This window comes from Pseudoalteromonas sp. SWYJ118 (assembly GCF_015864505.1).
GTDB lineage: Bacteria > Pseudomonadota > Gammaproteobacteria > Enterobacterales > Alteromonadaceae > Pseudoalteromonas > Pseudoalteromonas arctica.
This window is the reverse complement of sequence record NZ_JADYXC010000012.1, coordinates 1-115,343: the sequence shown is the minus strand read 5'-3', so window position 1 is coordinate 115,343 and position 115,343 is coordinate 1. Positions and strand designations below refer to the sequence as shown.

Genomic DNA, 115,343 nt, shown 5'->3' with positions numbered 1-115,343 from the left:
TAACTGTTTAGAGCTCATACCAATACCGGTATCTTTTACAATAATAACTAGTCCTTGCTCACTCTTATTTAATGCAATAATGATCTGCCCTGAATGAGTAAACTTAATAGCATTTGCACATAAGTTTATAAGAATCTGCTTTACGCGTATTAAATCCAGCTTAGTGTAAAACTCATTACCCACTTGATTGTCTAAAATAAGATGTAGATTTTTTGCTTTTGCTTGGGTGATAAACATTGCGTGCACATCATTTACGAGCTCTACAATATCAAAGCACGAAATATTTAACTCTAATCTATTGGCTTCAATTTTACTTAAATCGAGTACATCATTTATTAAGCTTTTTAAATGGTCACTGTGACGCTGAATTACTCTTAATTCATCTTTAAGTGACTCAGGCTCATATAATTCATTAATTAAAGCATCTGTTTGCCCTAAAATAGCCGTTAGTGGAGTGCGAATTTCGTGACTAATATTAGCCAAAAACTGGCTTTTAACATCGTTGGCTTCTCTCAGCTCTTGTGCAATTGCCTGCAATTCTGCAGTACGTTGCGTAACTTGTTCTGTTAACTGCTGCTTAGCGCGTTTTTCTGCACCACGGCGATAAAGCGCAATACCAGTTACGACAACTAAAAGTAATAGTAAAAAAGAGAATAAAGTAAGCTGAGAACGCTGCGACATTTTTAGCTCTTGCACACGGCGATCTTGTTTAAGTTTTTCTATCTCTTGGTTTAATTGCGTTGCTTTAAATTGATGCTGAAGTACCGCTAGTGCATTTATAATTGCCGTACTTCTGAGCTTTCGCAACTCACTAATATATTTTTGTTGCAAAGCCATTGCGCTTGAATAATCGCCTTTACTGGCTTCAAGAAGTGCTTTGGCCCCCAAGCTCTCTCTAATTATTCGCTCACTACCATATTCATGAGCAAGTAAAATTGCTCTATCTAAATTTATTTGCGCCTCTTCTAAGTTGCCCTTAACAAACTGAATTTTAGCCAGCGCATGTAGCGCATTAAGCTCTAAATTATGGTTATCTATTTTAAGGGCGTAGTACTCACCTAATTTAGCTTGCTCGTACGCTTCATCCACTTTTTTTAATACTAAATTAGTATTTGCTAGGTTTGTATATTGTGTAGATAACTTATTGTAATCATTAGCTGAAATATAATAGCGTAGCGCTAGCTGGTAATAATGCAGTGCTAAGTCAAATTGATTACTCTCCATATGGGCAACACCCATATTGTTATATACCTGCGCAATACCGCTTTTATCATCTAATCGTTGATAAACCTTAAGTACATCTTGATAAAGACCAAACGCACTATCGTAGCGTGATAAGCGTATATAAACGCCTGCTATATTAAGTAGTATATCGGTTTTATCTTGCTCGCTGCCGTACGCCTCGTAGATAGCTTTTGCTTTTAAATAAAACTCTAGGGTATCGCCTAGCTTATTCATATTAAAATAGGCCAAACCAATATTATTTAATAAGTTTGCCTGCTCTAGTAATTGCTTATTCTTTTCTGCTAATGCTAGGGTACGGGTATATTCAATAATCGCTTTTTGAAATAAGCCTTGATAAAAAAGTACAACACCTTGCATTTTTATTGCACGAAAGTGCTCATCAGGGAAGAAAGTATCCGAAGTATGTTGTTCAAGTAATTTAAAGTAATGTAATGAGTCTTTAAAATTATCAACCGATAACGCAGTATTACCCAATGCCGAATAAACAGCGACACGCTCTTTTTTGGAGGCATTTTTATTAGCAAGTAGCATGTTTGCTAATTGTAATTTAGGCTCCCACTGCACTTCGTTTTTGAATTGCTCAAATAACGAATCATTATTTTGGGCATAGCTAGGAGCTATTAGTACACAGCATATAGTAAATAAGAGGCATTTTAACTTGCCCAGCATAATTTTAATCCTTCAAACCGTTACTTATATCAGTGTAATCTTTATTGAAGATACACCAACTACTAGGACCTAAACAATGCTTAACCCACTGATTGATGAGATTTTTGAGCTAATACTAACAAAGCAGGTTTGGCAAGTTCATACTTTAGCAGCAGAACTGACAAACCGCAGCGCTATGACCACTCTCGATAAAAGTCCTGAACGTGATTTATTTAAACGTAACTTTTTAATTATGAATGCACTGTACCAACTGCAGGCACAATTACGCCCTCAGAGTTTACTCATTTCAGCTCTGCATATCGAGCTTTTAGAAAAAGGAGATAATAGTTTAGTAACAACAAGCGAAAATTTGCGAGATTATTATTTAGATTGGCATAATTACGATACCAGTGAAGAGCAGATTGATGAGCTTTTAAATAGCTTTTGGCGTCAGTTTAAAACGATATCACCACAACAGACTTTAAATGAAAATGAATTTAAAGCATTGGCTTTAGAATGGAAGTTACCTGAAAATTTCACTCTTAAAAATGTTCAAAAGCGCTGGAGACAACTTGCATTACAAGTGCACCCAGATAAACCAAATGGCTGTGAAGTTGAGTTTAAAAAAATACAAACACAATACGAGCAGCTAAAGGTAGCTGCTCGTTAATCTATTAATTTAGAAGTTTAAATTAACGAGTAAGGCGACGTGCGCGTATTTTACGCCCTTTAATATTGCCTTCGGTTAATTTACGAAGCGCAGGTTTTAATGAGTTACGCTCAACAGCAACAAACGCTACGTTATCAAGTACGTTAATTTTACCCACCTGACGACCTGCAACCCCATCTTTACCCGTTAAAGCACCTAAAATATCACCTGCACGTACTTTTTGTTTTTTACCTGAATCAATCATCAAAGTAACCATTTCAGGGCGGTACGGTGGCTTGTCTAATAAATTAAATGGTGGCATTTGCTCTGGAGTAATATCACGTTCGTAATGTTCGCCTATTTGAGCAATTTTAAACGCTTCTGCTTCACCGTAAATAGAACATGCAATGCCCTTTTTACCAGCGCGACCAGTACGACCAACACGATGCACATGTGTTTGCGTGTCATGTGCTAAATGGTAGTTAATCACCATATCCATGTCGTCAATATCTAAACCACGTGCAGCAACATCGGTTGCAACAAGTATTGAAGCACTTTTATTTGAAAAGTGAATTAACGTACGTTCACGATCGCGCTGTTCTAAATCACCGTGTAGCGAAACAGCACTAAAGCCTTCATCAGCTAAATCGTCACACACTTGTTGTGTTTCTACTTTAGTATTACAAAACACAACACAGCTTTGTGGTGTAAATTTAAGTAATAATAATTTTAGCGTTGGATAGCGCTGCTTATTATTATCCATTTTGTAGAAGTACTGCTTAATTGTGCTTTTGGCTTGCTCTTCTTCTACTTTAACCATTTCTGGATTTTTAAGTACACGCTTAGCAATTGCTTCAATAGCTCTTGGGAATGTTGCACTAAATAACAATGTTTGACGATTTTGTGGAATGCGCTCAATAATTGCATCAAGTGTATCTTGAAAACCCATATCAAGCATTTGATCGGCTTCATCAAGTACCAATGTTTCAACATCATCTAAACGTAAAGTACCTTTACGAATATGGTCATCAACACGCCCAGGTGTACCAACAATAATATGCGCGCCATGTTCAAGCGAGCCTATTTGTGGACCAATTGATACACCGCCACATAACGTTAATATTTTAATGTTATGGATACCGCGCGCTAATTTGCGCATTTCAACCGCAACCTGCTCAGCAAGCTCTCGGGTTGGGCATAAAACTAACGACTGAATACGAAAGCGTTTTACGTTTAATTTAGCGAGTACACCCAAGCTAAACGCAGCAGTTTTACCTGAACCGGTTTTTGCCTGAGCAATGATGTCTTTACCAGCAAGTACAGGCGGTAAACTTTGCGCTTGTACAGGTGTCATGTGGGCATAGCCAAGTGTTGATAAATTATCAACGAGTCCAGCTGGTAAAGCCAAAGATGAAAAAGCAGTTGAAGTCACAGTAAGTTCCATAGCAATAAAAATAACATGGGGGAAAGCCCCACTAAATATGTTGCTAATAATAGCAGAATTCGCAATTGGCAACCATTAACAAACACACTATAAAGCATGTTAATAAAAGATGTTGAAAATGATAGTAATTTGCATTAGGATCTCGATTGTTTTTTACATAACTGCGCTGGAAGCAATCAATGAAACTGAATTCTCTTTACATAGCACTATTAGCAAGCATTACAACAAACACATACGCAAACACTACTGACCTTGAGCGTATAGAAGTAAAAGGTAGCTACTTTAACGATTACAAAGTAGATAACGCTAATGGCGCAATGAGAACATCAGCTTCTTTACTTGAAACCGCACAATCTGTAACCGTAATAACCGACACTATTATTAGTGAGCAACTTGCCACTACCCTTGGCGAAGTACTCACAAATGACGCAAGCTTAACTGCAGGCTCACAACAACGAAATCGTGAGGTATTTAACTTACGTGGGTTTGAGCTAAGCTCATCAACAGGTTATTTACGTGATGGGCATCAGCATTGGTCGCACTACCAACAACCAATCGAAATTTTACAACAAGTTGAAGTAATTAAAGGCCCATCGAGCATTTTATATGGTCAATCAGGTCCGGGTGGCTTGGTGAACATGGTTACTAAAAAGCCTACAGCACAAACATTATTTAATGCCAGTGCCGATGTAGATCAGCATGGTTCAACTCGCTTTATGGTAGATGCTGCAGGCGCCTTGACTGAATCTGAAGATTTACGTGCTCGTGGTATTTTAGTTAAACAAGATGTTGATTACTGGCGTGAATACCAAAACGGTGAAAACCGCGAGCGTGACCGCTTTTTAGGTGCTTTAGTTGTAGATTACGATATTAGCGACAACGCATTAGTACGTGTGCATTACGACCGCACAGACGACGAAGCAGGTTTAGATACTGGCGCATGGATAGACGATAATGCCAATGTAATTGGTGATGATAAAACAATCCGTGATATGTCTTGGGCATTTACCGACATAACCGTAGAAAACCTAGGTGTAGACCTAGAAGTATTTTTAACCGATAACTGGCAAGTAAAGCTTGGCTATAACGAACAAACGTTTGAGCGCCAACGCTTTGAATCAGCACCGAATATGCCAAGTGACTTTGTTGAAGGCGATAGTTATGAATCTCGCCCTTACGACCGTTTTGATGATTGGCAATTTAAAACTGCATTTATTGATTTTATTGGTGAATTTAAAACAGGTAGCTTACAGCACCAATTTTTAATTGGCGCAAACTCGCTTGATTATTACTACGGGCAACGTCGTACCTCTGCCGACTCTTTTGATTTTTCTGCAGGACAAGCAGAACCATCTCGTCCATCAGTAAGCTATAAAACAGATGATACAGTAAGCGAAACTGAATACGACTACTACGGAATTTACGTTCAAGACTTAATTTCGTTCTCGCCTGAGTGGCAACTATCATTGGGTGGTCGTTACGACAAACAAACACGAGAAGATGCAGATAACGAATCATTTGTACCAAAAGTAGGCGTGCTTTATCACCCAAATGCTTCTGCAACTATATACGCTAGTTACTCAGAAGGTTTCGAGCCTCAAGGCAGTGAAACATTAATTGATGAAACAGATGTAAATAACGGTATGAAATTAGATGCTATTACATCTGAGCAAAGAGAAATTGGTATTAAATGGCAATTATTTGATGACCGCCTAATGCTTACCAGTGCTATTTTTGATATTAGCAAAGAAGGTACTCTTGTTAGCGAACAACTTGAAGTTCCTATTGGGTCATTCACAAGTGAAACAAACCAAGTAGGTGAACAACGCCATAAAGGTTTTGAGCTAAGCGCACAAGGTGCCGCTACTGACCGCTTATTTGTTATGGCATCAACTATGTATCTAGATGCTAACTTTGAACGCGATGAAGTATTGGAAGGTAAACGCCCTACCGATGCACCAAAATGGTCGGCATCACTTTGGACGCGTTATGAATTAAACGACGCCATTGCACTTAATGCTGGTGCTTTTTACGAAGGTGAGCGCTTTGCCGATAGCGCCAATACAATTACTAAAGATGCATATACGCGTGTTGATGTAGGTGCAACTTATAAGTTTAACTTAAGTAATACCGATATTAACTTACGCCTTAACATCGAAAACTTATTTGATAAAAGCTATTTAGGTGGTGGCGGCACAAATAATGTAACTGTTGGCGAGGGCACAAATCTTCGTTTAGCTGCGCAATTTAGCTTTTAAATAAATGCCTTAAATAACAGCTTTAAAATATAGCCCGCGTACATTTACGCGGGCTTTTTTATATCTAAATATTCACACCTAACAGCTTTAAACCTATTACAAAGCCTATTCATCTCATCTATTTTTTATCATGTTTGTTACATGCTCTAATAGCGCTAATTATTAAAAAGGCCTACCAAAATGAAAAAATTAATTACCGCACTGCTGCTTACTAGCAGTATGGCTGCAAACGCTAACAGCGCCGAATTTACCCAAAAGCAATTACAACAAGTAGACAAAGTGCGCACCTCTGCACTAAATAGTGATTTAAGTTATAAATTACTAGAGTCATTAACAACTGAAGTAGGCCCACGCCTTCCTGGTACCGAAAACGATAAAAAAGCCGTGGCATGGGCTCAAGCCAAATTTAATGAACTGGGCTTTGATAAAGTATGGTTAGAAAAAGCCACATTTCCTGAATGGCGCCGTTATAGCGAAAGCGGAAAAATACTAACACCAAGCGAGCAACCACTGCACTTAACTGCATTAGGTAACAGTATAAGCACGCCAAAAGATGGGATTACAGCGCCGGTTGTATTATTCGAAACACTTGATGAATTAAAAGCCGCACCGGCAAACAGTTTAAAAGGTAAAATTGCGTATATTAATTACCGTATGAACCGCGACATAGACGGGAATGGTTACGGACCTGCTGTAAAAGCACGCGGTACAGGCGCTATAGAAGCATCTAAAAAAGGCGCTGTTGCCTACATGATGCGCTCGGTTAGTACCGGTCATCATCGCTTTGCACACACTGGCGGTAGTTACTACAAAGAAGGTGTTACAAAAATACCTAACGTAACAATTGCTAACCCAGATGCAGATCAAATAGCACGCTTAGTTGCTTTAAATAAAGAAGTGTCGGTAAATATTAATGTGCAAACCGAAAGCCTTGGTGAAGGCACTGGTTATAACGTTATTGGCCAATTTAATGGTACCGAAAACCCTGAGCAATATGTATTAATTGGGGGGCATTTAGATTCTTGGGACTTAGGGACTGGCGCATTAGATGACGGCGCAGGCGTTGCACTAACAATGGCAGCCGCTAAACATATTAGCGATGTAAAACGCCCTAAGCGCAGTATTCGTGTGGTACTTTTTGCAGCTGAAGAGCTAGGTCTTTGGGGGGCAAAAGCTTATTTTGCAGAGCATAAAAACGAGCTAAGCAATATTGTTGCAGCCGCTGAGTCTGATTTTGGCGCCGATGTTGTATATGCTTTTGAGTCGAACGTAAGCGCAGAGTCACTTCCTGTAGTTCGCGCTATAGCAAAAGAACTTGCGCCGTTAAATATTGAGCACATTGGTAAAAACCAAGCGAATGGTGGCCCCGATCTAATTCCACTTAAAGCAGCAACGTCAGCGCCTATTTTTGAACTTGCTCAAGATGGAACAGATTACTTTGATTACCACCATACAGCTGACGATACGCTTGATAAAGTGACACCTGCTAAGCTTCGTCAAAATACCGCTGCATATGCTGTATTTGCTCTAATGGCTGCCGATGCAAAAACCACTATCAAGCCTAAAGCTCAAAATAAGTAATAACAGACATACTTACTTACAGTTTGTAGCTTTAACTAACACGCTTCTTGTTTTACCTTTAGGTAATTAAACAAGGAGCGTGCTTTATGTTACTTTTCAACACGAGTGAATCATTTCCACATTTTGCACAAATAACACGCTGCCCTCACTGCCAAAGCGACGCCTACCATTTAGTAAATAAAAGCCGCTATTTACGATTTAGCATTTTACCTATGCTTGCCTTAAAATTAAGCTATAAACGCGAGTGCTATCAATGCGGAAAAAGCGAACCTGTTAAAATACCGCAACTACCGTTAATAGAAAAACTAAGCCTACCTAAATACTTTATTGGCGTATTTTTATTGCTTTGGATTGTTTCGTTTTTTTATCAACAACACCTTGATACCGAGACTCAAAAGCAAAGCTATTTGAATACACCTAAAATATATGACACCTACTTAGTACACGCCGACAAATTTACACACGAACCCTGGACCCTAACCAATTTAAGAATTGCTCAAGTTTTAAGTTTTGATAAGCAGTTTATTACCTTTCAGATAAGCAACTACAGCTATAAACGTAATAATAGTATTACCTTGGCAATGCGTACCAGCCAACTAATTCAAGACAATTACTTCTCCACTAAAACAATCACCCTCCCTCGTGATGAAGTAAAGCGTTTGTATAAAGACGAAGCTATTTATGACGTGCTGCGACCTTATGCCAACAGCCTTTATGGCGGGTTTGTGATGTTTCCTCCCAAACCTAAGCCACTATATAAAGGTTTAAAACTCGATAAAAACAATCAACAAGGCATTATTTATTTTAAAGATAAGTTGTTTTTTGAAGCATTTAATAGCTTTAAGCTAGCTGCTGAAGCGGGTTCTCAATGGGGGCAATTAAATTTAGCGCAAATGTATCGTGATGGTCAGGGAATAGCTCAAAATTATCAACAGGCTATTTATTGGTATAAAAAGGCCATTGAGCAAAAAAATACTAAAGCACAATTTGAATTAGAATCGCTTTGTAAAATAGCTAACTGTGAATGAGTGAATTTAAATATAGCTGGCGCAACAAGTACGCCAGCTATAAACTATTTTTTAAATAACTTTGTATAACCTACATGTATAAGCACAACAACTAAGCCGGCAATAACACCTAGCAAACCATCAAACAAGAGAGGCGCTAATACTTCTCCTGTGCCGCCAGCAACAGACTGAGCATAGCTCGTTACATCCACTTGAGTATGATGCAATAACTCAACACCATGCACTAAAATCCCGCCGCCTACTAAAAACATTGCAATGGTGCCCGCAAATGCTAAAAACTGCATCAACCTAGGCGCTGCTGCGAGTAAGCCTTTACCAAGTAACTCTTTAAATTTATTAGCTGACACTTTAGATTCGTTGAGTAAATAAAGCCCGGCATCATCCAGCTTTACAATACCGGCCACTAAGCCATAAACGCCAATCGTCATTATAATTGCGATAACACAAAGCACTAAAGCTTGGTTAAGTAACGTAGCGCCTGCCACAGTGCCTAAAGTAATAACAATAATTTCGGCAGAAAGAATAAAGTCGGTTCTTATTGCCCCTTTTATTTTTTGTTTTTCATACTCTACTAAATCTAATTTTTCATCTTCATCTACCACTTCATTGTGATGAGGCAAAAACTTAGCAAATACTTTTTCAGCTCCCTCAAAACACAAAAACAAACCACCCATCATTAAAAGCGGTGTTATTAACCAAGGCAGCCATACGCTTATTAATAAAGCAGCGGGTACGAGTATCGCTTTATTTAAAAATGAGCCCTTTGCCACAGCCCAAACAACCGGTAATTCACGCTCTGCTGCAACACCTGTAACCTGCTGTGCATTGAGTGCTAAGTCATCGCCTAATACACCCGCTGTTTTTTTTGTTGCTACCTTACTCATTGTCGCAATGTCATCAAGTAAAGTGGTTATATCGTCTAATAACGTTAAAAGGTTAGTGCCTGCCATAAAGCTTCCGAGCTCAAAAAATATTGCTATAAACATAACGTAAAGCGCTACTTTCACCAACGGTTAATTTTGCTTTGTTATTCTTACATTAGATTAAAATTTTGCCCTGCGTTTTAACTTACTTTTAAAGAAGATGGGAGAAAAAATGAAAGTATATTTAGCATTAATCGCTATTTTACTAAGCTTAACCGCATGTAGTGATTTACAAACCAGTACTGCTTACCAATGCGATGATGAGAGCGTAAAACTCAATATTATTAATAATTCTGAAGCCGAAATTATCTTTAACAATAAAGTGCATGTACTTAATCACGAAAAAAGTGCATCAGGGAATAAATATATAAGTGAAGAGGTACTGTTTTGGGGTAAGGGAAATGAGGCCATGCTAATCATTGCTGGTAAAAAAAGACAGTGCATCAAGGTTTAACACAAAACCAACCAATAAATTACAGTAATGCTACAATAATTAAAGACCCATTATTGTGATGAAGTTATGCGTTCAATTGCGATCAAACATAAAATAATTTTAGCTTTTACAGCCATTGGTTTATTGGTGCTAACAAGTAGTGTGTTTTTTTATTGGTCATTAAACAAAATTAGCGTTAACAATACCCGAACCGAAAAATTAGCAGTTCCGGTACAACAGTTCAGTAAAGATTTAAGGCTATCATTACTGTCTATTACTAAATTTAACGCCTTAGCTTACAGCCAAGCAAACCTTGATTTACTTCAACAAAATAAAAAACAGGCGCAAGCTGAGCAACAACAATTTAGCGATATGCTCAATTCGTTAAGCACTCAACTAAATCAACAAATAACAATGCAAAATTTACTCACCAGTACCAACGCAGGCTTCGAGCAACTGACTAAAGTAAGTGTCGCAATGTTTAGTGCTAAAGAGAGTAAGTTTGTAGCGCAAAATTCCACCATAGAATTATCAGCAACGTTTAACGAGCAACTTTACAATTTAAGTTCTAACTTACTTGATATAGAACTTTTAGAAGTGCCTGCAAAACAGCAGGCGCTACTTAATGCGATGTTTGGAACAGCGACCCGTATAGATGATTTATTGTTTAACTTAAGCAATAATATAAAAAGCATTACTCAAACTACAAGTATCAATGATTTAAATAGCCATCAGCAAGATACCCTATTTCTACTAGATAACATCCAACCTAATTTCACCTATTTAGAGCAACAAGCGCTACCCTTTAATAATGCGTTTAATGCTAAAAATTTAACGGCTAAATTTAATCAATTAAGAGAGTTACTTAACAACGATACAGGAATTTATGCCCAACAAAATAAAGTACTCAAAAGTACTATTGCTGCGGCTCAAAATTTTGAACACTTTCAACAGCAATTTATAACAACAGAAGGTCAGCTTATTGAACTTAATAAATTGGCTGATGAGCGCTTTAATGCCTTACAAACTAATGCAAAGGCCGCCATAAATACTGGGATTAGTTCTGTAGTAATTATTACGCTTGTTTTAATTATATTGATTATCGCTATCTCTATTTTTACAACTCGCGCAATGCTAAAACCGCTTAAAAAAGTAAACCGCGATTTAGCCCGAATCGCCTCAGGTGATTTATCAAAGCGAAGCCATCCGCGCAGTAAAGATGAATTTGGTACTTTGCTAAATAACATAAATAAACTCAGTGAAGACCTTACCCAGTTAATTGGCGCAATTAGTAGCGACGCCCATGAACTAGACCGCAGCGCTATTAAAACCAGTGAAAAAGGTCAGCAAATGACGGTTGTTGCACAACAGCAGTTGGAGCGAAGCGCACAGGCAACATCGCTTGCACAAAATATGCTAACTAACTCACAAGCGGTTTATGAACAAGCAGATAAAACATCAAGTGAAATAACCAATGCATCGCAATTTGCCAATGACGTAAACAAGATTGCTAATACAAATAGTCTAAGTATAGAAACTTTATTACAGCGCCTTGATAAAGCAGTAGGCAGCACTGAGGAACTAGCCCAACACACTCAGCTTATTGAAGCCATTGTTGAAACAATTAGCAGCATTGCCGAGCAGACCAACTTATTGGCACTCAATGCTGCAATTGAAGCAGCGCGAGCGGGTGAAAACGGACGCGGGTTTGCTGTAGTTGCTGATGAGGTTCGATCATTAGCTGCACGTACACAGACCTCGACTAGCGAAATAAACACCATGATCCAAACATTGCAACAGCACACTCAAACAACTCAAGAACACATTACCGATGGCCAACACCAAGCCAAGCAATGTGTTAAAAACAGCACTGAACTAAATAAAGCCGTAGAGCGTATTAAAAGCACATTGTTGTCTGTTAATCAGATGAGTGAGCAGATTGCTCATGCATCACATGAGCAATTGACTAACAGTAACGACATTCAACAAATAATGGCCAAGGTGACAGAGCAAGCAACCTTGAATGCCAAAAACGCGACAACCCTAGCAAGCGAAAGTGAAGACGTAAATCAACTTGCACACTCCTTAACAAGTGCCGTAGAGCGCTTTAAGTTTTAAGTGCAAGTAATGACTTGGCTTGCATGAAATGGGTATAATACTTCAACTCTTTTGCTTAATAGCGGCCCACAATGAAATATAAAGATCTACGTGATTTTATCGATTTGCTTGAAAAAAAAGGCGAACTTAAACGTATCACCCAAGAAATCGACCCGTATCTTGAAATGACCGAAATATCTGATCGCACATTGCGTGCAAAAGGCCCTGCGTTATTATTCGAAAATCCAAAAGGCTACGATATGCCGGTGCTTACCAACCTATTTGGTACACCAAAACGCGTAGCAATGGGCATGGGCCAAACAGATGTTAGCGAGCTTCGCGAAGTGGGTAAGCTACTCGCTTTTTTAAAAGAACCTGATCCACCAAAGGGTATTAAAGAAGCTCTAGGTGCTATACCTATTTTTAAGCAAGTGCTTAATATGCCTGCAAAAGAAGTTAAAAAAGCGCCTTGCCAACAAGTAGTTTTAGAAGGTGATGATGTAGACTTAACTAAATTACCTATTCAACATTGTTGGCCAGGTGATGCAGCGCCATTAATTACTTGGGGCCTTACAGTTACTAAAGGGCCTTATAAAAAGCGCCAAAATTTAGGCATTTATCGCCAGCAATTATTAGGTAAAAATAAAATAATTATGCGTTGGTTGTCGCATCGTGGTGGCGCGCTTGATTTTCAAGAATGGTGTAAAGAAAACCCAGGACAGCCTTACCCTGTCTCGGTAGCACTAGGTGCCGATCCAGCTACTATATTAGGTGCAGTAACGCCTGTACCCGACACATTAAGCGAATATGCATTTGCTGGTTTATTACGTGGTAGCAGAACCGAAGTTGTAAAATCTATTTCCAATGACTTGCAAGTCCCTGCCAGTGCAGAAATAGTACTTGAAGGTTACATTATGCCAGGTGAAATCGCACCTGAAGGCCCTTATGGCGATCATACTGGTTACTATAATGAAGTAGATGACTTTCCAGTTATGACGGTCACTCACTTAACGCATCGTAAAGATCCTATTTATCACAGCACATTTACTGGCCGACCGCCTGATGAGCCTGCGATTTTAGGTGTAGCACTTAATGAAGTGTTTGTGCCGATATTACAAAAGCAGTTTCCTGAAATCGTCGACTTTTATCTGCCGCCTGAAGGGTGCTCGTACCGTATGGCGATTGTAACAATGAAAAAACAATATCCTGGCCATGCCAAGCGCGTGATGATGGGGGTTTGGTCGTTCTTACGTCAGTTTATGTATACCAAGTTTGTAATTGTGTGCGATGACGATATTAATGCCCGTGATTGGGAAGATGTTATTTGGGCTATAACAACCCGAATGGATCCTGCTCGCGATACAACATTAATAGAAAACACACCTATTGATTATCTCGATTTTGCATCGCCAGTCTCTGGCCTGGGTTCAAAAATGGGAATGGATGCCACCAATAAATGGCCTGGCGAAACCACCCGCGAATGGGGCGAGCCTATTGTTATGGATAAAGACACCAAAGACCGCGTAGATGATATTTGGGAAAGCCTTAATATCCTTTAAGTGTTTATATGTAAGTACATAACAGGCTATAAAATAACCCTGCAGATATGCTAGAATCGAGTCATTCGATTGCGTATCTGCTGTTTAAAGCGCTGCTAAAAGGTAAAAAATGCAAACATTAAAAGCTGAAGTTGTAGCTATCAGCCCACTTACAGAATTTGTTCACAAAGTAATTTTAAAGCCACAACAACCTGTGACCTTTGAAGCTGGCCAATACATGCAACTCGTATTGGGCGAAAAAGACAAACGTGCTTTTTCTATAGCTAGTCGCCCTTCACAGTGCGATGCAATAGAACTGCATATTGGCGCGTCAGGTGCCGATTCGTATGCAATGCAATCGCTGGAACATTTACGAAACGCGCATACCACTGGGCAGTTAGTAGACATTGAAGCTGGCTTGGGTATTTCACAGTTGCGCCTGCAATGTGAGCGCCCTATTATTTTACTTGCCGGTGGCACTGGTTTTTCATACGCAAAATCAATGGCTGATCACTTAGCTGAAATTAAGTGCGACCGTCCTGTATTATTTTACTGGGGTGTAAAAGAAGAGTCAGCTTTATACGCACATACAGAAATGCAAACATGGGCCGATAGCCACAAAAACTTTGAGTTTATCCCTGTGGTAGAAAATCCATCTGCTAATTGGCAAGGTCACACTGGCTATGTACATAAAGCGGTAATGCAAGATATTGTATCACTTGAACCATACGATATTTATATGGCCGGTCGTTTTGACATGATAGGTATTGTCCGTGATGACTTTATTACTCATGGTGCAATTCGTGAAAACATGTACGCAGATGCATTCGCATTTATCAAATAATTGAAATTAACTTTCAGTTATGAATAAAGGCACCTAATCGGTGCTTTTATTTTATATAACAACAAATACTTAATAGTTAAAACCTATCAATCTCATCAACATAAACAATTTCCTAAATTCCTATCTATAAACCATACTTTGTATAGAACATCAGCGGGAGAGACCCAAATGCTAAATACAAAAGTAAAAGATTTTATGCAACGCAAGTTGCCAAATATCACACCAGATACAGAAATGACAACAGCCATAGCAGAACTACAAAAATTTAAACTACTTGGCGCACCAGTATTTGATAAAGATAAATGCCTAGTCGGATTTATATCTGAGCAAGAACTATTAAAACCACTTACGCAAAGCAGTTATTTTTGTGATGGGATGGTTAAAGTATCGCAACTTATGCAAACAAAGGTAGTGACCGTTAGCGGCGATACCAATATTATTGAGCTTGCAGAGCAAATGCAGCCCGGTAAACCAAAAAACTACCCTGTTGTAGAGGGTGTTAAAGTAATCGGCATGATCAGCCGAGCAGATGTACTTAAAGCACTTTACGATAATTACATGAGCTGCCAAACACACTAAATTGCAGATAACAAAATGCCGCTTATAAAGCGGCATTTTTAATGTGTATTAAATGGAGTTAACGTGCGCTAACGATTGCTGAAAGTTCTTTTTTATCGCCATCGCTTAAAAATGCTATTTCTAATGCATTTTTTTGGGCTTTTTCCATATCAGCTTGAGATAAGCCCGCTTTAGGTGCTGCAACGGTATATTCGTACTCAATTTCAATGCCTTCAACCGCAGGGTCATCAGTATTAATACACGCTAAAATACCGTGATCTAAAAACTGTTTAAGTGGGTGCTTAGCTAAATCGTTTACTGTACTGGTTTGAATATTACTTGTTAAGCACGACTCAATACCAATACGGTTATCGCGTAAGTAATCCATTAGTTTTGGATCTTCAATAGCTTTAACGCCATGCCCTATTCGGCTTGCACCTAACTCATTAATTGCTTGCCAAATACTTGGAGCACCGAGTGCCTCTCCAGCATGAATAGTCGAAGCTAAATAAGCATTTCGTACTTGTTTAAAGTGCTCTACAAACAACTCACCAGGAAAGCCAATTTCGTCACCGGCTAAATCAACAGCGACTAAATCATTTTTAAATGCGAGTAAAGCATCAAGCTCTTTTTGACATGTTTTTACGCCATAAGTACGCGATAAAATACCAATCAAGTTAGCTTTTATATTTGCATCCTTTGTTGCTGATTTAATACCATCAACAACCGCCTCTACAACCCCTTCTGGGTGTAAACCTTGGCTTTGTGCCATGTAGTAAGGGCTAAATCGAAGCTCTACATAATCAAGGCCTTGTGCTTGTGCATCTTCAATGTTTTCAATCGCTATTCGTCTACACGCATCGTAGTCGCCAAGTACAGTGACACCCCAATCTAACTTTTGTAAAAAAGCCATAAGGTTTGGCTCAGGGTCAATAACTTGAACATGAGGAATTAATGCCTCAACGTTATCTGCAGGTAACTCTATATTAAACTGACGACCAAGTTCTAATATGGTTTGCGCACGTACATTACCATCTAAATGACGGTGAATATCTAGCAAAGGTAATTTTCTATTGATCATAATAGCAACCCAGTTTAGTTAAATTTGCGCGCATGATACGCAGATATAGTTATTTTTCAAGTCTATATGGTTTGCGTTAAGTTTAAGCGGTCATATGTCTGCTTTTTGTGCAAAAAATAACGTTACTTATTTATTTGATAAATAATGCCAAAGAGTTTTAAAAAGCGTATTTGCATCAATAGGTTTGGTAATATAACTATTCATTCCAGAGGCTAATGCCTTTTTAACGTCATCGTCATGGGCGTTCGCCGATAGCCCTATTATGGGTAAATCAATTAACCCTAAATCACAACGAATTACTTTTGTTGCTTGGAGTCCATCCATTTTTGGCATCTGAATATCCATAAGAACAATGTCGTAGCTATTTTCGGTTAGCTTTCCTATGGCTTCAAAACCATCATTAGCAATGTCGGCAATACACCCTTTTGTTTTTAAAATGGCACTGGCAACATGCTGGTTAAGTGGGTTATCTTCGACTAAAAGTAACTTATAGTTTGCGAATGATAAGGTACTTACATCTATTTCGTCGTATTGCTGTTGAATTTGCTCTGCCTTTGGTAAAGGCGATATAAGCGGCAAACTAAATGTAAATGTAGAACCTTTACCTTCATAACTGACTAAATCAATTGCACCACCCATTAACTCAACCAGCTTTCTGCAAATACTTAACCCTAAGCCTGTACCACCATATTGACGTGAGGTTGAGCTATCGGCTTGCGCAAACGGTTTAAACAATTGTTTTTGTGCTTCGCTACTAATACCAATACCCGTATCGTTAATACTAAAGTAAGTCATTTTTTTCGACTGCCAAATTTTCAGAGTGATCTCACCTTCCCCTGTAAATTTAACCGCATTATTGAGCAGATTCAGCAGCACTTGTTTTAAGCGGATTGGATCGGTATTAATGACCAAATTTGATATTTTATCAAAATCTAGACTTAACTTTATTGATTTAATGTCAGCTTCAAACTGAAGTAAATTAAGCATTTCATCCGCTAAACTCGCTACATTAATAGGCTCTTGCATTAAGTCTAGCTTGCCTGCTTCCATTTTTGAAAAGTCGAGCACATCGTTTAATACCCGCAGTAAAACACCCAGTGCTCCATCTGCTTGTTCAATGTAACTTCTTGCTTGTTGCCAATCATTCTGTTGCAGCGCTAAATAATGCAGCCCTTTTATACCGTTAATAGGGGTACGGACTTCGTGACTCATGTTTGCTAAAAACTGTCCTTTAATATGACTCGCTTCATCTGCTTTTTGTTTTTCTTTGCGTAATGTATGCGTTTGCTTAGCCACTTGTTCGCGAATTTGTATGTTTGTACCTGTAACTGAAATCAAAAATGTAATCAGTAACCACACAAACAACATACCTACTATTTGTGCAAGCCAATACATTAACCAAGACGTTCTAACTATTGGTTCATATAACTCGACCTGCCACATGCGTTTGCCAATCAACAATTGATATTCTTTAAACAGCGTTTGCGAGTTATCGGTATCGGCAATATAAATTGCCTGCTTTTTCCCTGGTATCGTTGTATCAAAAAAACTGACTGAAATTGAGTTGTTGTGATCAAATAATAGTGTTTGCGATAAGCGTTTCAGACTGACAATCGCTGCCACAAAACCTTGAAAATCATCTTCGGTAGACGACTCTCCAAAAACAGGATATAAAAAAAGCACACCGTCTTCAGCTGTATTTTGGACTAAATTAATTGGCTCACTTAGTGCAAGTTCATTAAGCTCTTTCGCTTTGCTAAGCGCTGCACCTCTTACTTTACTAGAAGCTAAATCAAACCCTAAAACACCTTCATTATCTTTTAAGGGATATACATATTTTACAGGAAAGTAATTACTACGAGTACCTGCAGGTTGCCAACCTCCATCAAGTGACTTTTCTTTTATGTATAAAGTTTTGCCTGTGGCTGTATTTTCATGTGTTTCAAAATCTGCGAGTTTATTTGCTGGTACATAAGGTATCCATTCAAATGCTAAAATTTCTTGGCTATAGTCCAACTGCTTTGAAGTAAATTGTTTAAACTCTTTAAAGTTCACGTCATTACTACTAGCAAAAAATGTAGCTAACAATCCTAAGTGAGCAGTAATACCATCGAGCTTCTGGCTTATAGCATTTTGCACAGTAAGTATTTTGGCTTCTTGCTTTTGAATGTCTTTTTCTTTTTTAACACTGGCAGCGCCATAAAAACTAACGCTGATCAGTATATAAATTAATAGTGAAGGTAAAATTACCAACATACGGTGGCGTACTTGCGTGTAATTAAAGGCTGCGAGCATGAGTGGAGTAAATATAAGTACACCGATACTGTCACCAATCCACCATGCTATAAAGCTATCAAAAATAGCATGCGTAGGGATCACATTATTCAATGCTAATAAGCTAGTTCCCACACCTGCAGCAATAACACAGCATATTGGCCCTGCTACTATTAGGCTCTGCACACTGTGTTTTAAAGAAGATAAATCTAGTGGAGCCTTTATAACATTTACTATGATTTGACGACCAATCCAAGCCTGTAAAACAGATGCTAAAGTGACGCAAATAGCTTGTAAAAGCACATTAAAATGAAGAATATCTACGGTGTTATCAAGATGAATTAAGTTAGTACAGAAAGCACCAAGAATAAGGCCAATAAATGACTTACGTCCCCAAATTAAAAAGCTCGCTAAAGCAATTCCTGAGGGCGGCCAAGAGGCGACCGCATAGCCATCAACAGAAAGAAGTGAGTTGCTAAAATACCCAGTAAAGAAGTAAGCACAAGCCAAGCTAAGGGTTAATATTAAAAACTTTCTCAATGCTTGTGCTCCTGAACTACAAAAAATGCTAAGTAGTTATAGTGTAGTCATTTATTGATATAAAACGAGCGCCTTTTCTGCTTGTGCACTATTTTTATAACTTAAAACAGCTTGTTCAGAGAACTGTTTTTTATTGTCACTATTCAGTGCTTTATCAAAAATTCTAGCTGCTAAGTCATAATCACCTTTAGCATTAGCAAGGCAAGCCAGCGCAAGTAATAGTGAATTATTTGAATCATCCTTTTTAAGGCGTTCTTGTATGTTTATTTGCAACTTAGGCGCGTCGGCTGCTGTTGCTTTACTTAATATATTGGCAAGCTCTAAGTGTTGCTCATTATGCTTAACCATTTTAATTAAGTCACTTTCGATAACAGCCAATTGACCTGCTTGCGCCATTTGCATTAAATATGCGGTGTGGGCATGAGCTTGCAGCTTTTTCGGTAGCTGTTTATATTTTTCACTCAGTTTGTCTGCATCTAACGCATTAAAGTAGGCACTAAATAACTGCGTCCACTGTGCATCAGTAAGTGCTTTTTTGCGTAATAAACGCGGCAAAAAATCTTCCAGCGCACTAAAGTGTTGTTGCTGTACTAATACTTCTGCATAAAGTTTTAACTCAAGTGCGGTGGCTTTTTTAGCTTCTGCGCTAATACGCATTTGTGATTCAATCGCGCTACTGTCGCCACTTGCCAACCATAGCTTTGCTACTTTTAATTGATGCTCTGGGCTTATTTCAAATAAACGCTCAAGTGCTTTATCTGTTTGATTATTAGCAAGCGCTGCTTTTGCAAGTAATGCTAAGCGAATATCTTCAAACTTATCTGGTACGCTATTACCCGATAGAGCCTGCTCTACATGCTCATAATCATCGTTAATAGCACTCCACAACGCCTGTTCAATCGCTGCTTGTTTACGCTCTTGGCTACGTGCAAAAAAGCCATGTTTAGTATTATGATAAATCGATAATAAGTAGCGGATTAGCTTATATGTAATAAATACGATCGCAGTAATAACAATCACTGTACCGCAAAAAGCAATCATAGTGCCCTCAACTGTATAGTTATTAAATGAGAAAAGGACATAACCTTTCTCATTTATAACGTAAGGAGCTACACCAATAACAAGTACTAACGCAATAACCAGTATTATTAGCCCTATCATTGCACCCACTCCTTAACCTGCTGTGTACTTTGAAGTGTTACTTTAGGGCTAAAGTTAAGTGATTCTTTCTCAAGGTTAGCTATTGATTTTAAAACCATTTGTGTAGCGTTATCGTCTTTCTTAAAATACTCATCAACTAAGCGCTTTGCTTCACTTAAAGTACTAAAGTAGATGCTAGCTTGTTTACTAAGTAACGCATCTTGTGCCTGAGTAATATAAAGCTTAATACGTTGATTAACGAGGTGACGCTCTTGCTCATCAAGAAATGGAGCAACTACTCCCCCTTCTCGGTGGTGAAGTGTTAAAAAGCTGTCTAAAAAGCGACCCCAGCTGTTATTTAAATTCTGCTGCCAATCATTTATATCTTCACTTAATTCATTTTCATCTACTTCGGTAACTTCTTCTGGCAAATTAACTGCATTAAAAACTAAGTCGTCAATACTGCTTAGTACACTGTTTAGCTGTAAATAAATAGCCTCTGTTGCAACAGGTTTAAGGCTATCAAGTGTTTGTATGTCTTGCATAATAGCTTGGCGAACTTCAACTGTTCCAGGGTGTTCGCTAAGTAATGCATCTAAGCGCTTTAAAACAGCACTAGTGCCTTGGTAATCTTTTTCAGCCCATAACTTAAACTCAGCCATACGCTGTAAGCTGGTTACTTCTTGTGGGTTTAAAGACGAGCCTTGTTGCTGCGCTTTTTGCAGGGCTGCTTTTAGCTCTTGCTGATTTTGAGCTGCACTTTCACTTAGGGTTGCGGCTACTTTTTTCTCACTATTAAATAGCGCTTGCTGCAAATTAGATTGTGCTGACTTAAGTGCTTGCAGCTCTTGAGCGAGTAACTTATTTTGCTCACTCAACTCATTCGCGGCCAGGTTTTGCGCCTTACCCGCATTTAATTTTTGATAAAACTCATAACCCACACCTGAGGCCACAATTAGCGAAATAAGAAGTGCAAGCACTGCGACTTTGCTAACCTTTTGTTTATTTTTATTTGCGGTGTTTTTAGCGGCTACAGGCTCTTGTTTAGCTGATTTAACCGAGGCCGTATTAGCTGTTGTTGGAGTGGCTTTTTCTGCCGTAACTGACTTTGACTGTTCGCTCATGTTGCTACCTTGCTGATTAATACAGGTAAACATAGCGTCATCGCTAGCTCCTGCTGCAATATGTATATTAGCCAAACTTACTTGTTGTTGCTGTAAATATGCGGCAATGCGCTCGCTGGCAACATAAAATTGGCACTGTTGTAACCATTGTAGTTGTGGTGCAGCAAGGGGAGTAAAAATGGCATCGACTGCTGCATTACTTGTTATGACTATACCGTGTACATTATTGCTTTTCCAGTGGTCAGTCCAGTTACCACCTAATTCACTTATCGGTTCACGTTTGTACACTACGCAATTATTTAAAAAAGCACCGCGCTCTTTAAGCACTTTTGCTATATCTGGGCGACCGCCTTGTCCTTTAACCAAAACTATATTACTACCATCAACCTGAGCAAGTGATTTTAGAGCCAGTAACCCCTCTGAATCATATTGCTTAGATTTAGGCAATGCAGCACGCACACCAAATTGTTCATATATTGTGTCGGCTGTTTGTTGGCCTACCGCATAAAACTGCGCTTTTGTATTTATATCTGGTTTTAGTTGCGCAAGCGCACTGACTGCATCTTGCGATATAAATATTATTTTGTCCGCATTTAACAGCGGACTCAGCTCAGTGCTAGAGGGTGTTAAATGCGTTATTTTTAATACCGGAAACAAAGACGCCTGATAACCCGCTTGCTCTAATTGCTGTGCAAGGGCTGCGCCTTTTCCTTCGGGCCGAGTTATCAGAATATGTGTCATTTATGCGTCTCTATAAACTTCAGCTAATATTTTGTCTGCGCCTTGAGCTAGTAATTTTTTAGCAAGCTCAATGCCTAGTTTTTCTGCATCATTTACATGACCAGTTACTTCGTCGCGTAAAATTTCGCTGCCATCAACAGCACCCACTAAACCACGCAAATGTACCTGCTCGCCATCAACTAATGCATAAGCACCAATAGGCACTTGGCAACCACCTTCTAAATGGCGATTCATCGCACGCTCTGCATTTACGCGAATACGTGTTTGAGTATGCTCAAGTGGTGCAAGTAATGCTTTTGTTACTTCATCATCAATACGGCACTCAATACCTACAGCGCCTTGACCATTTGCCGGTAATGATACTTCTGGCTCAATATAGTCGGCAATACGCGACTCCATTTCTAAACGAATAAGCCCTGCTGCAGCCAAAATAATAGCATCGTATTGGCCATCATCTAACTTACCTAAACGCGTATTTACATTACCGCGTAAATCACGAATATCTAAATCAGGACGAAGTGCTTTAATTTGGCACTGACGGCGCAAACTCGAAGTGCCCACAATAGCGCCCTGTGGTAGAGCGTTTAAATTAGCAAAATTGTTTGATACAAACGCATCTCGCGGATCCTCACGCTCACAAATAGTATACAGCTCTAATCCTTCTGGGAACTCTACTGGTACGTCTTTCATAGAATGTACGGCAATATCAGCTCGGCCATCTAACATGGCTTGCTCAAGCTCTTTAACAAATAAACCCTTACCGCCAATTTTGGCCAAAGGCGTATCTAAAATTATATCCCCTTGCGTCGACATTGGGACTAATTCTACGCGTACATCTGCATGAAAACGCTCAAGTTCAGCTTTTACAAATTCGGCCTGCCAAAGTGCTAAAGCACTTTTACGAGTTGCGATGCGTACTAATTTTGTTTTTTCTGTCATAAGGGTATCCAATTAATTACTGCGTTTAGCTAGTTTTAGTCAGCTAAAATTCTAAATTCTTTTTGGGCAATTAAATTACCTTGCTCATCTACAACATCAACACGCCAGTGGCCTGTTTGTGTGTCCATAATATTTTTTGTTGAGTAGGTTCTGTAGCGAGGCGAAGTAACATTGAGTGTAATTTCAGCCATAGTTTCATCTTCAAACGTCCAAACATGTTTAACTTGCTGCCCTTGAAGGTTTTTAATCTCGCTAAAAAACGATAACCCTTCATCAAACTGACTTAACCTAATATCTGCCGCAAACACATTAGTAGGCTCACGCTTACTTACTTTACGAGTAAGTACCGCACGGCTAATTTTATCTGTGTCTATTTGCGCGCCTAATGCCACACTTGCCACTTGTGCTGTAGGCGAAAAACCTTCAGTACCACTCAATGCACCATCATCGCTTTTTTGATCTAAAAGTAAGTCACTCTGATCAGCATACTCAGCTATATTTTCAGCTTCTTCGGTTTCTTCCTGCGCATCATTATCAAGGTTTGAGTTTAACTCTGTATTAATACTCTCACTTTGATCAATCACAATATCGTTGCTAGCTAATAAAACTGTATCATTATTTACTGGATTCACTTTATCAGGTGCATTATTTGATATGCTTTGCTCAACTTCATTCTGCGCAGCTAATAACGGTTCAATGCTCGTTTGCGTTATCTCTGCGGACTCGTTAGGAATGTTGTTTATTGATGATTCAGGCTCAACATCCGTTACTTCAACGTTTGTCTGGTTTTGAGCGTTACTGCTAAAGCTTAAAAATTGTTCCTGCTCATTTGGATGCTCACCTTGCTCTGCACTGGCTGAGGTTGTTAAGCCATATACAACTGCTGCAGAGGTCATTAATACCAACATAGCAATACTCACAATACGACGCCAATTCCACTCGTAGCTTACCGTTGGTACACTCTCTTGTAGTTCGCGTTTAACATTTGCTTTAATAACTATTTTTTGACTCATATTGACCTCAGCGGTTCCAAAATTAGCTTAAACGAGCAATTAACCATTGGCGAATAGCTTGCAATTCTTCTGCGCAAACTTGATGAGCCATTGGGTATTCTTGCCAGCTTACATCCATGTTATGTGCTGTTAATACTTCAAACGCACTTCTTCCCGCACTATGCGGTACTACGTTGTCTTGACTACCATGCGCCATAAATACATTTAAATCGGTATGTTTTGCTTCATCAGCAAATTTTTGCGGCACACACATATAAGTAGAAAGCGCCATAACACCCCCAAGCTTTTGCTCAAAGCGCGGCGCTAAATGCAGCGACACAACACCACCTTGAGAAAAACCAGCTAAAATAATTTTATTAGCGGGTATGCCATTAGCAATTTCTTTGTTGATTAGTTCTTCTACTTTAGCAGCCGAATCTCTTACGCCTTGTTCATCGGCACGCTTATCTAATTCTATAGATTTAATATCGTACCAAGAGCGCATTTCCATACCACCATTTATGGTGACCGGTTGCACTGGTGCATGCGGAAAAACAAACCGTATACCCAGTTCACTTGGTAAATTAAGCTGCGGAGCCACTGGTGCAAAACCATCCCCAGAATCGCCTAAGCCATGTAACCAAATAACCGTTGCTTTATGCTCGCTTTGAGCTGGAAATTCTACAAACTCTAAACTCATAGTGTTGATTGCCACTTAACTTCTTGGCCTGCTTGGCGAGTTGATGCTTCATTTATAAACGCCCAAAATTCTGCACCCGAACGGTTATCAATCCATAACCCATCGCGCATTTCAAAATGATGACCGTTAAACTTAGTCGCAACCCATACTTGATGAAGAGGCGCTTGTTTATTGATTACTATTTTACTTTTATCAGGAAAAATAATTTCTAAAATACCTTGTGCCGATTCGTAATCTAAATCAGCTTCGCAATCATCAACTTGCTCTTCAATAGTGAACATAAGAGCTTCGGCTAATTGGTGATATTCGTGTTCAGTCATTGTTATTTCCTTTGCAGGCGAGCCGCCTAATATTGGGTACGTTTTAGCTTTAAAAGTGTACTGTTAGTGTAACAGGAATAAAATCATCCGCGAATAGCTGCATTTTTTAGATATTCTGTTACTCTGCGATTATAAAGCCAGCAACCATATTAATCTAATGAAAGCGACGCATACCTTACAATTAAAAAAACTATTAATAAGCACTGTACTGTTAAGCGCCTTAGCTGGCTGTGGGCAGAGCGGTCCGCTATATTTACCAGAACAACAAACAGAGCAAAACCAACCTCAAAATACAGCTAAGCCAGCCACTACCGCTGAGCAAGCAAAAACACAGCAAAGTCAGGAGCAATAAATGGATTATTTTAACTACAAAAACAACCAATTATTTGCCGAAGACGTAAGTGTGGCAAGCATAGCGCAGCAATACGGCACACCTTGTTATGTATACTCGCGTGCTACGTTTGAGCGCCATTACCTAGCGTTTGCTAACGCCACTAAAAATCATAAAAGCTTGGTGTGTTACGCCGTTAAAGCAAACTCAAATATAGCCGTACTTAATATATTAGCGCGCTTAGGATCGGGTTTCGATATTGTGTCGAAGGGTGAACTGGCACGTGTAATTAAAGCAGGAGGCGATGCTTCTAAAGTGGTTTTTTCGGGCGTGGCTAAAACGTCTGACGAAATAGCGTACGCATTAAAGTTAGGCATTAAATGCTTTAACGTTGAATCAGCTTCTGAGCTTGAGCGAATTTCAGAAGTTGCTTGTGAGCTTAATTTAGAAGCGCCTATTTCTATTCGTGTAAACCCCGATATAGATGCAAAAACACACCCGTATATTTCTACCGGCTTAAAAGAAAATAAATTTGGTATTGATATTCAAACAGCGGTGAGTGTTTATCAACAAGCAGCGGCTTTACCTGGTTTAAAAATAATTGGTGTTGATTGCCATATTGGCTCTCAATTAACTGAAGTAAGACCCTTTTTAGAAGCCCTTGATAAACTCATGGCGCTTATTGATGAGCTAAAAACCAACGGTATTGAGCTAACTCACTTAGATATTGGTGGCGGTTTAGGCGTGCCATATAGCAACGAGCAACCACCGCACCCAAGTGAATATGCAGCGCAAGTTACCGAGCGCTTAGCTAACTATAAACACCTTGAACTAATTTTTGAGCCAGGGCGCGCTATTGCAGCTAACGCAGGTATTTTAGTTACTCAAGTTGAATTTATTAAACAAAACCAAGACAAATTTTTTGCCATTGTAGATGCAGGTATGAACGACATGCTTCGCCCTGCGCTTTATCAAGCGTGGCAAAAAATCATTCCGGTATCAGTTCGCGACGACGAAACACCTACTCACAACTTTGATATTGTGGGTCCGGTGTGCGAAACCGGCGACTTTTTAGGAAAAGATCGTGAACTAGCGCTTAAACAAGGCGACTTACTCGCACAGCGAAGTGCTGGTGCATATGGCTTTACCATGAGTTCAAACTACAACTCGCGCCCGCGTGTTGCAGAAATAATGGTAGATGGTCAGCAGCACCATCTTATTCGTGAACGCGAAACTATTGAAAGCCTTTATCAAGGTGAGAAAGTTTTACCATAAACGTTTTTGTCTACTAGCTGCTCTGTGGCATGATTAGCACAGAGCAAAACCGAATTAGAGCGCTATGTTAGTTAATTTTTCCAAAATGCACGGCTTAGGCAACGACTTTGTTGTGATTGATAACATTACACAAAATGTTTTTTTGTCACGAGATCAAATCAAAAAACTGGCAGATCGCCATTTTGGCATTGGCTTTGACCAATTGCTAATGGTTGAAGCGCCATACTCTCCTGATCTCGACTTTCATTATCGAATATTTAATGCCGATGGTACCGAAGTAGAACAATGCGGTAACGGCGCACGCTGTTTTGCCCGCTTTGTACGCATGAAAGGCCTTACTAACAAGCACAAAATTACTGTGTCGACCAAGTCGGGCAACTTAACGCTCTACATAGAAAAAGACGGTCAAGTGACGGTTAACATGGGTCATCCTAACTTTGAACCCAGTAAAATCCCTTTAAAAGCAAGCAAGCGCGAGCTTACTTATATTATTAGAACCGAGGAACACACTGTATTTAGTGGCGCGGTATCTATGGGTAACCCGCATTGCGTACTAGAAGTTGACGACGTAACCACCGCGCAAGTTGATATATTGGGGCCATTGCTTGAAAACCACGAACGCTTTCCGCAAAAAGCGAATATTGGCTTTATGCAGGTTGTGTCGCAAGAACACATTAAATTAAGAGTGTGGGAGCGCGGCGTTAACGAAACCCTAGCCTGTGGCACAGGGGCATGTGCAGCAATGGTTATTGGTCATATGCAAAATAAGTTATCAACAACCGTTCAAGTAGATTTACCAGGCGGCAGCTTGCAAGTACGTTGGAGTGGCGAAGGTCACCCGGTACGCATGACAGGCCCCGCAGAGCATGTGTTCGATGGACAAGTAGCGCTATGAGCGAGCTAAGTAAAGAACAGGTTATTGATTACTTGCAGCAACATCCTGACTTTTTAGTTCAGCACCCTGAGCTACTCGCACAACTTGAGCTGCAACAGCAAGCTCAAGGTGCAACGTCGCTGGTACATATTCAGCAACGCCAATTACGCGAGCACAACACGCTTTTAAAAAGCCAAATAGACGCGATGAGCAAGCATGCAACGCAAAACGAGCTTGTATATCGTTTGTTTAGCCAGTGCCATCGCCAGCTTTGGAATCATGACGACTTTGATACGCTAGCAAATAATCTGCGTAATATAATTTGCTCAAGTGAAGATGTTAACGACTGCAAATTAGTAAAATACAATCCCGAATACGACGAACTTATTGCACATCGCCTTACCCATTCTGGGCATTATTTAGGGCGTATTAATCAGCAAGAACGCGAACAATTATTTAGTGAAGATACACAATCTGCTGCTATTTATTTAATTGGCGACATTACACATCCTATCGCTATTTTGGCCTTTGGTAGTAGTAACGTAAACCACTTTGAGCCCGCGCAAGATAACCTTTTTGTACTCGACTTTATAAACGCATTACACCTGCGGTTACAAAAACTTGCATGAGTGACGACGCACCTAATATTACTCAATTAAGCGATAACTGGCGCACACCCATAACGCTATTTAGCGATTATTTAAAGTTCGAAAAACAATATTCAGCACACACCGTAAACCAATATGTAAGCCAACTTGGTTTTGCAGCCCTCTATTTTAGTAAATTATGTGACGACTGGTTTGGCGTGCAAGGCGAGCATATTCGCCGCTACAGCATGGCGCTGCGCTCAAAACAATTAAGTGGGCGTACTATTAGTTTAAAGCTCAGCTGCATTCGCAGTTTGTATAAGTTTTTAAAAGCAAAAAACATTGCCGAGCAATCGCATTATCATAACCCTGCTGTGGGTATAAAAGGCCCTAAGTTTGCAAAACCTTTACCTAAAAATCTCGATGTAGATCAAATGGCCCGCTTACTCGAAATACCTGACGACGAGCCTCTCGCAATTAGAGATAAGGCAATGATGGAGCTTATGTATTCATCAGGGCTGCGTATAAGCGAATTAGTTGGCGCTAACATGCAAGATATTAGCGCTGCTAATGGCGAAATTTTAGTGCGTGGTAAAGGCAATAAAGAGCGATTAATTCCGGTGGGTAAAAAAGCGTTAGACGCATTAAAAAAATGGCTCACAATACGCCCTCAATTTACAAAGCCCGATGAAATAGCAGTATTTTTAAGTAGCCAAAAAAATCGTATTTCGATTCGCCAAGTGCGCCTACGCATGCAAGAGTGGGGAATAAAACAAGGCATTAGCTCGCAGGTTCACCCGCATAAGCTGCGCCACTCGTTTGCGTCACATATTTTAGAATCATCTGGTGATTTACGCGCCGTGCAAGAATTACTAGGGCACAGCAGTTTGTCGGCTACACAAGTGTATACGCATTTAGATTTTCAACATTTAGCCAAGGTGTACGACAACACTCACCCTCGCGCAAAAAAACGAACTGATTAGGAAAATAAATATGATCCGATTTAATCGTGCTATTAAGCCATTTTCTGTCATGAGCTTTGATTTAGACGACACGCTATACAGCAATCACCCTATTATAAAAGCAGCCGTTAAAGCCCAACAAAATTATTTAAACGCGCTACCGGGCTATCAAGAGCAAGGTCCAAAGTACTGGCAACTATGTCGCGAACTTGCCGTAATACAAAACCCAGATCTCGCAGATGATGTAACTAAATGGCGCAAACACACCCTACGTTTAGCGCTTTCTAAACTTGGGTTTACCGCAGATGATGTAGAGCGCCATGCAAATGCCGCCTATAACGCCTTTGCCGATGCGCGCAGCAACATAGTCGTAAGCGATGACGTACTAAACTTACTAGATAACCTAGCCAAACACTTTACGCTTGTTGCGATTACTAACGGTAACGTTGAAATTGAACGCTTTAACTTACACGATAAATTTGAACTCGTACTGCAAGCAGGTATGCACGGTAAAGCAAAACCTCACAGCACCTTATTTGATAAAGCAGCCACACATTTAAACGTTGCTAAAAGTGAAATTTTACACATTGGCGATAGCCTAGATACCGACGTACAAGGCGCAAATAATGCCGGTTGCCAATCGGTATGGTTAAACGATCAAGGCGCCAATTATGCTTATAAAGGGCTGGCTGATATTGAAATAGTCAACATCCACGCCTTAACGCACTTTATTAAATAATACCAATTGCATTAAATAAGTGTTCTATTATAGCGCTAAGAAAATAGCACAATAACAAGGCGGAAATTGTGACATATAGTTGTTCTATATAAATAATTTTTAACGCAGTTAGTGAGTTATTTAATGCGATAAAATGATCATGTTTTAATAAAATTGGTATAAACTCGTTTAAAAATAAGAGGTCACAATGAGCCACTATACCAAGCTAATCACCTTGCTATTAATTGGCTCGCTTAGCCTTAACGCTTATTTATTATGGCCGCAGCCTGCGTTAACTACACCACAAAAAACGCAAAGTGCCCAGCAAAGCATATCGCCTAAACAACAAAATACGTTACTAAATACGGCAAAGCAGCAATTTGAACAACACCAATTTGAAGCCGCACTTAATAGCTATCAACAGTTAAAAAACAGCAATCCAGAGAGTGCAAAAAACCTTTATTCATCGTGGCTGATACAGCTTAAAACATGGCTAAATAGCAATTTATTACTCAGCGAATCGCTTCTCAATGCGCTATTAAATAACAGCCCTTACAACGTAGAAATACTTAATTTACAGGTTGAGTATTTAATAAATAGCGAGCAAACACAAAACGCCATTATTGCTTTATTTGAGCTGAATTCATTACTACCTGCTGATCAGCAAAACAACGTAAATACACATTTAAATACGCTCACTAAAAACGAATTACACACATTAACTGAGCAACAAAATTGGCAAGCTATTATTGAGCAAACACAAATTTGGCTTGATTATAAAAGCGATAACGCGCAGTTTTTATATCCGCTTGCGTACGCCTACTTTCAGCAAGGCGATTTAATTAGTGCACAAGCAACCCTTGATCGAATGCCAAACCAGCACAATCTAAAAAGCCAAGTGCAAACACTGCAAGCTATGATCAATAAAGCACAATCGCAAGACGACTTTGTTGCTTTAACGCCTTACGGCGCGCATTACTTAATAAACACCGAAATAAATAACAATCTATCGACCGAACTAATGATTGATACAGGCGCAAGCATCACCTCACTACCTACAAGTATAATTGAGCAAATTTCGCCACAACCTTTGTATTTAGGCGATGTAACGGTAAACACAGCTAACGGTCAAATTGTTGTAAAACGTTATCAAATTGAATCGTTTAAAGTGGGCTCGCAAATTATTTATGGTTTTGAAGTGTTGAGCATTGAAAACACACGCGGACAAGGTTTGCTAGGGATGAACTTTTTATCGCGATTTAAATTCAATATAAATCAGCAAACAGATGAGCTAGAGTTGAGCGCTAAATAATTAAAAATCCAAAGGTAACACATGACACTAAATAACTATTTAAAAGCACTTGCTGAAAACCCAAAAAGCATTCAATTTACCGATACAATGGCTGTTATTGAAGCAAATTACGACTTTACTGCATGTGGCTTTAATAACCATGGATTACTTAGCGCTGCGAGTGAGAACAACGGCTCATGTAAAATTTTTGCGTTTGCTAAATTAAACGATTTAAGTAAACAAAATACGTTGGATTGCTTTGGTAAGTTTTACCGAGAAGACGTGCTGCAAAACCCTAAAGGTGATGATCACATGAACATTCGCACCTTTATGTTAGCGCCAGAGACAACGCCATTCTTAGGTATTACCTTTGAAGGCGAGCCACTAAAAGCAAAATAGTCAGCAAAAATTAAAGCGGCTTTTCCATAAAATAGCGCGTACCAGAGCGCGGATAATTATTAAGTTGATACTTAACACTATAACCGCGCTTTTCATAAAAGGGTTTTGCTTGAAAATCTAGCGTATCAAGCTGAGCGGTCGTTGCACCTAGTTCAATAGCTGATTGTTCAAGTGCCGTTAGCAACTTATCTGCAAGCCCTTGACCTCGCGCTACATCGCTACACCAAAGCCAACTAATCATCAGCCAATTTCCAAATACACACCCACTAATACCGGCAACAAGCTCGCCTTGCTCATCTGTAAATTTATAGCCTAATGGCACTCTTTGCGCATCAAAATGCTGGGCATTAAATTCAACCATTTTTGTGCGAAGCGCTGAGTTTAACGCGTCGGTATTATCTGCTTTTAATTGATACATGTTCCGCCCTTAAAGGAGCAGATACTAGCAAACTAGTTCTATCAATACAGGTTGTTTTTACCGTAAGGTACTTCGAGCATATTACTGCCGGTTTTTTCGGGCTGTCCGCACATTTCGTCGTAAGCGCTTGTTTGGCGCAGTACCATTCCCGCATAGGCTATTTTATCAAAACGCTTTTGAACATGCAGTGGGCTTAGCGCTCTTAAAAACTCACCGCTGTCTTCTGTTACATAGTATTCAACGTTATTAATCATTACTGATACTTGATAAAGCGCCATATCTAACGAGTGAACAATGACTTTTTGTAGCGGCTCGTGCTTTTTTAACTGTGAAAATTTAATACCCATCTTGATTACCTTTTTATATTTAACCTGAGTTCAGGTTATTTAACATTATCGATACGCAGCTTTGCTATAATCACGATCAAATTTTTATTAGCCGCTGGCGTCACACGTTATGAGCACAAAAATCCGACTCGCTAAATATATTGCCCATGCAGGTATTTGTTCTCGTAAACAGGCATCGCGTTTAATTGATGAAGGTGTTGTGACTGTAAATAATCGCCCAGCGAATCATATAGATCACGTTGATGAGCAAGACATTGTAATAGTGAACGAAAAAGAAATTAAAGGTGCTGCCGATTTAGTTTATTTTGCGTACCACAAACCAGTAGGTATTGACTGCAAATTAAATATTGATGACCCTGCCAGCCTTATTCACCATTTGCCCACACTCACCCGCGTTTACCCTATTGGTCGATTAGATAAAGACTCTCGCGGTTTGCTTATTTTGACCAACGATGGGGATTTTTGTAATCAACTAATACATCCTGACTTCCACCAGTCTAAACATTATTTAGTCACCGTAAATAAGCCTTTAGACGATGCTTTTTGTAAAAAAATGGCAGCAGGCGTACCCGTTGATAAACACATAACCCTGCCTTGTGAAGTAAATAAAATAGCCAGCAATCAGTTTAGTATTGTTTTAAAACAAGGGCTAAACAGACAAATACGTAAAATGGCGCATTATTGCGGATATAAAGTAATTGATTTATTTAGAGTGCAATTTAGTGACCTCACCCTTTCAAAACTAAACCTACCTGAAAACCAATATATACAAATTAATAAAAACGATATTTCAAAAATCTAATACCAAGTCACTTAATTACATCTCAAAAAGTTAAAAATAAACTTGCAATTACAGATTACAGGTGTAGTCTTTAATTAAAGATTACATTTGTAGGCAATAGCATGATTGAGTTATCAAAAGCAGAGTTTGACGTGCTCGACGCACTTTGGATTAACTACCCCGCCACCGCGAGCCAAATAATTGAGCGCTTAAGCGACGATAAGCAATGGCACGAAAAAACCATTAAAACCCTACTAGGTCGACTAGTAAAAAAAGGCGCACTTACATTTGAAAAAGAAGGTCGTCAGTATATTTATATGCCGTGTATGGAGCGCGCCGACTACACCTTAAAAGAAAGCCAAAACTTTATTGAGCGCTTTTTTAGTGGACGTATTGCGCCACTTGTAAGCGGTTTTGCTAAATCGGAGCAGCTTTCTCAGCAAGATATAAACGAGCTTAAAAAAGTTATAGATGACTGGGAAAAAAACCAAAAGTAAGGGATTAACATGGTTATTCAAACTGGTTTTAATTGGTTGATTGAGCAGCAATTACTATTAAGCATTTTGTTTTGTGGATTTATTTTACTCGAGCGATTTGGTTTAAAAGCCCTTGGCTCGCGGTTTGTATATAAATTAGCATGGCTATTACCTGCGGCATTGGTGATTGCTAATTTACCAAATGCGATTAAACCACTGCAAAATAGCAATATTAGCCATTACTTAATCACCCCTAACCAGCCTTTTACACATGAAATGGGTATTAGCTGGGCGCTCATGTATGTACTTATTACCGCAGGGTTATTAATAGCTAGTTTTATTACACATACCCGTTTTGTTAAAAGCCTGCAGTTAACTGAGTTAACACAATTTGAAGGCACTCTTACCGCTGATGTTAAAACTTATACCAGCCAACATGTAGCCACGCCAATGGTGGTCGGTATTTTAAACAGCAAGCTGGTGTTACCGAGTAACTACAATACCCAGTTTGATAAAGCCACATTAGCGCTTATTTTAGAGCACGAAAACGTACACATAAAACGCAAAGACAACCTAACAAACGCACTTATGTTACTACCTACTATTTTACTTTGGTTTAACCCACTAGCTTGGTTTTGTTACGCAAGCATGCGCCGACTACAAGAGCTGACTTGTGATGAACGGGTACTTAGCAATAAAACCACACAACAACATATTTTATATAGCAAAGCCTTAATAAACTGCGCGGCAAATGCGCCCACAGGACTTATGGCTTATTCACACTACGGAGATAAAAAAACCATGTTACAACGACTAACTAATATAAAACACAGTGGGGAGCGTTCAAAGCTTGCTAAAGGTGGCTTATTACTTGTAGCCGCAAGTATGCTAAGTGGATTAGCGATTGCAAAGCAACCAGAGGCAATGACTAAAGAGGATCACATTTCACCGACAATGCGTATTGAACCCCTTTATCCAATACAAGCAGCTCAACAAGGCATCAGCGGCTCAGTGGTATTAAAGTACGATATAACTCCCAATGGTGAAACCGCTAATGTTTCTGTTGTTAGTGCAAAGCCTGAAGCCATATTTGACCGTGAAGCTAAAAAGGCGCTAAGACAGTGGCAATACAAACCCTCATCAATGGGTTATCAAAACGTACTTGTACAGCTCGATTTTGCAATAAACAATGAAGTTGCTAATACCGATTTAATAGAGCGAATTAAAGTATCGCACTAACTTTATTAGATTTTTCAAGACTACAAAGCAAGCGCCCTTTTAGGCTGCTTGCTTTGTGGTTTTACGCCATAAAGTTATAAGCTCACCACAATCATGGATATGGCTGTACCCAAACCAATAAACCACACTAATGAGCGAATTATATCTAGGTTCATATAGTAAAAAACGCAATACAAAATACGCGACACAATATGCGTAACCGCTAGCGTTTCGGTCACTGCACCTACAGAGTTAGTGCCCAGTACAACTGCAATAGCGACAGCAAAAACAGCGAGCGATTCAAAACAGTTTTGATGAGCAGCGAGCGCCCGTGTACCAAAGCCGGTTAATTTTTTTTGTTGCGCTCTTGGATGTTTATTGTCGTATCGACCTAATTTTGCCATTGCTATAGCAACCGGCACTTTTGCAAAGTAAGGCATTAATACCGCAAGTAATGCACATACAACTAATGTTGTCATAATTTATCCTTTTGATGTTTCGGATAATTTAGCATAAGCGCAATAAAAAAGCCGCCAGATACGTTTTATGACAAACGCTGGCGGCTAACAATAACATCAGGCTTACTATAGCTAAATATATCCTCAAACCCATGCGACATAATGTCGCAGATGATGAATATTCAACATCATAGTTAATGCATCGCTTTACTTCACAAAGCTTGTTAACTTTACTGCCTTACATTTTAACGATGACGACCATGACCTGGATATTTTTCACTTTTTTAGCCGCCTTCATGCAAGCATGGCGTAATGCCCTGCAAAGTAAATTAAGTAGTAATGTCAGTGTTGCTGGCGTAACCCTCTCCCGCTTTATTATTGCGGGGCCTATTGCGGCGGTGTATTTATATGGTTTGTATCAATACCAAGATACCGCCATGCCTACGTTTAATAATGCCTTTTGGGGATTTATTATTGGCGCAAGCGTTATGCAAATACTCGCCACTGGTTTAATGGTTAAGTTATTTAAAATGAATAACTACGCTGTAGGGGCTGGTCTTGCTAAAAGCGAGGCGTTAGTGGCTGCCATTTTAGGTGTATTATTTTTTGGCTCAGCACTTTCTTTACTTGGTTGGCTTGGTGTATTTTTTGGCGCTATTGCCGTATTGCTACTTAGTGGCATAACCAGTGTAAAAACCTTTAATGCTAAAACGGCTTTGTTGGGGCTTGCATGTGGTACTTGCTTTGCGCTTACATCACTGTGGGTACGTGAAGCGAGTTTAAATTCGGGGTTACTATTTCCACACTCTGCCGCTTGGGTTTTACTGTTTGTAATTAGTCTACAAACGCTAATATTACTTGGCTATTTATTATTAAAAGAGCCGCAAACACTCAGTAAACTGTGGCAATACAAAAGCACTACAGCCGCAATTAGTGTTTTTAGTTGTGTCGGTTCTATTGGCTGGTTTAGTGCAATGAGCTTACAGCACGTTGCTTACGTTAAAACACTTGGACAGGTTGAAGTGTTTTTTACCATGCTAATTGCCGTACTTTGGTTAAAACAGCCACTTAAAAAACAAGATACTGCAGGCTTAATACTCATCGCCATCGCCGCTGTTTTGGTCATGTTGCCAAGTTAAGAGCATAAAAAAGCGCAGGCTTTTATACCTGCGCTATTCATAATTAAGCGTTTATTTGAATTATTAATTAAGAGCTTATTTTTAGCGTTATCACACCACTAATAATCATCAGTACACCCGCAATACGACCAAATGTAGCGGCATCGTTATAAAACAATATACCCACTACAAACGTACCTGCAGCGCCAATACCGGTCCACACTGCGTATGACGTACCCATCGATATTTGCTTTTGGGCAAGCCACAACATAAAGCCACTAGCGACTAAAAAAGCCACCGCTATTGCAATACCCTGCCAGCGAGTATCTGAGTTTTGCGATATTTTTAAACCTATCGGCCAGCCAATTTCAAGTAAACCGGCAATAACCAAATAAATCCACGCCATTAAACATCTCTCTTTTTCAAAATGACTTCGTATAAATCTTCGCGGCGATCTTTTAAGTTACGCACTGTACCTTCGCTATGAAGAATTTTTAGTTTATCCATATCAAGGTCGCTAAATAACAGCATTTCTGTATTTGGCGTGGCTTCGTTAAGTGTTGCATCGTGCGGGAACGAAAAGTCCGATGGCGTTAACACTGCCGATTGTGAGTACTGCACATCAAGGCTTTCTACTTGTGGTAAATTACCTACCGAGCCTGCAATAACTACATAACATTCGTTCTCTATTGCGCGTGCTTGTGCACAGTGGCGTACACGTAAATAACTATTTTTAGTATCTGTCCAAAATGGTACAAACAAAATATCGAGCCCTTGCTTAGCTAATATGCGTGAAAGCTCAGGAAACTCTACGTCGTAACAAATTTGAATACCTACACGCCCGGCATCGGTTTCAAATACAGCAATTTTGTCGCCGCCTTGAATAACCCAATCGTTTTGCTCATGCGGGGTAATGTGTATTTTACGCTGCTCATCTATTTTACCGCTGCGGTGACATAAATAACTCACGTTATAAATTTTATCATCTTCGGCAAGCGGCATAGAGCCGGTAATAATATTGGCGTTGTATTCTATTGCCATACGCGACATCGCGTTTTTAAACGTTTCGGTATATTCGGCTAAATAACGAATCGCTTCCGTTTGGTTGCTTTGATTTCCTAAACCCATTAATGGCGCGTTAAAAAACTCAGGGAATAGTATAAAGTCACTTTTGTAGTCAGATACGGTATCTACAAAGTATTCAACCTGCTTTAGCATTTCTTCAACCGATTCAACACAACGCATTTGCCATTGCACAGCACCTACGCGCACAATTGATTTAGTTGACTCGAGTACCGTGTCGGTTGGTTCATACATAATGTTATTCCACTCAAGCAAAGTGGCGTAACCAACTGACTCTTGATCCTCCGGTAGGTACTTTTTAAGTAAACGCTTTACCTGAAAATCGTTAGATAACTGAAAGCTTAAAATAGGATCGTATAGCTCTCTCTGATCTACTTTTGCAATGTATTCCATTGGCGTCATTTCACTACTGTGATTGTAATAACGCGGAATACGACCACCCGCTAAAATAGCGCGTAGGTTATATTGGCGGCACAGTTCTTTACGGGCATCATAAAGGCGACGACCTAAGCGCATGCCTCTGTGAGTTTCGCTTATTGCTACATCTAAGCCGTATAGCGCATCGCCGTCGGTATCGCTAAATACACGGTCATGACCATCTGCAATGTCTTCGTAGGTATGCGGGTTTGAAAAACGTGTGTAATCAACTTGTACGCTCAGCGCTAAGCCCACCAGCACGCCGTCATCTACAATACCGATTTGCCCTTCAGGAAATTGGTCTATTAATCTAAAAATGGTATGACTTGGCCACGCACCACCTAAGTCGGGATACGCTTGATCCATCAAGGTTTTAATTTGCGGATATTGCTCTCTGGTTAAGTTACAAATTTCAAGATGGGTTTTTTCTGCCGACATACACAACTCCTTTAGGCATAAGAAAATAAAAGCCGAATGTACGCTCGATTAAATCAAGAATACACTCAGCTTTGTATCATGTTTTTTACTTTAGATGTACTACTTTAAACTGCGATAAAAGAGTGTGGTTACTTTCTCTTTTGGTAACCAGCCTGCGTATTCAAGACCAAGTCCTGCCAATGGATCGGCTTTAAGTACTTGCTCTAAGCTTGCATTATTTTGCATTGCTTTTAGCATTACGTCTTTCGCGTTTTGAACTAGCTTACCATACGCTATCAGTCCTGAACGGTCACTTACCTTACCGTGTCCTGGTATTACTTTAGTGTTGTCGTCAATTTGTTTAACTACATCGTCTACTGCCGCTAAAATACCATCAACGCTGCCGCCGCTATCTACATCAACAAACGGTAAGCTGCCAAAATTAAAGTAAATATCGCCCATGTGCACTATGTTGTCGTTACTAAAAAAAACAACCGAGTCACCATCGGTATGTGCATGTTCGTAATGCACTACATGGGCGTGTTCATTATTAAAATGCAGTTTTAAATCGTGACCAAAACTAATGCGCGGTAAAAAGTCTGACCCTTCTCCATGCTGCTCTTCTAAACGTTTGTGTACATTGTCGTGTGCTATAACGTGCGCACCCGCTTTAGCAAAGTTCTCGTTGCCACCGGTATGATCGCCATGATGATGCGTATTAATAACAAACTCTGCACTGCCTGGTTTTAGATCGCTAATCGTTTTTTTAATATCGTCTGAGAGTTTGGCAAACTGATCATCAATAATATAAATGCCATCATCGCCTACACTTGCTGCAATATTACCGCCTTGCCCAAATAGTACGTATATATGCTCACTTAGCTTTTGTGCTGTTACTGGACCTTCATCTGCTTGCGCTGCTGTACTTAGTAATAAACCTGTTATTAATGCGGGTAGTATTTTTTTCATTTTAGTTCTCTGTTGTATGAAGTAATTAATATAGAACGTTTTTATCACTATTTAAGCTCACTCACTTATCACTTAAACGTTATTTAATAGGACTTATGACTATTTGATGCATAAGTGTTTGCGGCAATAAAGGTGTATGTTTACCCTCTACGTAATCACTAAACCCCGCTCTATAAAATTCAGAAAGAGGATGCCCCGATTGCCCACCGGGAATAGCTAAAATTGCATGTTCTAAATGCCCAGGTTGAGCAATAAAGCGCTGCGATGCGCCAAAACTACGCCCTTGTACGGCGGGCATGTAGCTACCACCAAAACCCGCTGCTGTAGGCATATTTAATAACTTAGCAAGTAACGGCATTTGCTTTGCAAACGGATGCTCTATCACTAACTCATTGACCTTGCCCCACTGCCAGCTTTGTACATTATTACCAAATTGCTCATTAAGCTTAGTGATAGTTTGGTTAAATGCACCGTGTAATTGTGCATCCCAGCTTTTAAATTGCGGGTTTATCCACGTATCGGGTTTGTTATTAATAAGCTGCCAAACTGCGGGCTCTAAATCTCGTTTTACGTATTTAAGTGTGCCTTGCTGTTTATTTAATTCGTCTTCAATACTACTAAATAGAATATTAATCACTTCATCGCGGTAGCGCTTAACTAAGGTATACCCTATGGAGGTTGAACACGCACATTGCTGCCAATTTTCGAGCGCTGTTATATATTGCTGATTTTTGGTTTGATCTGTTTTTAATTGCTTTAATAGCAAAGCATGCCAAGGCATTAAAAAGCGAGCTTGGTTATCGAGCTGTAGTGCGTAAAAGTCGCTCTCTGCAAATGTTTGTTTTTCAAATAATCTATCGCGGATTTGGCTCGAACGTGCACCGAGTGCATAGCCACCATTGCCAAAGCGGGCGTTATCTTCAGCCGATACCACGCGAGAATTACCAGTCCATAATCGACCGTTTTGTGGGTTTTTAATAAAGGGGCGTTCTAATTCGGTTTGCTGCCAAAGCGCTGAGTAGTCACCGGCATTTACACCGAGCTCACTTGGCGTTTTACGAGCCGGTATACCGCCCATATTTTTCCACGCTGCGTTACCTTGGCTATCTACCACCATTAGGTTTTGCACAGGTATTCCTACATCGCTTGCGACAGCAAGTGCATCATCTACTGTTTTGGCTTGTTCTAACTTTAATAGTTGCATATTAACGGCGTAAGGCTGATGTGCAGCCCAGCTCAATGCATAAGGTTTTTCGTTAATATATTTTACAGGGCCATATTCGCTAAGTATTAATGAATAGTTTTCAACCTCCCCATCGGGTAATACAATAGGTTCATCTACTTGCCATGTTTTACTATCATCGTTTAATGCAATCCAATCGGCTGTATCTAAATAACCATTAGTAAATCCCCATGCAACATTGTTGTTAGTGCCAACAACAATTGCCGGCGCTCCGGGCAGCGATACACCGGTTACCTGAGCGGGTTTTCCATTTTGTATATAATTTAGCTGAGCCCTGTACCAAATTACAGGCACTGCCATCGATAAATGCATATCATCAGACACCATTCCAGCGCCTGTTTTAGTCAACGTTCCTGTAACTGCCCAGTTATTACTGCCGCGCTCTTGGTTGGCTTCAATACTTTTAACTGTATGCTCTGTTTGAGTGGGAAAAGTAGGTATGCCGCCGCTATAAGGCGCTAATTTGCTGCCATCAAGCGCGGCTTGGTACTTACTTGGTTGCGTTAAAAAATCAACCATTTGCTTTGTGTACGCTTGCTCAATTTGAATGAGTGCTTGGTCACGTTCAAATGTCGCGCTTTGTAAATCAAGGTACATGCTAAATATCACAAGTAAGCTGTCTTCACTTTGCCATGGCTTTTGTGCTGCGCCTGTTAGTAAGTATTCAAAGCTTGAATACCCTACTTGCGCTAAACCTTCATTTACACCTTGAGCGTAACTTTTAAGTAATTGCTTATCGGTCTCAGGCAGCGTTTGTAAAATAATTTGGCTGCGTTTGCGCAATTGATGAAAACGCATCTTTTTATCGAGCCCCAACGCGGCTTCGCCAAATAACTCACTTAGCTCGCCTGCGGCATTACGTCTTAGTAAATCCATTTGAAAAAATCGGTCTTGCCCATGCGCATAACCTAAACCATAGGCAACGTCGTTTCGGCTATTTGCATTTATCACTGCTTGCCCTAGTGCATCGCGCGAAATTTTTACGGGCTCTACTACCGCGTTACTACGTCCGTTTCCATCAAGGGCAGGTAAACTTAAACTAAGTACACCATAAACAACGGCGGTACTTGCCAGCCCTAAAATCACAATTAATAATAACAAGCGTTTGATTACTTTAAACATCAACCTTTCCTTTGCACGTTTTGACCAAGCGTTAAGGACATATAATAACCACAGTTTTATTAAATAATAATGTTCTTGCTCGCAAAGGGTGAAATAAACATCAAAATCCACGATAATGTCAGCTCCACACATCGTGCAGAACTAGTTGAGATCAATATGACTGAAAAAACATTTATCAAAGGTAAAGACCGCGACCTAGAATCGTCAATCTCTACCATGCAAAACAAGCTTGAAGCCCTACACATTAATGTTGAAGAAGCGCTTTGGCTTAACCCTGTAGCTAACTGTTATTCGGTTCATATAAAAGACAGTGACTGCGGTGTTATGTTTACCAATGGTAAAGGCGCAACCGACAAAGCATCTATTGCCTCAGCACTCGGTGAATACTTTGAGCGTTTAAGCTGTAACTACTTTTTTGCAGACTTTTATCTAGGTGAAGAATTTGCCAATGGCGAGTTTACTCATTACCCAACCGAAAAATGGTTTAAAGTTGAAGGCGACGAAGTACCACAAGGTATTATGGATGAAAGCTTATGGGATTACTTTGACCCAGAGCGCGAACTTAACGCATCACATCTCTTTGATTTTAACTCAGGCAATATTGATCGTGGCATTTGTACCCTGCCCTACACTCGCCAACGCGATAACCAAGACGTATACATTCCGGTAAACGTTATCGGTAATATTTTTGTATCTAACGGTATGAGCGCAGGTAACACGAAGTTTGAAGCGCGCGTACAAGGTTTATCAGAAGTATTTGAGCGCGCGATTAAAAACCGCATCATCGCCGAAGGCATTTGTTTACCAATCGTGCCTGAAGACGTTGTTAAGCAATATCCTAAAATTCACGAAGCGTGTGAAGAGCTTCGCAGCCATGGCTTTCATTTACGTATTGCCGATGCATCACTTGGGGGAATTTACCCAGTAATGAGCGTAACGCTTATTAACCCAACTGATGGCTCTGTATTTGCTTCTTTTGGTGCTCACCCATCATTTGAAGTTGCACTTGAGCGTACAGTTACAGAGTTACTACAAGGTCGTCGTTTAGATCAACTAGATGTATTCCAACCTGCAACATTTGATAACGATGAAGTAGCAACACCAGAGAACATTGAACTGCACTTTATTGATTCAAGCGGTTTGATTTCGCATGATTTCTTCCGTGCAAAACCTGACTTTGAATTTGTACACTGGGACTTTAGCGGCACAACAGAGCAAGAATATAACTTCTGTACTGACCTGATTCACAGCATGGATCACGATATATACATCATGGATTATACGCACCTAAACGTATACGCATGTCGTATTTTAGTACCGGGCATGTCAGATATTTATCCAGTTGATGAGCTTATTTGGCGCAACAACAACGAAGGCGCAAAATTTCGCGAAGCATTCCTATCGCTTGATCAGTACGATGCAGAGCAATGGATGGAAATTTACGACAGCCTAGAAGAAGCAGGTCATAGCGATATTATCCGCGCCGCAGAATTTATTGGTTTAGCAACCGATGCCGACACACCATGGCACACACTGCGTATAGGTGAACTTAAAGCGCACCTATGTTTAGCCGCAGGCAGCGAAGAAGCCATTGATTGGGTTGACTGGATACTTCATACAGGCCAAGTAAACGAAGATGCAATGCGCCACTTCCGCTGTTTAAAAGCGATTCTTGAAATTAAATACGATGACGAGCGCGAATACGCTGATTACCAAGATGCATTAGGCTTAATGTTTGGTGCTAATAATGTAGCGCTGGCTATTGAAATTGCCGAAGGTAAAAAGCAGTTTAACGGTTTAACTTTTCCAGGTTTATCGCTTGAAGGCTTTAAAAAGCATGCAGCATTACTTGATGGTTACCGCAAGCTACACGTAGCAAAGCAAAATCATTGGGCACGTGAAGTTAGCGATTCGTAACTCGCTAAACTACTAATTATAAAAAATAAACGGCGCATTTGTTAATGCGCCGTTTTCATTTATCTCATAAATTAGCTATAGTTAATTTGCCTAAATTAACGCCACGATGTAGCTAATGCCACCGTCTAGTAATAACAAAAAAACGAATGTTCATAACTTTAAGCTGACCTTTTGGTTATCGCTTACGCTAACTGTACTAGTTGGTGTTGTTCTTGATCGTATTAACTATAATCGTGTAAAAGATGCTCACCGCCTACAAATTCTTTCAGAAGTAAGTACTTATAGAGCTCAACTCGAATCAACCTTAGTTTCTAATATTCAACTAGTACGGGGTTTAGGTGTTGCCGTTGCCGCAGAACCGGGTTTAGAACAAGAACGCTTTGAACAAATCGCAGCCCCTCTTTTTGATACATCAAATGAACTTCGTAATATTGGTGGCGCTCCCAATATGGTCATTCAAATGACCTATCCTTTAAAAGGGAACGAAAAAGCAATTGGCCTTAATTTTTTAGATAATAAAAATCAGCGTACTGATGCACTTAGAGCCCGCGATACCAACACAATTATTATGGCAGGACCGCTAACATTAGTTCAGGGGGGGGAAGCATTAATCGCCAGGGTTCCGGTGTATACCCCTCCTAATAATGAGTTTTGGGGGTTGTTGTCGGTTGTACTCGATATTGACAAAGTTTATATCAATTCTGGCGTTTATGAATTAGAAAAACAGTACAACGTTGCCATTCAAGGGCGTAATGGCTTAGGTAAAAAAGGCGAGTTTTTTTTCGGCAATCAAAATATTATTCAGCAAGATCCTCTTGAGTTCACTCTAAATTTTCAAGGCGGCAGCTGGCAGTTATATGTAGCGCCAAAAATCGGTTGGAGCCCTCCTATTTCATCAATATGGCCACTTCGGTTATCGATTATTATTATTTGCGGATTATTAATTTGGGCCTTTTTATTCTTTTTGAAAATGCTTAATCGTCAGCAACAAAACGAAAAAATGCTTGAAGCAATGAGTGATCTAGCTCAAATAGGCGCATGGTCATTTAACTTAGAAACTAAACAAGTGTATTGGTCTGACATGACCAAAAAACTATTTAAATACCCATTAAATAACCAACCAGAATGGCCTAAAGATTTAAACTACTTTAAAAAAGGCACTAGCCGAGAAACAATTAAACCTTTAATTGAACGAGCCATAAAATATGGTGAAAGCTACGAAGTTGAATTAGAAGTAATGGATGCAGAAGGTGAATCTGTTTGGGTACTCGTACATGGTGAAGCAGAACGAAAGAATGGACGATGCACACGCATTTTTGGCTCACTACAGAATATTGATACCCGTAAAAAAATTGAATTAGAAAGCAATAAAGTTGCACTGCACAATGAAATACTCGCATCGCTAACCGTTAATAAACTCATATTAAACGGACAACTAAGCCAATCTAAAGACGTAATCACACAATCGATTTGCCAAGCATTTGACGTTAAACGTGCCAGCATTTGGTTTTTTAATGAAGATAAGAGTCAACTAAATCCGTTTGCAGTTCACAGCAATCAATTATCAAGCGACACCGTAGACCCTATTTGGCTAAGAAGAAATGCTAAAGACTTTTTTAATACCATTGATCATCAAGCTGTATTTAATGCTCCAGATGCACTAAATCACCCGGTTTTAACGCCTCTAAAAGCACACTATTTAAACCCTTTAGAAATTCAAGCCATGTTATGCGTGGTTATCCCAGCCGGTAGTGGAGCTTTGGGTGTTGTATGCGCAGAGCAATGTCAGTCACCTAGAAATTGGTCTCGTAACGAAGAGAGCTTTTTAATTGCCGTCGCAGCACTTATTGGCAGTTTGTACTCAAGCCAAAAACGTATTGAAACTGAACAAAAGCTGGTTGCCGCCAAAGAAACTGCAGAACAAGCTGTTGAAGCTAAAAGTGAATTTTTAGCGAGTATGAGCCACGAAATTCGCACCCCAATGAATGGTGTTTTAGGCATGCTTAATATAATTAAGCAAACGCAACTAGACCTGCAGCAAAAGCATCATATCGAACTTGCTCAGTCATCAGCTCAATCTTTACTTAATATAATTAACGACATATTAGACTTTTCTAAAATTGAAGCAGGTAAGCTCGATATTGAAAACGTGCAATTTAACCTACCTCGGTTATTAGGAGAAGTGGTTGAATCGTTTGCTTTAAAAGTAGAGCAAAACAATACAAAACTTATTTTAGATGCCACTCAAATTACAGTTAGCGAAATAATTAGTGATCCGAACCGCTTACGCCAAATTTTGAATAACTTAATTGGCAACGCCGTTAAATTTACTATTGATGGTGAAGTAGTTATTACCGCCAAAGTGGATGAAACAACGGATGGCTCGTTCCTACAATGTTCGATTATTGATACTGGCATTGGTATTGACCCTAAAAAACAAGCGTCGTTATTTGATTCGTTTACACAAGCAGATACCTCAACTACACGCCAGTTTGGGGGCACAGGGCTTGGCCTTGCCATAGTAAAACAACTGTGTGAGCTGATGAACGGTGAAGTAAGTGTAAACAGCATGCAAGGTGAAGGAAGTACATTTTCTTTCACAATACAAATACAGCCTCGCTTAAGTAAAGAACAAGATTTACCGAGTCATTTAATTAAAAACAAACATATTTTAATTATTGATGAGTGCTCGTTAAATGCAAATACAGCCAGCAAACAACTCACGGTATGGGGTGCAAAGGTTAATTGCATACATGACTATCTTGAGGTTGATGATTATTTAAATAATGTAACCACCCACCCTGAAGCTATTTTAGTTGATTACTACTTTTTTGAAAAAGCGCCGCAAACGCATATAACTGGGCTTAAAAACTTTATAAATATGCATAGTTGCAAGTTAGTTCTTATGGCGCCAATGAGTTATTCACCTGAGGAGTCTAAAGTAGGTATGGAAGTCGACTGTATGATTTTCAAACCACTCACACCTTCTGATTTGTTTGACTCACTCACTAACGATAAATACATTGAACAACAGCAGCAACAAGCACAACTACAAAATAAACTAACTAAAGCACCAGTACTCGATTCATCAGAACCACAACTACTGCTCGTTGAAGACAATAAAATAAACCAAGTAGTTGCCTCGGCGCTATTAAAGCAAGCAGGTGTGACTTTTGATATTGCTGAAAATGGGCTTGAGGCAATTGTAAAACTCAATGCAAAACAAGGTAAGCCATATAAGCTAGTTTTAATGGATTGCCAAATGCCTGAAATGGATGGCTACCAAGCTACTAAAGCCATTAGAGAAGGCGATGCAGGTAAGGGTAATGAAAATATTACTATTATTGCACTTACAGCCAATGCCATGCAGGGCGATAAAGAAAAATGCCTAGCAGCAGGCATGAACGATTATTTAAGTAAGCCGCTCGATTTAGCCGCCCTAAAACCTAAACTCCAGCAATGGCTTGGTATCCAATAAAGGTGTAAGCTAATAAAATACGCTTACTAATTTGAGATTATTTATGCAGTTATCAGCAAATCAACAACGTATTCTTGGTTGCTTACTAGAAAAACAAAGCACAACGCCAGAACATTATCCGCTATCGTTAAACGCTCTAGTGAACGCATGTAATCAAAAGTCTAATCGCGATCCTGTGTTAAATCTTACAGATAGTGACGTGCAAAACGCACTTGATGAACTAATAGACATGCGTTTGGTAACTATAGATGAAGGGCTTACTGGTCGCGTAAATAAATACGACCACCGCTTTTGCAACACTGAGTTTAGTAATCTGCAATTTTCTGCTCAGCAACGTGCCATTGTTTGTTTATTACTTTTACGTGGTGCCCAAACTCCAGGTGAATTAAGAACTCGCAGTGCTAGGCTTGCTGATTTTAATAACGTAAATGAAGTAGAAACAGCGCTCAATAAACTGATTGAAAGCGATTACGCCCGTAAATTAGAACGAGAAGCAGGTAAACGCGACAGCCGATACATTCATTTATTTGGCGAACAACAAAATAATCCCGCCGATGCCTTTGTTGCTCTACCAAGCGAAGTAATTAAAGATAAAGAATTAAGTGATTTACTGGCAGAAGTGGAAGAATTAAAAGTAGAGCTTCGCAAAATAAAAGCTCATTTAAAACTTTAATTAATTAAGACTAAATCACATAATAAGTTTATTGCGTATCACATATTAAATTTTATAAGGAGCTGGCAATGCGCGCCGAAATTATGGCTGAAATGAAGGTTAAGCCAACTATTGATGTAAATGCTGAGATAACTCGCCGGGTTGCTTTTATTAAAGCACGTTTAGTAGCAGCTCACTCACGATCACTAATATTGGGTATTAGTGGTGGTGTTGACTCATCAACTTGCGGCCGCTTATGTCAACTTGCCGTAAACGAGCTAAATAAAGAACACGATACTGACAAATACCAATTTATTGCTGTGCGCTTACCTTATGGCGTACAAGCCGATGAAGACGAAGCGCAAATGGCGGTTGATTTTATCCAGCCAAGTAAACGTATGACCGTAAACGTACAACCTGCGGCTGATGCATTGCATGAGCAAGCGATAGCTGCTGTAGTTGGCTGTGGTGAAGCACTGCCTGAGCAAGCTCAGATAGATTTTGTTAAAGGTAATGTTAAAGCACGCCAACGTATGGTTGCTCAGTACGAAATTGCAGGCTTTTGCCAAGGCTTAGTAGTGGGTACCGACCATAGTGCTGAAAATATTACTGGTTTTTATACTAAATTTGGTGACGGCGCGTGCGATTTAGCTCCGCTATTTGGTTTATCAAAACGCCAAGTGCGTGCACTTGCTACTGCGCTCGGTGCCCCAGCTTTATTAGTAGAAAAAGCACCTACAGCTGATTTAGAAAGCGATCGCCCAGGCTTAACCGATGAAGAAGCACTTGGTTTGAGCTATGAGCAAATTGATGACTTTTTAGAAGGTAAATCTGTTTCTAAAGACGTTGAACAAAAGCTTGTAAGTATTTACATGCGTACACAACATAAGCGCCAACCAATTCCGACAATTTACGATTAATGTTTTAGTAAAATAAAGCAATTAACGCCTTTGAGGATTAATTGCTTTTTTGATCGACAGATTAAGAAACTGCGTATATTTTAGTAAATTAACGCTTTAAATTTTATAATACCAATTGCGTTAAATTAGTGATCTATTATAGCCCTAAGAAAATAGCGATAGATCGATCATGTTTTAACAATATTGGTATAAGTTACCCGCCAAAGAGAACACTGCCTTATATGACATCGCCCATCTTAATTACCGGCGCAGGCCAACGTATTGGTTTAGCGCTCGCTCAGCATTATATAGCCCAAGGGCAGGCTGTTATTATTACGTATCGTACTCGCCACAACGCTGTTGATAAATTAGAGCAACTAGGCGCTGTATGTATTTATGCCGATTTTAGTACCGATGACGGTATAAGTGCATTTATAAATACGCTTAAAGAGCATACAACATCGCTGCGCGCTGTTGTTCACAATGCATCAAGCTGGGACTGCGAAGCTAACAATCCTGACTTTGCAGTACTGTTCGATAATATGATGCGTATACACGCCAAAACACCGTATTTAATTAATTTAATGTGCGCTGAGCTGCTTATAAACTATCAGCAAAGTGAAAAAGTACCTGCTGATATAATTCACCTTACTGATTATGTAGTTGAAACAGGCAGCCCTAAACACTTAGCTTATGCAGCAAGTAAAGCAGCTCTCGATAACTTAACTAAATCGTTTAGCGCTAAATATGCGCCAAACATAAAAGTGAACTCGGTTGCTCCATCACTCATTATTTTTAATGAACATGACGATGAGCAATATCGAGCTAAAACCCTTAAAAAATCATTAATGGGCATTGAACCCGGATGCCAAGAAATTATCAATAGCATTGATTTACTATTACAAAGCCACTACATCACAGGGCGCTCTTTGCCTGTTGATGGCGGCCGTCATTTAAAGTAAATATAAATAAACTGAGATATTTATGCACAATGAATTAAAAGAAAGTTACGAAAAAATCATCACCGCAGTAGGCGAAGATGCTAACCGCGAAGGCTTACTTGATACGCCAAAACGTGCTGCAAAAGCAATGGAATATTTAACGCAAGGGTATCGTCAAACGCTTGATGAAATAACTAATAAAGCGGTATTTACATCTGACGCTGACGACATGGTGTTAGTGCAAGACATAGAGCTTTACTCTATGTGTGAGCATCATTTACTACCTTTTATTGGCCGTTGCCATATTGCTTATATTCCAAACGGTAAAGTATTGGGCTTGTCTAAATTTGCACGTATTGTTGATATGTTTTCACGCCGCTTTCAAATTCAAGAACAGCTAACGCATCAAATCGCTAAAGCAGTTGAAGAAGTTACTGGCGCTAAAGGTGTGGGCGTTATTGTTGAAGCAAAACACATGTGTATGATGATGCGTGGTGTAGAAAAGCAAAATTCAAGCATGCGTACATCAGTAATGTTAGGTAACTTTAGAAGCGACCCTAAAACACGCAACGAATTTTTGCAGCTTATAAAAGGTTAACCCTATGGCTAATGCAATTATTAACGTTACTAATTTGCGCCTGCGTACGTTTATTGGCTTTAACCCCGATGAGCGTGAAAAAAAGCAAGATGTAGTGATCAACCTAGAGATTCACTACCCTGCTGATGACGCGTGTAAAACGGATGAAGTTGACCAAGCACTTAATTATAAAGTGATCACCAAAGAAGTAATTAGCTTAGTAGAGCAAGGCCACTTTTTACTGCTCGAAAAATTAGTGGCTGAAATTCTTGCGGTTTGTCACTCACACCCAAGTGTTCATTACGCTAAAGCACGTGTTGATAAACCGCATGCACTGCGTTTTGCCGACTCGGTGTCGTTAACGCTTGATTGGGCTAAATAAGGCCTTAAAAAATTTATTTAAAAAAGCTTTTCGAATCCTACGGCAAGGGCGATAACCGCTAAATAGCGCGCGCCTTTGCCTAGTGTTACTAGTAATAAAAACATACTAAAGCGTACTTTAAATATCCCCCCAATTACAGTTAGCGGATCGCCTACTACTGGCAGCCAAGCAAACAACAAACTATACACACCGTATTTATTAAATTGCTTTTGTGCGCTATCAAGCCCTTTTTGCGATACAGGAAACCATTTTTTATCTTTAAAACGCAGTACCTGCGTGCCTAACCAGTAATTAACGCAGCTTCCCAATACATTTCCAAGTGTTGCTACGCACCACATAAGCCATAAATTAACTTTACCTTGGGCAATCATCCCCACCATTATCACCTCAGAAGAGCTAGGCAGTAATGTGGCAGATATAAATGCGCTAATAAATAACGTGAGATAAAGCATAATGCCCTTATGGCTAAACGTAAAAACCCAGCCTATAGCTGGGTTTACAATTTAATGACTGAGGTTTTATTTTATCAAATTTAAACTAAACGGGTAATTAAACTCTTTACCTTCGTTAGCTTTAATACTCGCCATTACAACCATTACAAACCCAAAAATTGCCACTATAGGTAGTAATATTAAGCCTACTGCTACAAACATCAGTAAAAAACAAACTACATATGCAATTGCCATCGTTATTTGAAAGTTAAGCGCCTTTTTACCGTGCACGTCAACAACTGGCATCTCATCTTTTTTAATTAACCACACAATTAATGGCCCAATTATTGAGCCAAACGGCACAATAAATCCGGCAAGCGCACTCAAATGGCATAACATAGCCCACATACGGTCATCTTTGTTAACTGGTTCAACCTGTTGATTTTCTTCCATAACACTCTCCTTTTTGTTTTATGTATGTTGCCTCTTAACTAAACAAATGTCTACAAATCAACCAACGTATTTGTATTTAAAAATCACAGCGTGAAATCTTGTGATAAAAAAGTGATAAGTTTGTGAGAGTTTCTGGAGACGATTATTCAATACTTAACTCGAATCATCACTTACAGGAATAATAATGAAAACTTCTACATTAACAATTGCAATTCTTTTAGCGGCAGCTAGCCAATCGACTATGGCCGCAGAATTAGACCTAAAAGTTACTAACCTAACCAAGGGTATTCACTTCACTCCACTGTTAATTACAGCACACAACAGCGAAGACACACTATTTGAAGTAGCAACAGAGGCATCTACAGCATTACAAACAATGGCTGAAGGCGGCAATATTGCAGAGCTAGTTGCACAAGCAACTGCAGCGGGCAGTGATATGGCTGCAAATCCAGCTGAAGGTTTACTTGCACCAGCCGCATCTACAACGGCAACACTAACAACTACTGACGGTAACGAGTACCTATCTTTAACTGCAATGATGCTACCAACTAATGATGGCTTTGTAGGCTTAAACAGCTGGAAAATCCCAACAGAAGCGGGTACTTACACAATTAATTTAAATGCTTACGATGCAGGCACAGAACAAAACAATGAGCTTGTAGTTGAAGGCTCTGGCGCTCCAGGTACTCCGGGGATTCCTGCGGCTCCAGGTGGCGACGCTGGCACTGGCGGTACAGGTATATTAAGTGGTGATACAAATACAAGCATCCATATTCACCCAGGTAGCTTAGGCGATGACGATTTAGAAGCGGGTAATAGCGATTTAAGTAATACAGTACACAGATGGTTAAACCCAGTAGCGCAATTAACCGTTACAGTTAAGTAGGAGCATGATTATGTCATCTGCTAACAACCTTAAAAAAAGTCTACTAGTGCTTGCACTTGCAACCACACTTGCAGCGTGTAGCGATAATGATAACGACCCAGTTGTTGAAGAGCCGGTCGTTGTTGAGCCAATTGTTGTAGAACCTGTGATCAGTGAGTTTACTATTACTTTTAGTAACTTAACTGCAGGACAGCCTTTGTCACCACTCTCTGTCATTGCTTTTGAAGATGAAGCACCTTGGACATTCGGTACAACAGCTTCTGTTGGTTTAGAAATGCTTGCAGAAAGCGGTGCAAATGAAGAATACCTCAGCTACGAAAGTGCACTTGCTGCAGTTTCAGCTGAAGGCGCTATTGGCCCTGGTGAAACCACCACAGTAATCATTACTGTTGAAGAGCAAGAAACGCTTAATTTGTCATTTGCTGCCATGCTTGGGAATACAAATGATGCTTTTACCGGTCTTAGTTCTTTAGATGTATCAACATTAGAAGTTGGCGGCTCGTTATCACGCACTACGACAGCTTATGATGCGGGTACGGAAGCAAATACAGAAACAGCTGAAACTGTGCCAGGTCCTGCCGCTAGCGGTGAAGGGTTTAACGAAATACGTGACGATACAGCCGATATAATAACGATGCATCCAGGCATTGTTTCAAATCAAGATGGATTATCTACATCAGCACTTGGTGTTGAACATAAGTTTGATAACCCAGTATCGAAAATAGTAATTACGCGCACGCAGTAACGTTCCAGCTTGTAATGGGGAAGTAAGGGAGCACGGATGCCCCCCTTTTTACGAGGTAATACATGCGTCACGAAAAAATATTAGTAGTAGAAGATGACAGAGAAATAGGTAAGTTAATTACCACGCAGCTAACGTCGCTTAACTTACATGTTGATCATGTTGTAAGCGCAGAACTTGCCTTAAAAAAAATAGCCAAGCATCCCTACGGACTTATTTTACTCGATATAAACTTACCCCAAATGGATGGTTTGAGCTTATGCCGAAAAATAAAAGAGCATTACCCAACTACCTCCGTAATTTTACTCACCGCGCTTAGTAGCGATATGGACAGAGTTATTGGCCTTGAAATGGGCGCCGATGATTATATTTGTAAACCCTTTTTTGCACGCGAATTACAAGCCAGAGTAAAAACCCAATTACGCCACAGAGCACAGCTACTCGCTAGCCAAAATAACGACAACTCCCCCGTTGATAGCGAACAAACACTAAATGTAGGCTCACTCAATATAGAATTTAGTTCGCACCAAGTGTATTTAGGCAAGCAAGCCCTTAACCTTACCGCCACCGAATTTGATTTACTCGTTTACTTTGCACGCCATCCTAATCATGTTTTTAGCCGCCAGCAGTTACTCGATAAAGTATGGGGTTACCAACACAGTGGTTATGAGCATACGGTTAATTCACATATAAACCGCTTACGTGCCAAGCTAGAAGAGCACCAACAAGCGCCTATCATCGAAACAGTTTGGGGTGTTGGTTACAAACTAAACCCTAGCCAGCTCAATTAAGACACCTATTATGAAATTATCTTTGTATCAAAAATTAGCTATATCGCTAGTCGTCATTTTTTGTTTTATTTGCGCCCTAGTTTACGGCTGGAGCAAGCAATTAGAACTCACATCAAAACACCACGCCGAACAAAACCTACATTTAGCGCTAGCGGAACATTTAGTACAAGATAACCCATTAATAAAAGAAGGTGTTTACGACTATAAAGCGCTTGAAAACCTCTTCCATACCTTAATGTTATTAGGTCCTGCGTTTGAATTTTATTTTGTAGACGAAACCGGAAAAATTCTTACTTACTCAGCAAAGCCGGGTAAAGTTAAACGCTCGCATATTAGTTTAACGCCTTTAAAAAGGCTGATTAACGACCCAAGCGCTGCTCCTATTTATGGTGACAATCCTCGTAATAAAGAGCAACAAAAAATATTTTCAGCCGCGCCAGTATTTAATCAAGATAAGCTACAAGGCTATTTATATGTAATTATTGGTGGTGAGGCTTACGATACCTCCCTAAGCACTGTAAAAAATAATGATAAGTTATGGCTAGCTGCTTTATGGCTTGGCTCTGCACTAGCATTTTTATTTATTGCGATGCTAATTTTGCTACGCTTTTTTACCAACCCAATTCAGCGCTTAGCACGCGATGTTAGTAATATTGAAGCTGCTAACTACAGTCTTACAGACACCAAGCTAAGTAACTATTCAACGCAAAAAAGTAACGAAGTTCATAGTTTAGGGCGAAGTATTCAAGCCATGTTAACGCGTATTAATGAGCAGTTTAAAGCGCTTGAACAAGGCGATAAACAACGCAAAGAGTTGCTGACCCATCTATCGCACGACCTACGTACACCACTTGCTTCACTGCAGGGGTTTTTAGAAGTATTAAATCAGTCGGGTGAGCAGCTAAGTAAACAAGAGCAGCAAGAGTACTTGCAGGTATCGCTTAATAATTGCGGGCAATTAAAGCTACTCATAGAGCAAATATTTGAACTTGCTCACTTAGAAAATGGCGAAATAAGTATAAATAAAGAAACCTTTAATTTAGGTGAACTCATTTACGATTGCATGGCAAAATTTAGTTTAGCCGTTGATAAAAAAGGCATTAGTTTGTCGGTAGAACCTGCGATTTGTGATTTTCCTGTGGTTGCCGATATAGCTAAATTAGAGCGCGTATTAAGCAACTTAATTGATAACGCAATTAGGCATACCCCTCGCGGCGGCAGCATTGCAGTACATGTAAAACGCAGTGACGACAATCAACTATTTGTGCATGTATCAGACACGGGCGTAGGCATAAAAGAAGATGAGCTGAATGCTATTTTTGATCCGCACTACCAAGCAAGTAATTCTAATAAAGAAGGGCGCCAGCAAGGTGGTTTAGGATTGGCTATTTGCAGAGGGTTATTAAAACTGATGGATAGCGAAATTTACGTACAAAGTGAAATTGGTAAAGGCACTATGTTTAGCTTTAACTTGCCACAAAAAAAGGTGCTTTCTTAAAAAGCACCTTACATTTTTTGTTTATTTTAAATATATAAATTAATTACTTTTTAATACCCGCTAAATCAAGCATAAATGCATAGTTTAGCGCGGTATCTTCTAAACGTTTAAAGCGACCCGATGCGCCGCCGTGCCCTGCTTCCATATCTATTTTAAACAATAACTTATTGTCATCAGTTTTATAGTCACGCAGCTTAGCAACCCATTTTGCAGGCTCAAAGTATTGAACTTGTGAATCGTGCAAGCCAGTCGTTACTAACATATTAGGATATGCTTGCTTAGATACTTGGTCGTATGGCGAGTAAGACAGCATGTAATCGTAATACGCTTTTTCGTTCGGATTACCCCATTCGCCGTATTCATTTGTTGTAAGCGGAATGCTCGCATCAAGCATCGTTGTTACTACATCTACAAACGGTACCGCAGCAACCATGCCTTTATAAAGCTCAGGCGCTTGGTTTGCTACTGCGCCCATTAATAAGCCACCAGCACTGCCACCTAACGCAAATATTTCATCTTTTGCGCCATACTTTTGAGAAACCAGTGCTTTAGTTACGTCAACAAAGTCGTTAAACGTATTCTTTTTAGTTAGCAGCTTGCCATCTTCGTACCAAGGACGACCTAGCATTTGCGAGCCACGTACATGGGCAATTGCAAATACAAAGCCACGATCTAACAAGCTCAAACGTGAGCTTGAGAACGTTGGATCCATGGTTGCGCCGTACGACCCATAACCATATTGCAGTAGCGGATTAGTGCCATCTTTTTTAAACGCATCTTTACGGTAAACTAAACTTACCGGTACTTTTATGCCATCGCGTGCTGTTACAAAAATACGCTCTGAAGCGTAATTGTCAGCATCAAAATCACCTAACACAACCTGTTGCTTAAGAAGCGTTTTATCGCCAGTCGCTAAATCTACATCGTACGATGAGCTTGGAGTGGTCATGCTTGTGTAGTAAACACGTAACGTGCTGCTATCTATATCGTTATTGCCATAAGTACCAATTGTATAAGCGCTATCGTTAAAGCTCAGTGGTAACTCTTTGCCTGTTTTTAAATTACGCGCAATCAACTTTGATTGGCCCATTTCACGCTCTTGATAAACTAAATAGTCATTAAATAAATCAATGCCTTCGAGTTTAATATCATCGCGCGCTGGGATCACACTTTGCCAATTAGCCTTGTCGCCTGCTTTATCAATATCAACTTTCATCAGCTGAAAATTTACAGCATTTAAGTTAGTTACAATGTAGTAAGTATTCCCTAGCTTCGAAATATCATATTCAAGCCCTGCTTCGCGCTCAATTAAGCGTTTAGGCATTGCCTTAGTATCATCAGCACTTAATACAGATACGCCTGATGCAGCCGTGCTGCTGTGCCAAATATAAATCTCTGACTCATCTTTACTTTTACTCATACCCATGTAGTAACTGGTATCAGTTTCTTCGTAAATTAGCTCATCATCAGCTTGCGATGTACCTAATGTATGACGATACACTTGGTAACCTAGTAGAGTTTGTAAATCTTTTTTAATGTAGTAAACCGTTTTATTATCGTTTGCCCACACAATGCCACCGTTGGTGCCTTCAAGTGTGTCTTCGAGTAATTTACCGGTAGTTAAATCTTTTATTTTTACGCTATAAATACGACGGCTAACAGTATCTTCGCCATAAGCCATTAAATTGCCATTTGGGCTTACATCTAAACCACTTACTGCATAATAATCATGACCTTTAGCAAGCTCATTTACATCTAAAATAACTTGCTGATCGGTACCTGAAAAATCGCTGCTGCGTAAGTAAGTAGTGTACTCGTTATCGCCACGTGTTTGCGTTGAGTAAAAATAATCACCGTTTTTAACTGGGACCGAATCATCGTCTTTTTGAATACGCCCTTTTAGCTCTTCAAACAACTCACTTTGCAACGTTTTAGTGTGTGCAAGCATGGCATCAGTGTATGTATTTTCAGCTTCTAAATAATTAATTACCGCTGGCGCTTTACGCTCATCATCACGTAGCCAATAGTAATCATCTATACGCGTGTCACCATGAATAGTCATTTCATGTGGCACTTTTTTAGCAACCGGTGCAATAGCTTGTGCAACTTGAGTTGTTTTAACTTGCGTATTATTTTTTTGAGTTTCTTCAGGGGCTTGATTACAGCCACTTAAAATAGCGAGTGATAGTGCTGCGAGTGCAAATGGAGTACGTTTCATCAGTCAAAGTCCTTGTTGTTTTTTATTTTTTATTAAGTAGTTAAATATACCTATAAATGGCCTTTATTGTGATTTAGTTTGTGAAGCTATGTAAAAAGGGAGCCGAAGCTCTAATGCCGTTCACGGCTTTTTTTTCTAGCGTACCGCTGCGGTCTTGCCTTGACTGAACGAGGAAGACTTCGCTCTCTTCGAGGCTCTAGAATTAGGCTTTCTGCCATGGCATAAAAGTATCTTAATTGACGTAGTATTACGCCAAGTGTTGAATACGGTAATCCAACGAGTAACCTCATTATTTGAGCTAAACTATCATTGAAACTTAGTTGGTAAGGTAAATAATTACCTTTAAATGTATGGCACATTTTCACCACCTGATATCGCACCATATTATAAGCCAGCAACACTCCCCGCAGTTCTTGCTTTACAAGCGCTGGTAGGCGACTTCTTAATGTTAATCGATTACCGAGCATATATTGCTTTTATTCACGATAACCAAGCTCTATCTCCCAGCGGTGACTGTATAAATCCCCAATATCTGCTGACGGATATCGCATCGAATCTGTCATCAATGTCATCACACTGTATGACATACCCTTTATTTTTCGAGTCACTAACATTGCGACTAATATGTCAGACAGCGTTGGCCACATTTTTCTTACCCTCGGGTTACTGCTAAGCTGGACTAATTTATCATTACGCCCTAATGTCTGAATAACTTCGTATTGTACATTTTTTTCAGTGGTATTAGCCAATGGCGTTCACTGCCAGTCGTTTGCCATTTATGTAAAAACCCTAAAGAATAGAAGCCTTTGTCGAATAAAGTGAGACTGTTATCGGGTGTGGTTTCTATAAGCTTTTCAGCCAGCACCATTTCATTGACCTTGTAATCATCAAAAGCGCTCCCCGTTATTAAATGGCTGCTCAGCTCCATTTGACACACCATTCTGACTTGTGGATATTGTGTATTGGTCGGTTTTGTAAAGGCCTCGTTGTTTTGGGGGAGTCATCTGTGCGCCAAACAACACCATCAACACCAAGCAAAGTAAGTTCATGCCAGTGAGGATGATTGGCGTCTTCATTCAATGTCTTTGGGTGTATTCAAACAACGCTTTCATGGCAGCTTCACCCAGGTTCTTACGACGCTGAGTTAAGGCAGTTGGCGCAACAAATGGCTTCCCACCTCGGCCAATAATATCGAGCATGTTAGCGACATCAGTCATGAACTTGTGATTATAAATGACCATACCACTAAGAAATTAAGCCATTGATTTAATTTTCATTTCCACTTTCTTAGTGTAACGATTTCGGTCAGCGTATAGGCTTCTTCGATAAGGGATAAAGGAAGTAAATCTGCGAATGTTTCAACTTCATTAGGTTTGATGTTGTTGATAATATCGAGAGCATTAGAAAGTTGCATAAAAAATCCGAATTCTTATATACCTAAAAGATCGTTCAAGTGCTATTAACTATTTCTTAAATGCTCGGCATTAGAGCCGAAGCTCCCTTTATTTAGTACTTACAAAGTATTTTTTAAGTTTACTTTTGCTTGCGACGATGCATGAATGAATGAAAAGGTTGAGAATATTAACTCTGTAAAATAACTGCCATCATAGTATTACGTACATATAAATTAACACGCATCAAAAATGCAATAAAAATGCAATAAAAATGCAATAAAAATACAATAAAAATACAAAGTATACAATTCATTTACTTTAGTGCCCATGTTGGGTATTGTGCTTCACTCATTTTTAAAAAGGAAAAAAGAAAGTGAAGAAATTTAGCGTTACAATCCTAAAAGTAGCAACTTTATTGCTTTCATTTCAGGCTGCTGCCAGTAATGATCATCTTGCGCCAAGAACGCCCTCAGATGTTAGGAGCTCTATAATACAAGGTTCACTAGATAAGCAAGGTTACGAAATTCGTAAAGTTGAGTATGTAAGTGTCGATGGAAGAGCTATAAAAAAAGAGCTATATTTTATTGACTCTGCTTCTGGCGCACAAAATGCTTATAACAATGCTGGTCTATCTTTTGAAGCATATCAAGAGACAGTTGAAGACTTTAACTCTCCATTAACCTTCAGTAAACATACTAGCACTCCATTAAACTCAATCAGCTCTTCTGACGACTTGTCATCCGGTATGCTAACAATCATAGATGCAGAAGCTGATGCTATATCCTCTCAATCTCAAGCTGATGCTTATATTGCAAAGTGGGGCCTAGACGTTGATGAAGATTTGGATAGCGATTCTCTAAACAGTGAATATGGAAGTTCATGTCCTAGAAAATATAAATGCCGCACAAAGCAATATCAAAAAAGCATAAATAAAGATATTGATAAAAGCTTTGAATTATACAAAGGGGCTTATGGTTCAGTGGGGATGGATGTTATCGGCTCAGTAAAAGCCGATACGACTGCAAGGGTTGATTACCGATACAAGAAGAAATGGGGGATTAAGTATAAAGTTCGCGTTGATTTTTTAGATTCAAAATTAAATTACCGCTTCGAAGGCTCTCTGGGTCTATATGGTAAAGCGGAGCGAACATTTAAAGGAAAAGAATTTGAACTTTTTCAAGCTAAAGTATATGACAACATTTTCATGGTTGGATTTATACCTGTACAAGTCGATGTAAAAACTTATGTACGTGCCGGTACGGGTGATTTAAAGCTTTCTGCAGAAGGTGAAATCGGGATGGTGAAGCCATTCTTAAGCGAAGGAACATTTAGTTATGTTTGTGACAAAAGTAAGTGTGTAAAACAAAGTGAGTCATTTAATAACGCGGACCAAACTTTAAATAGCAACAATTTGGCTTACCAAGTTACTGCAAAAGCCGAAATTGAACCCTACATAAATGCGGCAATTCGCGGCCGTCTTTATTGGGGCTCAGTTTATGCTGAAGTAGGTTTACAACCTTCTATACCATTAAAATTATTCGGTTACGTTGGAAATAAATGTGGTGATGGTGATGGTGATTTTGTAAATGAAAGAGTTACTGCTGGCTTACTAAGTGCAGATATACGCGCTGGTATAACTTGGAAAACAAAAGTTCTACAATATAAATCAAATCGAAATTATAAACAATTCTATCGTGGTAACTTAGGCTATAAGGATTTACTGAGCCCCAGCACCGCATTATCTCCGATAATCGAAACGACCATCAATGGCAATACGGTTACACTAAAGACATCATTGCGAAATTGTATCGTAAACGAACTCGATTCAGAACATCAAGATTTCACTATTTACTGGGGTAATAAAGGCACTAAAAGTATATCAAACCTTAATGATACGATTAGTTCTACAAAAATACTGAACAGCGGTTATCACACCATTAAAGTAAAACATAAAGGTGGAGCATATACGCAAAAGGAGATTCATATCACCTCAAGCGGTGGTGGTGGATTTAATCCACCCGTATGTCCTACTCCATTACCAATAGCTCTTCCACCTGGCATTATAGGAGTTATTGCATGTCCAACATTCGGTAAAGCACCTGCAGGTTATATATGTTCATCTGAACCTCCAGAGTGCGATGATGGTTTAGCCGAATTCTAAGCTGAACGACTTTTAGAGGTTGCTTTAGCAATCTCTAAAAGTAATCTATAGCCTTATATAATTTAATAACTCCTTTTCAAAAAACAATCAGTTACATATTTGCTCTAAGTTGACACATTAATCCAACGGTTTTATTTTCGAGAAACTGACCCGTTAAATAATATGACTCTCACTTAGGGTGATAAAATAAGTTTTAAGCCATTACTTATAGCTTCACTTCAAAGTATCAGCTGCATTTTAATGATGCAGTCTTGATACTATCAAAAAGGTAAAAAACATTTTAAACCTAGAAACCCAATAGGCACTAATTTATTGAGACTTTTAAAAAAGTCCTATGTGTATTTAGCCAAATAATTTTTTTTGAACCTTAACCAAGCAAAATAACGCCGAATTTAAAGAAACTTTCAATATCATTACCCAAATTTCAAATATATTGGTTAGGCATGGCCTTCCACATTAGAGCTGATACTTAACTTTCCTAATTCTATTTTTTATATTACTGTTCTCATCCGTATAGAAAAAATAATAGCTGTAAAAAGAGAATTATGAATAGCGAAGTAATTAACATTTTAACAATGGCAAAAGTAATTCAAACGGCCGTTGCTCCCGTATTTTTAATCACAGGTATAGCAGCAACTTTAGGTGTTTTATCTAATCGCTTAGCACGAATTACCGACAGAGCGCGCTTATTGGAGCGAAGATTAAAAGTAAATACAGATGACGATTTTAATAAGTCGCTAGCAACAGAACTGCGCGCTTTATTAAAAAGATCGCGTTTTATACATATTGCTTTTAGTTTAAGTGTATTAAGTGCCTTACTTGTATGTGCTGTGGTTATGTTTTTATTCTTGTCACACATTCAATCAATTAACTTAAGCGTGACTATTGCTTGTTGTTTTGTAGCTGCCATGGCGTTACTTATTTGTGCATTTATTTCGTTATTAGGTGAAGTGTTTTTAGCAACCCGCAGCATGCGTCGCGGGATGATATTTGCCGATATAGGAATTAATGATTAACTTTTCATAAAAAAACCCCGAATAACTAATATTACTCGGGGTTTTTATTAAATAAGCTTATTTAATAAAATAACTTATTGCGCAGTATAAATCGTCTCTAGTACTTCAATTCTAGCTTCTTTAGCATAACCTGAAGCATTTAACTGCTCTGCTGCAACTAAAATATCTTGTCCATCATTCACTGCTAAAACGGCAATCTTAGTACCAGGAAATACAGACACCACTTTTAATCCAGCCGCTGCAGCAACGTCGCTAGCAGTAATACCATCTTTTAAAAGTACCGTAATATTACCCGATAAAGAACTTAAGCTATTAGTTAAAACGTTACGTACCAAAGTTCCTTTAGTTACTAAATCAGATTTACTTGCAACGTCTACAACTGCCATATCGCCTTTTTGCATAACTACATGCTCATCGGCAACAACACTTGAAGGCACTAGGCGCAAATTTCTCTCTACTTTATAAGAGCCAAAGTCAGCTTTAGTATACTTGACACTAGACACTTGTTTTTTTGGTAATTGAACCCTTTCATCAAAGCTTGTGTTTGCCGAAGCGCTTAAAGAAATACACGCAGCAGTACTTAATACAATTAATTTATTTATTTTCATTTTCATAATCCTTACTCTTGACCTGCGTGACCGAATGCGCGTAAAGACACACCCTCTAAAATACTCGCTGAGCTATTGTTAGTAATACCCGTGATTACGCCACCAAAAATATTATCCGGAGCATCACTAAATGTATAACTATTTGCACTTGTATCTAGTAAACGAACCGTCCAAGTACCTTTAGTCGACTCACCATAAAACGCATTTGAAAGCATTACAGCATCTTTTAAAACATACCCACTACTGAACCCAGTTGAAGTATCGTATGCTGGGTATAGCATCGCTTGTTTAGAGGACAGTAATACACTACGTGTACCCGCTGGCGATGTAACTTCTATAGCTAAATCTGTTCCGGCTGAAGTTTGTGTACCATCGCTTAAGCCAAAGCCCATCTCAGCATTACTTACATCTAACTTAAACTGCATTGCTTCAATGCTTAGCTCTTCAGTCACTTCAATTTCTTGTGTAAGACCCGTTGCATTGTTATCTGGAATTTCTAGTGCAAGTGCGTCTTCAGCAATTACTGAACCAACACCGCTCCACTGAGTAATAACTTGTTCACCTAAAGCAACATCGTAAGCCTTCGCCATAGAAACCGCAGCTCCAGCATCAGCACGACCAAAACCATATAAGTTATTGAAGTTATAACCGGCAGAGTTTTCAATCCAACCGTCGTGTGCAACAAATTCGCCTTCACCAACTGTTAATTTAACAGCAGCATTATCTGCATCAATTAAAGTGCTAGTTGATGCAAGGATATGGCGAACGTCACGCCATGTTAAATCTGGATTAGCCGAAAGAATTAACGATACCACACCCGATGCATTTGGCGCAGCAGATGATGTGCCATTAAACGTTGAAGTATAGTTACAGCTTGCATTGTCTGCATGGCCTGGGTAGTTAAATGGATATTGACTTGCAGCAAACTCTTCACCGTAAGCTTCAGCCCATGCTGCAATAGAACCACCATTGAAACCTGAATAACCATTAATACACGTCATTTGATCTGTTGTTACCATTGCAGGTGCAAAACGACCATACTCACCCGCTGGAGCCGACACCATTACGTTAGCACCCGCTGTAGAATAGCTAGTATGCTTCCCGTTCGCATTTACTGCAGCAACACTCAAGTAATAAGGATGCCCTTGGCTTGGCTCAAAAGCGCCATTGTAACAAGTTAAACCTAAGTCATTTGCACCATTATCAGCACAAAACGAGCCTTCTCTGTCGCCATCAATGAATGAGTTACCACTAGATTTCATGTTTAGCGCACCTTTACCATCACGAAGGTTAAGGTTAGGGTAGGATTCAATTGCTTCATCTAGTTCTGAATAGCCAAAGAATGCAGGGAACGTAATACCGTAACTACGGTTAAAGGCTGAAATATTTTCAGACGTACTAATACCACTACCAGGGAAGCCATGAGCAAGTAAATCAGTTTGTGCTACTTTATCTCCACCAAGGTAGTTCATACCGATTAAGCCAGCATCAGGTGCAACACCACGGCCGCCTTTGCCATTCCAACCTTTTGCTGCAATTAAGCCGGCAACACTTGTTCCGTGGTCACCACTGTTTGATGTACTTGTAGGGTCTGTACGATCTAGCGCTTCAGCGTTAAGGTTTAAAGAACGATTTGGTAATACGTTATCTACTAAATCTTCGTGGCGAATTTCCATACCCGAGTCAACAACAACAGCAGTTACACCAGCTCCTGTAACGCCTTGAGCATAAGCGGCTGTTACATTCATATCTTCACCAGCAACCAACCCTGTAGCTTCTGCATTAGCAAAACTAGCATCAACACTTGCTTGCGCTTCCTCTTCGGTATCACCGGATAGGCTTACGTATAAATTAACTAAGCCCTGCTTCATTTCATCACTTAATGAGTATGCTTTTTGGCCTGTATTATTTAGGTGCCATTGTTGATTTGCTAATGGGTCACCAACAACTCCTGAAATGTTTATTTGCGCAGAAGCCGCTTTACCATTTGCGTTTACAGTGTAATCAATAACTGCATCATCATCCGACATTGGAACATAAGTAAATGATGTTCCCTCTACAGTTAGAGTGCCGTGACTAAATGTGAATACGCCATCTTCTGCAACCACTGCTTCACCATTTTCAGTGAAGCTAAATGTAAGTGCATCACCATCGTTATCGCTGGCTTTAAATTCTGCAGTAACAGGGATCCATTGTTTTAAATCTGCAACAACAACATCACTCGCTTTAGGCGCTACGTCAGTAACTAATGGTACGCTGCTTTTATTATCGTCATCACTACTTCCACAACCAGAAAGTGAAACCACTATTGCAGCAGACAATGCTGACATTTTAAAAATATTATTTTTCATAAACTCTCTTTGTTAGTTATTTTTATGATGGGGGGGGAAGTTACACAACAGGAATCAAAATAACAACGAGGTGTTTACAGTCATTAACAATAAAGACAATAGATGTAACGATAGGGTAATCGTTGTATGCTTAGTTAAAGAAACAATGATTAAGCACATATATTAACTTGAACATTCAAAGAAGCTAATATAGAACAGGATTAACAATTACTTTAAAAGGGGCAAACATGAAATTGAAAAAAGTATTAGCAGGTATAGCATTAGCTACATGTGCACTTAGCGTATCGGCAAATTCTGCATTTAAAGAACCAAGTGACGCGATTGAATACCGCCAAGCAGCGTTTTCAATGATCTCAGTACAAATTGGTGACATGGGCGCAATGCTAAAAGGTAAAGTACCTTTTGACGCAGAGCAATTTAAAATGCGTGCTAACAACGCTGCTACACTTTCAAAAATGCCATGGGAAGCGTTTTACGAAGGGACAGATAAAGGCGACACAGCTGCACTTGCTGCTGTTTGGGCCGAAAATGCAACCTTTGTTGAAAAAGCGAATGCTTTTGCAGCAAATGCAGATAAGCTAGCGTTAGCTGCTCAATCGGGCGATAAAGCCGTAATTGGTAAAGCTTTTGGCGCATGGGCTAAAGGCTGTAAAGATTGCCATAAGCAATTTAAAGATTAATTATTGTTGTAGCCAGTTTAACAACAATAAATAGATAATAAAAAGCACTGAGCGTTAATAACGGTCAGTGCTTTTTTGATGCTTTATATTTACGAGACTTTAGCAGCTCGGCTTTTAAAAGGGCGCTTAAATAACGCACCAATATCACCTAGAATAATATATAAACACGGCACTAATATAAGCGTTATTAACGTTGCAAACATAACAGCAAAGCCAAGTGCTACTGCCATAGGTATTACAAACTTAGCCTGCAGGCTTGTTTCAAACATAATAGGTAATACACCAGCAAAGGTTGTTATAGACGTTAATAGTATTGCTCTAAAGCGGGCACAACCGGCTTCTATTACTGCATTTTTAACGCTAACACCTTCGCGGCGAACTTGGTTAACGTAATCGGTCATTACAAGTGAGTCATTTATAACAACACCTGCTGCGGCAATTAAGCCAAATCCCGACATTAAGCTCATATCTAAATCAAACCAGTAATGACCCCAAATAGCCCCGGTTAAACTAAACGGAATAACCGACATTACAATAAGCGGTTGTGAATAGCTTTTAAGCGGCACAGCTAGCAGTATGTATACTAAAATCATTCCGCCAATAAAAAACATTATTTGCTCATTAGCTTGAGCTTGCTGCTCTTCTATTGCGCCACCAAGCTCTGATTTAACACTTGGGAATTCTTCTATTAGCTGTGGCAGTAGATTTTCTTTTACTTGCTTAACCACTTCGCCTGGCTCAATTTGCTCTTCATCAATATTGCCATAAACATACACGGTACGGTAACCACCTTCGCGGCGTATATAGCTAATACCTGGCGTTTCTGTTAGCTCTACTACATCACCAAGAAGTACTTCTCGCCCTTGTGGGGTAGTAACAACGGTGTGTTTAAGCGATGAAAATGCCTCACGAGTCAGCTTAGGGTAACGTACCATTACGCGTACTTCTTCGCCGTTTCGGATTACACGCTGTGCCTCGCCACCATAAAAACTAGCACCCACTTGATTTGCAATACCGGCTAAATCTAAGCCTAAATCGTAAGCAACAGGTTTAAGGCTCATTTGCACTTCTTTGCTCGCAGGATCTATGGTTGAGCTAATATCAAACAATCCTTTTTGCTGTTGAAGTAATTGAATAAAACGACGACCCGCTTGATTTAAAGTATCTATGTCTGAGCCATACAGTAAATAGCCAAACTCGCCGCCGCCATTACCACCGCCGCCACCAACATCGTCTTGAATAGTTAACGACTTAATACCAGCAATCGTCGGCATAGCTTCACGCCAGCGACGCGAAAGTTCAAATGCATTGTATGGGCGTGAATCTTCGTCAACTAATGGAGCTAGTAACTGCGACTCGGTTCTGCCTTGATTAAATACCAATACATCACGAATAATTTTTTGGCCAAACTCACGTTCAGTTTCTTCATCGACTCTAAGTACCATAGCTTCTATTTCACGAATAGCCGCAATGGTTTGTAAGTCAGAAACGTTGTCGTTCATTTCTACTTGAATTTGTGGAAAGTCGTGCGGCACTTTAGGAGTTGGAACTGTACGTACTTTATTAGACGTAATAAGTGCAATACTGATTATAAACATTGCAATAAAAGCAAACAAAACAGTCCAGCGCCAATCAACACACTTAGCAATAAAACGTTTGTATGGCCCATTTACGAAACCAAAAAAGCGTGTATTGAAGCGATCGCGCCAACCACCCTTTTTAATCGGCGAAAAGTGCGTATGAGCAATGTGAGCTGGCAGTATCAGCTTTGATTCAATCAAACTAAATACTAAACACAGCATTACTACAACGGCTATACCATAAAAGAAGGCACTTTCTGGCCCGCTCGACATTGTGAATGGTGCAAATACAGCAATTGTTGTTAACACACCAAAGGTTGCAGGGGTCGCGACTCGGTTAGCGCCACGCACAACATTTTCTACACCACCGCCGCTTTTTTCAACTTCGGTGTAGGCAGCTTCCCCTATCACTATGGCATCATCCACCACTATGCCGAGCACCATTATAAAAGCGAATAACGAAATAATATTAATGCTAATGCCAAATAGTGGCATCATCATCATGGCCCCTAAAAAGCAAACAGGTAAGCCAATCATTACCCAAAGCGCTAGTTTAAAACGCAAGAATAACGACAACATAATTGCCACCAAAATGGCACCTTGAAACAGGTTAGCTTTCATCATATCAAGGCGAGCATTTAGGTAGTAGGTCATATCCATTAATGGCTCTAATCGAATACCTGGCGGTAGCTGCTTATTTTTTTGATCAATAAACGCTTTAACCGAATCCGCAACGGGAATCATGTTTTGCTCTTGCGTTGCTTTTACCGATAAATACACCGCGTTTTCGCCATTAAACTTAAAGTAGCGCTCACCTTCGGTAAATTGATCTTTAATAACTGCAATATCTTGCAGTAAAACTTTAGCGCCATACTCGCCAATTTTTACCGGAATTTGCCTAAACTCTTCACCCGAGTAAAACTGATTCTCGACGCGAACAGAAATAACACCTGCGTCTGTTTTTAGCTGCCCCGCCGAAAAGTTAGCTGAGTAACGGCGTACCGCATTCATCACATCACTAAGGGTTAGATTATATTGGCGCAGCGTATCGGGCTCTATTTCAATTGCTATTTCATCAAGAGGAACATCGTTTACCACTAACGACACGTTAGATAACTGTAGTAACTCATCCTCTATTTGGTTTGCTATAGGCTTAAGCTCTGTAAGTGGTAAGTCAGCAACGAGCGTCATACCTATTACGTCTTGCCTAAACTCAACCTGACTTATGGTGACCGGTTCCATACCCGCCGGAAAAGTCGCAATACCATCAACACGCAACTTTACTTTATCAAGCACATCGGTAAGTTTTGCATCGGTGTTTATTTCCAGGCTGGCTGTACCGCCATTTCTAAATGCGCGATACACGCCTTTTTTAATTTCGGTTATATCTTTAAGTGACTCTTCAACTTTTATAAGAATACTTTCTTCTATTTCCTGAGGAGAGGCACCTGGGTAATTAGCCTCAATATTAATGTAGTTAATCTCTACATTAGGAAACATTTGACGCTGAATCGTAAAGTAACTTATAGCCCCCATAATAATGATAAAAAACATCATTAAATTAGCGGCTACTGAATTATTAGCAAAGTAGGCAATTAGCCCTGTTTGTTTTTGTTGTATTGACTCGCTCATAACTATTACACCCTACAGCTGTTGCGTGTTTGAAGTGCTCGTTTCTGAGCTTTCAGGTTTTGCAGCTACACCTGCAATTTTAACCTGCATTCCTTTTTGCGGGTATTCAGGTAAAGTAATAACGAGTTTGTCATCGGCATTTAAACCACTGCTAATATAAAAATACTCACCCTCTTCACGAATAACCGTTACTTTGCGAGGCTCTAGTTCTTGATTTTCGTTTACTACCCACACAGTTTGATTGTTAACTAAAGCTTGCGGTAAACGGTAAATATTATTAAGCATTGCACCTGCAAAATTCACCTGTACGTAGCTGCCAAACTTAATGGCTGGTTGTATGTTTTTAAGACCGTATGGGTCTTCTATACGCACTACTAGACTACTCATACGCGTAGCGTTATCAACAATCCCTAGGTCGCGGTCAATTACACCTTCACGGGTGAAGCTGTTTAGGCCTTTTTGAATAATCGTTGCGGTAATACCTTTAATACGCTCTGGTAAAAAAACGCTATCGAACCCTGCTATAGGAATAATCACTTCAGCAGTTTCAATATTATTGAGCTCAGCAACTTGCGAACCCATAGTGACAAATTGACCAACACCTACATTTCGGCTAATAACCAATGCATCGTAAGGGGCTGTTACTTCACAATTATCTAAGTCACGTTGTGCACGTTTTAATGCAGCTTGCGCCGACTTTACAGATGCCTGCGCACTTAACACTTGAGGCTTACGTAAAAATAAGTCGGTACGCGCTTTACTTGGAAAACGCTTTGCTTCATCTGCGGCTACTTGAGCTTGGGCCTGCTCTTCAATTAAGCCTGCTTGTGCACGAGCAATTTCTGCCTCTGCAACAAGTACTGCTGCTTCGTAGTTGTCTTTTTCGATAGTAAATAACGTTTCACCGCGAGCAACGATGCCGCCGGCTACAAAATTAGGATGCCAACTTAACACTTCACCCGACACCTGCGCCGAAAGCTGTGTACTTTCAAGAGGCTTTACTTCACCGTAGCTATTAATAATAACTTGATGATCGTTTGCAGCCACTGGCTCAACTTGCACTGTTGGACGAGTATCAATTACTTCTTTTTTTTCTGGCTCTTGTGCAATGGCATTTATTCCCATAAAGCCAACAACACCAACAATTAGCGCTACAAATGGAAAAACCCATCTAAGTGAATTTGTTTGCATATCCTATTATCCCCAAAATTCTATTAACGTCATAATACCAGAGCCATATGAAACATTAAGGTGACATTTGTAAGCAACTGTTGCAAATACATATAAACCACTGCTATTTAGGGCTATAAAAATAACTTTGCATGCAGCTCACCTCATTTGTTATATTTTGTTACAAACTTTTGTTTATTAATATCAGTTAATTAGCGTTGTACACTTAAATTTCGTCGCGAAGATGTGCGAAATTAAATTAATTTACGTACAGTCCAATTAAATTAACAAATATTAAAAGTCTCAAAATGAAATTAACGACCATCACCCTTGCGCTTAGCTTAGCGTTTGGCAGCCATGCATTTGCAGCCGATAAAAAAGACGAAAAAGAGCCAAAAACACTTAGCGAAATGATCAAAGGACAAACCGAATTTGCCGGTATATTTAGCCTTTATCAAGACGAAAAAACCGGTAAGCACCTTATGGTGATTAACGAGTCCCAACTTAATACGCCGTTTGTATATTTTGCGCACACTGTCGATGGCGTTACAGATGCAGGCCATTATCGTGGTTCGTACCGTGAAACTAAGTTAATTGAATTTAGAAAATACTTTGATCGTATCGATATCATTAGCAAAACACCTCGCTACAAATTTGACGAAAACAGTGCAATTTCAAAAGCGAGTGATGCCAATATTAGTGAAGCGGTACTTGCGAGCATTAAAATAGAAAAAGAAGAAGACGGTAAAATAGCATTCAACGTAAATAAGTTATTTTTAAGCGAAGCACTTCATAAAGTATCACCTACGCCAAATCCAGCTGATAAAAACGCCAAAAAGCGCTTTAAAGTAGGCAAATTAGACGATAAAAAATCACGCATTATTAAACAGCGCCCATACCCTAATAATCTAGACGTGGTTGTTGATTACGTATTTACTAACCCAAGCCCAACGGTACGTGGCTCAAATGCAGTAAGCGACCCACGTAGCGTATCGGTAAAAGTTCAGCACTCGTTTGTTGCTTTACCTAGCAATAACTACGCACCACGTATGGATGATGCGCGCATTGGTTATTTTACAAATCAATTTGATCAAATGACATCTACCGATTGGGCACCTTATGAAGATGTTATAAAACGTTGGGATCTACAAAAGAAAGACCCTAGTGCAGCACTTTCAGAGCCAGTAAAACCAATTACTTGGTGGATAGAAAACACCACACCTATCCAATGGCGCGATACTATTCGTGACGCTGTTTTAACGTGGAATACTTCTTTTGAAAAAGCCGGTTTTAAAAATGCCTTAGAGGTAAAAGTACAACCAGATGATGCAGACTGGGATGCGGGCGATATTAATTACAACGTACTGCGTTGGACTTCGTCACCTAAGCCTCCATTTGGCGGATACGGACCAGCACTTGCTAACCCATTAACAGGCGAAATACTGGGCTCAGACATTATGCTTGAGTTTGTATTTATGAAAAACCGCTGGATTTATGACACACTTTTCACTCAAGGAACAATGAGCCACGGTGAAACAACAAATACCGGTGAGCTAAATTGCTCACTAGGGCATGAGATTCAACAAAATCTAATGCTTGCCAAAGGTCTTGCTAGCGGCGACAAAATTGAAGATAAAGAAATGCTTCGCCAAGGTCTAACGCAATTGGTACTTCACGAAGTTGGCCATACTTTAGGTCTTAACCACAATATGAAATCATCTATTTTGTGGGATGAAAAAGAAGTACACGACAAAAACAAAACCCAAGGCATAGTAACCGGTTCTGTTATGGATTATGCACCGGCTAACATTGCCCCAATTGGTATGCAGCAAGGTGATATTTTTCAAACAAAACCAGGTCCTTACGATGATTGGGCAATTAACTATGGCTACAGCGTAGCACTTGCAGATGAAGCTGCTGAGCAAGCTAGACTTGAAAAAATACTTGCTCGTTCAAGTGAACATGCCCTTGCCTTTGGTAACGATGCAGACGATATGCGCGCACCAGGTCGCCATATCGATCCACGTGTAATGATTGGTGATTTGTCGTCAAATCCTGCGGCCTATGGCGCAGATCGTATGGCGTTAATTAATAAATTATTTACTGAGCTAAAAGATAAAGCAACAGTTAAAGGTGAGTCTTACCAACAGCTTGTTACCTCTGCTAATAGCTTATTTGGTCAGTACAGAGCTCAAGCGGGTGTTGTTTCTCGCCAAATTGGTGGTGTGTACGTTGAGCGTGCTGTAGTGGGTGATGCAAACGCAGATAAACCATTTACACCGGTATCGCTTGAGCGTCAAACACAAGCGATGGATATACTCGCAAAGTTTGTATTTGCACCAGACGTACTACAAAACATGCAACCTCTATATAGCTACTTGCAACTGCAACGTCGTGGCTTTAATCACTTTGGTAAAAATGAAGACCCTAAAGCACACAAAATGATTTTAGGTATGCAAAAGTCTGTACTTGCGCAGCTATTACACCCAGCCGTATTACTGCGTATTTCTGATACTGCTTTGTACGGCAATGAATATAGCCTAACTCAGTTTATGCAAGATTTAACCGCTAATATTTTTGTGAAAAGCAAAGACGCAAATTCTATTAGTCACAACTTACAAATTGAGTATGTTAATCAGCTAATCGCAATTGCAGGTCTTGGCAAAGCAAGTAAGTACGATAACTTAGCTAAAACAGCTGCGTTATATCAGCTAACTCAAATAGCCGATACCAGCACTGCTTGGGGTGCAGATACAGCAACTAAAGCGCATAAAAAATATATTGATCGCTTAATTGCAAAAGCACTAGAAGCGTAAAATATCTCTAAAAATTGAGTAAACCAAGGCCACGTTTAACGTGGCCTTTTTTATAACTTAATTCACAGATCAAATATAAATAGTGCCTTTTAAATACCTTACAGCATGCCCCGTTAAGGTGACGGTTGTATCACCCACTTCACATAGTAAATATCCGCCTCTGCTTGAAGCCTGATAAGCGCTTAACGTAGTTTTACCCAATTGCTGCGCCCAGTAAGGTGCCAAACCAGTATGAATAGAGCCTGTTACATAATCTTCGTCGCCACCGCTTGCAGGCCAAAAATAACGAGATATAAAATCATATTCAGCACTTGCAGCAGTGGCCACTACATCAAGTGGATAAAGCGTTTTTAAAAGCTCTGAGCTAGTTTTTAATTCAAGTATTTGATCGGCGTTTTCATAAATAACAAAGTAGGCTTGGCCATTTTTAAGCACTTTACTCGGTTGTATAGACAGGCCGTCAAGCAGTTGCTGAGGCACATTTTGCACTTCAACCGGTGCTTTTTTTGGAAAGGTCATTGCAAAGCTACCATCAGCGTTTTTATTAACGATTAGCTCGCCCACCGCATCAGCAATAAAGCGAATTTGCGATATGTTATGCTCTTCACATAAAACATAGGCAGCCGCAAGTGTGGCGTGACCACAAAAATCGATTTCCATTAACGGCGAAAACCAACGAATAACAAAACTTCCATCGTCTTGCAGGCAGGTAAAAGCAGTTTCAGATACGTTATTCTCAGCGCCAATCTTTAGCATTAAATCGTCACTTAACCACGATTTAAGTGGGATCACTGCCGCATAGTTACCTTTAAATAACTCATTCGTAAACGCATCTATTTGATGAATAGCTAATTGCACTTTAATCCCCTAAACTATTTTATATACACGCTGAAGGTAAAATTTCTTTTGGTACTGTTGTTTTATTTTCGCCAACCGCTTGCATGCCAGTTACCGGTTCGTCAAACCCACATAACCACGCAATCGGGCTTGTAGGGCTTCCCGTTACAACTGCGGGTCTGAATGTTAAAACTGTATTTTGCAAAAGCTGTGAAGCTTTATTACCCAAGCTAATATGAATAGCACCATTATCAACTGTAATACCTGTTACTCGATTGCCAATCAAAAATTTACCTGCAGGCACACCTGCTTGTTCATTACTTGCTGGAAAACGCCTGTTTTCAAGATAATAAACCGTAACGTCTTCTCTAATGGCAGCTGCCATTGCAAGTGGGTCAACAAGTTCTGCTCGTTGTATATACTTACTGTATTGAGGTAGCGCAACCGCAGCTAAAATACCAATAATGGACACCACCACCATCAACTCTATTAACGTAAATCCTTTTGTTCTCATAGCACTTCTCCTAGCATAAATAGTGGTTGATAAGCCGCTTTCACAAATAAGCAAATAGACACAACAATGACCAAACCATAAACAATAACGAGCTTATTTATAAAGCTTTTAATATGTGTATTAAGTAACTTTAGCTGCTGCTTTAATAACGCTTTAAATTCTTCTTGGGTTTCTAAACCTAGCAGCTCGCATTGAGCTAAGTGCTGGGTTTGAGGTGTAGAGGCTTTAACACCCTTTTTATGATTACTTGGAAATAATAGCGTGGTAATTAAAGAGTTATGCTCATTAATTAATTGACGAGGAATAAGAAATTTAAATAAACCCGAAAAAGGCTTTAGCTCTGTGAGAGCACTTACATTTTTTAGCTTTAAAATAACGGTAAAAATAATACTCAGCAATAAAACGAGTAAAATAATTGGCACATACCAGTACGTAAAATAATCATCAAATACATGATTTAAAGAAACAGTATGCTTGCTATATATCTCAACAAAAGTAGGCACAACAAAAGACTGATACAACAAAGAGGATAAAACATAAATAACAAATACAATGGTTAAGTAACTAAGCCAGCCCTTGTGCTCAAACTTAAATTCGTTAACTAATTCCGGTAAACATTGATAATACGTAGCTTGCTTTTGCGATGTTGCTTCATCTTGAGATGCAATTTGCGTCACCAGATTATGCGCTAATTTACTATGCGACCCGCTATTGGCATACATATTTAAATGGGGCGGTGTACTCAGCTCATCTTTTTGCTCTGTACTTAGTGTTTTAGAGCTATTAACACGGCAAATATAGCCAAACTGATTCCAATTCATACTTTATCCTTTTATTAGATAAAGTAATTTGCCATAAATTAGGCTAAATAGGAACTTAAGTAGCTTGTTTTTAAGCCATTACAGGCCGCATTCTATAATATTGCATACAACCAAATTGCACAGCATTGGTAAGCAACAGCATAATAAACATAAGTAAGTGCGCTGTGCTTGGAGCCGCTGTTGTAAGCTCAACAACTAAGCCGCAAATACCAGCAATAAACTGCAAGCTAAAGTAGCGCGCGCTTAAATTACTTACATTACCCGTACGCAATGTTTTATAAGTTTGCGGCATAACACGTACCGAACTCATCACAAGGCCAACATACGTTAAAGCGCTTAATACCGTTGCAGTATCGAGGCTTGAATTCAAAAGTAGTGAAAAAGGCAGTAACGAAAAACCTAGCATAGTAAACAACTGTACCCGTTCTCGTTTAGCTGCGTTATAACGTGCAAAAAAATACAAAATAAGTCCGCTTAACGCACCGGTTACAATAAATGGTAACGCAATATAAAAACGCTCAAAATAAATATTGTAGGTTATAAAATAAAGGCTTTGTGCTAACCCAAACGTCATCATCAATAGTGATAAACCTGAGACACTACGATTTTTTCGAATTTTGTTTAGTAATGGTAAAAAACTAAAAACCAAAATAAATGAAGACAATATAGGCAAATAATGCGCCAAAGCAACCTCGCTCGTTACATAAATGTTAATTAAAAGCAGAAATAAAAACATTTAATAAACATTTGTTTTAAAAGGCTTTTACTATGAGCGCGGCATTGTAGAGCCGCGTAAATTTAACTCAACTAAATAAGAAATTCTTGTTTTAGGTACTGGCAAGCTAGGTATACAAAAACCGTAGAATTAAGTTCACGGTTTACCGGTTTAATAGAAAGCCTCACCGTCAAACTGTTAAATAAAAATGATAGTTGTTATCATGCGCAAGTCATTAACTGCTGTATATAAAACTACCTATGAGAAAAACTCTTTTTAAAATTCACAGTTGGATCGCTCTAATAGCTATCATTCCATTGATTGTTATTAGTATTACAGGGAGCGTATTAGTTTTTAAAAGTGAAATAGATGGCTTACTTATGCCAAGCAGCCACTTTGTTGTAAATGCACTGCCAGAGCGCATGCCAATCGACACGTTAATTGCAAAAACAGAGCATGCTTACCCTGAATATGTAGTAGGTAGTTGGGAAATATTTAACAATGATACAGCTGATCGGGTTTACTTAGTCAAACGCGGCACAGAGCAATGGTATAAGTTTCATTTAAACCAGTATACGGGTGACATTTTGTCTGAACCTGTTGGTACCAGCCATTATTTTACCGATTGGTTTTTAGAACTACATTACACTTTTTTACTGAACGACTTTAAAAACCTGCCAGGGCAAACAGGCACTGTACTAGGCTTCTTTTTTGCTCTGTTTTTATTGGTATTAGGTATTACTGGGCTTATTATTTATCGTAAATTTTGGCAGCGTCTATTTAGTGTGCGCTGGCGTGCAACACTGCAAATTGTACTTAGCGACATTCATAAAATGACGGGGGTTATAGGATCTCCCATCATTATTATTTTAGCTATCACAGGTGGCTACTTTAACTGGGCGGTGTGGTATCACGAAGTTATTGAACACGCAGAGGAAGAGCACTTTGTACTAACCAAAAACCTACACAGTAGCGATATTTCGTTTCAACGCATACTTGATGACAGTAAAAAGCAAATACCCACTTTTAACGGCACGTTTTTAGTTATGCCACTCGAACCTGACGAAAATATTACTTTATTCGGCGAAGTCGATACCGCCAACCCACTTGCTAGTGAGTATGCCAATACGGTTAGCTATAACAAGCTAACAGGCGAGCACATAGCTAACTGGGATATTCGCGAAGTAGGCGTTGGCTGGCAGGTAATTGATAGCTTTAGAAAGCTTCATTTTGGCTACTTTGCAGGGCTAATAAGTAAAATACTGTGGTGCGTAATTGGTTTAAGCCCAGTGTGGCTAGCAGGTACTGGTTTTTATTTATGGTTTACTCGCCGAAAACGTAAAAAACAATCACAAAAAAACCGTTTAAATAAACGCCAAGTCACTAGGGCGTGTTGATCTTTGGTGGGTGAATTTGCAGCAGTATGTTTGGTTTTTAGGCAAGGCGGAGCCTATGTAGTGTGGTTATTCCCCATGAATAGGCGATAACGCAGCATAAATACCAAACATGCGCTGCCCTAAGGGTTCTTTCTAGGGACGATTGACTCTTTGTTGCCTACATGGATGTAGGTAAGGGGCGTGAGCAGGACGCGGAAGCTTTGCTCGGTTTTTACTTAGCCCACTAGGTTACAAACCTCGCGCCGCGATTTAATCGCCCCTAGATTGAACAAATTTCAATCCACAAAGTTCAACATGCCCTAGCGTTTAAAAATAATAGCTTATGATTCATTTAATAATAAGCTATTTATAAATTATAAAAACAGCACTCTACATATTATTTATAGAAGAGAGTGCGCAATAATACTTAGTCATTTTGAGGGAGTAAACCTAACGCTAGTTGCATTAAAAACGTCTCATTTAGAACAACTAAATAACGAAATTTTTGCCTTACTATCGACAAGATTTTTCTGCCTAAAAAGAATTATTAATTAATCTTCGCACATCCAAAAAAATGTTATCGCCAGCCTTTTAGTATTTAAATCATCTCCAAAATACTCAGATGCACTGTGAACAATACTACCTTTAAATATAATTAAACGATTAAAGCGATTCTCAATATCTATGTCTTTATACCATGCGCTATATGGAAGGCTACTTACATTAAGTGCATCAACAAGGTTAGCATAAGGAGGATCGACAATATTTCCTCCTGCCGCTTCATTTGCATACTTTAAACGATAAAAAGAGGTACCGGCAGAGGTAATTGGATCAGGATTTAAATACAAAACAGCAGCGTATCTACATAAATAACGATTATCTACATGAGGCCTAGAAGCCCCTTCTTCAGCCCCCACTAAAATTGCAGTATTGGTATCAACTACAACCTTATTGGAATCAGCAACCCATAATTTATTTTTTTTGATAACTGACTTAACATATTTTTCTATTTTTTTAAGCTGTTTACTATTTAGAGCATTAGGAGTGCGCATTCCAGGCCAAAGTTCTTTGGTATACGGCTTACCGTACTTCCAAACCTCTTTTTTTAAACATGAAGAACGAATAGCCATTGCTTCTTCATGTTTAAAAAACTCATCAACAACCCAATAGTTACTACCTAGTTCTGGCTTTTCATACCTTAAACCAGGTGCGTCGGAGGGGACGCTTGGAAGTACAACGCTCTTGGGAACTTTCTGATGCTTAAATGACATTGTCAAAATACTTATTTTATTAAAACAGCTCAGAATATAACATTTACTTAACAGTCATTTAAAGTGAATAATAAAACTCTACTTAGCGCATACCCAAAGCTACTACCGTTATTTTGCCTACAGCTCTGTATTAGGGCTGAGGGCATAGTTTATTAGTGTTTCATTATAAAACTATGGTCACATTAGTATTTAAGCCAAAATTTTATACATCGTAAATTTAGCATTAGTCCATTTATAAAATTTTTAGAAAAAAAATCTATAACATTGATTAAAAACCCACCACATTGTAATGTAAAAATTAACAAAGGAGTGGGTTATGATATTTATCAAAATAGTTATTAGTATTACCTTTTTATTTTTAGTTGGATGTAACACAACCAAGGTTCAGCAAGTAGAACAACAAGTAGGGCTTGAACAACTATTAAACCATTCTTTGTTTAATAAACTAGACACACCTTCCGAGCACAGTATTTTTGAGTTACCGGATGCTGAAAAAGAAATGTTTTTAGCTTACGCCGAAAACCAAAAGCTATCCCAAATCCGTGATGACCGCATAATTTACAACTACCTCGAAAGCCAGATAGCTAACTTTAAATACCATGGCGATACACTTAGTTCAGCTCAAACCCTAAAGCGTTCGCAAGGTAATTGCATTAGTTTAGCCATTTTAACGCAAAGCTACGCACAAGCTCTTGGGTTAGAAACAAGCTTTCAAGAAGTTACAAGTAAGCCCATATACGCAAAAGAAAATAATGTTGTTTATGTCGCTAATCACTTTAGAACAAAAGTATATGCTCCAAAAGTAGAGAAAAAAGATGATAATATAATTGAGTTTTTCAGAGCGGGCACCTTAATTGATTACTTCCCTACTCGTCGCAGTTTTTATTCAAGCAGCGCAGACTATAACGATTTAGTTTCTAAGTTTTACAGTAATTTAGCTGCAACAGCGCTAGCAGACAAACAGCTGGATATTGCTTACTCACTTATTCTACAAGCAAACAAATACACTCCCAATGATCCTGAATTATTTAATATAGCGGGCATTTTGCATCGTCGGGCTGGTGATTTACAAAGCGCTAAAAACATCTATCAAACAGCACTTAGTAATAATGAAATAAGCATTAATTTAATCAGCAACTATCAGCTTTTAGCTAAAAAATTAGGCGACAAAGAGCTTGTTAAGGAGCTCACCTCACAATTAGTTAATAAAGAAAAAGACCCATATGAATTACTAGTAATCGCTAAAAACGACTTACAAGCTGGCCACGCTCATCAGGCTAAAGCACACCTTGAGCAAGCTATTACTAAAGCGCCTTACATTGCTGAGTTATACTTGGAACTCGCAAAAGTTCGCTATCAACAAGGTAATATTAAACAAACACAAACCTTACTTGAGAAAGCAATTGAACTAGAACGTGATAATCAAAAACTCGATGTATATCAAGCTAAGTTACTGTCGTTACAAATGGACAAATAACTTAGCCAAACCGTGGTTAACTTTAAACGCTAAAGTGAATAATAAAAGCTCAGCCAAGCACGCATTTCATCTTCAAAACTGTCGCCTTCTACTCGCGACAGTCCCATATTAAACGTTAAATCGTTTACACCTGCTGGCCCCATTCCAAAACTAAAGTCACCTTGGTACTTTAAGCCGTAACTTTGTGCATATACGGTGTCGTCGAGTTGATGTTGCTTATAATAAAGCCACGGCATGCCTTCTTTAAAGCTAAAGCCGCCACCGTAGCCTTGATAGCGCTTTGCAGTTGCACTGTAAAAAGGCAGCTCAAATGAAAGTACATATTCACTATTTTGCTGCTGATTAATAAGATTTGAGCTAAAGCCACCTAATGCAAGGCTGCTGTCGTCGCGTTGCTTTTGATCAAAGTTTGCATAAAGAGGAATACCAAACGCTTTACCAAAAATTTTGGCGGCTAAATCATAACCTTGCCAATTATTACTTTTGCTACTGCCATCGTACCAACTCGCATAAATACTTTGGCCTATAGCAAAGTCTTGACGATCATATTGCCAATTTTGAGCAATACCTAAACGCGTCCAACTTTTATGGCTTTGCTTATAATCAGTGTAATTGTAGGCAAGCTCTGGCATTAAACTTAACTGCCCAAATTTAACGGGGTAACTTATTGCGGCAAAACCACCACGGGCATCCATGTCTGCACTTAGACTTTGCTGAGACTGGCGCGATGTATCTAAATTGTAGTCAAACAGTGCAAGTTTCAGTTTTACATCAAGCGCATTATATTTTGCCTGCACATAACCACCGTGCAATGCCCCATCGTGTAAATCAGTGCTATAACCCGCTTGTAAGTCGAGCTGCTTTAATAAGTCGCTACTTTTAATGCTTAAATCTAACAAACTGGTAGAAGCCGAATAATATTGAGAGCCAATCGCGAAAGTAGCGTGCTGGTCGAGCACGTTGTAATTTGTTTGCTCTGTAGTTTCGTGCGTATATATTTTAGCTTTTGGAAGTGTATGTTCGTTTACTATTAGCAGCGGTGCTTTTTTGTTAGCTGCAAACTCAGTAACTACAGTGCTTTTTATAGCTTTTGGCAGTGTTTTTACATTTGGCCCATCTGCAGTTATCGAAAAATAGAGTAACGAGCCATCAGCCATTTCAATTGGGTGGGCAACGGCCTCTTGCCCTTGGGTTAACTTGGTGAGTGCTTTACTCTCTATGTTGTAGTTATAAATATCGGTGGCGCTATTTAAACCTGCAACAAAATAAAGTGACTCGCCATTATGGCTAAAGCTTGGCTGACTTAAATATTGATACCCGTTTGGCATAGGTACTGACAGCTGTTGTTCGCCGTTTATACCTTGTATATACAATTGCCAATTTTCATTTAATGACGTTGATAAATAAGCTAATTTAGTTTCATCAGGACTGAGTATTGGGTAATCGTAAGTTGTCTCAAGGCTTTTTGTAAATAATGGTGTGATGGTTTGCGTATTGAGATCAACCTTTACTAATTCAGAGTAGCCATCTCTTATTTGCTCGCCATACAAGGTTTCGCCGTTACTGGTTACGCTAAATCGTCGTATACCAGCAAGTTCGGTAAGTTGTGTAATATTTCCAGTGTCAGTGTTATAGCTAAATATGTCAGACACTTTGTTATAAATATCCGACTCTTCATTGCTGTACGCATTGAAATATAAAGTTGTGCTATTTACCCATTGAGGATTTGCAATACCGGCTCGGTTTATTTGATTAAGCACTTGCTTTTGTTCGCGCTTAAACACACTGGGCGCTGTATCGGGAATATCTTGTGCATCGTTTTCGAGTAGCTCTTTTTGCGCTTTAGTAAACTCTTCTTGCGCTTTAATGTTGTCATCCGTGCTATAAATTATAAGCTTGGTATTACTCTCTTTATCTCGCTCAACAATCGCAATTTTACTACCATCTTTTGAAAGTACTGGGTTACTTGCATATAAGTTAAGCTCAAGCCAAAGTTCACTATTAAGTAACGACTCCCCTTGCTCTATTTGCATTGCTTTATAGGTATATTCAGCTATAAATCGGCGATATAGCTTGGCTGCACTTTGCCCAAACACACCGCTAAATGCCTCATCAAAATCACGCGTTTTTACGCCTTGCATTCGCGTCCAAACACTATCGAGTGTTTGTTCTGAATAGTTTTTCTCTAACCAATTTAAAAAGCGACTACCCATTAAGTAAGCCATAGAGCCCGCCATAAAGTCGCCCTCCATTGCACTTAACTGGCTATAACTTGGTAAAGCACCTTGCTGAGCAAATTCAATCAACATCGACTCAGAATAGTTATCAAATAACCGCCCTCGCCCTGTCATTTTTGATTCAATCAATGTGGCATAACCTTCGGCTACCCAGCGTGGTGTATTGCTATAGGTTAAATCGTACAAGTCCCATATACCACGCATTTTTTGCTGCCAATCGTTACGTGTAGGCTGTGCTAAATGCACTAAGTGAATATATTCATGTAACACAAGCAACTGCTGCCAGCCAGAACTGTTTGATATAACTGTGTCGGATTGTGGTGGGGTTGTAAAAAGTGCCATTACAGGGTTACTTGAGGTAGGTAGCGCAAAGCCGTTTGCTGCATTTAGGGGATCAAACACCACTACATCAACTGTTTTATCAAGTGCTCGGTTTTGCTGCTCAAGCACTTTGGTGCGTACTATTTCAAGCTCTGTTGCAGTTGATTTAGCAAAATCAGCATGCTCAACACTGTAGTGAATATTAAAATGTTCGGTATGAATAGTTTGCCAATCGGCTGCAAAGCTTGGTGCTGCTAGTAATAAAGCCGATGCGATAAGTGTTTTTTTCATGAGTGTCCCTAAAAGAATTCCTTAATACCATCTAGGGTATTATTAAATGTCTTTCAGGGGCAGTAAGAAAGTGTAATAAAGCATGTGCAAATGTGTATTTACACATGCCTTATTTTTTTAATGAAGAGGTATTACATCCAGCTGCGAGTATCTGACTCAATCTGCTTAATTGTAAAATCGATAATAAAGTCAGCGTCTTGCTGCTTTATGTAGGGCATAAATGCAAAGCCTGAAGCAAGTTGTATGTATAAGCTTTTTAAGCCTGATTTGCGCATTAAGTACGTACTTATACTGCGTGCACTTTGCGCTTTATAAAGCTCAAAAACACGGTAATGAACGCCAATCAACCCTTTGCGTACAACCATGTAAAATCGACCATTATCCTCATGCATGTAATAACCATAACGCTGATACGATAAGGTTACCAAGCCAGAAAACACCACCAAAACACCAAGGCTAATCAAAGTGTTAATATCGGCAATAAAACAAAAGCCAAACACTAGCGCACTGGGTAACAATGAATAAAAGCCTAAATTTTTATACAAAAGCGCTCGCTCTGCGCGCTTAAAAGCGAGTTTTTTACTGTTAAACCACGGGTAAATCCATTGGCATACGCTATCAACTTGTTCGCTATTTAATACAGGTAACACTAAGGTTTGTTTATTTTGTTTAGCCGCAACACCTGCAACTAAACCACCGCTACTTGCTTGCAAACACTCCACAGTAAATCGCTTTAGTAATCGGCCCATTAAGTTTTGCTTTATAACAATAGATTGCACTTTATCCATGCTCATCGAAAGCTGATGGCGCTCTAACAAGCCTGCAATACGTTTAAATTTTTGACCTTTAAAGTAAAGCTCAAAATTATAAAAACGAATAAGCGACATAGTCACCGATAGCATCACCGCTACCAAAACTAGCAAAACAATTAAGGTGATCATCGCAAAGGTAGCAGCACTTGCCAGCATGCCAAGCTCTTGCTGATAAAAGCCTTCTACTTTAGCAATAATTTGCTTCTCTAAAAAATCAACAATCAGGTTTATAAAAGGGGCAAAAGCAGCGATTGCTAAAATAGCCATATTCGACATTAAACCAAATTTGGCTATTTCTTTATTGCTAATGCTTAGGCTATTTTCAATAGTATCTACTTCGCTTTGCTCAGTGCTTTGTATTTCTTCTTGTTGCTGCGCTTTAAAAGCAAATATTTGTTTACGCATTTGCTGTGCGTAGTCTTTAGTGACGCCGGGTAAAACAACTTCTTGCGACACACTGCCTGCAGCATCAAAAATACAATTAACTAAGTTTACGGGGGTAAAATAAAATGGCTCGGCAATATTAACATTTTGTACGCGGCCAAATTTAAGCGTAAGTCGCTCTTTTTTAAATACGCCTTTGTTAAGCAATATTTCGTTATCGCTACTAATACAAAACTTAAAATTTAAATAATATAAAAATGAGTAAACAAGCAACGAAATCAGCGCAATACCACCTGCAACTTGCGCCCAAAACAACTTATTTTCTACTTGAGTAACAAACACGACAAGCATAGGCAGTAAGTTTAAAAGGCCATCTTTTACAAAGCGCACACTAAAGTGCACAACAAAGTATAAAAGCGCCCAGGGCGATACTTTTTGCCAGTAAATAGGGCTCGCTTTATCTTCGATAGTTGCATTACTCATCGACTAAAGTTGCCTGAGTAGTTGCGTCGTCTTGGCGGTAGTTTTGTACAAATTGGCGCATATTTTTACAATCATCATGGGTTAGCCCACTAATTTGTAAATCGGCACTTACACCGCCAGCGCTAAATAATTTAATACTCGCAAGGCTAAGTTTTCGCTCTATTGGCCCTTGGTGTATTTCCATATGCTGTACACGCGCTAAAGGTAATACCGTCACTTGTTGCCAAATAACGCCTTTTTTAAAAGCAATGTCATGATTTCGCACTGCAAAACCTCGTAACCTCACACTTATCATGTTGTACGCCATAGATACGGCCACCAAAATAGGCATACCAATTAGCAAATACGTTTGTGCATTATTAGCAAAGGCTTCATTAAAATAACAAACAGCAATAAGCGCTCCAATTAGCGGTATATAAAACAGAAGCGAGCTAAGCTGTGTATGTAATAAGGCTTTATCAGCCAATGGCTTAAAGCTAATATCACTATGCTTTGGTAAATCCATTATTTGTTGATTGTTAAACACTATTTGTCCCTATTCCTGCTTTTAATTATGGCTAGCTTACCAACTAATGGTGGTTATTAAGGTGTGGCTTTGTTTTGGCTCAAGCGTTACTTTATCTGTCAGTACATTAGCAGCCTCTAAGCAGAGCATTGTTTTATACTCATCGTCAGCAAAGTTAGATAAGCGTTTTGATTTTTCTATCCATGGGTTCCACAGTACACACGAATTTGAGTTTTCGCGGCTCACATTAATAACACCTTCTGGCGTTTTAATAGTTTGCATTGTATTTGCTTGTGTATAAACCATGTCGGTTTCGCGATTAAAGCTTACAACATCATTTTGTACAAATGGCCCTTCACTAAACTCAATATATTGCGCGCCTTGCAAACCATCAACATAGGTATTTGTAATGTCTGATGTAGGAAAATAGGTATGCAGCGCTTGAGTAAAGCTAAATGGCGCACTCCCTAAGTTAGCGGTCGTTAAGCGAACCTGTAATTTATCGCTTAACACAAACTCAACTTTTAATGCTGACTGATGCGGCCAATACGTCGTATTAACAAGCTTCATGGGTAGCTTTAAACTAACTGTAATTTGCTCATCAGATTCGTGTACTTCATCAGCTTGCCACACGCTTGTGCGCGCAAAACCATGGGCAGGCCAGCCATCATTAGCGTGTGTACCAAACCACGGCCAACAAATAGGAATACCACCTCGAATACTTGCCCCTTCTTGATAGGTTTCGTCTTGTGATACCCATATAAGTGGCTTGTTATTTTTAGGGATAAACTCGGTAATTTGCCCACCTTGCAAAAATATTTTTGCATCGCACTTTGAGCTAGCTATTTTAATAAACTCAAGACCGGTTTCGCTTTGCTCAATGCTAACTGATGGCGATAATTTCATACCTTCCCCTATAATACTGATACTAAAGATTTTTAATGTTTGTGCAGAAACAATAATGCATGCTTAAAGTATACGCTATTGATATTAAATATTGATTGCTGAATTTGTTCATTGCCGATTAATACATATACAGTAAACTCACAAACAATTACTTTGTACTAACAGCTGTAAATGAATAATACTAAAGTCTATACAATAAGACTTGCCAATTATTCACAACATACGTACTGTGCGCAACTTAATGCACACAAGATGCTAAGAAAATTTACTATAATTTAAACAATATAATTTTACATTAGTTACTGCTCTAACTATTAAAAACCAACAAAAGCGGCCTAATGTGCAATATATTGTTTGAATTCAATTTATTTGATGTGTAACATTTCGCGATTACGGCAAACTACCGCCCCATCGATGAGATAAGCAAATGCAAAAATATGACGAGTTATTGGTTTCTTTACGTAAAGTAATCCGCGCGATTGACTTACATTCTAAGCAGCTAAATAAAACTTCGGGTTTAACTGGCCCACAATTGCTTATAATGCAAGAAGTTAAAAAAACCGATGGGATAACGGCGAGCCGTATTGCTCAAAACGTAAATTTAAGCCCAGCAACGGTCACCAATATTCTCGACAGAATAGAAAGCAGAAACTTAGTAACACGCGTACGCAGTCAAATGGATAAACGCAGAGTGAGCTTATACCTCACCGAGAAAGGAAAAGAGTTACTTGATAAAGCACCTCAGCCATTGCAAGAACACTTTATTGAAAAGTTTTCTGCGCTTGCTGAGTGGGAACAGAGCCTTTTACTCTCATCAATGCAGCGTGTAGCCGCGATGATGGATGCAGATAAATTAGATGCATCGCCCCTTCTAGAAGTTGGTGCACTTACTCAAGCTCCTAAAGAATAAACAATAAAAAAAATACATAGTTTTGTACTTACTCTAAACGTAAGGCGTTTTTTGACGTCTTGAATTTTTTATTTTTTAATCACAAGCAGAGCGGCTATTATGACTAAACTCTCAAAATTAACACTAGCACTAGTCCTAGGTGGTGTTACAAGCACTTCTTATGCGTCTGATGATCTAGACACACTACAAAGCCAACTTAAACAGCTAAAGCAACAAATGCAATTGCTTGAAAATAAGTTAGCTGATGAAAAAACAAAACAACAGCAAATTAATAAGCAGCACGAACAACAAGTTGCAAACATCAGTAAAAAATCTGATCAAAAAGTAGTTGAAGTTGCCGCAGCTGAACCTGAGAAAAAAGATGAAGGCATTAAAGTTGGTGGAGCAATACGCTTTAATTACAGCACCAACACATACGATGAAGATACCCAAGATCGCGGTGGCGATTTTGATTTTGATATTTTCCGTATAAATGTATCTGGTGAGATTAACGATATTTCACTTAACGGCGAAATACGTTTTTACGATTACATGACCGTTGTTAAGTATGCTTACTTAGGTTACGAGTTTGCAGATGGCTGGGAAGGACAAGCAGGTATTGCACCCGTGCCTTTTGGTAATGGCCCATACAACTCACACAGCTACTTTTTCAGTACTAATTATTACGTAGGTCTAGAAGACGATTTTGATTTAGGTGTAGTAGTAAAACGTAAACTTAAAGATAACTGGAAACTAGACCTAGGCTTTTTCAAAAATGATGAGCTAGGTGGTATAGACGGTGGCTCTTCAGATATTAACCATCGTTACTCTTACGACATTATTGGTAGTCGTTCAGCAGAGGAAGGTACATACGATGCACCAGGCTCTCGCATAGGTGAATACAATACGTTTGCCGGGCGTGCGACGTATCAAATTGAGCACAGCAAAAATATAACTACCGATGTGGGTGTATCACTATTAAGTGGTGGCTTACATGACGGTAACGATCGTGCAGGTAACTACGGCGCATGGGCATTTCATGTTGATAGCACAATTAACAACTGGAATATCCAATTTCAACACGGTGAATACGACTACGATCTAGACGACAGCAGCGACCGCTTTGTTGTTGGTGCGTATGCGTATTATGACACTGTATCTAGCGAAGCAACTATGACTAACTTTAACGTTGCTTATAATTACTCGCTTGATTGGGGCCCAGTTACCGACATTCAATTTTACAACGATTACGGCATTATTTATGACAAGTCTGACGATAGCGCAGATACATGGATGAACGTAACGGGTATGAGTGTTGCTGCAGGTGGTTTCTTTAGTTACTTCGACTTTATTCAAGCACGTAACCAGCCATTTATTGGCGGAACAATTATTGGTGATGGTGATACAGAACGTCGCTTCAACATAAATATTGGTTACTACTTCTAAACTGTTAACCGCATTTATTTTTTAAAAGGGCAAACTTAGTTTGCCCTTTTTTATTGATTTTAAGCTTCGAATTAATAGCTATTTAGCCTACAATTAGAGATACCATAACACGCCTAAAAAGAGCCTAAGTGAATATAAAAGCAGTGTTTATTTGTTATAAAAACTTATGGTTTAAAGCGCTTGGCTTAATACTTGTAGCCTTGGGCATTATTGGCATTGTGTTACCGGTCATGCCTACCACTATATTTTTTATTTTAGCGCTCACCTGCTTTACTCGCTCATCACCCGCGCTTGAACAATGGCTGTTAAACCACCCTCGTTACGGTGTAACTCTGCAGCAATGGCAAGCCCATAAAGTAGTGCCTGTTAAAGCCAAATGCTACGCCGCCATTGGCATGTTAATTGGATTTATATTTTTACTGTATTCAGCCGCCCCTATTTGGGTTATTTATCTCGTTGCAGTAATAGAAGTATCGGTAATGATTTACCTTATTTTAAGACCCTCCAGCCCCCCTAAGCATTAAATATTCATTTTTTACCTGCATACCACCTCTGTTTTAAAGTTTTTATGTAAAGATAAGTAAGTAAATTTGTAATAGCTAATGCAAATCATTATCATGTTGTAAATTTAATTTATTTACTGTTTTTATGTCGTTTATTAATAAGCGGGCTTTGTATAGTACAAGCCGTGCTCTACATATTTATATTTCTACAGCTTTGTTTTTTTTGCTTATTTTATTTTGCGTTAGCGGCATTGTGCTTAATCACCTCGATTGGCTTAAAAACGATAAAAATAACGGTCAAGTAACCGCAACGATTCCTGCAGAGCTAGTTACTAAAGCAAATGCACAGCTAAATACGTTGCCAACGCTTTACCCAGAAATAGAAGCTTACTTAGCCGAGCAATATGCACTTACTAAAGTAAAAAGCATTGAGTGGGAAAAAGAAGACGCGCTTGTCATGCTCGACTACCCACTGCCTGCAGGGTTTGCCTACGCAGAGCTTGATTTTACAACTGGCGAGCTAAATCTTGATTACCAAACAGGTGGCTTTTTAAGCCTTATTGGCGACTTACATAAAGGCCGCCACAGCGGTGAAGTATGGAGTTGGGTAATTGATATATCTGCCGTACTAATGATTTTATTTGCCATCACCGGCATGATTATTTTGTTTCAAAATAGAAAAAAACGCTTAGCAGGAATATGGATAACCTTACTAGGAGTCGCAACTCCACTGGTTATTTATTTATGTTGGGTTCCACAAATAAAAGGAGTGTCTTAATGGTTAAATTTAAATTATTTATAAGCGCCGCATTACTGCTTGTAGCTGCGTTTTTTCAAACAACGGCGCATGCGCAAACACCACAGCTAGAGGTTGAATTAACGCTTCCCGACTTAGAAGCACAACCGTATCACCGTCCATACGTTGCAGTTTGGCTTGAAACACCAGAGCGCAAACACGTTACAACGCTTGCACTTTGGGTACAAAAAGCAGAATGGTTTAAAGACTTACGCCAATGGTGGCGTAAAGCCGGTAAAAGCGATGCCAACTTTGATGGCATTAGCGGCGCAACCAAGCGCGCGGGTACTTACACCATAAACTGGCAAGGTAATGATTTAGACGGTAACCCAGTAAAACCAGGTAAATACTTACTAAATATTGAAGTTGTACGCGAAGAAGGCGGCAGAGACTACACCCGTGTTGAGCTTGATTTAACTAAATCAGGCAAGCTGACAATTGATGGTAAAAACGAGTTTTCACAAAGTTTCGTCACTGTAAGCACTAAGTAGCTGCTACTTAATCATTTAAATTTAAGGAAATACAATGAAAATTAATTTATTAAAAACTGCATTAATCGGCGCATTGAGCTTATCTGCTTTAGTGTCAACTTCGGCAAGTGCACACGGACGTTGGTTACTACCTTCGCATACATCTTTATCAGGCGATAAAGCGCATTACGTAATGATTGACGCGAGCATTTCAAACGAAATTTTTGCACCAGACAAAGCCTTTAAACCTAAAGAAAAAGGCGCCGAGTACGACGACACATTATTAATGGCACTTGCGCCTAATGGTGAGCCAGTATCTGAAACCATCCGTGCTTATTACTTAAAACGTAAAAGCTCAGCTGCGGTAAGCTTAACAGAGCAAGGCACTTACCACATTGCAATGACCCAAAAGCCAATGTACATGACCTTCTATAAAAACGAAGAAGGTAAGCGCAAGCGTGTATTTGGTAAGAAAACAGACGCCGAGTTACCTAGCAATGCAAAAGATGTAACTACAACGAAGGTTGTTTCAACAGTAGATACATTTGTAAGCCGAAATGGCACCTCAAAGCCTGCACAGTTAGGTTTAGGCTTAGAGCTTAGCGGTCCAACGCATCCAAACGATTTATTTGTAGGTGAGCAAGCACGTTTTCAATTACTACAAGATGGTAAATCTGCTGGTGAAGGCATTGAAGTAAGTATTTTAAAAGGCGACACACGCTACCGTAACGACCGTGGCGAAGTAAAAGTAACGACCGATAAAGACGGTATGTTTACAATTACGTGGAAAGAACCAGGCCTATACCTAATCGAAACCTCTAACAAGGTTACCGTAAATGAAGAAGGCGTAGATGCAGGACGTTATGCATTATTTACAACGCTTGAAGTTGCCCCTGAATAATTTAAATCACTAAATTTAAAAAATTGAAAGGCCAAGCATTTGCTTGGCCTTTTTACGTCTTACTAACTTTTATCTAAAATTCCCTTGAATTCGCAACCATTCGACACAAGATTGCAACTACAACGATCCAAACGCCTATATCGCGCGTAAACAGTGATCTTATGTGTTAACAACTTAGAATATCTTAGATAGTTTTTATCTTTGCACTAGGGTAGTCGCTTCTATATGATGCGCTCCTTTTCGACTAGCAGCTCTTGGGGAACAATTAATGACTTTTAAGCGTTTATCTGCAAATAAACTCGCACTTAGCTTGGCCGTTACCACTGCACTTAGCACACCTTACTCTATGGCCGTTGCCGCAGAGCAAGATAATCAAGCAGAAAAAAATATCGAAGTAATTTCGGTTACCGGTACTCGCAGAAGCCTACGCAGTATTGCCGAAAGCACCGTACCTGTAGATATTATTACCAGCGGTGATATGCAAAGTACCGGTCAGCTAGAAATAAGCCAAATACTAGCAAACCAAGTACCTAGCTTTAACTACCCAAGTGCCACTATGGGTGATGGTACTGACCATGCAAAACCAGCTGTTTTACGTGGATTAGCACCCGATCACACACTAGTACTTATAAACGGTAAGCGCCGCCACGCTGGTGCGCTATTAAACTTAGCGGGCGTTGTTGGCCGAGGCTCTACAGCTGTTGATTTGAACATGATCCCAACCTCTGCAATTAAACGTGTTGAAGTACTACGTGACGGCGCAGCCGCACAGTACGGTTCTGATGCAATTGCTGGGGTAATTAACATTGTACTTAAAGATGCCTCAGAAGGCGGTAGCGTAAGCGTAACGTACGGTAAATACGATACTCAAATGGCTGGTGTATCTCAGCTAGACAGCACCTACGCAGATGCAAACGGCGACTTAGCCTTTAATACCGGTGGCGACAGAGAAGTAAACGACGGTGCAACACGCACTGTTAGTGCAAACTCTGGCTTTTCGTTATCTGATAACGGCTTTGTAAACGTATCCATTGAGTACCGCGATAACGACTCAACTCAACGCTCAGGCTTTGACCCACGCGAACAATACAGTCGCCTTGATGATGGCAGCCTAGACCCACGCGAATTTACTATCGATCGTTACAACCACCGCTTTGGTAAAGCAGACCTTGAAGATTACGCGTTGTTTTACAACATGGGTTACGATTTAGATAACGGCTTAAACCTTTATTCATTTGGTAGCTACTCAAAGCGTGAAGGTAATTCAGGTGGTTTTTACCGCCGAGCAAAAGACAGCCGTAACGTTTTAGAAGTGTACCCAGATGGCTTTTTACCGCAAATTGAAACAGACGTACAAGACTACTCATTTGCACTGGGCTTACAAGGCGAAACTAACGACTGGACATGGGATGTAAGTACCAACTACGGCCGCAACGACTTTGGTTTCGGTGTTGTAAATAGTATTAACACATCACTAGGTGCCGACAGCCCAACCGAATTTGACAACGGTGCATTGGTTTACGATCAGTTTTTAGTAAACGCAACGGCCAATACCACACTCGATTTAGGCTTACCTGATGACGTATTTTTTACTGTAGGTACTGAATACCGCCACGAAAGCTACAAAATAGAAGAAGGCGAAGAAGCATCTTACATCACCGCACTTGATAGCGATGGTAACCCAATTGCAGCCGGTGGCGCGCAAGTACTTGCTGGTTTTGGACCAGAAAGTGCGACTGACGAAAGCCGTCATAACATCGCTTTATTTGTTGAGTTTGATACCTACTTAACAGAAAAATGGAACGTAGTTTTAGCGGGTCGTTATGAAGATTACAGCGACTTTGGTGACACATTTACTTCTAAGCTTGCTTCGCGTTACAGCATTACTGAAAACCTATCACTGCGCGGTGCAATTAGCACCGGTTTCCGTGCGCCATCTTTAGCGCAAAGCTCGTACCGCCAAATATCAACCGTACTTGAAAACAACCAACCATTTGAAGTGGGTTTATTCCCAACTGATTCTGCAGCAGCGCAAGCACTAGGTGCTCAGCCGCTAGATGCAGAAGAGTCAGTAAACGTTACAGCGGGCTTTATTTACACGCAAGGTAGCTTTAGCTTAACCGTTGATGCATACCGTATTGATATTGATGACCGTATTGTATTGTCTGAAAACTTAGAGGGCGATGCCGTAGTAGAAATACTACAAAATGCCGGTGAGCTAAATACCGAAAGCGTACGTTACTTTACCAACGCTATCGACTCACGCACGCAAGGTGTAGATATAGTTGCCACTTATAACTTAGATTTAGACAACTTAGGTGATTTACGTTTAAACGTAGCAGCTAACTTTAACGATACCGAAGTAACGCACGTAAACGACAACCCAGCACAGCTTAACTCACTAGGTGACGACTACGTAGTGTTTGCACGTCGTGAAGTAGGTCGCTTTGAAGAAGGCACGCCAGATAGCAAATGGAACCTATCAGCAGTGTGGAACTTTAACGAATGGCAAACAACGCTTCGTGCCACACGTTATGGTGAAGTCGCTGATATATCAACTACAGCTGATCGCGATGAATACCTAGACCCTAAGTGGATCACCGACCTAGAAGTGGCATACCGTCCAGACGAATATTGGAAATTTGCCGTTGGTGCAAACAACTTGTTCGATCAGTACCCACAAGCCACCGTGGATAACATTGGTTATTCTGACTTTGGCCAAATATTCCCGTACACACCGTATGCACCTTACGGATTAGACGGACGCTTTTTATACGGTAATATTACTTACAGCTTTTAATTAGTTCCCTAATAAAAGCAGAGCAATTATAAAAGGATGCATCGCGCATCCTTTTATATTAATAATTAGTTATTTTAACCACTTATTAGTATTTCAACTTTCATAAAAAACCACCACCCTATATAAAACAACAGCTTACATTTCGGCCTCATTTTTGCTCTATATTGTTTATATAAATACAAACAATAAATACCAAAGGACTAAACATGAGCTCATCAACACAATTAAGCATTGCAAAACCACTTTCACTTATTGGCGGCATTTTATTATTAAGTGGCTGTGTATTTCATATATCGCCAAGCGTTGCGTCGGTAAAACAAACTAAACAGCTATCACTGCCAAGCAATAATCTTGAGTATTTAAATGTGTTAAGCGGCGCAGGTAGCCTTGAAATAAAAGGCTCAAAAACGGCCACCAGCATTAGTGTTGATGCCACTATTTACACAGCCGACATTGAAGACGAATACGAGCTAACGCTCGAGCAAGACGGTAAACAGGCAAAGCTTGTTGCCCAAAATAAAAGCCGTAATGGCATTAGCTTTTACAGTGGTCAATCTCCAAGTATTAATTTAGTGGTTACTGTGCCAAGTAATCTAAATTTAGATATTGATGATGGCTCTGGCGACATTTTAATAAATGCTATGCAAAGCAATATTGATGTAAAAGACGGCTCGGGGGACTTAACTATAAGCGGTGCTAAAAACCTAACTGTTGACGATGGTTCAGGCGAAGTAAACTTTGAAAACATCGCGGGTAATGTAGAATTAACCGATGGATCTGGCAGTATTCATATTAACAACGTAAGCGGCAATGCGACTATTGAAGATGGTTCTGGCGAAATGCACGTGAGCAACATAAGCGGCTCGCTAAGCGTTGAAGATGGATCGGGTGATATAGTAATAAGCCATATAAACGGCGCTGTTAATGTTGATGATAACTCTGGCGACATGCTTATTGAGCATATTGGCTCAAGCGTTACTATTGAAGACGGTTCGGGCGACATTCGTGTTAATCACGCCAAAGGACTCACTATTACTGAGTCAGGCTCGGGCGATGTAAGTATCGATAATATTAGCGGCTCAGTAAGAGTAGCTGATTAGGGCGTGTTGATCTTTGTGGATTGAAATTTGTTCAATCTAGGGGCGGTTAAATCGCGGCGCGAGGTTTGTAACCTAGTGGGCTAAGTAAAAACCGAGCAACAAAGAGTTAATCGTCCCTAGAAAGAACCCAAAGGGCAGCGCATGTTTGGTATTTATGCTGCGTTATCGCCTATTCATGGGGAATAACCAAACTACATAGGCTCCGCCTTGCCTAAAAACCAAACATACTGCTGCAAATTCACCCACCAAAGATCAACACGCCCTAACAGTATGAGCTAAAAATAACGTATTTTCAGCCACATGAATTATTGTATTTTATAAGAACCTAAGTCATTCTATTTATGCTCAAATACCTTGAGCATAAATAGAATGACTTAGGATAAACGCGTGTTAGAAATAGCTTTAATTTACTTAGCAGCAGCCATTGTAGCTGTCCCTATTGCAAAACGAGTCGGACTTGGCTCTGTGTTAGGTTATTTAATTGCCGGAATACTCATTGGCCCTTATGCGCTGGGTGTTGTGGGCGATCAAACCGATGTAATGCACTTCGCTGAATTTGGCGTAGTAATGATGCTGTTTTTAGTGGGCCTTGAGCTACAACCTTCGCGTTTATGGACATTACGCCACTCTATTTTAGGGCTTGGCGGCTTACAGGTTGTGTTATCGGCAGCTGTTATATTTGCATTTTGTTATTGGTTTTTTGCCATGCATTGGCAAACCGCACTCGCCATTGGTTTAATGCTGGCGCTCTCCTCTACCGCTATTGTGCTGCAAAGCCTTGAAGAAAAAGGCTGGCTAAAGCAAGAAGCCGGACAAAACGCGTTTTCTGTATTGCTGTTTCAAGACATCGCCATTATTCCTATTTTAGCGCTATTGCCACTGCTTGCATTTGCCCCGCAAACTAGCTCAAAAGACATTAGCGATTCGATTATTGCAAGCTGGCCTGTATGGCAACAAGTATGTGTATCAGTCGCGGTTATTGCCGCTATTATTGCCGGCGGTAAATACGTATCGGCCCCGTTATTTAGATACATAGCGCAAACCCACATGCGTGAAATATTTACTATTCTTGCACTATTTTTAGTTATTGCCATTGCCCTCGTTATGCAAAGCATTGGCTTATCGCCAGCATTAGGTACTTTTTTAGCGGGCGTAGTACTGGCCGAAAGTGAATTTAGACACGAGCTAGAAGCCGATATAGAGCCCTTTAAAGGCTTACTTTTAGGATTGTTTTTTATAACTGTTGGCGCATCAATCAACTTTGAACTGCTATTTAACGAGTTTAGTACCGTTATAGGCTTAGTGGTTTTACTCATTGTAGTTAAAGCCTGCATTTTATTTGCCCTTGCCGTTACCTTTAAAATTAACAGTAAACAGCAGTTATTATTTGCCTTAGCGCTTGCCCAAGGGGGTGAGTTTGCCTTTGTACTTTTAAGCGTAACCACCACCTTAAGCATTTTAACGCCCGAGCAAACCAGTCTTGTTACCTTAGTTGTTGCAGTATCAATGCTAATAGCGCCGTTACTACTTATGGTTTATGAGCAAATACAAAAACGCAGCAGCAGTGCTATGCCTGAGTTTGATAAGCCAGAACAAATAAGTACCGCTAAACACGTAATTATTGCCGGCTACGGACGTTTTGGCCAAATTATGGGGCGCTTACTGCACGCTCAAGGCTACGAAATTACCGTACTTGATCACAGCCCTAGCCAAATAGAATTACTGCGCCGTTTTGGTAACACCGTATTTTATGGCGATGCCGCACGCCAAGAACTCCTTGAAGCCGCAGGCGCGCACACCGCACAAATGTTGGTAGTAGCAATAGACGACCCCGATAAAACCATAGAGATAATTAAGCTCGCCCATAAAAACTACCCGCAACTTAAAATTGTTGCCCGCGCAATCGACCGTCGCCATGCGTATCAATTACTTAATTTAAAAGTAGATGCGTTTAACCGCGAAACAGTCGACTCAGCTATTAACCTTGCCGTAGAAGCACTCGAGTTACTAGGTAACACTAAACAAGATGCCGAGCGTGCAGGTAAACTGTTTAGAGACCACGACCGCGCTGCAGTAGTACAACTTGCTGCATTATGGGGCGACGACGCCAGCTACGGCGTAGCAGTGCGCCAACGCATGGAAGATTTAAAACATGTGCTACAACAAGATAAACAAGCACAAAGCGATTTAAATACCTGCGACAGCGGTGATTGCGAAGATGGCTTAACAGAAGTAGCGAGTAAACCTAAAAAGCCTGATGATGCTCATCTTGAGTAGTATCAGGCGGTAGAGTTTGTACTTACAGTAGATGCTATTAAGGCTTAAATAGGAAATAAATATGTCAGTGTCATACTGATAGGGCTATTGAGCAAACAATACTTTTCTGCCGAAAAGTATGGCTAAATACCTTCATAGCAACTATCAACTTAATAATAGAAAGTTTATTGCAAGCTATGACACTAAGTAAAAATTGCTCCCCCTTTAAACGGCCTATTCGTTTTTTTTAATAACGTACTTCTCTGTAGATTCCAGATTATTTTTCAAGTTTTTCATCGCTGTATTATATGCCATATCTGTTTTTGCAAAGCTTTCTGCTGCAACTTTCAAAAACTCAATCTTTAGTTCGTCAATAATTAATCTAGGAAGTTTATATATATGCTTTTGATTAATAGACGAAATAAATTCAAACTCTGATACTCCATCTAAATAATCTGCTTCTTTTTCTAATTCTATATCTATGTCTATAGCCACACCAGAATCAATTAACATACTAGTCTTTAATGGTATATTTCGTTGAGAATTATATTTTCCGTAGAAGTATCTCACTTCTAAAATAGTGATAGGCTTAGAGCTAAGGTTAGTCACAGTCGTTCTTAATATTTTTCCATCCAAAATACGATGTATAAAGGTAATTTTTGCACGAGCAGAAAATTTTTGATCAATAAAAATATATGATGATAATAAGGCTGCATAAAGCGCGACATAAAAACCATATTCAGCAACAAGCTCTTTCATTAAACTCTCCATTGTCATGTAATAACTTTATCAGAAGACATTTAAATGTCCCTATAGTTTGAACTTCTATTAATAACAAATAGTGTAAATTATTACCAACTATAAATATTGCGCGGCTGATAGTGTGTGTTTTATAAAATAGGAAAGTGTTTGTTATATTACTGGGGTGGGAATAGCTTAAATTAATCTACTTTTGAATTCCTACTTGTAGCTCATAGCCGCTTGTCATTTTTAGCTATGAACTACAACATTTAAAACCTAGTGATGATGCCCACCTTGAATAGCCTCGCCCTGCTGATTATAAAACCCCGTTGCGCTGTGTTCTATAAAACCAAGGTTTATCATTTTAGCTAAAAACGGGTCGTTTTCGTTATCGCCAATGTCGGCGTAATCGGTGGTTTGAAAACGATCCCACTGTGCAAATTGAGCACTAATTAACGGCTCATCTGTACTTACCTTATTAAGGCTGAGTAATGTAGTTGTTTGGCTTTTTTTATTACTAATGCTAAAGGTTTTAACTAATTTTGAATGCGTATAAAAGGCGAGGTTAAAGTCGTTGTCATTTTCGCTCAACGTATAGTTTTTCACTTCGTCGCAGCCTGTGCCTTGTGTGCTTACTAAGGTCATTTTTTCTATTAGGTGATTATCCACCAGCTGACTTTTAGCACTCCAATTTTGTACGCCGCGTACCTCCGATGGTTGGTATTCAATGCCGCGTTGCTGGGCATTAAAGTAACGTATTGGTCGTATTTGATTATTAGCTAAGTGCTGCCAAAGCTCGGTAATTACTTGGCGTTGATGCGCTACTTGCTGATCGTTTCGCCAAAGGGTAAGTAACTCATTACTTTGCTGCGCTTTATGGCTGTTGGTAATTTTATAATCGGCTTTTAAATATTCGGCATTGATATCGCACTGCGCTGCTAATGTGCTGGTGCTTACTAAGGTTGCCATTAAAAATAATACTACTTTCATCAGTTAATCTCTTATTTAAACGTCACTGTAATAGCCATACAATAACGACTTACAATGGCATTTTTATGACATAAAAAACAACTCGCACAGGGTACGAGTTGTTTTTAAACATACAAGTTAGCGGCTTACTGCGTTACTTTTTCGTCTGCTGTTTTTACAAAATCAGCTGCAAAGTCCATTACATGGAATAAAAAGCTTTGCTCGTTTGTGCCTGTTACCAAGTGTGCACCTGGTCCCATTGCATAAACGCCTACGTCTTCACCGGCGTGAGTTTCTGAGCCCATTGGTACAAGTGCTTCTTGATGAAAACCAGGTGTTGTTGTATCAACATCTGTTAAATCAACACGCCCTGTTACTGGCGCAAAGGCGTAACCTGCATCGGCATCGGTCTCGCTACCTAGGTTTCTAAAGCCACCACCATTGGTGTAACCAACCGTTGTATAAGGCATATCGTCGGCGGCTAAGCTTGGCTCAGTAGCACCTACTGCAACCACTTTACCTAAAATTGGGTTACCGCGTTTAGGGTAACCGGCAATGGTAAATACATGGCTGTGATCGGCAGTTACAACTATTAATGTTTCTTCTGGGTTGGTGTTTTCCATCGCCACTTTAACGGCTTTGGCAAGCTCAATAGTGTCGTTTAACGCGTTATAAGCGTTACCCGCATGATGCGCGTGGTCAATTCGACCCGACTCAACGGTTAAGAAAAAACCTTGCTCGTTGTTATCAAGTACGTTTATTGCTTTTTCGGTCATTTGTGAAAGCGAAGGCTCGCCTGCTACATCGTTTGCGCGGTCAGCTTCGTACTGCATGTGGGATTCGTTAAATAAGCCAAACACTTTAGTGGCGTCGTCACTTATTGCATCAAAACCGGTTTGATCCATTACGTAAGTGCCATTTGGATATTGCGTTTTCCACTCTGCGGTTAAATCGCGGTTATCTGTACGATCCCCTTCAACAGCACTTACTGCATCGGCTGAATTTGCCGCGGCATCTTTTGGTAAAAAGTGACGACGACCGCCGCCCATTACTACGTCAATACCGTCTACATCAACACCACTAAAGCGTGCCTCTAGGTTGGCTTCAAAGTTAACTAATTGCGATGCAATATCTTCACACGTTGCAGCACTTTCTGGCATATCGGAGATATCTTCCCAGTTACGCTCTGCCGATTTAGCATAGGTTGCAGCGGGTGTTGCGTGAGTAATACGCGCTGTAGAAATAATCCCTGTTGCTTTGCCTGCAATTTCAGCAAGCTCTAACGAGGTAACAAGTTCGTGCCCTTTGCCTGATGCACAATTACCACGCTCAACCGCTTCATCAATACCAATAACGCCCGCGTCGGTTTTAACGCCCGATGCCATTGCGGTCATAGTGCCTGCCGAATCTGGCGTTTGCGCATCTACGTTGTATGTTTTTACAAAGCCCGAAAAAGGCATAGTTTCAAAGCTTAACTGGTGATCTTCCCCCATTTCGCCCTCTAACTGACCCGCTAAAATACGTGCTGCGGTTATGGTAGAAATACCCATACCATCGCCAACAAATAAAATAACGTTTTTCGCTTTGCCTGATTCAGTAACAATGTTGCTACTGGCTGTTTGTGCAGCACCTAATTTTGTTTGTGCTTCACTAAACCAAGTATTGCTAGTGAGCGAGGCTAACTGCTCGCTTGTTAACGACGTTGCAGGTGCATTACACACTAAATTAGTTGAGTTAACTTCGTCGCTATCTAGCACGTCGTTATTATTGGTATCTGCGCCTACTTGCGTCTCTACACCGCCATTAATACACTGCTCAGAGCCCACTGCAATAGCGTTATCTACTGCGATAATATTATTTTCATTTTTGTTATCGTCACTCGAGCAACCTGCTAGCGCGACCATTACTGCCAAAGAAAGTACCGTTAATTTGTTCATGTTAGCCGCCATTATTGCTGAGTTAGTTCAAGAGCTTGATTAATTAAATGAAATACAACGTTTTGTTCAATTACGCCCTGTGCTAGCTGAGCACCAGGACCTTTTGCATGCAGTGAAATATCTTCACCGGCATGTGTTTCTGAACCGAGTGGCACGGTTGTTTCTTGGTGAAAACCAGGTGTTGTTGTATCAACGCCATTAAGCTCTACACGTCCGGCTACTGGGCCAGTTGCATAAGCAGCATCGGCATCTGTTTCATCAACTAAATTTCTAAAACCTAAACCATTTGCGTAACCTACTGTGGTGTACGGCATATCGTCGGCGGCTAAGCTTGGTGTTGTTGCACCTACTGCAACTACTTGACCTAAAATTGGATTACCACGCTTAGGGTAGCCTGCAATAGTAAATACATGGCTGTGATCGGCGGTTACTAAAATAAGGGTTTCTTCTGGGTTGGTGTTATCTACCGCAGCTTGCACGGCTTTAGCAAACTCAATGGTGTCGTTAAGCGCGTTGTATGCATTACCTGCGTGGTGCGCGTGGTCAATTCTTCCCGACTCAACCGTTAAGAAAAATCCGTTATCGTTTTTACCAAGCACTTCAATTGCTTTAGTGGTCATATCGGTAAGTGAAGGCTCGCCCGCTACATCGTTTGCGCGGTCAGCTTCGTATTGCATGTGGGATTCGTTAAATAAACCAAATACTTTAGTGGCGTCATCGCTTATTGCATCAAAGCCTGTTTGATCCATCACGTACGTAGCATCTGGGTATTGTGTTTGCCACTCAGTTACTAAGTTGCGCTCGTCAGTACGGTCGCCTTCTATAGCACTTACTGCATCTGTTGAGTTAGCTGTTTCGTCTTTTGGTAAAAAGTGACGACGACCGCCCCCCATTACAAAATCAAGGCCGTCTACGTCGGTCCCTACAAATCGTGCTTCTAGGTTTTTTTCAAAGTTAACCAGTTGCGATGCAATGTCTTCACAGCCACCCGTTACTGCATCTTCTGGCATATCTGATACGTCTTCCCAGTTACGGTCAGCCGATTTAGCATATGTGGCAGCAGGGGTTGCATGAGTAATACGTGCTGTAGAAATAATACCGGTAGATAGCCCTTTAATTTCAGCCAATTCAGTCGCGGTAATTAGCTCGTTACCTGCCACTGTTGAACACACGCCGCGTTCAATATCTTCGTCTACACCAATAACGCCCACATCGGTTTTTACACCCGAAATAATAGCCGTCATCGTGCCTGCTGAATCAGGAGTTTGAGCATCTACGTTATACGTTTTAACTTGTGCAGAGTATGGGAACTCTTCAAAGCTTAAATAACCTTCTTCGCCAGATTGGTTATTACGCTGCCCTTGTAAAATGCGCGCGGCGGTAAGTGTAGAAATACCCATACCATCGCCCACAAATAAAATGACGTTTTTAGCTTTAGTGGCTTGTGTAGCCTGCGCTTGTGCTGTTTTTGTTGTTAGTTTAGTTTGCGCAGCGCTATACCAGCTGCTGTCTTTTTGGCTTTGCGGTAGTACATCAGCATGGCTCACTGCGCTAAACGTTAACGTTAGCGCGATTGCCGCAGCGACTTTTTTAATTTTCATCCGTAATTCCCATTGTTTAGTGGTTATTTTTTGAAATGTGTAAACACAAAAAAGATCAACCGCTGCACTATAGAAAACAGATGTGACTGATAAAGGTAATTTTGATGAAAGTAAAATGACTAAACTATTACAAAAATAAGTCACAAAAATAAAAAAGCGCAACGTGTTAAACGTTGCGCTTATTCATTCAATAAACGTTATTATTTTTATTAACGACCATCTTCAAACGAAGCCGTTGCAGAAACTTTGCTCCAAGTACCATCTGTATATAATACCGTTGCTTCTGCTTTATTACTTTTAAATGATTTTATCGAGAATGAGCATGATGTACCCGATACGCCACAAGACGACGCAGCATTTGACCAAACAACACTATCAATGTCAGAGCCATTACCTACCACTCTGAATACTGCTGTAGCTGTTCTTTTACCATAAATCACAGCAAAACAATGATTAGGAGTAAATTGGTCATATGCTTGAGTATCTACGTAACATTCCATTTGGTCTGCACTCGCTTGTGCAGAAAAAATAGATGCCAAAATAATACCTGTAGTAATTAATATAGTTTTCATTTTTATCCTTAATAATTGAACCTAAATAGGTACAAAAAAGATAGAACAACAACGCCCACCTGTACAATTAATTTACAAAAAAAACCTAAAAAGCATACAAAAGGATTGTTTTGATTAAAAAAGCGCAACGTGTAAAACGTTGCGCTTATTTTCAGGGAAATTATTAAATGTAATTATTTAAATATTAAAAACGCGCCTTAAACGATACGCCAAAGTAGCGCTCTGCATCACGCGGTATTTGGTAACGGAAGTTATCGCCACTGTAGGTAGTTGCGTAGCTTTCGTCGGTTAAGTTTTTAGCAATAAGCGATACTCTAAACGCATCATCTTTAAACGATAAGCCAACACTTGCGTTTAAAATGCCGTAATCTGGCAGTAACGACGCTGGGTTAAACTCGCCTACGTTATCTGGCAAGTCTGAGTATTGCTCGTCGGTGTAAATGTATGAGCTATTTATGTGTACGTTAAAGCCATGCTCAGTTTCAATAAAGTAGTCAGCTGTTAGTGAGTATTTTAAATCTGGCGAAAATGGAACATCTAAGCCAGAGCGGTCAGTACACGAACCTGCAGCTACTTCTGCCGGACAATTAAACTCGTCAATTTCGGCTTTAATATAAGCGACACCACCGGTAAGCGTTAGTGACTCTGTTGCAGCCCACATAAAGTCAACTTCAACACCTTGTGTGCTTACATCGCCCGCGTTTGTTAAGCGGGTAATACAGGTGCCGTCTGAACAGTCAAAGTTGTTAGCTTGAAAACCTTCAATTTCTGTTCTGAAAAGTGCCATGTTAAACACAAACTCGCGGCTTGCGTATTTGTAGCCAATTTCGTAAGCATCAGACTCTTCTGGCGATATTTCGCGGCTGTCGGTGTCTGGATTAAAGTTGTAATAAATATTAAAACCAGGCCCTTTGTAACCTTGCGAGTAGGTACCGTATACCATTTGGCCATCGCCTAAATCGTATTGCATACCTAAACGACCCGATACGTTGGTTTCTTCTGCTTTGCCTTCGTCATCGGTATTTAGTGTTGCTGGGCGTACGCCTACACCGGTGCGGCCATATACATCATTGCTTACACGGCGATGCGTGTAAGACACTTCATCGTCGGTGTAACGAATACCAAATAATACGCGTAAATCTTCAGATAAATCGTAAGTACCGTCGGCAAAGGCTGCCCAGTTGTTAAATTCTGTGCTCATAAAAGCAGTGGCCGATACAATATCGTTTGCGTTACAGCTAACGCCTAGCCCTTGTGTGTAACCTTCTAAATCAGCAAGTGCGGCATCAAGCTCTGCGCCCGATAAGTTATTTTGCGCGTAAAAAGCCATTGCGCTATCAAGCTGGCCACCATTGTTTTGACAACTTGCATCACGAGTAAAGTTACGTTGTGAATCCATGTTCCAGTAAAATAAACCAGCAACATAGTTAAATGGCCCTGCTAGGTTTGATGTAACTCTAAACTCTTGCGAAAACTGATCCCATTGCTGTGCACCAATATCATGTAGTTGAAACGGCGCGCCAAATACTGGCTCGCTGCTGTCGCCAGCAATAGAGGTAAAGTCGCCTTCGCGGTATTCGGTATTATCCCATGAGCGCTGCGCTGTAATTGACGTGTACGTATAATCGCCAATTGTTTTATCAACTTGCACCGAAAACGCGCTATGTTCGTCAATTGTGCGCGACTCGTAATCATGGTCTACTTTGCGTTGGTCTAGGTCAATATCGGCTACGCCATCAACAATACCATTACTGTTTGGCGCTGCTTTTGAATCAGGATTACGACCACTTGGCAGGGCTTCTAAGTCGGCGCAACAATCGTCGTCTGCGTTATAAAATTCAGCTATAAATTTTACGCTTAAGTCGTCCTCTGGCTCGTATTTAAATACAGCACGTGCACCTTCGCGGTCATAACCGTTTACTTTTTCGTTGTTGTAAACGTTATCAATGTAACCGTCAAACTTGCCTTTAAATACCGTTAAGCTAGCGGCTAAATCGTCGGTTAAACCGCCGCTTATAACACCTTTAAAACGGTATTCGTTATCTTGATAAAACGAGGTTTCTACGCTGCCGGTTGTGTCGTACGACGGATCTTTAGTGGTAATATTTACCACACCTGCTGAGGCGTTTTTGCCAAATAACGTACCTTGTGGCCCGCGTAATACTTCAATGCGGTCTACGTCGTATAAATCGGCAAAAGCTTGACCAGAGCGGCCAAGTACCACGCCATCAACAACAGTTGCCACACTTGGCTCGGCAGCAATACTAAATGAAATAGTACCAATACCGCGCACTGTTAGCGCTGAGTTACGTGTTGTGGTGCCTTTTCTAAAGCTAACCGAAGGAACAAGTGACTGTAAGCCTTCCATGTTATTAGCAAAAGCTGAATTAATTTGATCGCTATTAAGTACCGATACCGCAACAGGTACTTCGTTTAAACTTTGCGTTCTTTTTTGTGAAGTAACGACTATTTTTTCAAATGTATCGTTTTTAGCTGTTTCTGTTTTTTGTTGTTCTTGTTCGGTTTGCTCTTGCTGTGCATGTACCTGCGCGCTAAGCGCTAAACCGGTTGTCATTGCTAACGTGACTGCCAAGCTTAAGACGGACTTTTTAGCTCTCATGTCATTCTCCATATTGTGCGTGTGCTGTGTGGTACCGCGCTAGCAATTGTGTGAGTTGCTAAAAAGCGGTGTCAGTGTGTGTGATACTTTCCTTAAAGCTCTTATATCTTATATAAGAGCTTTAAATTTAAACAAACTATCTTACTAATGCAAACATTATGTGAATTAAATGTGATTTAAGTTTGGTGTATAGAATATAGCCGCACGTTATGCGGCGTTTTTAGCCCCAATACGCGCTAAGCTATTTTCGTAGCGTGTATGCCAACGACGAACGCTCCACCAGCTAAGTACAAAGGCTGTAGCCCAAACGGCAACTAAGCTTGGTACAAAGTACACGCTGGTTCCACCAACAAGTCCAAGCGGAGAAAACAATATATATAAGCTAACAATTAGGCCTACTAATACGATGGCGCAAGGTAATGCGTACTTCCAAGGATTAAGGTCTACCTCGGCTTTGCGTGTAAATTGCCATGGTGTTTTAAGTGGTTTGTAGTAACCAATACCCAACATAATTGCCAATTCAATAAAGAATAAAATGGCGTAAATATGGATAAAGTTTATGTCTACATCCCATACAAATTTAAGCAAAGTGTAAGCAATAATATGGAATATAATTGCGACTTTAGCGCCCAGTGCAGGCACTTTGCGGGTAAACAAACCCACTAATACAATTGTGATGACCGGAATGTTGTAGAAACCTGTAAATACACGAATTATGTGCCATAAGCCTTCGGGTGCAAACATCAATAATGGCGCGGTTATAAACGATAATACGGCAATAACAATACTGGTAATTTTAGCCACTTTTATAAGTTGGCTGTCTGTTACTTTATCTTTTTTCATTGGCTTGTAAACGTCTAAGCAGAATAGGGTTGCTGCACTATTTAATAGTGAGTTAAACGAGCTAAATACGGCACCTAGCAATACGGCCAAAAAGAACCCAGATAAATACTGTGGAAGTACTTCTTTTACTAAATGTGGATAAGCTAAATCGATAGTGGGCAGGCTTTCGTGTTTATAAAGATGGTAAGCAATAACGCCTGGGATCATCATCATAAAGGGCACTAGCACTTTAAAGTACCCTGAAAACAACACGCCCTTTTGGCCTTCTACTAAGTTTTTAGCGCCCAATGTACGCTGGATCACGTACTGATTGGTGCCCCAATAAAACAAATTAGCTAAGATCATACCTGTAAAAATAGTGCCAAATGGCACAGGATCGTCGCTGCTGCCAATAGCGTTAAGCTTTTCTGTATCGGTGTTTACAAGGGTGCTTAATCCTTCTGAAAAACTCCCGTCGCCCAATGCAATTAAACCCAGTGTTGGCACTAAAATACCAATAATAAGTAGCCCAACACCGTTAATGGTATCCGACACCGCAACCGCCTTTAAACCGCCAAAAACAGCGTATATTGCGCCAACTGAGCCCACTGTAATAATGGTGACAATCAAGCTTGCTTCGTAACTCATATTTAATAGGGTGGGTACATCAAACAGTCTAAGTACGGCTATTGATCCTGAGTACAAAACCGAAGGGATCGTTATAAAACAATACCCTACCATAAATAAGATCACCGTCATGCGGCGTACGGTATCGTCAAAACGATCCCGTAAAAATTCAGGTAAGGTAGAAAACGCACCCGCTAAATAACGCGGTAAAAAGATCAACGCCATAATGATGGTTGATACTCCTGCGGTTACTTCCCACGCCATTGAGCTTAGGTTGTAACCATAGGCTGAGCCATTAAGACCAATAAGTTGCTCTGCCGATAAGTTAGTGAGGATCATCGACCCTGCTATAAACGTACCCGTTAACCCACGACCCGCTAAAAAGTAGCCGTCTTGGGTATTAACCTCCCCTTTGGTTTTTTGGTACGAGATATATCCCACCAGCGCCATAAACGCCAAGCACGATAGCAGTGTCATGGTAATGTTCATACCTTCCATCTTGCGCCCCTTTTAGCTTACTTTACTCGGTAAAAAGTAAGCTAATATCTTTATTATTGTGTGTGTTGTGTGTGTTGTATGTTTTTTATTAAGCCGAGTTTTATTTAGGCCATGGCGTTAATTGGCTCATGTCTTGTTCTGTGTGTTGAACGTCTGGGCCAAGCATTAGGCTGTCGCCTTCGCGCATAAATACTGCCATTTCTTCAAGTGCGAGTGTGTGCTCGTAGTACTTACCACCTTCGTAAGCTTGTTTATCGGGGAAGCGAATCCAGCTGCCTTGTGGTAAATAAAATTTCACTTTACCGTTTGGTACTACACATGGCACAACCAGTAATTTTTCACCGCACATAAATTGCTGATCAAAACTATGTGCTAGCACATCATCAGGAAATGCCAGTGCCATTGCACGCTGAATCGGCAAACCGGTTTGCTGCGCTTGCTCTGCACTTTGTTCTAAATAAGGAATAAGTTGGTAGCGTAGTTTAAGTGCTGCAAATACCGCGTCACTTGCTTGCTCAGTATAAGACCACGGTTCGCGAGGGCCAATACCATGCAAGCGCATGTGTGCGCTAAATACTGAGGCTTGCGCCCAACGCACATAAAGCTCTGCGTCGCGAGTGTCTTTGTAAAAACCGCCAATATCGGTTGCAAAAAACGGCCCGCCCGACATACCCCACGCTAAGCTGCCACGAATACTCGCCGCTAAACCTTGCCAATCGGCTTGTGGGTCACCGCCCCACTGTGCAGGGAAGCGTTGGCTACCAGTCCATGCAGATCGGCTAAACAAAAATGGCCCTGTTTTACAGTATTTTTCGGCGGCTTCATAAACGCAGCGGTTGTACAACATGCTATAAACGTTGTGTAATCTAATACCGCAGTCGCCACTGTGCGATACCATATTTTCGTCTTCTAGCTGCTCGCCAAAATCTGCTTTTATCATATCTACGCCAAGCTCAAACAATGGCTTATGCGACTCAAGCCAATACTCGTAAGCATCAGGGTGCGTAAAATCTAAAATACCCGACTCTGGCAGCGGTGTAAGTACTTCGCCAAATGGGCTTAAATCCCACTCGTATTGATACGCTTTGCCTGTGCGTTTGTCTTTTATAAGCCAGCCGTTTTCGGCCGCTTTAGCAAACAATGGGTTATTTACCGAGATCATCGGGTATTCCCACACACAAATTTTAAAGTCCATCGCTTTTAGTTCATCAAGCACTGGCTTTGGGTCGGCGTAACGTGTTGGGTCCCATTCAAAGGCAAAGCGAGTGTCGGTGTCTTGCCATGCTCGGCCATCAAGGGTAATTACGTCGCACGGCATTTTTTTAGCGCGTACTTCGCGGGCAACACTAAGTAGTTCGTCGGCATCTTTGTAATACGCTTTTGATAAAATAACACCAAAACTCCACTGCGGTGGCACCGGTGCAAAACCTGTTAGTTCACAATAGCGGTTAATGCTTTGAGCAGGTGTATGCTCTTGATATAAAAAGACATCTAGCGCGCCATCTTCAACTAAACATACATAAGCGCGTTGCGACCACAATGCATAACCTACGCCATGGGTAACAGGCGCGGGTGTATGTACAAATAAATTCCAGCCTTCTGGGCTCCATGCATACGGGGTGTTTTTATAAGACTTCTCGGCGTTAACACCTAGTGCATCGTGGTTGTATGAACGAATAAGTTGGCCGCGCTTATCAAGCTTGCCCCACTTTTCGCCAAGGCCATACACGGCCTCATCGTAGTTAAGCTCAAGGCTTAAAATCCAGCCGTTATCTGTTTTAGCTAGTGGCGGTAAACGATGCTGGCGTACAAAGTGGCCATCAGTTGCTGATTGCTGTACTAGTTCATCGTTTTTATAAAGTTTGAAATGAAAAGGGTCGCTGTAAAATTCTAGGCGGTATTCGCCACCGCTTACACTGTAATCATTATTGTTTTTGCTAAGTGTAAGGGGGTATTCTGATGGGGTTGTGGTTAATATTTTAAACTGCTCGTCATGCGTGGTGCCTGCATTTAAACGTAAACCAAACTGGCTTATCGTTACGCTAATATCACCAAACTGAGTGGGCAAAACCAGCACATTACCTTGTAACTTTGGCGGTGCGGTTAAGCGTGCTGGCTCTATTGCGTTCCAGTCTGGCTCACGTAATTCAAATGCATTCATGGGAGTTCCTTAACCAATTATTAGTCTTGTATAAGACACAAGTTAAATAATTGTAATCCCCATGTCAATGTAAATAACCCTAAGATGAATTATTTACATCGTGATTTTTAAAATATACCCGGCGCCGATGTAGCCACCAGCGATACGCCGCTCAGCCCTAGCAGCGTAATAGCTATAATGCGTACCCATTTAGCGTCTACGTAGGGCGTTAATTTACGAGCAAAATGCGTAACTAGCAACACTAAAGGAATAGCCGCTGCAATTAAAAACATAATATCGAGCTCTGGCAAAGTACCAAATAAAGCGATACCTACACGTACTAGCCCGCCAATAGTAAATACCGCTAATAACGTACTGCGAATAGCTTCAATAGACCAACTTTGCTTATAACACTGAAACACAAGCGGTGGCCCTGAGGTTGAAAACAACCCTCCAAGTAACCCACTCACCCCACCGGCTATTAAAAACGAACGAGGACGGCTTTGTTTATTAGCACGATCGCGGCCAATCAGCATTAAAGCGCAGCACAATAGAATGCTTACGCCTAAAATAAAGTTTAAATAGTGCGTTAAATGCGACGACATAAACTCAAGCAGCACAAAACCTACCAGCATTAACGGAATACCGGTATACAACATAAGTTTTAGCTCGGGTACTTTTACCGAGCTGCGGTTTTTAACAACCACGGTTGTGGAGTTAACCAAACCCAATAAGCTCACTAAAAATGTAGTTGCGGTGAGCGGTAAAACATCTAGCAGCGTAAAACTGGCAACCACTAGTAACCCAAAGCCAAACCCGCTAAGAGTTTGCATAATAGTCGCAAGGCTTAGGCACAACGCCATAAGCAAAATGAGTTCGAAAGAAATACTGAGCACTTTTAATTTCCTAAGGGTGAGCTATTGTAGTGTAACGATTTGTTTTTAGGCATAATGTATATTTTGCGCCTATTAAAACATTACAGCAGTAGTTCACGTTTAATTGAGCTAGCGCAAATATGCGTAAAAGGTTTCACCTATGCTATAACTACAGGTGGATTAAATTTAATGGTAAATAATAATGAGTAACTCTATGTTTGATCACAAATTAAGTGGCCCAAGCTTGGCTTTTCAACCGCTTTACTTACAAGTGGCTGATTATATTAAACAGCTCATTGTTGAAAGACGCTGGGTACCTGGCGAAGCACTACCAAGCGAATTTCGCCTTGCTGAAGAATTTAACGTAAGCCAAGGTACGGTTCGTAAAGCACTTAATTTATTAACCGACAATAAAATAGTGACTCGTCGCCAAGGCGTTGGTACGTTTGTATCGCAACATACTGCGCAAGATGCCTTATTTAGATTTTTTCCGTTACAAGCAGACGGTAAAGGTGCCGATTTGCCAAAGGCTGAACTGCTATCGGTTGAGCTTTGTGCAGCGCCAGTTGAAGTAATAGAAGCGTTACAACTCAATAAAAAAGACAAAGTTACTAAACTTGTTCGTAGGCGTATTCTTGATAACGAATTTTGCATGAGCGAAACTATATACCTACCCCAAAGCTACTTTCCTGATATACATCAAAGTAGTGATATTCCGCATACATTGTACCATTACTATCAGACCAAATTTAACCAAACTGTACACAAAACCCAAGACAGTATTAAAGCCGTACTTGCTACAATGGATGATGCCAAAATGCTTGCTATTAAAGCTGGCGACCCACTGCTGCTGGTATCACGCATTACCGAATCAATCGAAGGTAAGCGTATTGAATACCGCCAGAGCAAATGCCGTAGCGATCATTACCACTATCAAATTGAGCTCGACTGATTAAGAGCCAATTTAGTGCTAACAACCCACTTTAGCGCATAATAATTAAATATTTTTTAAAGGCAGCAAACGCTGCCTTTTTGCTGCCTGCAGGTTTTTTAACCCATTCATTTACTGCTTTGCTGTTAACACAGTATTGACACTGTTTGATTCGTATAATAACTTATGTCTTATACAAGACCTAAGTCATTATGCATTTTTAACAGGAATTCCCAATGAGTTCATTAAATAATATCCCTTCAGTAGGGTTCGGTTTATGGAAAGTAGCGCAAGAAGATTGTGCACAAACGGTATACCAAGCCATCAAGGCAGGTTACCGCCATCTTGATTGCGCATCAGACTACGGTAACGAAGAACAAGTAGGCGATGGCATAGCCCAAGCAATAAACGATGGCTTATGTACCCGCGAAGAATTATGGATAACATCAAAACTGTGGAATACCTTTCATGCACCAGAGCATGTTGGCCTCGCGATAGATAAAACACTAAGTGACTTAAAGTTAGATTACTTAGACTTATACCTAATTCATTTTCCGATTGCGCAAACATTTGTGCCAATAGAAACCCGCTATCCACCAGAATGGTTTGTTGACCCAGACGCACAAAACCCACAAATGGAGCTTGCAAAAGTACCACTTTATTTAACGTGGCAAGCAATGGAAGAACAAGTACACAACAACAAAGCAAAACGCATTGGGGTATGTAATTACTCAAGCGCACTGCTTCACGATTTAATGACCTACGCAAATATTAAGCCTGCCATGCTGCAAATTGAATCGCACCCTTATTTAACGCAAGAGCGATTAGTAAGACTCGCAAAGCAGTACGATATTCCGGTTACTGCGTTTTCGCCACTGGGTGCACTTTCGTACCTTGAGCTTGAAATGGCAGATAAAACTGAATCGGTTCTTGAGCAAAGCGTTGTTAAAGCGGCTGCACACAATCATGGCAAAACGCCAGCACAAGTCGTACTTCGCTGGGGCGTGCAACGTGGCACTGCCATTATTCCAAAAACTTCAAAACTTGAACGCATGAAAGAAAACCTCGCACTGTTTGATTTTGAATTAACAGAGCAAGAAATGGCGCAAATTTCTGCGCTTAACAGTAATCGCCGATTTAACGACCCTGGGCACTTTTGTGAAGTTGCCTTTAACCGTTTTCACCCAATTTACGATTAGGAACATACAATGTCAGCTACCGAAATTAACTACGCCTCAGTGCCAACTCAATTAACATTCGATGATTCGGTTTTTCCGTGCATTGTGGTTAATAACAATAACGCCAGCACCGTTGAAGAAGCGGTAGCTTTCATTCGCGCCAATAAAAGCGAACTAGCTAAAAAACTTCGCAGCTCAGGAGCTGTGTTGTTTCGTGGCTTTCCTGTAAATAGCGCCGAAACATTTGATACGTTTTCAGCTGGGTTTGATTACGACAATTTTACTTATAAAGAGTCGCTTTCAAACGCGGTGCGTATTAATTTTACCGAGCGTGTATTTACAGCTAACGAAGCGCCAAAAGATGTAGAAATATACTTACACCACGAAATGGCACAAACGCCTATTTCGCCAAGTAAGTTATTCTTTTTTTGTAAATCGGCCGCAGAAGAAGGTGGTGCAACACCTCTTTGTCGATCAGATAAGTTATTTAGCGCATTAAAAGAATACGACAGTAAACTTGCCCATGACTTTGAACACAAAGGCCTAAAGTACACCACCTATATGCCAGCCGCTGACGATGCAACATCAGGCCAAGGCCGAAGCTGGAAAAGTACACTAAGCGTTGAAACCAAAGACGAAGCACATAACAAATTAACCGAACTGGGTTACGAGTGGGAATGGCTTGAAGACGGCTCACTAAAAGCCGTTACACCGGTACTTCCTGCTGTAGTAACTCTTGAAAACAACGTACAGGTTTTTTATAACCAACTGATTGCCGCTTACATGGGCTGGAAAGGCGTACGCGAAAACCCATCGGTTGCCATTACCTTTGGCGATGGCAGTGCTATTCCTAAAGCAGGCCTTGATAAAATTGTTGAGCTTTCTAAAGTATTTACCTTTGATCTTGCATGGCAAGATGGCGATGTAGCCTTAGTTGATAACGAAATGGCTATGCATGGTCGCCGCCCTTTTACAGGCGAACGTAAACGCCAAGTGTTAGTAGCACTTACCGCAGCTAAAGCGTAATGCAGCGCTTAAGTAGTAAATTAAGCTGTAAAATATCACCTTTATGGCAAGGTACCAGCATTGCTGCAATGACTGGCCTTGCCGCTTTATTTTTAAGTGAGCATTACGGCGCGCCAGCCATGCTGTTTGCTTTGTTACTGGGTATGGCAGTCTCATTTTTATATCAAAGCGATAGCCCTTGCGCCAAAGGTATCGACTTTACCGGCACCACGGTTTTGCGCGTAGGTATAGTGCTGCTAGGCACACGCATAGCACTGGGAGATTTAGTAACACTAGGTTGGCAAACCGCACTTATGTTAGCGGGCGCTATATTTACTACTATTATTTTAGGCGTAGTACTTGCGCGCGCATTTGGCTTACAAAAACGCTTTGGTGCACTTACAGGCGGCTCAGTTGCTATTTGTGGAGCGTCTGCTGCGCTAGCTATCTCCTCTATTATGCCAAACAGCGAACATAAAGAGCGCGATACTTTACTTACGGTTATTGGCGTAACAGCCATGTCGACCCTTGCTATGATCCTCTACCCTATTGTGGTTAATTACCTTGAGTTTGACGCCCATAATGCAGGCGTATTTTTAGGCGGCACAATACACGACGTAGCGCAGGTAGTAGGTGCTGGTTATTCGGTATCACCTGAGACTGGCGATATAGCAACCCTAACTAAACTTGTACGTGTTGCTATGCTGCTACCCGTTGTACTTATTATGATGGTTATTATTAATCGCTCAAATAAAGAAAAACACGGAGAATTACCTAAAGTCCCTGGGTTTTTAATTGGCTTTGTCATACTCATGATAATAAATAGCTGCTTTTCTCTTCCTATAATAGTGCTTGAAACCGCTAACGAACTTTCGCAGTTCTTTTTAATTGCGGCTATTTCAGCCATTGGTATGAAAACTAATTTAGGAAAACTTACCGAAGTAGGTATAAAACCTATTATTTTAATTGTTGCTGAAACACTTTGGATTGCATTATTAATACTTGGATTTGTAATTTGGGGCTAATGAATCACGTTATTTAAGATATATATCAAAAAATTTAGTAGGTAATTAGGTCATGTTTTAACCAGTTAAAACCTGTATTTTACCTACTCTAAAACCGTGTACAAAAATAAGCGTAAAGCTTTGATTAAAATAAACTTAACTTTAATTTATAAGTTAAAAAGATCATCTCAATCATAACTAGTTAGTTAAAAAACGAACAAACAAATAAAGCACTTACTCTAAAATAAATTTACAATAGGGCTTGGTATATGACTTAATTTACTGTTATCCTGCTTGCCATCGGGTTGACAGAAAACCCTATTTATTTGTAAGTACCACGTTGTTTTAGTAATAATCCTTCGCGTTATCCTCAGTTAAATGTATGTTTTCTTCCTGTTAAATTGCCTAATTTAAGGCGCACTTTTATTAATTCTTAGGATACTATTATGTCTAATACTACAACTGGTACAGTTAAATTTTTCAACGAAGCAAAAGGTTTTGGTTTTATCGAGCAAGAATCTGGTCCTGATGTTTTCGCACATTTCAGCGCAATCTCTGGCGACGGTTTCAAAACTCTAGCTGAAGGCCAACGTGTACAGTTTACTGTTACTCAAGGTCAAAAAGGCCCACAAGCCGAGAACATTGTTAGCATCTAATTGCTAAACAATTTAGTGGGTTAGCAATAACCCATTTTGAATACTAGTTTGAAAGAAGTTTTGTTTTATTTGTTAGTACCGAGTTGTTTTAGTAATAATCCTACGCGATATCCTCAAGTTAACTATTTTTTCCGGCTCAATCGCCTCTTTTCAGGCACACTTATATTAATTTTTTAGGATAC

The 115,343-nt window shown here is 39.9% G+C and carries 95 protein-coding genes and 1 pseudogene (1 of these 96 running past the window's edge); 52 read left to right on the top strand and 44 right to left on the bottom strand.

Going from position 1 to position 115,343, the window contains the following annotated elements:
• Window positions 1-1,914, bottom strand: the 5' portion of a protein-coding gene (locus tag I6F48_RS12705) for an ATP-binding protein (RefSeq protein ID WP_007580583.1). The gene continues 906 nt to the left of window position 1, outside the view; 1,914 of the gene's 2,820 nt are visible here — the first part of the coding sequence; its start codon is at window positions 1,912-1,914; its stop codon lies off the left edge, out of view.
• A gap of 76 nt (window positions 1,915-1,990) precedes the next feature.
• Here I6F48_RS12705 and I6F48_RS12700 point away from each other — a divergent pair, with 76 nt between their 5' ends.
• Window positions 1,991-2,563 carry a DNA-J related domain-containing protein gene (locus I6F48_RS12700; RefSeq protein ID WP_121954361.1) on the top strand — a complete coding sequence of 191 codons (573 nt, stop codon included), beginning with the start codon at window positions 1,991-1,993 and terminating at the stop codon, window positions 2,561-2,563.
• A 22-nt stretch (window positions 2,564-2,585) separates the two neighbouring features.
• On the opposite strand, the gene dbpA is transcribed toward I6F48_RS12700, so the two are convergent.
• Window positions 2,586-3,974 carry an ATP-dependent RNA helicase DbpA gene (gene dbpA, locus I6F48_RS12695; protein WP_007580581.1) on the bottom strand — a complete coding sequence of 463 codons (1,389 nt, stop codon included), beginning with the start codon at window positions 3,972-3,974 and terminating at the stop codon, window positions 2,586-2,588.
• 191 nt (window positions 3,975-4,165) lie between these two features.
• Between dbpA and I6F48_RS12690 the strand changes: the two genes are divergently transcribed.
• The 3 genes from I6F48_RS12690 (at window position 4,166) to I6F48_RS12680 (ending at window position 8,853) form a co-directional block, all read left to right on the top strand.
• The gene (locus I6F48_RS12690) at window positions 4,166-6,244 is read left to right on the top strand and encodes a TonB-dependent siderophore receptor (RefSeq protein WP_197119570.1); all 2,079 of its coding nucleotides are present in this window, start codon (window positions 4,166-4,168) and stop codon (window positions 6,242-6,244) included.
• 180 nt (window positions 6,245-6,424) lie between these two features.
• Window positions 6,425-7,825, top strand: coding sequence for a M20/M25/M40 family metallo-hydrolase (locus I6F48_RS12685; RefSeq protein WP_165739343.1), 1,401 nt, complete (start codon window positions 6,425-6,427; stop codon window positions 7,823-7,825).
• A gap of 86 nt (window positions 7,826-7,911) precedes the next feature.
• Window positions 7,912-8,853 carry a tetratricopeptide repeat protein gene (locus tag I6F48_RS12680; protein ID WP_024589662.1) on the top strand — a complete coding sequence of 314 codons (942 nt, stop codon included), beginning with the start codon at window positions 7,912-7,914 and terminating at the stop codon, window positions 8,851-8,853.
• 44 nt (window positions 8,854-8,897) lie between these two features.
• On the opposite strand, the gene I6F48_RS12675 is transcribed toward I6F48_RS12680, so the two are convergent.
• A complete protein-coding gene (locus I6F48_RS12675) occupies window positions 8,898-9,803 on the bottom strand; it encodes a DUF808 domain-containing protein (protein ID WP_165729320.1) in 906 nt (301 codons plus the stop codon).
• A gap of 145 nt (window positions 9,804-9,948) precedes the next feature.
• Between I6F48_RS12675 and I6F48_RS12670 the strand changes: the two genes are divergently transcribed.
• From I6F48_RS12670 to I6F48_RS12650, 5 genes are all read left to right on the top strand, one after another.
• Window positions 9,949-10,230, top strand: coding sequence for an MliC family protein (locus tag I6F48_RS12670; protein ID WP_165729321.1), 282 nt, complete (start codon window positions 9,949-9,951; stop codon window positions 10,228-10,230).
• 66 nt (window positions 10,231-10,296) lie between these two features.
• Entirely contained in the window at window positions 10,297-12,327 is a 2,031-nt protein-coding gene (locus tag I6F48_RS12665; RefSeq protein WP_197119569.1) for a methyl-accepting chemotaxis protein, read from the top strand.
• Window positions 12,328-12,398: 71 nt separating this feature from the next.
• A complete protein-coding gene (gene ubiD, locus I6F48_RS12660) occupies window positions 12,399-13,865 on the top strand; it encodes a 4-hydroxy-3-polyprenylbenzoate decarboxylase (protein WP_024589659.1) in 1,467 nt (488 codons plus the stop codon).
• A gap of 109 nt (window positions 13,866-13,974) precedes the next feature.
• Complete coding sequence (gene fre, locus I6F48_RS12655; RefSeq protein ID WP_024589658.1) at window positions 13,975-14,688, top strand: NAD(P)H-flavin reductase; 714 nt, start codon at window positions 13,975-13,977, stop codon at window positions 14,686-14,688.
• A 168-nt stretch (window positions 14,689-14,856) separates the two neighbouring features.
• Window positions 14,857-15,267, top strand: a complete 411-nt coding sequence (locus I6F48_RS12650; protein ID WP_007580571.1) for a CBS domain-containing protein — start codon at window positions 14,857-14,859, stop codon at window positions 15,265-15,267.
• 58 nt (window positions 15,268-15,325) lie between these two features.
• On the opposite strand, the gene add is transcribed toward I6F48_RS12650, so the two are convergent.
• The 8 genes from add to cyaY form a co-directional block, all read right to left on the bottom strand.
• Complete coding sequence (gene add / locus I6F48_RS12645) at window positions 15,326-16,327, bottom strand: adenosine deaminase (RefSeq protein WP_024592609.1); 1,002 nt, start codon at window positions 16,325-16,327, stop codon at window positions 15,326-15,328.
• A gap of 126 nt (window positions 16,328-16,453) precedes the next feature.
• Window positions 16,454-19,141, bottom strand: a complete 2,688-nt coding sequence (locus I6F48_RS12640; RefSeq protein ID WP_197119568.1) for a CHASE domain-containing protein — start codon at window positions 19,139-19,141, stop codon at window positions 16,454-16,456.
• Between the two features lie 51 nt (window positions 19,142-19,192).
• Entirely contained in the window at window positions 19,193-20,302 is a 1,110-nt protein-coding gene (locus I6F48_RS12635; RefSeq protein WP_165729324.1) for a heme biosynthesis HemY N-terminal domain-containing protein, read from the bottom strand.
• The gene (locus I6F48_RS12630; RefSeq protein ID WP_197119567.1) at window positions 20,299-22,146 is read right to left on the bottom strand and encodes a uroporphyrinogen-III synthase; all 1,848 of its coding nucleotides are present in this window, start codon (window positions 22,144-22,146) and stop codon (window positions 20,299-20,301) included. Before I6F48_RS12630 ends, I6F48_RS12635 begins: the two co-directional genes overlap by 4 nt.
• The gene (gene hemC / locus I6F48_RS12625; RefSeq protein WP_165729326.1) at window positions 22,147-23,085 is read right to left on the bottom strand and encodes a hydroxymethylbilane synthase; all 939 of its coding nucleotides are present in this window, start codon (window positions 23,083-23,085) and stop codon (window positions 22,147-22,149) included.
• Between the two features lie 35 nt (window positions 23,086-23,120).
• Complete coding sequence (locus I6F48_RS12620; RefSeq protein WP_165729327.1) at window positions 23,121-24,098, bottom strand: DUF2914 domain-containing protein; 978 nt, start codon at window positions 24,096-24,098, stop codon at window positions 23,121-23,123.
• Window positions 24,099-24,120: 22 nt separating this feature from the next.
• A complete protein-coding gene (locus I6F48_RS12615) occupies window positions 24,121-24,777 on the bottom strand; it encodes an alpha/beta hydrolase (protein WP_166419584.1) in 657 nt (218 codons plus the stop codon).
• Complete coding sequence (gene cyaY / locus I6F48_RS12610) at window positions 24,774-25,097, bottom strand: iron donor protein CyaY (protein ID WP_007377335.1); 324 nt, start codon at window positions 25,095-25,097, stop codon at window positions 24,774-24,776. Before cyaY ends, I6F48_RS12615 begins: the two co-directional genes overlap by 4 nt.
• A gap of 157 nt (window positions 25,098-25,254) precedes the next feature.
• Here cyaY and lptM point away from each other — a divergent pair, with 157 nt between their 5' ends.
• From lptM to I6F48_RS12570, 8 genes are all read left to right on the top strand, one after another.
• Window positions 25,255-25,449 carry an LPS translocon maturation chaperone LptM gene (gene lptM, locus I6F48_RS12605; protein ID WP_166419563.1) on the top strand — a complete coding sequence of 65 codons (195 nt, stop codon included), beginning with the start codon at window positions 25,255-25,257 and terminating at the stop codon, window positions 25,447-25,449.
• On the top strand, window positions 25,450-26,703 hold the full coding sequence (lysA, locus tag I6F48_RS12600; RefSeq protein ID WP_197119566.1) for a diaminopimelate decarboxylase: 1,254 nt from the start codon (window positions 25,450-25,452) through the stop codon (window positions 26,701-26,703).
• Between the two features lie 64 nt (window positions 26,704-26,767).
• Window positions 26,768-27,598 carry a diaminopimelate epimerase gene (gene dapF, locus I6F48_RS12595; protein WP_024589649.1) on the top strand — a complete coding sequence of 277 codons (831 nt, stop codon included), beginning with the start codon at window positions 26,768-26,770 and terminating at the stop codon, window positions 27,596-27,598.
• Window positions 27,595-28,206 carry a DUF484 family protein gene (locus I6F48_RS12590; protein ID WP_197119565.1) on the top strand — a complete coding sequence of 204 codons (612 nt, stop codon included), beginning with the start codon at window positions 27,595-27,597 and terminating at the stop codon, window positions 28,204-28,206. The genes dapF and I6F48_RS12590 overlap by 4 nt, the downstream gene beginning before the upstream one ends.
• Window positions 28,203-29,147 (top strand): tyrosine recombinase XerC, encoded by a 945-nt coding sequence (locus I6F48_RS12585; protein WP_007580545.1) that lies wholly within the window; start codon window positions 28,203-28,205, stop codon window positions 29,145-29,147. Before I6F48_RS12590 ends, I6F48_RS12585 begins: the two co-directional genes overlap by 4 nt.
• Before the next feature lie 10 nt (window positions 29,148-29,157).
• Complete coding sequence (locus I6F48_RS12580) at window positions 29,158-29,865, top strand: HAD-IA family hydrolase (RefSeq protein WP_121954373.1); 708 nt, start codon at window positions 29,158-29,160, stop codon at window positions 29,863-29,865.
• Between the two features lie 187 nt (window positions 29,866-30,052).
• Complete coding sequence (locus tag I6F48_RS12575; protein WP_197119564.1) at window positions 30,053-31,156, top strand: retroviral-like aspartic protease family protein; 1,104 nt, start codon at window positions 30,053-30,055, stop codon at window positions 31,154-31,156.
• Between the two features lie 21 nt (window positions 31,157-31,177).
• Entirely contained in the window at window positions 31,178-31,534 is a 357-nt protein-coding gene (locus I6F48_RS12570) for a HopJ type III effector protein (protein ID WP_039486892.1), read from the top strand.
• Between the two features lie 10 nt (window positions 31,535-31,544).
• Here the strand turns inward: I6F48_RS12570 and I6F48_RS12565 are convergent, their stop codons facing one another.
• Both I6F48_RS12565 and I6F48_RS12560 read right to left on the bottom strand, forming a co-directional pair.
• Complete coding sequence (locus tag I6F48_RS12565; protein WP_165729333.1) at window positions 31,545-31,952, bottom strand: GNAT family N-acetyltransferase; 408 nt, start codon at window positions 31,950-31,952, stop codon at window positions 31,545-31,547.
• A 41-nt stretch (window positions 31,953-31,993) separates the two neighbouring features.
• Window positions 31,994-32,299 (bottom strand): DUF6482 family protein, encoded by a 306-nt coding sequence (locus tag I6F48_RS12560; RefSeq protein WP_024609954.1) that lies wholly within the window; start codon window positions 32,297-32,299, stop codon window positions 31,994-31,996.
• A 109-nt stretch (window positions 32,300-32,408) separates the two neighbouring features.
• Here I6F48_RS12560 and I6F48_RS12555 point away from each other — a divergent pair, with 109 nt between their 5' ends.
• The 3 genes from I6F48_RS12555 (at window position 32,409) to I6F48_RS12545 (ending at window position 34,795) form a co-directional block, all read left to right on the top strand.
• Window positions 32,409-33,101 carry a pseudouridine synthase gene (locus I6F48_RS12555; protein ID WP_165729334.1) on the top strand — a complete coding sequence of 231 codons (693 nt, stop codon included), beginning with the start codon at window positions 32,409-32,411 and terminating at the stop codon, window positions 33,099-33,101.
• A 101-nt stretch (window positions 33,102-33,202) separates the two neighbouring features.
• Window positions 33,203-33,577, top strand: a complete 375-nt coding sequence (locus I6F48_RS12550; protein ID WP_007580531.1) for a BlaI/MecI/CopY family transcriptional regulator — start codon at window positions 33,203-33,205, stop codon at window positions 33,575-33,577.
• 9 nt (window positions 33,578-33,586) lie between these two features.
• Window positions 33,587-34,795 (top strand): M56 family metallopeptidase, encoded by a 1,209-nt coding sequence (locus I6F48_RS12545; RefSeq protein WP_165740961.1) that lies wholly within the window; start codon window positions 33,587-33,589, stop codon window positions 34,793-34,795.
• 74 nt (window positions 34,796-34,869) lie between these two features.
• On the opposite strand, the gene I6F48_RS12540 is transcribed toward I6F48_RS12545, so the two are convergent.
• Window positions 34,870-35,253 carry an MAPEG family protein gene (locus I6F48_RS12540; RefSeq protein WP_197119563.1) on the bottom strand — a complete coding sequence of 128 codons (384 nt, stop codon included), beginning with the start codon at window positions 35,251-35,253 and terminating at the stop codon, window positions 34,870-34,872.
• A 239-nt stretch (window positions 35,254-35,492) separates the two neighbouring features.
• Between I6F48_RS12540 and I6F48_RS12535 the strand changes: the two genes are divergently transcribed.
• On the top strand, window positions 35,493-36,371 hold the full coding sequence (locus I6F48_RS12535) for an EamA family transporter (protein ID WP_442960973.1): 879 nt from the start codon (window positions 35,493-35,495) through the stop codon (window positions 36,369-36,371).
• A gap of 67 nt (window positions 36,372-36,438) precedes the next feature.
• On the opposite strand, the gene I6F48_RS12530 is transcribed toward I6F48_RS12535, so the two are convergent.
• The 4 genes from I6F48_RS12530 to I6F48_RS12515 form a co-directional block, all read right to left on the bottom strand.
• Window positions 36,439-36,756 (bottom strand): DMT family transporter, encoded by a 318-nt coding sequence (locus I6F48_RS12530; RefSeq protein WP_165729335.1) that lies wholly within the window; start codon window positions 36,754-36,756, stop codon window positions 36,439-36,441.
• On the bottom strand, window positions 36,756-38,288 hold the full coding sequence (locus I6F48_RS12525) for a bifunctional GNAT family N-acetyltransferase/carbon-nitrogen hydrolase family protein (RefSeq protein WP_010554553.1): 1,533 nt from the start codon (window positions 38,286-38,288) through the stop codon (window positions 36,756-36,758). The genes I6F48_RS12530 and I6F48_RS12525 overlap by 1 nt, the downstream gene beginning before the upstream one ends.
• Window positions 38,289-38,387: 99 nt before the next feature.
• Window positions 38,388-39,236 (bottom strand): MBL fold metallo-hydrolase, encoded by an 849-nt coding sequence (locus I6F48_RS12520; protein ID WP_197119562.1) that lies wholly within the window; start codon window positions 39,234-39,236, stop codon window positions 38,388-38,390.
• Window positions 39,237-39,315: 79 nt separating this feature from the next.
• A complete protein-coding gene (locus tag I6F48_RS12515; protein ID WP_197119561.1) occupies window positions 39,316-41,601 on the bottom strand; it encodes a penicillin acylase family protein in 2,286 nt (761 codons plus the stop codon).
• Between the two features lie 156 nt (window positions 41,602-41,757).
• On the opposite strand from I6F48_RS12515, the gene ycaO reads away from it, so the two are divergent.
• The 7 genes from ycaO (at window position 41,758) to folX (ending at window position 50,447) form a co-directional block, all read left to right on the top strand.
• Window positions 41,758-43,518, top strand: coding sequence for a 30S ribosomal protein S12 methylthiotransferase accessory factor YcaO (gene ycaO, locus I6F48_RS12510; RefSeq protein WP_024589636.1), 1,761 nt, complete (start codon window positions 41,758-41,760; stop codon window positions 43,516-43,518).
• A gap of 115 nt (window positions 43,519-43,633) precedes the next feature.
• Window positions 43,634-46,996 (top strand): ATP-binding protein, encoded by a 3,363-nt coding sequence (locus I6F48_RS12505; RefSeq protein WP_197119560.1) that lies wholly within the window; start codon window positions 43,634-43,636, stop codon window positions 46,994-46,996.
• A 43-nt stretch (window positions 46,997-47,039) separates the two neighbouring features.
• Window positions 47,040-47,669, top strand: coding sequence for a YceH family protein (locus I6F48_RS12500; protein ID WP_197119559.1), 630 nt, complete (start codon window positions 47,040-47,042; stop codon window positions 47,667-47,669).
• Window positions 47,670-47,737: 68 nt separating this feature from the next.
• Entirely contained in the window at window positions 47,738-48,568 is an 831-nt protein-coding gene (gene nadE / locus I6F48_RS12495) for an ammonia-dependent NAD(+) synthetase (protein ID WP_165729340.1), read from the top strand.
• Between the two features lie 221 nt (window positions 48,569-48,789).
• Window positions 48,790-49,509 (top strand): dihydromonapterin reductase, encoded by a 720-nt coding sequence (gene folM, locus I6F48_RS12490; protein WP_010554547.1) that lies wholly within the window; start codon window positions 48,790-48,792, stop codon window positions 49,507-49,509.
• Between the two features lie 22 nt (window positions 49,510-49,531).
• Window positions 49,532-50,086 carry a GTP cyclohydrolase I FolE gene (gene folE / locus I6F48_RS12485; RefSeq protein ID WP_002962341.1) on the top strand — a complete coding sequence of 185 codons (555 nt, stop codon included), beginning with the start codon at window positions 49,532-49,534 and terminating at the stop codon, window positions 50,084-50,086.
• A gap of 4 nt (window positions 50,087-50,090) precedes the next feature.
• Window positions 50,091-50,447, top strand: a complete 357-nt coding sequence (gene folX / locus I6F48_RS12480; RefSeq protein WP_007377309.1) for a dihydroneopterin triphosphate 2'-epimerase — start codon at window positions 50,091-50,093, stop codon at window positions 50,445-50,447.
• A 17-nt stretch (window positions 50,448-50,464) separates the two neighbouring features.
• On the opposite strand, the gene I6F48_RS12475 is transcribed toward folX, so the two are convergent.
• Window positions 50,465-50,899, bottom strand: a complete 435-nt coding sequence (locus tag I6F48_RS12475; RefSeq protein ID WP_010554546.1) for a YqaA family protein — start codon at window positions 50,897-50,899, stop codon at window positions 50,465-50,467.
• 66 nt (window positions 50,900-50,965) lie between these two features.
• Window positions 50,966-51,331 (bottom strand): DUF4870 domain-containing protein, encoded by a 366-nt coding sequence (locus I6F48_RS12470; protein WP_165729341.1) that lies wholly within the window; start codon window positions 51,329-51,331, stop codon window positions 50,966-50,968.
• Between the two features lie 184 nt (window positions 51,332-51,515).
• Between I6F48_RS12470 and I6F48_RS12465 the strand changes: the two genes are divergently transcribed.
• The 4 genes from I6F48_RS12465 to I6F48_RS12450 all read left to right on the top strand — a co-directional run bounded on the left by I6F48_RS12465 (window position 51,516) and on the right by I6F48_RS12450 (window position 55,248).
• Entirely contained in the window at window positions 51,516-52,217 is a 702-nt protein-coding gene (locus I6F48_RS12465; protein ID WP_165729342.1) for a spondin domain-containing protein, read from the top strand.
• Window positions 52,218-52,227: 10 nt separating this feature from the next.
• Entirely contained in the window at window positions 52,228-52,962 is a 735-nt protein-coding gene (locus tag I6F48_RS12460; RefSeq protein ID WP_024607274.1) for a spondin domain-containing protein, read from the top strand.
• A gap of 62 nt (window positions 52,963-53,024) precedes the next feature.
• Window positions 53,025-53,750: a response regulator transcription factor gene (locus tag I6F48_RS12455; protein ID WP_007580488.1), complete on the top strand. Its 726-nt coding sequence runs from the start codon at window positions 53,025-53,027 to the stop codon at window positions 53,748-53,750.
• 10 nt (window positions 53,751-53,760) lie between these two features.
• Window positions 53,761-55,248 carry a sensor histidine kinase gene (locus I6F48_RS12450; RefSeq protein WP_197119558.1) on the top strand — a complete coding sequence of 496 codons (1,488 nt, stop codon included), beginning with the start codon at window positions 53,761-53,763 and terminating at the stop codon, window positions 55,246-55,248.
• Window positions 55,249-55,291: 43 nt separating this feature from the next.
• Here I6F48_RS12450 and I6F48_RS12445 read toward each other — a convergent pair whose 3' ends face one another.
• Together I6F48_RS12445 and I6F48_RS12440 are read right to left on the bottom strand one after the other, a co-directional pair.
• Entirely contained in the window at window positions 55,292-57,466 is a 2,175-nt protein-coding gene (locus tag I6F48_RS12445; protein ID WP_197119557.1) for a S9 family peptidase, read from the bottom strand.
• Between the two features lie 110 nt (window positions 57,467-57,576).
• Window positions 57,577-58,880, bottom strand: a pseudogene (locus I6F48_RS12440) (IS4 family transposase).
• Window positions 58,881-59,233: 353 nt separating this feature from the next.
• Here I6F48_RS12440 and I6F48_RS12435 point away from each other — a divergent pair.
• Both I6F48_RS12435 and I6F48_RS12430 read left to right on the top strand, forming a co-directional pair.
• Window positions 59,234-61,021, top strand: a complete 1,788-nt coding sequence (locus I6F48_RS12435; RefSeq protein ID WP_165740925.1) for a hypothetical protein — start codon at window positions 59,234-59,236, stop codon at window positions 61,019-61,021.
• A gap of 545 nt (window positions 61,022-61,566) precedes the next feature.
• The gene (locus I6F48_RS12430; RefSeq protein WP_165729344.1) at window positions 61,567-62,037 is read left to right on the top strand and encodes a DUF2721 domain-containing protein; all 471 of its coding nucleotides are present in this window, start codon (window positions 61,567-61,569) and stop codon (window positions 62,035-62,037) included.
• A gap of 74 nt (window positions 62,038-62,111) precedes the next feature.
• On the opposite strand, the gene I6F48_RS12425 is transcribed toward I6F48_RS12430, so the two are convergent.
• Together I6F48_RS12425 and I6F48_RS12420 are read right to left on the bottom strand one after the other, a co-directional pair.
• Window positions 62,112-62,645: a S8 family serine peptidase gene (locus tag I6F48_RS12425; protein ID WP_197119556.1), complete on the bottom strand. Its 534-nt coding sequence runs from the start codon at window positions 62,643-62,645 to the stop codon at window positions 62,112-62,114.
• Between the two features lie 11 nt (window positions 62,646-62,656).
• A complete protein-coding gene (locus I6F48_RS12420; protein WP_197119555.1) occupies window positions 62,657-64,996 on the bottom strand; it encodes a S8 family serine peptidase in 2,340 nt (779 codons plus the stop codon).
• A 227-nt stretch (window positions 64,997-65,223) separates the two neighbouring features.
• Between I6F48_RS12420 and I6F48_RS12415 the strand changes: the two genes are divergently transcribed.
• A complete protein-coding gene (locus I6F48_RS12415; RefSeq protein WP_197119554.1) occupies window positions 65,224-65,676 on the top strand; it encodes a c-type cytochrome in 453 nt (150 codons plus the stop codon).
• 89 nt (window positions 65,677-65,765) lie between these two features.
• On the opposite strand, the gene I6F48_RS12410 is transcribed toward I6F48_RS12415, so the two are convergent.
• Window positions 65,766-68,888: an efflux RND transporter permease subunit gene (locus tag I6F48_RS12410; protein WP_024592632.1), complete on the bottom strand. Its 3,123-nt coding sequence runs from the start codon at window positions 68,886-68,888 to the stop codon at window positions 65,766-65,768.
• A gap of 12 nt (window positions 68,889-68,900) precedes the next feature.
• Window positions 68,901-70,079, bottom strand: a complete 1,179-nt coding sequence (locus I6F48_RS12405) for an efflux RND transporter periplasmic adaptor subunit (protein ID WP_007580481.1) — start codon at window positions 70,077-70,079, stop codon at window positions 68,901-68,903.
• A 287-nt stretch (window positions 70,080-70,366) separates the two neighbouring features.
• On the opposite strand from I6F48_RS12405, the gene I6F48_RS12400 reads away from it, so the two are divergent.
• A complete protein-coding gene (locus I6F48_RS12400; protein WP_197119553.1) occupies window positions 70,367-72,874 on the top strand; it encodes a zinc-dependent metalloprotease in 2,508 nt (835 codons plus the stop codon).
• Window positions 72,875-72,943: 69 nt separating this feature from the next.
• Here the strand turns inward: I6F48_RS12400 and I6F48_RS12395 are convergent, their stop codons facing one another.
• The 4 genes from I6F48_RS12395 to I6F48_RS12380 form a co-directional block, all read right to left on the bottom strand.
• Window positions 72,944-73,732 carry a PhzF family phenazine biosynthesis protein gene (locus tag I6F48_RS12395; protein ID WP_197119552.1) on the bottom strand — a complete coding sequence of 263 codons (789 nt, stop codon included), beginning with the start codon at window positions 73,730-73,732 and terminating at the stop codon, window positions 72,944-72,946.
• Between the two features lie 19 nt (window positions 73,733-73,751).
• Window positions 73,752-74,225: a pilin gene (locus I6F48_RS12390; RefSeq protein ID WP_165729351.1), complete on the bottom strand. Its 474-nt coding sequence runs from the start codon at window positions 74,223-74,225 to the stop codon at window positions 73,752-73,754.
• The gene (locus I6F48_RS12385) at window positions 74,222-75,046 is read right to left on the bottom strand and encodes a hypothetical protein (protein ID WP_165729352.1); all 825 of its coding nucleotides are present in this window, start codon (window positions 75,044-75,046) and stop codon (window positions 74,222-74,224) included. The genes I6F48_RS12390 and I6F48_RS12385 overlap by 4 nt, the downstream gene beginning before the upstream one ends.
• A 70-nt stretch (window positions 75,047-75,116) precedes the next feature.
• Complete coding sequence (locus I6F48_RS12380; RefSeq protein WP_033012533.1) at window positions 75,117-75,731, bottom strand: PQ-loop repeat-containing protein; 615 nt, start codon at window positions 75,729-75,731, stop codon at window positions 75,117-75,119.
• 290 nt (window positions 75,732-76,021) lie between these two features.
• Here I6F48_RS12380 and I6F48_RS12375 point away from each other — a divergent pair, with 290 nt between their 5' ends.
• Entirely contained in the window at window positions 76,022-77,158 is a 1,137-nt protein-coding gene (locus I6F48_RS12375) for a PepSY-associated TM helix domain-containing protein (protein ID WP_197119551.1), read from the top strand.
• Between the two features lie 530 nt (window positions 77,159-77,688).
• Here I6F48_RS12375 and I6F48_RS12370 read toward each other — a convergent pair.
• Window positions 77,689-78,408, bottom strand: coding sequence for a DUF6445 family protein (locus I6F48_RS12370; protein WP_007580474.1), 720 nt, complete (start codon window positions 78,406-78,408; stop codon window positions 77,689-77,691).
• Between the two features lie 316 nt (window positions 78,409-78,724).
• On the opposite strand from I6F48_RS12370, the gene I6F48_RS12365 reads away from it, so the two are divergent.
• Window positions 78,725-79,885 carry a tetratricopeptide repeat protein gene (locus I6F48_RS12365; protein ID WP_197119550.1) on the top strand — a complete coding sequence of 387 codons (1,161 nt, stop codon included), beginning with the start codon at window positions 78,725-78,727 and terminating at the stop codon, window positions 79,883-79,885.
• Window positions 79,886-79,914: 29 nt separating this feature from the next.
• On the opposite strand, the gene I6F48_RS12360 is transcribed toward I6F48_RS12365, so the two are convergent.
• The 4 genes from I6F48_RS12360 to I6F48_RS12345 all read right to left on the bottom strand — a co-directional run bounded on the left by I6F48_RS12360 (window position 79,915) and on the right by I6F48_RS12345 (window position 85,824).
• A complete protein-coding gene (locus tag I6F48_RS12360; RefSeq protein ID WP_197119549.1) occupies window positions 79,915-82,734 on the bottom strand; it encodes a TolB family protein in 2,820 nt (939 codons plus the stop codon).
• 131 nt (window positions 82,735-82,865) lie between these two features.
• Window positions 82,866-84,413 carry a PH domain-containing protein gene (locus tag I6F48_RS12355; RefSeq protein WP_197119548.1) on the bottom strand — a complete coding sequence of 516 codons (1,548 nt, stop codon included), beginning with the start codon at window positions 84,411-84,413 and terminating at the stop codon, window positions 82,866-82,868.
• Window positions 84,406-84,939 carry a PH domain-containing protein gene (locus I6F48_RS12350; protein ID WP_007580462.1) on the bottom strand — a complete coding sequence of 178 codons (534 nt, stop codon included), beginning with the start codon at window positions 84,937-84,939 and terminating at the stop codon, window positions 84,406-84,408. The genes I6F48_RS12355 and I6F48_RS12350 overlap by 8 nt, the downstream gene beginning before the upstream one ends.
• A 36-nt stretch (window positions 84,940-84,975) precedes the next feature.
• On the bottom strand, window positions 84,976-85,824 hold the full coding sequence (locus I6F48_RS12345) for a D-hexose-6-phosphate mutarotase (RefSeq protein WP_197119547.1): 849 nt from the start codon (window positions 85,822-85,824) through the stop codon (window positions 84,976-84,978).
• A gap of 427 nt (window positions 85,825-86,251) precedes the next feature.
• Here I6F48_RS12345 and I6F48_RS12340 point away from each other — a divergent pair, with 427 nt between their 5' ends.
• The 9 genes from I6F48_RS12340 to I6F48_RS12300 all read left to right on the top strand — a co-directional run bounded on the left by I6F48_RS12340 (window position 86,252) and on the right by I6F48_RS12300 (window position 97,006).
• Complete coding sequence (locus I6F48_RS12340) at window positions 86,252-86,734, top strand: MarR family winged helix-turn-helix transcriptional regulator (RefSeq protein WP_010554531.1); 483 nt, start codon at window positions 86,252-86,254, stop codon at window positions 86,732-86,734.
• 99 nt (window positions 86,735-86,833) lie between these two features.
• The gene (locus tag I6F48_RS12335) at window positions 86,834-88,159 is read left to right on the top strand and encodes a hypothetical protein (RefSeq protein ID WP_007580455.1); all 1,326 of its coding nucleotides are present in this window, start codon (window positions 86,834-86,836) and stop codon (window positions 88,157-88,159) included.
• 128 nt (window positions 88,160-88,287) lie between these two features.
• The gene (locus I6F48_RS12330) at window positions 88,288-88,683 is read left to right on the top strand and encodes a YbaN family protein (RefSeq protein WP_007580453.1); all 396 of its coding nucleotides are present in this window, start codon (window positions 88,288-88,290) and stop codon (window positions 88,681-88,683) included.
• A 124-nt stretch (window positions 88,684-88,807) separates the two neighbouring features.
• Window positions 88,808-89,440 (top strand): PepSY-associated TM helix domain-containing protein, encoded by a 633-nt coding sequence (locus I6F48_RS12325; RefSeq protein ID WP_197119546.1) that lies wholly within the window; start codon window positions 88,808-88,810, stop codon window positions 89,438-89,440.
• Entirely contained in the window at window positions 89,440-89,949 is a 510-nt protein-coding gene (locus I6F48_RS12320; RefSeq protein WP_197112628.1) for a DUF2271 domain-containing protein, read from the top strand. The genes I6F48_RS12325 and I6F48_RS12320 overlap by 1 nt, the downstream gene beginning before the upstream one ends.
• A gap of 34 nt (window positions 89,950-89,983) precedes the next feature.
• Entirely contained in the window at window positions 89,984-90,829 is an 846-nt protein-coding gene (locus I6F48_RS12315; protein ID WP_197119545.1) for a DUF4198 domain-containing protein, read from the top strand.
• A gap of 268 nt (window positions 90,830-91,097) precedes the next feature.
• Window positions 91,098-93,629 (top strand): TonB-dependent receptor plug domain-containing protein, encoded by a 2,532-nt coding sequence (locus I6F48_RS12310; RefSeq protein WP_197119544.1) that lies wholly within the window; start codon window positions 91,098-91,100, stop codon window positions 93,627-93,629.
• 206 nt (window positions 93,630-93,835) lie between these two features.
• Window positions 93,836-94,729, top strand: a complete 894-nt coding sequence (locus tag I6F48_RS12305) for a hypothetical protein (protein WP_197119543.1) — start codon at window positions 93,836-93,838, stop codon at window positions 94,727-94,729.
• Window positions 94,730-95,116: 387 nt separating this feature from the next.
• Entirely contained in the window at window positions 95,117-97,006 is a 1,890-nt protein-coding gene (locus tag I6F48_RS12300) for a monovalent cation:proton antiporter-2 (CPA2) family protein (RefSeq protein ID WP_197119542.1), read from the top strand.
• Window positions 97,007-97,219: 213 nt separating this feature from the next.
• Here the strand turns inward: I6F48_RS12300 and I6F48_RS12295 are convergent, their stop codons facing one another.
• The 9 genes from I6F48_RS12295 to I6F48_RS12255 form a co-directional block, all read right to left on the bottom strand.
• On the bottom strand, window positions 97,220-97,744 hold the full coding sequence (locus I6F48_RS12295; RefSeq protein WP_197119541.1) for a hypothetical protein: 525 nt from the start codon (window positions 97,742-97,744) through the stop codon (window positions 97,220-97,222).
• Window positions 97,745-98,002: 258 nt separating this feature from the next.
• Window positions 98,003-98,716, bottom strand: a complete 714-nt coding sequence (locus tag I6F48_RS12290; protein WP_197119540.1) for a hypothetical protein — start codon at window positions 98,714-98,716, stop codon at window positions 98,003-98,005.
• A gap of 125 nt (window positions 98,717-98,841) precedes the next feature.
• Window positions 98,842-100,632 carry an alkaline phosphatase gene (locus tag I6F48_RS12285; RefSeq protein WP_197119539.1) on the bottom strand — a complete coding sequence of 597 codons (1,791 nt, stop codon included), beginning with the start codon at window positions 100,630-100,632 and terminating at the stop codon, window positions 98,842-98,844.
• Window positions 100,633-100,643: 11 nt separating this feature from the next.
• Window positions 100,644-102,233, bottom strand: a complete 1,590-nt coding sequence (locus I6F48_RS12280) for an alkaline phosphatase (RefSeq protein WP_197119538.1) — start codon at window positions 102,231-102,233, stop codon at window positions 100,644-100,646.
• Window positions 102,234-102,442: 209 nt separating this feature from the next.
• Entirely contained in the window at window positions 102,443-102,805 is a 363-nt protein-coding gene (locus tag I6F48_RS12275) for a hypothetical protein (RefSeq protein WP_165729361.1), read from the bottom strand.
• 184 nt (window positions 102,806-102,989) lie between these two features.
• Window positions 102,990-105,425 carry a TonB-dependent receptor gene (locus I6F48_RS12270; RefSeq protein ID WP_197119537.1) on the bottom strand — a complete coding sequence of 812 codons (2,436 nt, stop codon included), beginning with the start codon at window positions 105,423-105,425 and terminating at the stop codon, window positions 102,990-102,992.
• Window positions 105,426-105,632: 207 nt separating this feature from the next.
• The gene (locus I6F48_RS12265; RefSeq protein ID WP_197119536.1) at window positions 105,633-107,372 is read right to left on the bottom strand and encodes a solute:sodium symporter family transporter; all 1,740 of its coding nucleotides are present in this window, start codon (window positions 107,370-107,372) and stop codon (window positions 105,633-105,635) included.
• A 100-nt stretch (window positions 107,373-107,472) separates the two neighbouring features.
• Complete coding sequence (locus I6F48_RS12260) at window positions 107,473-109,533, bottom strand: glycoside hydrolase family 31 protein (RefSeq protein WP_197119535.1); 2,061 nt, start codon at window positions 109,531-109,533, stop codon at window positions 107,473-107,475.
• A 107-nt stretch (window positions 109,534-109,640) separates the two neighbouring features.
• Window positions 109,641-110,408: a sulfite exporter TauE/SafE family protein gene (locus I6F48_RS12255; protein ID WP_331460698.1), complete on the bottom strand. Its 768-nt coding sequence runs from the start codon at window positions 110,406-110,408 to the stop codon at window positions 109,641-109,643.
• 181 nt (window positions 110,409-110,589) lie between these two features.
• On the opposite strand from I6F48_RS12255, the gene I6F48_RS12250 reads away from it, so the two are divergent.
• From I6F48_RS12250 to I6F48_RS12230, 5 genes are all read left to right on the top strand, one after another.
• Window positions 110,590-111,339 carry a GntR family transcriptional regulator gene (locus I6F48_RS12250; RefSeq protein WP_024589596.1) on the top strand — a complete coding sequence of 250 codons (750 nt, stop codon included), beginning with the start codon at window positions 110,590-110,592 and terminating at the stop codon, window positions 111,337-111,339.
• Between the two features lie 215 nt (window positions 111,340-111,554).
• Window positions 111,555-112,517, top strand: coding sequence for an aldo/keto reductase (locus tag I6F48_RS12245; protein WP_197119534.1), 963 nt, complete (start codon window positions 111,555-111,557; stop codon window positions 112,515-112,517).
• 9 nt (window positions 112,518-112,526) lie between these two features.
• A complete protein-coding gene (locus tag I6F48_RS12240) occupies window positions 112,527-113,522 on the top strand; it encodes a TauD/TfdA family dioxygenase (protein ID WP_166419506.1) in 996 nt (331 codons plus the stop codon).
• Window positions 113,522-114,526: a YeiH family protein gene (locus I6F48_RS12235; RefSeq protein ID WP_197119533.1), complete on the top strand. Its 1,005-nt coding sequence runs from the start codon at window positions 113,522-113,524 to the stop codon at window positions 114,524-114,526. The genes I6F48_RS12240 and I6F48_RS12235 overlap by 1 nt, the downstream gene beginning before the upstream one ends.
• A 425-nt stretch (window positions 114,527-114,951) precedes the next feature.
• Window positions 114,952-115,161, top strand: coding sequence for a cold-shock protein (locus tag I6F48_RS12230; RefSeq protein WP_006792548.1), 210 nt, complete (start codon window positions 114,952-114,954; stop codon window positions 115,159-115,161).
• The last annotated feature ends 182 nt before the right edge of the window (window positions 115,162-115,343 follow it).

Coding starts and splice junctions, on each gene's coding strand:
- I6F48_RS12700 (WP_121954361.1), top strand. CDS start 1,991: ATGCTTAACCCACTGATTGATGAGATTTTTGAGCTAATACTAACAAAG.
- I6F48_RS12690 (WP_197119570.1), top strand. CDS start 4,166: ATGAAACTGAATTCTCTTTACATAGCACTATTAGCAAGCATTACAACA.
- I6F48_RS12685 (WP_165739343.1), top strand. CDS start 6,425: ATGAAAAAATTAATTACCGCACTGCTGCTTACTAGCAGTATGGCTGCA.
- I6F48_RS12680 (WP_024589662.1), top strand. CDS start 7,912: ATGTTACTTTTCAACACGAGTGAATCATTTCCACATTTTGCACAAATA.
- I6F48_RS12675 (WP_165729320.1), bottom strand. CDS start 9,803: ATGGCAGGCACTAACCTTTTAACGTTATTAGACGATATAACCACTTTA.
- I6F48_RS12670 (WP_165729321.1), top strand. CDS start 9,949: ATGAAAGTATATTTAGCATTAATCGCTATTTTACTAAGCTTAACCGCA.
- I6F48_RS12665 (WP_197119569.1), top strand. CDS start 10,297: ATGCGTTCAATTGCGATCAAACATAAAATAATTTTAGCTTTTACAGCC.
- ubiD (WP_024589659.1), top strand. CDS start 12,399: ATGAAATATAAAGATCTACGTGATTTTATCGATTTGCTTGAAAAAAAA.
- fre (WP_024589658.1), top strand. CDS start 13,975: ATGCAAACATTAAAAGCTGAAGTTGTAGCTATCAGCCCACTTACAGAA.
- I6F48_RS12650 (WP_007580571.1), top strand. CDS start 14,857: ATGCTAAATACAAAAGTAAAAGATTTTATGCAACGCAAGTTGCCAAAT.
- add (WP_024592609.1), bottom strand. CDS start 16,327: ATGATCAATAGAAAATTACCTTTGCTAGATATTCACCGTCATTTAGAT.
- I6F48_RS12635 (WP_165729324.1), bottom strand. CDS start 20,302: ATGATAGGGCTAATAATACTGGTTATTGCGTTAGTACTTGTTATTGGT.
- I6F48_RS12630 (WP_197119567.1), bottom strand. CDS start 22,146: ATGACACATATTCTGATAACTCGGCCCGAAGGAAAAGGCGCAGCCCTT.
- hemC (WP_165729326.1), bottom strand. CDS start 23,085: ATGACAGAAAAAACAAAATTAGTACGCATCGCAACTCGTAAAAGTGCT.
- I6F48_RS12620 (WP_165729327.1), bottom strand. CDS start 24,098: ATGAGTCAAAAAATAGTTATTAAAGCAAATGTTAAACGCGAACTACAA.
- I6F48_RS12615 (WP_166419584.1), bottom strand. CDS start 24,777: ATGAGTTTAGAGTTTGTAGAATTTCCAGCTCAAAGCGAGCATAAAGCA.
- cyaY (WP_007377335.1), bottom strand. CDS start 25,097: ATGACTGAACACGAATATCACCAATTAGCCGAAGCTCTTATGTTCACT.
- lptM (WP_166419563.1), top strand. CDS start 25,255: ATGAAAGCGACGCATACCTTACAATTAAAAAAACTATTAATAAGCACT.
- lysA (WP_197119566.1), top strand. CDS start 25,450: ATGGATTATTTTAACTACAAAAACAACCAATTATTTGCCGAAGACGTA.
- dapF (WP_024589649.1), top strand. CDS start 26,768: ATGTTAGTTAATTTTTCCAAAATGCACGGCTTAGGCAACGACTTTGTT.
- I6F48_RS12590 (WP_197119565.1), top strand. CDS start 27,595: ATGAGCGAGCTAAGTAAAGAACAGGTTATTGATTACTTGCAGCAACAT.
- I6F48_RS12585 (WP_007580545.1), top strand. CDS start 28,203: ATGAGTGACGACGCACCTAATATTACTCAATTAAGCGATAACTGGCGC.
- I6F48_RS12580 (WP_121954373.1), top strand. CDS start 29,158: ATGATCCGATTTAATCGTGCTATTAAGCCATTTTCTGTCATGAGCTTT.
- I6F48_RS12575 (WP_197119564.1), top strand. CDS start 30,053: ATGAGCCACTATACCAAGCTAATCACCTTGCTATTAATTGGCTCGCTT.
- I6F48_RS12570 (WP_039486892.1), top strand. CDS start 31,178: ATGACACTAAATAACTATTTAAAAGCACTTGCTGAAAACCCAAAAAGC.
- I6F48_RS12565 (WP_165729333.1), bottom strand. CDS start 31,952: ATGTATCAATTAAAAGCAGATAATACCGACGCGTTAAACTCAGCGCTT.
- I6F48_RS12560 (WP_024609954.1), bottom strand. CDS start 32,299: ATGGGTATTAAATTTTCACAGTTAAAAAAGCACGAGCCGCTACAAAAA.
- I6F48_RS12555 (WP_165729334.1), top strand. CDS start 32,409: ATGAGCACAAAAATCCGACTCGCTAAATATATTGCCCATGCAGGTATT.
- I6F48_RS12550 (WP_007580531.1), top strand. CDS start 33,203: ATGATTGAGTTATCAAAAGCAGAGTTTGACGTGCTCGACGCACTTTGG.
- I6F48_RS12545 (WP_165740961.1), top strand. CDS start 33,587: ATGGTTATTCAAACTGGTTTTAATTGGTTGATTGAGCAGCAATTACTA.
- I6F48_RS12540 (WP_197119563.1), bottom strand. CDS start 35,253: ATGACAACATTAGTTGTATGTGCATTACTTGCGGTATTAATGCCTTAC.
- I6F48_RS12535 (WP_442960973.1), top strand. CDS start 35,493: ATGACCTGGATATTTTTCACTTTTTTAGCCGCCTTCATGCAAGCATGG.
- I6F48_RS12530 (WP_165729335.1), bottom strand. CDS start 36,756: ATGGCGTGGATTTATTTGGTTATTGCCGGTTTACTTGAAATTGGCTGG.
- I6F48_RS12525 (WP_010554553.1), bottom strand. CDS start 38,288: ATGTCGGCAGAAAAAACCCATCTTGAAATTTGTAACTTAACCAGAGAG.
- I6F48_RS12520 (WP_197119562.1), bottom strand. CDS start 39,236: ATGAAAAAAATACTACCCGCATTAATAACAGGTTTATTACTAAGTACA.
- I6F48_RS12515 (WP_197119561.1), bottom strand. CDS start 41,601: ATGTTTAAAGTAATCAAACGCTTGTTATTATTAATTGTGATTTTAGGG.
- ycaO (WP_024589636.1), top strand. CDS start 41,758: ATGACTGAAAAAACATTTATCAAAGGTAAAGACCGCGACCTAGAATCG.
- I6F48_RS12505 (WP_197119560.1), top strand. CDS start 43,634: ATGCCACCGTCTAGTAATAACAAAAAAACGAATGTTCATAACTTTAAG.
- I6F48_RS12500 (WP_197119559.1), top strand. CDS start 47,040: ATGCAGTTATCAGCAAATCAACAACGTATTCTTGGTTGCTTACTAGAA.
- nadE (WP_165729340.1), top strand. CDS start 47,738: ATGCGCGCCGAAATTATGGCTGAAATGAAGGTTAAGCCAACTATTGAT.
- folM (WP_010554547.1), top strand. CDS start 48,790: ATGACATCGCCCATCTTAATTACCGGCGCAGGCCAACGTATTGGTTTA.
- folE (WP_002962341.1), top strand. CDS start 49,532: ATGCACAATGAATTAAAAGAAAGTTACGAAAAAATCATCACCGCAGTA.
- folX (WP_007377309.1), top strand. CDS start 50,091: ATGGCTAATGCAATTATTAACGTTACTAATTTGCGCCTGCGTACGTTT.
- I6F48_RS12475 (WP_010554546.1), bottom strand. CDS start 50,899: ATGCTTTATCTCACGTTATTTATTAGCGCATTTATATCTGCCACATTA.
- I6F48_RS12470 (WP_165729341.1), bottom strand. CDS start 51,331: ATGGAAGAAAATCAACAGGTTGAACCAGTTAACAAAGATGACCGTATG.
- I6F48_RS12465 (WP_165729342.1), top strand. CDS start 51,516: ATGAAAACTTCTACATTAACAATTGCAATTCTTTTAGCGGCAGCTAGC.
- I6F48_RS12460 (WP_024607274.1), top strand. CDS start 52,228: ATGTCATCTGCTAACAACCTTAAAAAAAGTCTACTAGTGCTTGCACTT.
- I6F48_RS12455 (WP_007580488.1), top strand. CDS start 53,025: ATGCGTCACGAAAAAATATTAGTAGTAGAAGATGACAGAGAAATAGGT.
- I6F48_RS12450 (WP_197119558.1), top strand. CDS start 53,761: ATGAAATTATCTTTGTATCAAAAATTAGCTATATCGCTAGTCGTCATT.
- I6F48_RS12445 (WP_197119557.1), bottom strand. CDS start 57,466: ATGAAACGTACTCCATTTGCACTCGCAGCACTATCACTCGCTATTTTA.
- I6F48_RS12430 (WP_165729344.1), top strand. CDS start 61,567: ATGAATAGCGAAGTAATTAACATTTTAACAATGGCAAAAGTAATTCAA.
- I6F48_RS12425 (WP_197119556.1), bottom strand. CDS start 62,645: ATGAAAATAAATAAATTAATTGTATTAAGTACTGCTGCGTGTATTTCT.
- I6F48_RS12420 (WP_197119555.1), bottom strand. CDS start 64,996: ATGAAAAATAATATTTTTAAAATGTCAGCATTGTCTGCTGCAATAGTG.
- I6F48_RS12415 (WP_197119554.1), top strand. CDS start 65,224: ATGAAATTGAAAAAAGTATTAGCAGGTATAGCATTAGCTACATGTGCA.
- I6F48_RS12410 (WP_024592632.1), bottom strand. CDS start 68,888: ATGAGCGAGTCAATACAACAAAAACAAACAGGGCTAATTGCCTACTTT.
- I6F48_RS12405 (WP_007580481.1), bottom strand. CDS start 70,079: ATGCAAACAAATTCACTTAGATGGGTTTTTCCATTTGTAGCGCTAATT.
- I6F48_RS12400 (WP_197119553.1), top strand. CDS start 70,367: ATGAAATTAACGACCATCACCCTTGCGCTTAGCTTAGCGTTTGGCAGC.
- I6F48_RS12390 (WP_165729351.1), bottom strand. CDS start 74,225: ATGAGAACAAAAGGATTTACGTTAATAGAGTTGATGGTGGTGGTGTCC.
- I6F48_RS12385 (WP_165729352.1), bottom strand. CDS start 75,046: ATGAATTGGAATCAGTTTGGCTATATTTGCCGTGTTAATAGCTCTAAA.
- I6F48_RS12375 (WP_197119551.1), top strand. CDS start 76,022: ATGAGAAAAACTCTTTTTAAAATTCACAGTTGGATCGCTCTAATAGCT.
- I6F48_RS12370 (WP_007580474.1), bottom strand. CDS start 78,408: ATGTCATTTAAGCATCAGAAAGTTCCCAAGAGCGTTGTACTTCCAAGC.
- I6F48_RS12365 (WP_197119550.1), top strand. CDS start 78,725: ATGATATTTATCAAAATAGTTATTAGTATTACCTTTTTATTTTTAGTT.
- I6F48_RS12360 (WP_197119549.1), bottom strand. CDS start 82,734: ATGAAAAAAACACTTATCGCATCGGCTTTATTACTAGCAGCACCAAGC.
- I6F48_RS12355 (WP_197119548.1), bottom strand. CDS start 84,413: ATGAGTAATGCAACTATCGAAGATAAAGCGAGCCCTATTTACTGGCAA.
- I6F48_RS12345 (WP_197119547.1), bottom strand. CDS start 85,824: ATGAAATTATCGCCATCAGTTAGCATTGAGCAAAGCGAAACCGGTCTT.
- I6F48_RS12340 (WP_010554531.1), top strand. CDS start 86,252: ATGCAAAAATATGACGAGTTATTGGTTTCTTTACGTAAAGTAATCCGC.
- I6F48_RS12335 (WP_007580455.1), top strand. CDS start 86,834: ATGACTAAACTCTCAAAATTAACACTAGCACTAGTCCTAGGTGGTGTT.
- I6F48_RS12325 (WP_197119546.1), top strand. CDS start 88,808: ATGTCGTTTATTAATAAGCGGGCTTTGTATAGTACAAGCCGTGCTCTA.
- I6F48_RS12320 (WP_197112628.1), top strand. CDS start 89,440: ATGGTTAAATTTAAATTATTTATAAGCGCCGCATTACTGCTTGTAGCT.
- I6F48_RS12315 (WP_197119545.1), top strand. CDS start 89,984: ATGAAAATTAATTTATTAAAAACTGCATTAATCGGCGCATTGAGCTTA.
- I6F48_RS12310 (WP_197119544.1), top strand. CDS start 91,098: ATGACTTTTAAGCGTTTATCTGCAAATAAACTCGCACTTAGCTTGGCC.
- I6F48_RS12305 (WP_197119543.1), top strand. CDS start 93,836: ATGAGCTCATCAACACAATTAAGCATTGCAAAACCACTTTCACTTATT.
- I6F48_RS12295 (WP_197119541.1), bottom strand. CDS start 97,744: ATGAAAGAGCTTGTTGCTGAATATGGTTTTTATGTCGCGCTTTATGCA.
- I6F48_RS12290 (WP_197119540.1), bottom strand. CDS start 98,716: ATGAAAGTAGTATTATTTTTAATGGCAACCTTAGTAAGCACCAGCACA.
- I6F48_RS12285 (WP_197119539.1), bottom strand. CDS start 100,632: ATGAACAAATTAACGGTACTTTCTTTGGCAGTAATGGTCGCGCTAGCA.
- I6F48_RS12280 (WP_197119538.1), bottom strand. CDS start 102,233: ATGAAAATTAAAAAAGTCGCTGCGGCAATCGCGCTAACGTTAACGTTT.
- I6F48_RS12275 (WP_165729361.1), bottom strand. CDS start 102,805: ATGAAAACTATATTAATTACTACAGGTATTATTTTGGCATCTATTTTT.
- I6F48_RS12270 (WP_197119537.1), bottom strand. CDS start 105,425: ATGAGAGCTAAAAAGTCCGTCTTAAGCTTGGCAGTCACGTTAGCAATG.
- I6F48_RS12265 (WP_197119536.1), bottom strand. CDS start 107,372: ATGGAAGGTATGAACATTACCATGACACTGCTATCGTGCTTGGCGTTT.
- I6F48_RS12260 (WP_197119535.1), bottom strand. CDS start 109,533: ATGAATGCATTTGAATTACGTGAGCCAGACTGGAACGCAATAGAGCCA.
- I6F48_RS12250 (WP_024589596.1), top strand. CDS start 110,590: ATGAGTAACTCTATGTTTGATCACAAATTAAGTGGCCCAAGCTTGGCT.
- I6F48_RS12245 (WP_197119534.1), top strand. CDS start 111,555: ATGAGTTCATTAAATAATATCCCTTCAGTAGGGTTCGGTTTATGGAAA.
- I6F48_RS12240 (WP_166419506.1), top strand. CDS start 112,527: ATGTCAGCTACCGAAATTAACTACGCCTCAGTGCCAACTCAATTAACA.
- I6F48_RS12235 (WP_197119533.1), top strand. CDS start 113,522: ATGCAGCGCTTAAGTAGTAAATTAAGCTGTAAAATATCACCTTTATGG.
- I6F48_RS12230 (WP_006792548.1), top strand. CDS start 114,952: ATGTCTAATACTACAACTGGTACAGTTAAATTTTTCAACGAAGCAAAA.